The sequence below is a fragment of the Bacillus sp. 05T21 genome, from assembly GCF_056396785.1.
The window spans coordinates 57,672-173,014 of the sequence record NZ_JBFTMD010000005.1; the positions used below are offsets into that span (position 1 = coordinate 57,672).

Below are 115,343 nucleotides of genomic sequence, written 5' to 3' on the forward strand. Positions count from 1 at the left end.
AGCTAGCTGCTGAAGAATTAGCTGGACATGATGTAGACGTTTGTACTGTAATCGGTTTCCCATTAGGAGCAAGCACTACTGAAACAAAAGCATTCGAAACAAAAGATGCTATCGCAAAAGGTGCAACTGAAGTTGATATGGTAATCAACGTAGGTGCTTTAAAAGATGGCGACAATGAGTTCGTTGAAAAAGATATTTATGAAGTAGTACAAGCAGCAAAAGGAAAAGCTCTTGTAAAAGTAATCATTGAAACTTGCCTTCTAACAGATGAAGAAAAAGTTCGTGCTTGTGAATTATCAGTAAAAGCTGGCGCTGATTTCGTAAAAACTTCAACTGGATTCTCAACTGGCGGAGCAACTGCTGAAGATATCGCGTTAATGCGTAAAACAGTTGGACCAAACGTTGGCGTGAAAGCATCTGGCGGCGTTCGTACACGTGAAGATGCAGACAAAATGGTAGAGGCTGGAGCTTCTCGCGTTGGAGCAAGTGCTAGTGTTGCAATCGTATTAAATGATGCAAAAGGTGCTACAGATAACTACTAATCAATAAAGAGTGAAGAGCAATAGATACACAACGTATAGTGTATCTATTGCTCTAACAATTGAAAAAAATGTAAGCGGATACGAATGGGAGGAGACGGCTTATGAAATACTTAATCGGTGTTTTTGGCCTCGTATTGATTTTAGGTATCGCTTGGCTTGCTAGTAATGATAGAAAGAAAGTCAAATATCGCCCAATCATAACGATGGTTATATTACAATTCATTTTGGGGTTTTTATTATTAAATACAAGCGTAGGGAATATATTAATTAGCGGAATAGCAGATGGTTTTGGAGAATTATTAAAATATGCCGCTGATGGTGTGAATTTCGTATTTGGTGGATTAGTAAATCAAAAAGAGTTTTCATTCTTTTTAAGTGTATTAATGCCAATCGTATTTATATCAGCTTTAATAGGTATTTTGCAACACATTAAAGTATTACCTATTATTGTGAAATCTATCGGTCTAGTATTAAGTAAAGTAAATGGGATGGGGAAACTCGAATCATATAACGCGGTAGCTTCTGCGATTTTAGGACAATCTGAAGTGTTTATTTCAGTTAAGAAACAACTAGGATTATTGCCAGAGAAAAGAATGTATACATTATGTGCATCTGCAATGTCTACAGTATCTATGTCTATCGTTGGATCATATATGGTGTTATTAAAACCGCAATATGTTGTAACCGCTTTAGTGCTTAACTTATTCGGTGGCTTCATTATTGCTTCTATCATTAACCCGTATGAAGTTACTGAAGAAGAAGATATGTTAGAAGTACAAGAAGAAGAGAAAAAGACATTCTTTGAAGTATTAGGGGAATACATTATAGATGGATTTAAAGTTGCGATTACAGTAGCAGCTATGTTAATCGGTTTCGTTGCCCTTATCGCATTCATTAATGCAGTATTTAAAGGTGTAATCGGTATCTCATTCCAAGAAATTCTTGGTTATGTATTTGCACCATTTGCATTTATTATGGGTGTTCCATGGCATGAAGCAGTTAACGCAGGTAATATTATGGCGACAAAACTTGTATCAAATGAATTTGTAGCGATGACAGATTTAGCACAAGGAAACTTTAATTTCTCAGATAGAACGACAGCGATTATATCTGTATTCTTAGTTTCATTTGCAAACTTCTCTTCAATTGGAATTATTGCTGGGGCAGTTAAGAGCTTAAATGAAAAACAAGGGAATGTAGTCGCAAGATTTGGTTTGAAATTACTTTTCGGTGCAACGTTAGTAAGTTTCTTATCAGCAACAATCGTTGGCTTATTATTTTAACAGATTCATATAATATAAAAAGGAATGGTGATTACAATGAGAATGGTAGATATTATTGCGAAAAAACGTGATGGAAAAGAATTAACGACTGAAGAAATCAAATTCTTTATTAATGGATATACAGATGGAAGTATTCCTGATTATCAAGCGAGTGCACTTGCAATGGCAATTTTCTTTAAAGATATGACGGATCGTGAACGTGCAGATTTAACGATGGCAATGGTTGAGTCTGGAGAAACAATCGACTTATCAGCAATTGAAGGCATTAAAGTAGATAAGCATTCAACTGGCGGTGTTGGTGATACAACAACATTAGTATTAGGACCATTAGTCGCTGCTTTAGATGTACCAGTAGCAAAAATGTCTGGTCGTGGTTTAGGACATACGGGCGGGACAATTGATAAATTAGAAGCGGTAGAAGGATTCCACGTTGAAATTACGAAAGAACAGTTCATTGATATTGTAAACCGTGACAAAGTGGCTGTTATCGGACAAACAGGAAACTTAACACCTGCTGATAAAAAGATTTATGCATTACGTGATGTAACAGGAACAGTAAATTCAATTCCTCTAATTGCAAGTTCAATTATGAGTAAAAAAATTGCAGCTGGTGCTGATGCAATCGTACTTGATGTAAAAACAGGTGCTGGTGCATTTATGAAAACCGAAGAAGATGCAAAAGAATTAGCTCACGCAATGGTACGTATCGGAAATAATGTTGGACGTCAAACGATGGCAGTAATTTCAGATATGTCACAACCTCTTGGTTTTGCTATTGGTAACGCTCTAGAAGTGAAGGAAGCAATTGATACTTTAAAAGGCGAAGGTCCAGAAGATTTAACAGAATTAGTACTTGTATTAGGAAGCCAAATGGTCGTACTTGCGAAAAAAGCAAATACATTAGAAGAAGCTCGTGAAATGCTAATTGAAGTGATGAAAAATGGAAAAGCAACTGAGAAGTTTAAAGAGTTCTTAAGCAACCAAGGCGGAGACAGCTCAATTGTAGATAATCCAGAAAAAATGCCACAGGCGAAGTATGTAATTGATGTACCTGCAAAAACTTCAGGTGTGATTTCAAACATTGTTGCAGATGAAATCGGTATCGCAGCTATGTTATTAGGTGCTGGCCGTGCAACAAAAGAAGATGAAATCGATTTAGCGGTAGGATTAATGTTACGTAAAAAAGTTGGCGATGCAGTAAAAGAAGGCGAGCCGTTCGTAACGATTTATGCAAATCGCGAAAATGTAGAAGATGTAAAAGCAAAAATCTATGAGAACATTTCTATCGCTGAAACAGCAGTGGCTCCTAAATTAGTTCATACAGTTATTACTGACTAATCAATATTACATTTACTTTGAGGAGGAAATAATATGGATAAGAAAAAATATATCGAAGAAGCAAATAAGATGTTGTCAAAAGCATATATTCCGTATTCTAAATTTCCTGTTGGTGCAGCATTAGTTACGAAAGAAGGTAAAATCTATACTGGTTGTAATATAGAAAACGCTTCTTACGGTTTATGTAACTGTGCAGAAAGAACAGCAATATTTAAAGCAGTATCAGAAGGTGAGCGCGACTTTAGTTACTTAGTCATTACAGGAGAAACTGACGGACCTATTTCACCATGTGGTGCTTGTAGACAAGTTATTGCTGAATTTTGTGATCCGAAAATGCCTGTATTACTAACGAATGTAAAAGGTGATGAAAAAGAAGTGACTGTGGAACAGTTACTGCCAGGTGCTTTCTCAATTGAAGATTTAAAATAAGTTAAAAGGCCATTCCACAATGAATAGTTGCGGAATGGTCTTTTTTATTTTCAAAAAATAAAACGCAAGACTAACAATGTAATACTCTGTTCATATTCCGTTCATAAACTTTGAGTAAAATGATTGCATCGAATATGGAAAGTTTACAGCAGGAGGAATATGATGAAGAAATTATATAATGCAGCATTCATTTACTTAATTATTGGTTTATTATCAGGTGTATTTGCTAGAGAGTATACGAAAGCGCAAGGAATTAAAGGATCCACTATGTTGCAATTAGTGCATACACACGTATTAGTGCTCGGCTTCGTATTCTTTTTGATCGCTTTAGCTCTATTTAAAGTATTTAATGTCCGTGAAACAAAAAGTTTTCATGCGTGGTTTGTTGTTTATAACATAGGACTTATTTTTACAATCGCTACAATGGTATTTAGAGGTATTCTACAAGTGAATGGAACTGACTTTAATGGTTTAAGCCATATGGCTGGATTAGGTCATATCATTATAAGTGTTGGGCTCGTTTGGTTTATGATTTTGCTCAAAAAATCTTTTAAATAGATAGGAGTGGAGAGTATGAGTTTAGCACTTTTATCAAGTATAGTAGCGGTTTGTATGGCCGTTGGAGTTATGTTTCTTCGCTTTAAGTCAGCGAAAAAACCGGTAACGAAAAAGAAAATTATATTACCGCCAATTTTTATGAGCACTGGTGCAATGATGTACTTCTTACCAGAGTTTCGATTAACGTCTTTAGAAATAGTAGAGGCAATTAGCGTAGGACTTATTTTCTCTATATTTCTTATTAAAACATCTAAGTTCGAAATAAGAGGCGAAGACATATATATGAAACCATCAAAAGCGTTCATATTTATTTTAGTTGGTTTATTAGCTGTTCGGGTAGCATTGAAATCATATTTAAGTCAGTCGATTGATTTAACCCAATTAAGTGGAATGTTTTTCTTACTCGCTTTTGCGATGATTGTATCGTGGAGAATTGCGATGTATCGCTCGTTTACTAAATTAGAAAAGACAATAAAAAGAGCTGGAATTTCTATATAGGAATTTCAGCTCTTTTTATGTTTTATACGATTGTTTTTTTAGCTTTGATTTCATTTGCTTAATTTTAAACGTATTTGAGCATCTTGTAATGCAACTGGTGTAACGTTAAGACCATTTTGATCAACGATTTTTGTGTTTAATAAAATGGAATCTAAGCTCCCGCGAAATGTTTTTGTATAGTTTTGACGCAACATTTGTTGTTCTTGTTTTTCATCAACTGTTAATCCAGATGTTCTTTCTTTTTTTGATAATTCGTTAATACGGAATAAAATGTTTTTCATTTGTTTTCACCTCTAGTTAGATTTAATTACATTAGTTACTTACTAATGTATAGTTATTTTAACCTATCTTTTAATAAGTGTCAATGCCTATAAACATTCCTTGTTTTGTAAGTGTATGGGGTGATAAAGAATGAAAAAACTACAAATACTTGAAATAGAAAAGATGTTAATATACAATACCTAAGTAGGGTATATAGGGTATTGTTTTACTTTATGAGAGTAATAAGCAAAAAGGAGTATGTAATAATGAATTCAGTAATTTCAAGGAAAGAAACAATCATATCATATAGCATTGCAATTCTATTTATATTAGCGATGGTTACAGCTGGTGTACTATTAGATGATCCAGAAGTAATTTTGCCGGAAATAGCTGCGATGGCAATAGCTTTATGGGCATATCGTGAGCCGGGATGGCTAAGACAACCAGAAAAAATCTTTATTGCGCCGTCAATAACAGCTGTTATTGGTTTTGCAGTGAATCAAATGGATATTTCCTATATAGGAAAAGTTAGCTTAACACTTATATTAATGATGTTGTTTTTACGTGTTATTCAATCCAATTTAGCACCATCTATTGCGACAGGTTTATTACCATTAGTAACAAATGCGACGGAATGGTCATTTGTTATCTCAGTCTTCGTTTTGACATTTATTTTAATGATTGGTGTTCTTATTTTTAAATTGAATAACGGTATTGAGAGAAAAGTTAAAATCCAATATAAATATATGGTTGTATTTCTATTTTTAAATTTTGTATGGATCAGTTTATGTTGGATAACTGGTTATGAACAATTAGCGGTTATTCCGCCAATTCTAGTCGTTGTGTATGAATCACTTCAAAAACCGATGTACAATGAAAAAATGGCATTTAAACAAATAGTAGTATTAACTATATCGGCGACTGTTGGAACTTTATTGTATTTTGCAATCGATTCATGGATTGTAGTTACTTTATTAAATATGATATTGATGCTTATTTTGTTAAAAATAGTTGGGGTATGTATTCCAGCAGCGTATGCATTCCCATTACTTCCGCTCGTATTTCCTGATGAAATGATAAAGATGTTACCAGTAGGTTCATTTGTTGCAGGGGTATTTTTATTTGGTGCAGTACTACTGTATAAAAAATGGGAGATGAAGCAAAAGGGAATGCAAATGTAGAGAAGAAAATACAATCCCTAGTTAGCATAATAAATAGACACCCGCGGGTGTCTATTTTCATTAAATGAAATTTAGCCTAACTCATTTAAGCAATTAACAAGTTCTGTAGCTTTAGAAAAGAATGGTGAATGATCAGCTTCCAAAGTAATTATTTTCGTGCAAGGGGTCTCTGTATTCATTCGGCGTTGAAAATCAATTGGAATCGCTCTATCTAGAGTCGTTTCAATATAAATGCGATCTATAGTTCCAAAGTTCTTTTCTGATATTTTTAGTTTTTGTTGGAATGGTCCTAGTGGTTGAGGACGCATTTTTTTGAAAGAAGTTTCTTTAATCACTTCATTTTCGGTAGCATTTAAAAATGTTTGTTCAATTAGATTAGATGTAAGTTCAGCTGTCATGTCATTCTCATTTATAGAGAATTGTGGGCCAGCTTCTCCGTCTAACTTACTACCAAGACTTTCTCCATTTTGTGGCAAGAATGCACAAAGATATACTAATTTATCGATTTTATTTGGTATAAGCTCAGCGGTTTGAGTGATCACAATTCCACCCATACTATGTCCAACAAGAATAACTTTTTCATTTTGTTGATCTATAGTAGCTGTTACTGCATTAACATAGGAATCTAATGTTATATTTTGTGATGGAGTTGTATCTTTCCCACTTCCAGGTAAGTCTAGTGTAATAACTGTATGTCCGAAAGCCTCTAGTTGAGGTTTTACTAAATCCCATGCCCATTCACCTTGCCATGCTCCATGTACTAAAACGTAAGTACTCATTTAATCAACACTCCTCTAATGTTTATATGTTTATTTTTTCGTAATATTGATGATGTATAATTAGTGTATATGAAGTGGGTTGATAAATATAATGAAGCTTATTTATAGATGATATAAATAACTTTTATATAAGGAGAACAGAATGAACGTTTTTGATTTTAAAGTTTTTAAATACGTGGCTCGTTTGAACAGCATTAGTTTAGCAGCTAAGGAGTTACATATGACACAGCCGGCTATAACTCATATCGTAAACAAATTAGAGAAACGATATGCTATAACATTATTTGATCGCTCTAGACGAGGAACTGTTTTAACTGAAAATGGAAAAGAATTTTTAGTTTGTGTAGATCGACTTCTAATGGAGTATGAAAACCTTGAAGAAACAGCTTTACAATTAAAAAATAATAACTTGTATAAGATTATATTAGCTACATATCCTTCAGTTACTGTATATTGTTTGGCGGAGTGTATCCAACTAGGTAATTTTGATCAAAGTCAGTATGTGCTTGCAGTTCGAGAAGGAAGCTATCAAGAAGTGTTAGATTGGCTGTCTTCTGGAAGTGCAGATTTTTCTATTTCTATAAAAGAAAATTTAATACCAGGATTTCATTATGATGTAATTGGTGAAGATCCGTATGTTATGGTTTCTTCTAAGTCAGTTCCATCTGGTCTTACAATGAAAGAGTTGAAAAATTATCCTTTTATAATGCCGCTCTCTGGTTGTAAAGAAGTACTTGAACCATATTTGACGAAAAATGAAATAGTAGTTAATAAAGTGATGGAATCAGAGACCATTAGTTCAGCATTAGCACTTGCCTTACAGGTTAACGGTATAACAATTGTTCCAGTATCAGGACTACATAAGCAAATTATTCATGAATTCATCGTGCAACCGATAGAAATTAAAATTCCACGACAACTTATTATGCAATGGTCACCTAAAAAAGAAAATGACTCACTGTTTCTGGCGTTTGTTACGAATTTATTAGTACAATTACAAAATAAGAAAAATTGATAAAATGCTTTTAAAAAAGGTAAGTTCGATTCACTTGAACTCACCTTTTTAATTTATAACCAATATAAAGCTGTATCATAAAATCCGATTAAAATGAGTAGGACACCTGCTATACGCTGAATACTTTTGCCGATTTTTCGGCTCTTTTTGAGTAAAGTCCCATTTAATCCAAGATAGGAGAGGATGAACATTAGTACAACAGTCCCTATCGAAAAGAATGTAGGAAACAAATACCCATAATTAGATGAGAAAGATAAAGGGATTAACGTTCCGAAAAATAGAACGAACATAGTCGGACAGAAAGCTAAAGAAAAGAAGAATCCAAGTAAAAATGAGCTAACTTCGGTTTGTTTTCGTATAAATTTGATCGAGAAGAAACTTCTTCCTTTTATAATACCTGCCAACATTAGCCCCCTTAAAATTAATAAAGGTCCAATTATTTTTCGTAACCATGGGAAATACAAAGTTAATATTTGCTGAATCTCTTTTCCTAAGAACCATACTAATAGTCCAAGTGTCGTAAAAGCTATTATTTTTCCTAAAATGAATAACAATATATGTTTCCATGCATGTCCCTTTTGTAAAGATTGATTGCCATAAAGTGAAACTTTAATCAGTGGGGGTTTTGTTCATCCCCCACTGATTATTAGTTGAACCAATCGGGCATTTACGGGCAGTTGATATCCCACCTAACTTCTTTGTCCTATCCGAATTTTGAGGTGGGAGTTTTACTGCCCGTTAATGCGGGATAAAGTGTAATAGCACTAATGTTTCCTGTTAATTGGCAAGGAGAAAGGGTACCTACAATGCCTAATAAAAACGCAAATAAAAGAGGAATTGATTTCGTAGCATTCGCGATATCCATTAAAGGAGACATGAGTTGATAACTCCACTCGCTAATTGTAGAAAATACGTTATATTCACCTTTCTAATTAAATTGGAATGTTCCATTTCTAGTAAGCTGTTTCCACGTTTTACCGTCATCTGTAGAGAGGAACACATTTGCTTTCATTGTAGCAAAAACTATTTCAGCTGAATTTTGAGGATTTTGTGATATGTACATAATTGTATCTTTAGAATCTAAAGATGGAATCTGTAAGTTTGTTTCTTCATTTGTAGCAATTGATTTCTTCGTAATCAGTTGCGCAGTTTGCTTATTAATAGAGGCATAGATAATGTCTTCATTACTTAATGTAACTGCGGTCGATTCAACTGGTTTAGAAAATAGTTCAAATGTATTTCCATAATCTGTAGACAAATATACACCGTCTTTAGCACTTACCGCGACTACACTAGATTGATCTGGATGTGCTGAAAAGGAATGGATTGTACTTGAAAGACCGTTTAATTTACTATTTTTCCAATCTTGTCCGTTGTTCGTACTGAAATAAAAACCTTGTTGTAATTTAGAATTTGGACGCTCATTGTATAAAAAAATTGCTTCCGTATTATATCCGACAGCAAGGTTGTGAAAATCAGATTCTCCATAAAAGGTTAGCTTTTCAAGGGTATTTCCGCCATCAGAACTTTTCATTAATCCTAAAGGATTTTTTAAATTTGCACCTGGTTCAGGATGACCGCTGGCAAAGAATCCGTTCTTCGTTGCCTGAAATCCCATATAATCATGTAGCTCAGTCTTAGTTTCAAACCATTTTCCATTTTGATAAACTTTTATACCACTGTGAGTTGCGATAGAAACCCCGGGCATATTTCCTGCATAGCCAATTCCGTGAATGTGCTCTATTTTCCCGGAGGTAATTTCTTTATAGAAGTTTTGCGGAATTGTATTTGCTGTTTCTTTATTTTTTGGCTGAGATTGCACCGTTTCTTTTTTAGCTGGTGCTGTTTCAGCATTGCTAGAACATCCTGTAATTATTAATAAAGAAGTAATTGCTAACCCTGTTGCTACATAATGTTTCACTTTTGTAGACTCCTTTCCATATATATGAGATTTTAAGTATATGGAATAAATGTCAAGAAATTGTGGAGTGGTATGCATAATTTAGAGTGGAAGGGGCCCTAGTAATGAAGATTTTCTTTTCTCTATGAGCACTATTAATTGACGGAAAATTACAACAATAATAGAATGAATTATATTGGATAATCAGTTTCAAAATTATACATAGAACGCTAGGGGGATTATTATGAAATCAACATTTTTTGCTCAAAATAGAGAACGATTAGTAAACACATTACCGGATGAATCTATTACTATTTTATTTGCTGGGCAAGCACCTCATATGTCAGCCGATGCACATTATAAATTTGTGCCGAATCGAAATTTTTACTATTTAACGGGAATCGATGAGCCAAATGTTATTTTCATGTTGAAAAAGTTTGGAAATAGTGTGGAAGAAACTCTTTTCATTGAAAAATCAGATCCAGTAATGGAAAAATGGGACGGTAAAACAGTTTCTAAAGAAGATGCAGAACAAATTTCAGGCATAAAAAAAGTTGTATATATAGAAAGCTTTGAGAAGACAATGGCAAATACACTTTTCACAGAAAATGTGAAGCATCTGTATTTAGATTTAGAGCGTCGTGAGTGGAAGGGTACTGAGACGAAAACGTTAGCGTTTGCTAAATATGTAAGAGAACAGTATCCACACGTTTTAATTGGTAATGTATATCCGCATATTTGTGAATTACGAGTGTTTAAAACGGAAGAAGAAATTGAAATCATTAAAGAAGCGATTGCTGTAACGAAAGACGGTATTTACAACGTACTTAAGCATGCAAAAGCAGACATGATGGAGTATGAATTAGAAGCTCAGTTTGATTTTACGCTTAAATCATCTGGAATTAAACATCATGCATTCAATACAATTTTGGCAAGTGGTAAAAATGCTACAGTCCTTCATTATGAAGATAATGATGCACAAATTCAAAATGGTGATTTAGTGCTGCTCGATTTAGGTGCTCAAAAAGATTACTACAACGCTGATATTAGTTACACATTCCCAGCTAGTGGAACATTCTCTAGTCGCCAAAAACAAATATATAATATCGTGTTAAAAGCATTGAAAGAAACAACTGAGCTTATTAAGCCAGGAGTAAAGTTTGCTGCATTAAATGAGCACACAAAAAAGGTACTGGCAGAAGAGTGTAAAGCAATTGGTTTAATTCAAGAAGATGAAGAGTTATCAAAATACTATTATCATGGCGTCAGCCATTTCCTTGGTTTAGATACTCACGATGTAGGAACATACAAAGATAGAGTGTTAGAAGAAGGTATGGTTATAACAATCGAACCTGGTCTTTATATTGAAGAAGAATCAATTGGAATTCGTATTGAAGATGATATCCTTGTAACGAAAGATGGGTATGAAAACTTGTCAAAAGATATTATTAGAGAAGTTGAAGAGATTGAAGAGTTTATGAGTGAAAATAATGTGAATGTAAAAGAAGATGAAGTTGTTACGAAATAATTATTAGAAGAGGCGCTCAATTTTGGGCGTCTTTTTATTTGATCCATTGCACATCTCCATATTTTCTTGAAAATCATTTTTTATAATGATTTTGAAAAAGAAAAAGGAGGGGTTTTCTATGAAGCGATTTGTATTAACAGCAGTTACAGTCTCTGTCATATCTTTAATTGCTGCATGTTCTGCGACCACAAATACAACAAACAATCATAAAAATATGAATGATAAAAAAACACCACAGACTGAAACGGCTACAAAACCATTGAAAGTTGAAAAAGGACCAGAAGTGACTTTAATAGCGAAAGAAGAAAAGCAAAAGCTAAGTAACGGTGTTATTGTTCCAGTCTGGACATTTAATGGCTCATCTCCTGGTCCGGAAATTCGGGTGAAAAAAGGCGAAAAGGTGAAAGTGACATTAAAAAATGAACTATCTGCACCAGTATCTATTCATTGGCATGGGTATCCTGTCCCAAATAACATGGATGGAATTCCAGGTGTGACGCAAGATGCGGTTGAAGCAGGAAAAAGTTTCACCTATGAATTTGAAGCGAACGTATCAGGAACGTATTGGTATCATTCACATCAAGATTCTGTAAATCAACTAGATAGAGGCTTGTATGGTGCTCTTATTGTAGAGGATACAAATGAAAAGTATGATAAAGATTACACATTAATGTTAGATGAATGGGTAACAGATGAAGAAGAAATTAATAAGCAGTTAAAAGAAATGACAAAAGGGAAAACAGAAAAAGCAGACGGTAATAAATCTAAGGGTAATGAAAATACGAAAAAGAATGATGATATGAAAGGCATGGATCATTCCGGTATGGACATGAAGAGTGATAAAAAAGACTCTGGCAATATGGCAGGAATGGACCATGGAAATATGAAGATGGAAGGTCATGATATGAGTATGTATGATTTATTCACAATCAATGGTAAAAGCGGAGATTTAGTAGAACCATTAAAAGTGAATAAAGGAGATAAAGTTCGTCTTCGACTCGTTAATGCTGGTTATCTATCACATGATATACATGTTCACGGTCATGATATAAAAGTAATTGCGACAGATGGTCAACCAATAAACGATCCAAAAGTTATAAAGGATCAAGTAATTTCAATCGCACCGGGTGAACGTTATGATATTGAATTTACTGCTAATAATACTGGGAAATGGTATGTGGAAGACCACTCAGCAAATAAAGGTGCCAAAGGAATGAAAGCTGTTATTGAATATGATGGCAGCAAAGAGATGAAAGATAAAGCAGATGAAAAAGAAAAATTATCGAAATTAGATATGACGAAATATGGTGCTAAAAAATTAGGTAGTTTCACGTTAGATCAGCAGTATACTGCCACATATAATATGGACTTGAATACGCAAATGAATGGAAATGAAATGGTATATACAATTAATGGAAAGGTATTTCCGGATATTGACCCAATTCCAGTGAAAAAGGGTGATTTAGTAAAAGTAAAATTGGTAAATCGTTCTAAAATGGACGATCACCCGATGCATTTACACGGTCATTTCTTCCAAGTGTTAAGTAAAGATGGAAAACCGATAGAAGGTTCCCCAATTGTGAAAGATACATTGAACTTAAAACCAGGAGAAGAATATGAAGTAGCCTTTGTAGCAGACAATCCGGGTGAATGGATGTTCCACTGTCATGATTTACACCATGCTTCAGCCGGGATGGTAACAGAAGTGAAATATACAGATTACAAATCTGATTATGTTCCAAACCCTAACATTCCTAATAAGCCAGAATAATATGAAGCAGTTATCCGATGGATAGCTGCTTATTCATTTTCGTTGCAAGTGTTAATGCATATGTTGATCGTGCCCGGATGAAGATGGGGGAGTATGATCGGGGAATGTCACGAACACGGCAACGATAATTACCACACTAATTGAAAGTAATAATAAAAAACGCCGTTGGATAAAAGTAGAAAAGGTTTCTGATAAAAGTTGAATTATACATGACATAGTTATTGTTATAGTAAGTAAAAGACTAATGAACAGTATACTGTGGGCTTGTTGAGCGTTTAACATTTCTGTAATCATTGCTCCCATCATACTTGCCATTAATCCAGAGAACATTCCTTCTAAAGCAGTAAATAGGTGAAACCGTAGACCGACTAAAAAACCGATACAACTACTAATCAAAATCGCAAGCAAAGTAGAATATAGTAATTCTCCTTTAAAGAGAATACCTAAATAAAAACCTATACTTAAACCGATACTCATACTAAAAGACATAATAAATACCATATACTCCATTAGGGTACCCTTACGTTTAGAAATATATGATGTGATAATAATCGAGATACAACAAAGTGTTAAGGCAGTTAACGTATAAGCGAACATCATGATACCTCCCTGTCCTATCATTCACTTCATCATATGTTCAAATGGAGAGTACTTATGCATATTTATATCTGCAAATTATCTGCACAATTTAAAAAAGGTAAGTTCAATATAATTTTCAAATAATGATGGTTATCTTAGTGGACGATGCTTCATAAGGGATTGTTGTATTTTAAATTTTATAGAATATAGGAAAGCAAATAGTAGTGAATGGAAAGGATGCTCGATTTTTGGGCGTCTTTTTTGTCTATGAGCATGTGAAAGAAATTGTTATATAATGAGTTTCTATTGTGAAGCCATAAAGAATAAGCGTATAATATTATAGGTCTCCCATTTGTGAGACAAACCGCGAATGATAAATAAGATGGTTGTTTTATCATCGCTTCTAAACAGATAGACAATGAAAGTAACACTGGAATACAGATAGGGAGTTAGAAGATGAAATTAATTATTGCCGAGAAACCAGATCAAGGTTTGGCTCTTGTTTCACAGTTTAAATATCGCCGGAAAGATGGGTATTTAGAAGTAGAAGCAAATGAGTTATTTCCAAATGGAGCGTACTGTACATGGGCAATTGGTCATTTGACGCAGTTATGTAATCCAGAACATTATCACGCTGAGTGGAAGAAATGGTCACTTAATACATTGCCGATGATTCCAGAGCGTTTTCAATTTGAGGTAACAAAGTCAAAGTATAAGCAATTTAACGTTGTGAAACAGCTGTTACATAATCCACAGGTAACAGAAATTATTCACGCGGGCGATGCTGGGCGTGAAGGGGAACTGATTGTAAGAAATATTATTAATCTTTGCAACGTGCAAAAGCCAATGAAGCGTCTTTGGATTTCATCTTTAACGAAGCAAGCTATTTATCAAGGATTTAAAAACTTACTAGATGAAGCAGATACGATTAATACGTATTACGAAGCATATACAAGATCTTGCGCTGACTGGGTCGTTGGTATGAATGCATCGCGTGTCTTTAGTATTTTGCTAAAGAAAAAAGGAATGAATGATGTGTTTTCCGCTGGTCGTGTACAAACACCAACATTAGCACTCATTGTAAAGCGTGAAAAAGAAATAGAGAACTTTAAGTCAGAGCCGTTTTGGGAAGTGTTCGCAACCTTTAATATAGAAGGAAAGAAATATGAGGGGAAATGGGAGAAAGATAATGAGTCCCGCTTAAATGACCCTGATTTGGCAAATAAAATTGCAGCGTTTTGTCAAAACAAACCGGCTGTAGTAAAAGAAATGAAAACGGAGCGTAAAGAGTTTCAGCCGCCGTTTTTATTTAATTTATCAGCACTGCAAGCGACAGCGAATAAGGCCTTTAAATTTTCACCAAAAAAGACACTTGATATAACGCAAGCACTATATCAAAAAGGGATTGTCTCTTACCCTCGTTCGGATTCTAACTATGTTACACAAGGAGAGGCAGCGACGTTCCCTGATATTTTACAGAAGTTAAGTCAGTTTGATGAATATAAAGGTTTATTGCCAGCACCAATTGAATCGATTATGAATAATAAGCGTTATGTGAATGAAAAGAAAGTTACAGATCACTACGCAATTATACCGACAGAGCAAGTTACAAATCCAAGCAAACTATCAGGTGATGAAAAGAAAATTTACGATATGATCGTAAGAAGGCTGATTGCGGCGCATTATGAAGTAGCAATCTTTGACTACACAACGATTACAACTCTTGTAGACGAACGTGCTGCGTTCATTTCGAAAGGAAAACAGCAAATTCAAGAAGGTTGGCGTAAAGTTATTTTCCAAGATGATAAAGATGACGAAACGATTCTTCCAATTGTAGCTGAAGGTGAACAAGGAAAAGTTGTAAAGGTGAAAGTGAAAGAAGGAAAAACACAGCCACCGAAACGTTATACAGAAGGACAACTCATTACGTTAATGAAAACGGCCGGTAAGTATTTAGAGAATGAAGAGCTTGAGAAAGTATTGAAGAAAACAGAAGGTTTAGGTACTGAGGCCACTCGTGCTGGTATTATTACAATGCTGAAAGACCGTAAATATATAGATGTACAGAAAAACCAAGTGTACGCAACCGATAAAGGGAAAGTATTAATTACAGCAATCGGTGATAAAATACTGGCTTCACCAGAAATGACAGCAAAATGGGAGCAACGCCTTGCGGAAATTGGAGAAGGTACAGCTTCACCAGCGACATTTATGGAGCAAACGAAAAAGCTATCAGCTAAAATTATTGAAGACGCGGTAGAAATGTCGGAGAAATGGGATTTCACCGGATTACATGTTGAATCGATTGAGCGAAAAGGATCGAAATTTACAACAGGTAAAAAGGTCGGTAGCTGCAAAAAGTGTGATGGCGATGTGATTGATAAGTCAACGTTTTACGGTTGTTCTAACTACAATACAACACAATGTGACTTTACCATCTCGAAGAAGATTTTAAGCAAAGCTATTTCGCAAAAAAACATGACGAAACTATTAAAAGGTGAGAAGACCGATTTAATTAAAGGCTTTAAAAAAGGCGAGAAAACGTTTGATGCGAAGTTAGAGTGGAAAGATAATAAGATTAATTTTGTGTTTGAGAATTAAGTGGTTTTAACAAATGAAAAAGCTCTTTCCCGAGTAAAATGTGCTGTATTAGGTTTGAAAATATAGATAGAAAAGAAAAAGCATGACAATTTTATGTCATGCTTTTTTATTTTATAATTACAGAGTTTTGTATACTAGCACTAAAATTTATTTGAAATAATTGTTTGAAAAGATGGTATGAAATAGTGTTAAGTAGCAATAAAGTCTTTTAAAATATAAAAAAGTTGTTTAAAGATCCTTCTTTAACTAAACGGCAGGTTAGTTTTAATACAATGTTTGTTTTATCATTTAACCAAAGTGATAGAAGGTCAAAGAAAAGGCAGTAATAAAGAAGTGCCATTCCTAATGTGGACTGGCACTTGGTAAGGTGTAAAATTCATTATTTGATTTCGGCTGAGGAATTTGATTCATCTATTTTTCCTGTACTTTATTATGATTCCTTAGACAGCCTTTTCTGTTTTAAATACCCATTGTTGGAGAGGTGGTTGATAATACGGTATCATCCACCCTAAAATTTTGCCGATAAAATAGGCGGCAATTAGTGTGCCGATTCCGATTGAGCCTAATGATTGAATGAAAACTATACAGATTGCACCAGCCACACAAATGTTTATTAAATCGCTCAAAATTTTTGCTTTACCGAATTTTAAATTAAATTTTTCACTAATTGCATAAGTTAACGCATCATACGGCATTAATGGCAGTTTCGCTGTTGTATAGCCCATTAAACCGACCGCTATAACAAATAAACTAACAATCAAATATACACTTCGAGCAAGGAGAGTTTCAGGTGCAGGGAAAAGTTGTACAAGGAAGAGCGTTGCATCCATGAAAAAACCAAATAAAAACGAAATAATGAATTGACTCACAAATTCATTTAACTCCATTCGTTTACTTAATATCACTTGAATAATAATGTATAAAACATTTGCAAGCGCCATTGTCACACCAACCGATAAACCAATCGTTAGCGTACTTGCATATGCTAATGATGACACAGGCGATACACCAAATCCTGCTTGAATCGACATGCTAATGCCAATCGACATAAAAAATAACCCGAGCACGTATAAGATGATGCGCTTCAAGGTTCTGCTCCAATGATTCATAGTATCTCTCACTTTCTAGTTAATATTATCAATATAAAGACTATAGCTATAGAATTAAATATAACGCTAAATTCGACATATGAAAAAAATATATATGATAAACTAATTATATCAAAAAACATATGATGGAGAGATACAATGGATTTCAGGCAATTATATTACTTTAAAGAAATTGTGAAACAAGGAAGCATTTCTAAGGCAGCAGAAGTGCTCCATATCGCGCAGCCCCCACTTAGCCAATTATTAAAAAAGCTTGAAACTGATCTTGGCACAACTTTAATTCATCGATATCGTCAAAAATGGGAGCTTACAGCAACAGGTGAAATACTATACCAATATGCCAATCAAATGTTAATGCAAATTCAAGATGTAAAGCAGCAAATTCAAGAAATTGAACAAGGTATAGGCGGAACAGTAAGTATCGGTGTATCGTCTACATGTTCGAATATGCTCATTGACTATGTTAGTACGTTTAGAACACAATACCCTAATGTCAAAATAAAAATAGTAACTGGAAATTCAGAAGAATTATTAAAAAGACTAGAACAAAGAGAAATTGATGTTGCCTTACTTTTACGATTGGGCAATAGTGAACAATATGAGATGAAAATATTAAAAAAACAACCAACCGCTGTGATTATTCCATCAAGTTGGGCAGCATCGTTTTCATCACAGCATGTGACGATTGAACAGATTGCCCAGTTTCCATTCATTATGCTAGGAGCAATGGAAGGACTCTCCTTCAATGAAGACCTTTTCAAAGTATTTGATGAACATCAAGTCAAGCCAAATATCATTATCGAGTGTAAAGATATAAGGATGGTTGTAGCACTTGTTAGTAGAGGACTAGGATTATCCGTTATTCCAAGAATGGATTACACATCATCATTTTTAGAACATACAACGCTTTTTGAATTGAAACAATTTGATTTTCAGTTAGAGCCTGTAATAGTAAAATTAAAAGACCAAAGAATTTCCAAAGTAGCATCTCAATTTTGGGAAATGGCTGATTAGGAGATATGAACAAAGCAAAAATAGCCTCCAATCAAGTAATAAAGACATCTTACGAAAAATTGAGCCGGGATAAAAAGTTCTTTACTAATTTGAAAAACGCAGTAATTACATTACTTATTAGTAAAGAGCTTTTTATATAAGGACATAAGTGGTTTCAACAAATGAAAAAGCTCTTTCCCGAGTAAAATGTTCTGTATTAGGTTTAAAAATATAGATATAAAAGAAAAAGCATGACAATTTTATGTCATGCTTTTTTATTTTATAATTACAGAGTTTTGTATACTAGCACTAAAATTTATTTGAAATAATTGTTTGAAAAGGTGTTATTAAATTGGACGTTTATATCATTTTTTTTATATAAAGGAAAAATAAGAAATTAGAAAATAAAAACAAGCAATGAAGAGAACAGCTGAAAGTAGCTTACACCGATGTTTATAAAAAGTTATAGAGCATTTCTTTGAATGAGGAATGCTTTTTGTTTTTGCTTGGAATAAAAATATACAACAAAAATATTATATAAAATAATAAAAATTTATTGTAAAACAATAAAATATATAATAAAATCAAAATCAGAATAAATAAGTGAGGTGCTTTTTATGGAAAAGGTAACAGCGTTGTTTTTAAAATTAGAGGAGGTATAACTATGGACATTAACAATTTAATTATTGAAAATATTGATAAGCCTCATGAGCTGGAGAGAATGTATAGAAAAGACCCGAAAGCTTTTAAAAAATCATTCTCACAAGCATGGGATGAAAACCCTGATTCTCAGGTGCTAGCTACTTGGTATGAAAGATTGCATTTCAAGGAGACGGCAAATAAAGAAAAAATATCGCTGTTTCAAAAAGGTTTCTTATTCATGGGCATGTTAGCTATTCTAGCTGGGCTAAGCACTAGAATCATTTTCCACTTTGTCGAGCAGGAAGCAATTGCTCCAATTAACCTGGTTTTTGGTATAATTCCCTTTATCGCTGCCTATTTTGTTTACAATAATACTCCGGAAAAAAGTATTATTTATTTCCTTGCATCGTTATTCCTGATTTCCGGGTTGTATCTTAATATGTTGCCATTAAATTATAAAGACAGCAGTATCCTTGCTTATTTACATCTTCCTATATTGTTATGGGTCTTATTGGGACTTGCGTTTACGGGAAATGAATATTCAAAAGGCAGTACAAGATTAGCTTATATTAAATTTAATTTAGAATATTGTCTTCTCTACGCGAGCATGGCAGTGAGCGGAATGATACTAGCAGTATTCACTATGCGATTATTTAGCTTTGTTGACTTGGATATAGGAGAATTCTATTTTAGTAATGTTGTTTTATTTGGAGCTGCCGCTCTCGCTGTAGTGGCTACATACTTAGTATCATTGAATCTTAAACTTGCTAAAAATATTACACCATACATATCTAAAATTTTTAGTCCTCTCGTCCTGATCACATTGTTGATCTATCTTATAACGGTTATATGGGTCGGGAAAAATCCGTTCTTGGACCGCAATTTCCTAATGGCCTTCAACGGAATACTCCTTGGTGTACTGGCTGTTACTATATTTTCTATCGTTGAGAGTGATTCAGACGAGAGAAAGAACATTTCAGATTATATAAACTTTGCCTTAATTGTTCTTGCGCTTATTATTGACACTGTCGCATTGTCAGCCATCGTATTCAGACTTTCTTCTTACGGGATTACACCTAATAGACTTGCTGTTTTAGGAGTAAACATACTGATCTGGGCAAATCTAATTTGGATTATGTTTTCCTATATGCGTTTTCTACAAAACAAATCAGGACCGACAGCTATCCAAGATGCCGTTACGAAGTATTTGCCAATCTACGGACTTTGGGCAGCTTTCGTTATATTTACTTTTCCTATAATGTTTAATTAGAAAGGCTTTGTTAATGTAACGACAAGCTAATTTTCTATAACGTATAAAATCCTTAGAGCCGATAAGCAGCGTTAATTCTATAATTTCTCGACAAAAAAAACGTCCCAAAGTAGGACGTTTTTTTATGTGTATTGCTGCTTTTTCTTGATAAGCAATAACACTTGTGAAACACAAGTCAGAACGGGCAACTCAATTAACGGCCCAATAACGAGTGCAAGTGCAATAAGAGGCTCGTCTGGAAAAGCTGTTACAGCAATAGCGAGTGCAACAGGCGAGTTTCTCGCTAATGTTGTTAAGCTGAGGCTGGCAGTGTCTTCATAGGATAAATGCATCATACGTCCTACAAACTGTCCTAGTATAAAGTTAATTATGAAGAACAGTAATACTGGTATAAGTAATAATAAAACAACATTCATATTTTGTAATAAGTACTTACCTTGTGAGGCAAACATCGCTACTATTGCTAAACTTAAAAATACAATTTGGGAAGAGCTGAAAAATGGAATGAGTTTATTCTCAAGTGTTTCAACTTTTTTCATTTTATGCATAATGAATTTTGTAGCGTGCGCAAGTAAAAATGGTAAGACGATTACGATAACAATACTTTCTACTAAAACAGAAACCGCTACAGTTTTCATTACACCAGCAAATAAAAGCAAATAAATTGGCAGCAATAATACTTGTAAAATTAAATTTACCGGTAGAATTGATGTAGATAATGCGACGTTACCTTTTGCGATCTCTGTGAAAATTAAATACCAGTCTGTACACGGAGTAACCATTAACATAATAAAGCCAACCCAAAGTGCTGGGTGATCTGAAAGAAATAATGCGCCTAATCCCCAAGCGAGAAGAGGTGTCCATATAAAGTTAATACCTAGGCTTGTTCCAGCGAATTTTAAGTTGCGGAATCCATTTTTTATATCCTTTAATGGGATGCTAAGGAATAATCCATAAAGCATTAAAAATAAGAAGGGGACAATAAATTTTTCCGAATACATATGTACCATATTAAATTGTCCTAATATAACCCCGAATATAACAGCTGCAAGAATGATAAAGGTTTGAATCTTTTCTAAAGTACTCATTAATTAATCCTCTCTATAGATGAATTTCCCTCTCTAGTTATATTATACAAGGTATTTTACTTATGTGTTTTTGAATTAATCATTTTGACTGAGGAAATATCTTTATTAAATGTTTTTAATTCGAGATTTTTTTCTTTTTGAAAAGTTACTTGACTAAAGTAAGTAGATATATTACAATCACTTACATAAGGTAATTAAATAACAAAAAGTTTTAATTTACTTAGGTTAAGGTATCAATTGGAACTTTTTATTAGAATAAGAATTTTTATGATGATGAATAATGAATATGATAAGAAAGTTTAGGTGAAGAAAATGGGATTATTTAGCTCATTGTTTGGTAAAAAAGAAGAAAATACAAAAGTAGAGGGGAATAAAACAATGTCAAAAGTATTATTTGTAAAAGCAAACGATCGTCCAGCGGAGCAAGCAATTAGTTCAAAAATGTATGAAACATTTGTAAGTGCTTATAAGGAAGCAAATCCGAATACAGAAATTACGGAGTTAGATTTATTCGCATTAGATCTTCCGTATTACGGAAATATCGCTATTTCAGGTGGATATAAACGTAGTCAAGGAATGGAGATAACAGCTGAAGAAGAGAAGGCAGTTGCTACAGTAGATAAATATTTAAATCAATTTTTAGAGGCAGATAAAGTAGTATTTGCATTCCCATTATGGAACTTTACAGTACCAGCACCATTAATTACTTACATTTCATATCTTTCTCAAGCTGGAAAAACGTTTAAATATACAGCGAACGGTCCAGAAGGTTTAGCTGGTGATAAGAAAGTAGTTGTATTAGGTGCTCGCGGTTCAGATTACTCTTCAGAACAAATGGCTCCTATGGAAATGGCTGTTAATTATGTGACAAACGTACTTGGGTTCTGGGGCATTACAAATCCAGAGACAGTTGTAATTGAAGGGCACAATCAATATCCAGATCGCTCACAACAAATTGTTGAAGAAGGTTTAGAAAACGTTAAAAAAGTAGCTGCGAAATTTTAATTAATGATAGTAAATGGAAAAACCAACATGGATGACCGTGTTGGTTTTTTAGTCTATTTTTTTGTGAAAAAATGTATATTTATAAAATAAATGAAAAGTTTGAAAATAGTATTGCAAAATATTATATATCAAACTATAATGAGTTCAAGAATAGTTGATACTTAAATTAAATATTCAGAAAATTCAATTAGTTAAAATTGGAAATGAGACAAAGAATTTTGAATGGGGGTTATATTATGGCGAATAAAGTACCGTTTTCGTTCATAGTAGTTATCGGATTAATGTTATTTGCACTATTTTTTGGAGCAGGGAATTTAATATTCCCAGCGATGCTTGGTCAATCGGCAGGAGAGAATGTATGGATTGCTAACGCTGGATTTTTAGTAACAGGAGTAGGTTTACCATTACTAGGTGTATTAGCATTTGGGATTTCAGGTAAAGAAGATTTACAGTCATTAGCAAGCCGAGTGCATCCAGTATTCGGAATTGTATTTACGACAGTTTTATACTTAGCAATCGGTCCATTATTCGCTATTCCGAGAACAGGAAGCGTTTCTTATGAAATTGGTATTAAGCCTTTCGTGCCAGAAGGATTAAGTTCTACAGCGCTAATTCTTTTTACAATTGTATTCTTTAGCATCACTTGTTTTTTTTCGCTAAATCCTGCGAAAATTGTCGATATTGTAGGAAAAATCTTGACGCCAATTAAATTAACGTTTATTGGAATTTTGGTAGTCTTTGCTTTTATTCATCCAATGGGAGAAATGCAAGCACCTGCAGAGGCTTATACATCACATGCGTTCTTTAAAGGGTTCCAAGAAGGATACTTAACAATGGATACGTTAGCATCATTCGTATTTGGTATTATCATTATCAATGCTATTAAAGAAAAGGGCGCAAAAACAAAAAAAGAAATTATGATTGTTTGTGCAAAAGCAACATTGATCGCTGCATCTATTTTAGCAATAATTTATTCAGCACTTTCATTTATGGGGGCTTCAAGTGTTGCAAAACTTGGTCACTTAGATAACGGTGGTGCAGTATTAGCAAAAGTTTCAAGCTATTATTTTGGTTCATATGGCGGAGTTATATTAGGTATAATGGTTATAGCAGCGTGTTTAACAACTAGTGTTGGACTTGTCTCAGCGTGTTCTTCATTTTTCCATAAGCTATTCCCAAGTATTTCATATAAAACGATTGCAATTATGTTATCAGTTTTCAGTGCAGTTGTTGCAAATGTAGGTTTAACACAATTAATCTCAATTTCAGTTCCTGTATTAACAGCGATTTATCCATTAGCAATCGTATTAATTTTCCTAACGTTCCTTCACCCATTGTTCAATGGAAGAGCTGAAGTGTATCAGGGAAGTTTATTAGTAACATTTATTGTAAGTATGTTTGATGGATTAAGTGCTGCTGGTGTGAAATTAGCAGTAGTGAACGATATTCTTACTAAGTTACTTCCAATGCATGCAGTTGGATTAGGCTGGGTATTACCAGCAGTAATTGGTGGATTAATTGGATACGGCATTAGCGTTGTAAAAATGAAAAATGGAGTTCAGCCAGCAGCTGGTGCGAATAAGAAAATAAGTTAAACAAAAAAAGTTATAGAATTTGATTCTATAACTTTTTTTGTTACTATTGATAAGAATAGAAAAAATAAAGTAGTAGGGGAAATAAGATGAAAAAAACAATTGACCATATCGGGATCGCAGTTCGTGATATAGATAGTACGATACATTTTTATGAAAAGGTTTTATCAGGAAATTTAATAGATCGATACGTAAGTGAAGCACCTGGTGTTGAAAGCGAAGTAGCTATTCTTGAAGTTGATGGTGATAGAATCGAATTACTTGCGCCAACGAATAATACAACTTCTCCAATAGCACGATTTATAAAGCAAAAAGGGAAAGGTGTCCATCATGTTGCGTATCGTGTAGACGATTTAGATGTAGCTTTAGAAGAATTAAAGGAACAAGGGATTCGAACGTTAGAACATACGCTTCGCATCAATAAGCATGGTAGACGATTAATTTACCTTAACCCAGCTGATACGGAAGGGACGATTATTGAATATTGTGATTATCCGGAAGTGAAATAAAGGAAGTGTATTTTTGTGAAAGGTGTTACGTACTAATGTAACGCCTTTTTATTTGTATACTTTTCAATATTTCGACGAAAGTATTTCGGAATGTTGAATATATATTATGAGAAGCTATCCACTATCCTGTAGGAGTGGGCATGATTTTTTTTAGTATTTGCGAGCAAATGGAGCCGACTATAGGGTAAGCAATCCTCATTTTGCACAGTAATATATGAAAGAAAAAGGGTGCTTTATAACCAACTATATATTTTATGCAATACATATAATATAAATTGTGAATTTCATGTATTGGAGAGTGGTTATCTGTGGAGATTTCAAATAGTGCTGAAAATTTTAACGTATTATTTGTTACATCTAGTGTTCCTGTCTATTTTCCGGTGCTAGAGGAATCTATATATAATAGTTTGAAAAAGGCAATTCGTAATGTAACGATGGTAACATACGAAAACTTGGTGAAAACGGCTTTAAAGATAAAACCGGCACTCATTATTGTATTTCATGGTTTTGAAGAAGGGATAATTAAGGGAATTCAAGATTTAAAACAATACAACTTTAAAACTGCACTCTGGCTTACAGATGACCCTTACTTTACAGATGTGACGAAAAACTTAGTGCTTGATTATGATTATGTGTTTACGCAAGATACAGGATGTATTGATTTTTATAAAGATTTAGGTTGTGATAATGTATATTATTTGCCTTTAGCAGCAGAACCTCCTGCATATACGCCGATACTTAGGGAAGAGGAATACATATTTGATATTAGTTTCATAGGGACTGCTTTTGATAATCGGCTCGCATTTATTGATTCAATTGCAGAGTACTTAGTGACTAAAAACACTCTAATTATAGGTTGTAATTGGGATAGACTAAAAAGTTATGAGTTATTGAAGGATAAAATTTTACTTTTACCATTTTTGGTTTACGAAAACAGTATAGGAAATTACAAAAAAAGTAAAATCAACATGAATATACATCGCTCGATAGAGGATTTAACATTTAATAGAAATAGAGTAAAAGTAAATGCTTGTTCTATTAATAATCGTACATTCGAAATAGCTAGTACAGGTTCTTTTCAAATGACGGATATTCGTTCAGATTTAGAAAAGTGTTATATTCCAGGGGTACAAATTGAGACATTTACCTCAGCGGTTGATTTTATAGAGAAAGCTGAAAGATATTTATCGAACCCGGCACAAAGAAAGAAAATTGCGATGGAAGGGCTGAAGAGAACGCTAATCGAACATACATATGATAAAAGGGTACAACAGCTGTTAAAAATAATTGAAATGAACCCTAAAAAAGAAAATGAAATTTAAAAATAGGGAAAGAATGTGTTGAAACACAACATATTTAAAGAACAAGGTATTTGAATGGAAGAGCATACACCTCGAATGAATAAGCATGGTAGAAGATTAATTTATCTTAACCTAGCGGATACAGAGGGCACGATCATTAATTATTGTGATTATCCGGAAGAGAAGTAAAGGAAGTGTATTATGGAGAAAGGGTGTTGCGTAATAACGTAATACCTTTTTTATTTATCCCGCTATTTGTTGGCAATAAGATTCCCGCTTCAAAAGTCGGAGAATGCGAGGGAGTTAGGTGGGAGATCGAATGCCCGTAAAAGTCCCACTGATTAAAGTTTCACTTTATGTATTTCACATTTTCTTCACAAATGATTCACGATAACTTTTCTTCTTAGGGAACTTACATAAATATATTTTATGCTATAATGATAATCAACTTTAAAAATATTAGTAATATCTATGAAGGTAGTTACTATTATATTGGAAGTATAGAGGTGAGGAATAAATAGAGAGTGATACTAAATAAATCCTTATACTTAATCAGGTTAATATTTTATCAAGAAATAAAACTTGGGAAGTAAAAAGTAATGAAAGTGTAGTGACGAAAAAGAAAGAAGTGAAATGATTGTGAAAGTAATACGAAGGTTAGGGGCATGGCTATTAATTGCGTGCGTGTTTATTATATTCATACCAAAAAGCACATCCGCTCATGCGTACGTTGTGAAATCAAATCCTACTGAAAATGAAACGTTGAAGAAAGCACCATCTATTGTGAAAATTGAATTCGATGAGGACATACAAGTTTCAAGTTTTAATGCATTGTTCGTAAGAGATACCTCAGGTCAAAGAGTAGATTTAAAAGATGCTCATATTGATACGAAAAACAAAAAATCATTAGAAGCTGGGTTAAAAGAGAATCTTAAAAATGGTCTTTACTCTATTCAGTGGAAAGCTATTTCAGCTGATGGACATCCAATTCAAGGAGTTATTCCATTCCGTATTGGACTAGCAGAAGCGGGAACAGATGATATAAAAGTAGAAGAGATGGGCTATGTTCCCCAAATCGATATGATTATGGAACGCGGAATTTTATATACAAGTTTTTCTCTATTTATCGGTGTTCTATTATTTAACCTTATCCTTTATAAAGGAAGTGCAAGTCAAGTTCAGTCGAGGAGTAAGAAAATAATATGGATATCATTATTTGGGATATTTATTAGTTTACTATTCAATCTACCATTGCAGGCGAAAATAAATGCTGATGTTTCGTGGTTAGAAGCATTCAATCCTATATTATTAAAAGAAACATTACAACTATCTGTTTTTCGTTATGTATGGATCACTCAAATGGCTCTTATTAGTATGCTGATGATTGTTACATATTTTGCAGTGAAGCGTGAGAAGCTTTCGTCGTTTAAAGTATGGAGCATTCCAATACTATTGTTTATTGGTTTACTTGTTATGAAAGCCTTCAATAGTCATGCATATGGATTAAAGTTTAAAGAAATTGCTGTCGTTATGGACTTTCTGCATTTATTCGCAGCTTCGTTATGGATGGGGGGGCTATCATCGATTGTTCTTCTGTTACGTAAAGAGGATGACAAGTGGACTATGTATTGGGATGCGATTAAGCGTTTTTCGCCATGGGCAACAGGTGCTGTCATTGTGATTTTATTAACGGGTCTTTTTAACAGTACATTTTTTATTCCCACGATCCATTCCCTATTTGATACGAAGTATGGATTGGCCTTATTAGCAAAAATACTTTTATTCGTGTGTATGGGGATATTGGGAATTATTCATTATGTGAAAGGGAGAATGCGAGCGCAGCAAAGGTTAGGAGCTACGGTGAAAGTAGAGTTTATCATTGGAATTATCGTTTTTGTAATCGTAGCGTTTATGACAAATGTACAAACGCCGCCGATGCCTCCTACGGGACCTTTTACAGAGAGTAAACAATTAGATAATGGATATGAACTTACTTTACATGTAAGTCCTAATAAGGTAGGACAGAATACATTTCATATTACTTTGAAGGATGAGAATGGACAGCCTGTTACTGATATGGAACAAATTGTATTGACGACTCAATCTTTAGATATGAATATGGGCAAAGGTTCATTTAAAGTTTCGGCAGTGTCACCGGGAGAATATGAAGCGGAAGGTATGTATATTAACATGACAGGAAACTGGAATATACAAGTTCACGGATTAACAAAATCTCTTGATAGTTTCGATACGGATTATAAATTTATTGTAGGTGGCAGATAAAAAAGACGTTATAAATGAAAAGGAGTTTATAGAAAATGAAACGTATAAAAAAATTAGGAACAACAATGATTGCAACAATAATTGCAATGGGGATTTTTTCGTTACCTGTTAGTGCTCACGTAACTGTGAAACCAGCAACTTCTGACGTTAGCTCTTGGGAGACTTATACAATAAAGGTACCTGTTGAAAAGAATATGGCAACAACAAAAGTCACACTGAAAATACCGTCTGGAGTCGAGTTTCAACAGTACGAGCCAGTGCCAGGGTGGAAAGTGGAAGAACAAAAAGATGTAGCTGGAAAAGTTAAAACTGTAATATGGGAAGCAACAGGAGAAGGGATTTTACCTGGTCAGTTCCAACGATTTACTTTTGTTGCTAAAAATCCAGATAAAGAGCAACAAATAGCTTGGAATGCATATCAACAATATAAAGATGGAGAAATTGTTGAATGGACAGGCGATGAGAAAGCTGAAAAGCTCCATTCACTTACTACGATTGCAAAAGGTACATCATTAACAGGAGAACATGGTGAAGTATCTAGTGTGGAAAAAAATGAAGGTACAAGTAATATGCAAACAATAGCAATTGTCTTATCAGTTTTAGCGATTGTATCTTCCGTAGGTACGTGTGTTTTTGTAGTACGTCGTAAAAAGTAGGTCTCATTGAAAGTAATGAGACCTTTGTTAATAAAATTTTGAGATTAAGCAGCTTCGAGGGGATTAGAGCTATAAATACAACATGGTTTATTAAGATAAGGAACTCAATTGACTGTCATTACTTCTTCTGGTAGGTTATCATGCTTAAGCCAGTTTTCAATTAAAGTATTAAATAGTTTGGGATTTTCTAAAGGGATTCCATGACCGATTTTAGGAATGATAATACCTGTGCAAGTAGGATTGCTTTCAAGGATTGCAGTCATCGAGTCTTTCATGATTCTTTTTTCGTTTTCTCCAACAGTCACTAATATATTGCTACTAGCATTCTCGAAACCTTTTGGTATTGTAAACGACATATTTTCTTCTAATATCCTCACAAATGTATTTTTACTTATTTGACAACTTTCATGATAATAGTTATCAAATTGTGTTTCATCTATGTACATTGATTTTGCTTGTATTTTGGAAAACGTCTTACTCTTTATAAGTGGATAGGTTAAGCCAAGGGATCTTATTAATGTTTTAGCGAAAGGAATTGGTTTAACTAATGCGCTATTTATCATAGCGTATTGAATTAAGTTTGGTTTCATGCTGAGCATTGCAATTAATACTTGAGCACCTAACGAAAAACCGATTACTATAACAATTTTGCCTTGTCCTTTTTCTTCAACTAATTCAATGATTTTTTCAGCACTAAAGTGTATTGAAAAATGATCCTTACTACTATTTTCCCCTTGCTCGGGTAAATCAGGAACAAGGCAGTGAAAGTTAGTGAAATGTTTAATTTGTTTGTCCCACATCCATCCACTGACTCCGCCCCCATGAATAAAAACCATAAGTGGAGAGCTTGAATCTCCAAATTCTTTATACTGTAAAACCATATAATTCCCCCTTATGATTAGAATTGTTAGTCCATCCATATGTATTAGAGATAATATTTTCTACTTTATTACCATCATACAATAAAAAAGAAAAATTTTCCTTTTTCTAAGATGTTAAGTGACTGTACTCATAAAATGGTAAAAAAGAAAGAGCCTACAAGTGGTAGACTCTTTCTCATATCTATTTATTTCACTTCAACTTGCTGCCTTACAGCAAGTGTTTTCGGCTTTATATTTACAAAACAAATACTCACCACAATAAATAAAAGTCCGATGAATAAGCTAATTGTAATGGCCTCATGTAAGAAAATAGAGCTTACAATGATAGCGATCAGTGGGATAAGGAACGTATAAGCCCCAACTTTACTTGCCTCACCAGCTCCTACAAGTGTAAAGTAAGCGAGCCATCCCATTGCAATAACAAAGAATGAGATGAATAGTAGTACACTTACAAATGGTATACTCCAAGCGATGTTAGACCAGCTTTCAAATTCTGAACCAAATCCGATTAAGCAAAGGCCGCCAATAATAAGCTGAAGTGTTACCATCCAAATGGCATTAACGCGGTGTCCAGTTTTCTTAATAAATACTGTGCCGAGTGCCCAGCCGATGGCACAGCCTAAAGCAAGTAGAACACCGATAATAGAAATATGTCCAGTTAAACTACTAGAGCTAATAACCCCTACACCAATAAATCCAAGAATAAGTCCGAAAATTTTCAAGCCATACATTGCCTCTTCAAGCCAAATCCATGAGAAAATACCGAGTAAGACAGGTTGGAGAAATACGATTGCGGAGAATAGTCCAGCGGGCATGTATTGAAGTCCGACAGTTTGTAATCCGTAAAATAAAATAATATTGAGTAAAGATGAAATAAAGTATAAATGCCAAGTTTCCTTTAAATTTAACTGTTTGTATTTCGGTAATGCGAAAATAAGTAGGATAAATCCTCCTATTAATGTTCTAATCCCTGCAAAGAGTACGGGTGGTGTGTAATGCAGAGCGAATTTTGATAACGGCCAATTAATTCCCCACATAATAACGAGAAAGATAAGGATTATTGTCGCTTTAGTTCGAGAAAGCTGTGTCACTGTAAAACCTCCTTGGTGTTATTCATCTCACTATGATATGATATCGACTGTGATAAATAAAATGAATCTTTTTTATAAGGAGTATAAGTGATTAGTTATGACTATTACACAACTGCAAGTATTAATAAAAACTGTTGAGTTAGGTAGTTTTACGAAGGCTGCTCGGGTGTTAAATATGACGCAACCAGCTGTAAGTCATGCGATTTCAAGTATTGAGTCAGAGTTGGGAGTTACTATTCTTATACGTGATAAACGAAAAGGATTACTCGTTACGGATGTAGGAAATAGAATTCTTGTACATATTAGAGAGATTTTGAACGGTGTAGAGAAGATTGAACAAGAAGTTGCGATGGAGAAAGGGCACGAAGTTGGTACGATTCGAATTGGGAGTTTTCCGAGTGCTTCTGCGCATTTCTTACCCAAAATGATAAATCTTTTTAAGGAGAAGTATCCGAACTTAGAAGTCGTTCTTTGTGAAGGCACGATTAAAGAAGTTGAAGATTGGTTAGTATCGAGGGTTGTTGATATAGGAATTGTTATCTTGCCTAATAAAGATATGGAGATCGTGCCCTTAACGAAGGGGAAAATGGTTGTTGTCTTAAGAGAGGATCATCCTCTTTGTAAGAACGATTCTATTACAATAGGTGATTTAGAGAATGAACCGATCATATTATGTAAGGGTGGGTACGAACCACCCATTATCGATATGTTTAAACAAGCGAACGTACCACTTCGGGCTGAATATATAATTTCCACAGTTACAACAGCTTTAAATATGATTCAAGAAGGATTAGGAATCGCAATTTTGGCTGAGTTATCTTTAACGAGTTTACCAAAGAATATACAAACGAGAGAATTGGAACCACAAGTATGGAGAGAAATTGCTTTAGCTGTTCCATCATTAAAGGATTCTTCAATCGCTGTGCAGCTATTTATTGAAGAATTTCAAGCACTATTTACAGAATAAAAAGAGGTGTCTCATATATCATAATGGGACACTTTTTAATTTTCTTATAAAAAATCTATCAAAAGGATTGACTTATCTTTTCATTGTAACTATAATGATTACACCGAGGTGGTGATCACGATGAAAATTAGTAGCCGCTTTTCTATAGCTGTTCATATTTTATCTATTTTAAAAAACAATCCATCTTCACTTTGCACTTCAGACTATATGGCCGAAAGTGTAAATACAAATCCGGTAGTCATTCGTAAAATAATGTCGTACTTGAAACAAGCTGGATTTGTTTACGTAAATCGCGGACCAGGTGGCGCGGGGTTATTAAAGGATTTACATGAAATCACGTTGTTAGATGTGTATCATGCAGTAAATGTAGTGGAAGAGGATAAACTATTTCATATTCACGAACAACCAAATCCAGATTGTCCAATTGGCGCGAATATTCAAGTGGTGTTAGAAGTTATATTAATTCAAGCACAATCCGCGATGGAAGAAGTTTTGAGAAATATTACGATGGGGCAGTTGTTTGAATCTTTACAACAAAAAATGAATGCATAATATGATAATTGCAAGTCTCTAAAAGGGAATGCATATTTTTTTCTCAAAATTGTAACCATTTTGGTTACATCTAAAAATAAAAAGAAGGTAAGGTGCAAATAATATGATTGTGAAAATGAAAGTATACTCAGATTTTATATGCCCGTTTTGCTTTTTAGCAAAAGGTCCATTAGATGAAGTAGCGAAAGAGAAAGATGTAGAAATCGAATGGATGCCATTTGAATTGCGTCCAAGTCCATATTCTAAAATAGATCCTTGGAACGAGCCAGATAAGTTAGGTTCATGGGATTCTTTCATTCTTCCTACTGCAAAAAAATTAGGGGTTGAAATGCGTCTGCCACGCGTTTCTCCGCATCCATATACACATTTAGCTTTTGAAGGGTGCCAATTCGCGAAAGAGCGTGGACTTGGAAACGAGTATCATCACCGAGTATTTACTGCGTTTTTCCAAGAAGAGCAAAACATTGAAGATATTGATGTATTAACGAAATTAGCGGTAGAAGTAGGGCTTCCTGAAGCTGAATTTAAAGATGCTTTAGTAAATCGTAAATATAAAGAAAAACATCAAGAAGCGATTCAACATGCATATGATGAAGCGAATATTATGGCTGTTCCAACTGTCATGATTGGAGATGAAGTCATTCAAGGACTTGCTAGTAAAGAAACGCTAGAAAGAGTAATTGATAAAGAAATCGAAAAGGATAAAACAAATTCATTTGAAGGTATGCAATGTAAGGCGGATGGATATTGCTAATTCGTCTTGCATGAAAGACTCAAATTGATTTGTTTAAATAAAAATAATAAAACATATATTTGGAGGAATTAAAATGTCAGCAACTACAACAAACTTAAAAGAAGCAATCGTGAACCGTCGTTCAATTCGTAAAGTAACAAAAAACGCTACAATTACAAAGGAAAGAATTGAAGAAGTATTAAAAACAGCTTTACATGCACCAACTTCTTTCAATATGCAAAGTGGCCGTATGGTTGTATTAATGGATGGAGAGCATGAAAAGTTTTGGGATATCGTAAAAGAAACGCTTAGATTACGCGTACCAGCAGAAAACTTTGAAGCGACTGTAGAAAGACTAAAAGGTTTCCATGCAGGTGTAGGTACCGTTTTATTCTTTGAAGATCAAGCAACTGTAGAAAAAATGCAAGAAAATGCACCGTTATATAAAGATCAATTCCCATTCTGGTCTCATCAAGGTAATGCAATGTTACAACATACTGTATGGATGTTATTATCAGCTGAAGGAATTGGCGCATCATTACAACATTACAATCCAATCGTAGATGCTGAAGTGAAAGAAACATGGAATATTCCAGCGGAGTGGAGTTTAGTAGGACAAATGCCATTTGGTGAGCCAAATGAACAACCAGGGGAAAGAACATTCTTACCTACTGAAGATGTAGTGAAATTTTATTAAGAAATTTAATATATACAGAGTTAAATAAATGAAAGGAGAGTACATATATAGCTATATATGTACTCTCCTTTCGTATGTAATGTTTAAATGCGATTGTGGAAAAGGTTACTGCAAGAATAATTTCTTTCATATGAATCGAAGTTTTCCCTACAATTAAAAATCTATCATGTTTTTGAAATGACAGTAAACATCCCCGTCATGTTTGGTGAGTAATTTTTAAAATCAAATTTTTCATAGAACGATTCTTTACCTTGTGATGCAAATAAACCGACAAACGCCTTATCAGGGGCATTCACATTTAAGTATGCAACCAAAAGATGCATTATTTCTTTCCCAATACCATGTTTCTGATAATCCGGATGAACCACTATATCTTGAATATAGAAATAGATAGATCCATCACCAACAATTCTCCCCATGCCCACAATTTTTTCATTATCTTTGACCGTGATGCAGTGAATAGAATGCTTCAGTGAAGTATCCGCTACTTCAAAATTCATATAATTAGTCCATCCAACAGAATCACACAAATATTTGTACTCCTCCAATGTTGGAATGTTATGTTTAAACTCATATGTTTTCAAAATGCATCCTCCATGTCCTTAAATTCAATAAGTATATAAATTCGACATATTTTTATCTATTCCTCTTACGCAACAGAACTCCTTTTAGTTATTGAATACTATATCATCTGTCTCGTCTATTTAATTTAGTCCAGCTTCCCTATTCGTATTGGTGTTAATTTATGTGCATTTAGGGAAGAAATATAAGAAATAATCTGGTGAGAAAGGAAGTGGGAACATGAATGATGAGAAAAAATATACAGTTGTCGGTACTGATGTTGATGAAGTGAAACGTTTAAATAAAAATTCAGGGTTAACATATAATCAGGTGAAGGAATTGTTAGCAAAGCAAATGCAAAAAAAAAAGTAATTAGATTGAAATCTTTCATTTTTTCATTTAGCATTTTGATTGGAGAGAGTTAAGTAAAAGGTAACTCTCTTTTTTATATAAATGAGCAACTTTTAGAGTGGAGGAAGCAACATGAAAAAATGGGTAAAGATAACGTTGTCTATCGCTGGAGGTATTGTTCTATTGGTGTGTGCCGGAGGATATTACGTGTATAAAAATTATTTTCCAAAGGAACCTGAGCGTATTGTATATGATAAAGACAGAGTGTTAAAACCGATACATAATCAGCTTAAAGGGATCGACATAGATAATATAAAGATAAAAGAAAAAGAAGTTGTAAATGCGACTGTGGATGAGCTTCAAAAAATGGTTGATGATGGGAAATTATCATATGAAGAATTAACGAGTATTTATCTTTTTAGAATACAAGAACATGATCAAAATGGAATATCATTAAATGCTGTTACAGAGATTAATCCTAATGCAATGGAGGAAGCACGACAGTTAGATAAAGAGAGATTTTTAAATAAGAAATCGAACTTATACGGCATTCCTGTCATCGTAAAAGATAATGTACAAACAGCGAATGTTATGCCGACAAGTGCTGGAACTTATGTATTAAAAGATTGGATTGCAGATGAAGATGCGATGATTGTGAAGAAGTTGAAAGAAGAAGGGGCGTTTGTTTTAGGAAAAGCAAATATGTCTGAGTGGGCGAATTATTTATCTTTTACAATGCCAAGTGGATATAGTGGGAAGAAAGGACAAAATTTAAATCCATATGGCCCGATTACATTTGATACATCAGGATCGAGTTCAGGATCTGCTACAGTGGTTGCAGCTGATTTTGCACCGCTTGCAATCGGGACGGAAACGACGGGATCCATAGTAGCACCGGCAACGCAACAATCAGTAGTTGGGTTACGCCCGTCTTTAGGTATGGTTAGCAGAACAGGAATTATCCCGTTAGCTGAAACACTTGATACAGCAGGGCCAATGGCAAGAACGGTCAAAGATGCAGCAACGCTATTTAATTCAATGGTAGGTTATGATGGAAAAGATGCTATGATAGAAAAAATGAAAGATAGAGATAGAATGGATTATACGAAGGAGTTATCGATAGATGGATTAAAAGGGAAAAAGATAGGGATTCTTTTTTCTATAGAACAACAAGATGAAATTAGAAAAGCAGTAGCGAAAAAGATTAGAAAGGACCTTGAAGATGCAGGTGCAATATTGACTGATGATGTTCAGTTAAACAGCGAGGGTGTAGATAATCTGCAAACATTAGAATATGAGTTCAAGCATAATGTTAACGATTATCTTTCACGGCAAAAAAATGTGCCAGTAAAATCGTTAGAAGAGATTATAGCGTTTAATAAAAAGGATAGTAAACGACGAATAAAGTATGGACAAACATTAATTGAGGGTTCTGAGAAATCTGCTATAACGAAAGATGAGTTTGAAAAAATAGTTCAAACGAGTCAAGAAAATGCAAGAAAAGAGCTAGATAGGTATTTAGTAGAAAAAGGTTTGGATGCTCTTGTGATGATTAATAACGATGAAGTTCTTCTATCAGCTGTGGCTGGTTATCCAGAATTAGCAGTGCCGGCAGGATATGATTCTGATGGTCAGCCGGTAGGTGTAGTGTTTGTTGGGAAACAGTTTGGTGAAAAAGAACTTTTTAATATTGGATATGCGTATGAACAGCAATCTAAAAATAGACGATCTCCTAAAATATAGAGTTGATAAAGTAGTTTTTAGAAAAGTATTAGATAAAAAAATCCGACAATAAAAAAGAAAAAAAGGATTCTTTCCAATTAGTAAGAAAGATTGTCTATAGAAGTTCATAAAATGTAATATATCCAATTTCCATCCATTGAAGGGGGAGGTTAATTCTTAATGAATGAAGTGAAAAATTTCTTTCGAAGCAGAGGGTTTCAACGGTTTCTCGTTTTAATAATATTAGTGCTTGTATTGTATGGATTAAAAAGTATGATTAATTTAATATTAATTACGTTTATTCTCACGTTTTTGATGGATCGATTTCAAAAGTTTATTTCAAAAAAATTGAAAGTAAATAGGAAAGTGGTTATTGCTGGTTTATATATTGTGTTAGTGACGTTTATTGTAACTACACTATATAAATATTTGCCTGTACTAACGATACAAATTTCACAATTAATTTATCAATTTAAATTGTTTTTTCAAAACCCACCTGATAACGAGATAATTAAATATGCACTTTCGACAATTAATGGAATGGAAGTATCGAAATATATCGAACAAGGTGTAGATGTCATTTATCAATCGATAGCAAACATAGGAAAAGTCAGTTTACAAATACTACTTTCTCTTATTTTAAGCTTATTTTTCTTATTAGAAAAAGAACGCATTATAGCATTTACTTCGAAATTTAAAGATAGTAAGCTGAAAATTTTTTATGAGGAGATTGCATATTTCGGTGAAAGGTTTGCAAGATCGTTCGGAAAAGTGATTGAAGCACAGTTTTTAATTGCGGTTGTAAATTGTGTGCTCACTGTAATTGCACTTGTCATTTTAGGATTTCCACAGCTTCTTGTATTGGCTGTCATGGTCTTTCTACTCGGTTTGATTCCAGTTGCTGGTGTTATCATTTCCTTGTTTCCACTTTGTATCATTGCCTATAACGTCGGCGGGGTTGTGTATGTTGTTTACATACTAGTGTTCATTACAGTAATCCACGCTCTTGAAAGTTATTTATTAAATCCAAAATTTATGTCTGCAAAAACGAATTTACCTGTTTTTTATACATTTATGATTCTTATCTTTTCAGAGCATTTCCTCGGAATATGGGGGCTTATTATTGGGATTCCAATCTTTATCTTTTTATTAGATGTACTTGATGTAAATAATGATGAACCGATTAAAGATAATAAGTGATAGAAAATGACCGATGTTTTCTCTTGATGAAAACATCGGTCATTTATTATTTTTTCTTTGGAGGAGGTAGTTTAATGAAGGTATTTGCAATTAAAGCTATAATAACAGCAGCAAAAATAAAGACTGCAATTACACTAACTCCCATACCTGCCCATCCTCCTACAAGGAAGATACTTATCGGTATTGCTAACAAGCTTAAAATAATTAGAATCAATCCGAGATTCTTATCATATTTTTTAGTTGGAAATAACGTTCTGATGATTAAGAAGAGGAAAAGTATTAAGGATGCTACAGCTAGCAAGAGGATTGCAATCGTCAAAGAATCATTCATGAAATCACCCCTTTTTATAGATAATATTACCGTTTAAATTGAGGGGGAACTATAAAAGTATAAAAAAGCAATCCAATATAAATCGGATTGCTTTTTTGATTGGAAAATATGATTAAAGAACAGGAGCCATTGTTTCTTTCAACACTTGAACAGAGTGATCGAATTTTAATTCTTCCTCTTCACTTAGTTCAACTTCTAAAATTTCCCGAACACCGCCGCGGTTTAAAACAGCAGGTACGCCGATATAAACATCCTGTTGGCCGTATTGACCTTCAAGATATGCTGATACAGTTAATACGCTGTTTTCATTGCTTAAGATTGCTTTCGTAACACGTAAAAGTGACATGCCGATGCCGTAGTATGTAGCACCTTTTCGTTCAATAATGTGATAAGCTGCATCACGAACGTTTACGAAAATATTATCTAAATCTTTTTGGTTATATGTGTTGTCTTTTTCAAGAAGCGTTTGTAGTTTTTGAATACCAATTGATACGTGACTCCACACCGGAAGTTCTGTATCACCATGTTCTCCGATAATATAAGCGTGAATGTTATGAGGTCCAATATCGAAGTACTCACCTAACATATAGCGGAAACGAGCTGAGTCAAGAGTTGTACCAGAACCGATTACGCGTTCTTTCGGTAATCCAGATTCTTTCCAAGTTACGTAAGTTAAAATATCTACAGGGTTTGTTGCGATTAAGAAGATGCCATCAAAGCCGCTATCCATAATGCTACGAACAATTTGCTTGAAAATTTTAGCGTTTTTCTCAACTAAATCTAAACGTGTTTCACCTGGCTTTTGTGGCAATCCAGCTGTAATCACAACAAGATCTGCATCTTTACAATCTTCATAACTACCTTTCCAAACCTTTGTTGGAGCTGGTGCGAAAGGAACCGCATGGCTTAAGTCCATTGCTTCTCCTTCAGCTTTTGCTTCATTTACATCAACTAAAACAAATTCTTCAGCTACAGCTTGGTTAATCATACAGTAAGCATAACTACATCCAACTGCTCCTGTTCCTACTAATACAACACGGTTAATACCTTTTTTCATTTCAAAATTCCTCGCTATTTCATAAATTTTATTATGTAAGATAATACGTCTTACTTCTATAGTTTCATATCTATTTTATTACATTTTATAAAAGATATTCAAGTGATTGAAAATGTATCCACTCAATTGCTTGAATGAAACATAGGAATCCTGTTAAACGAATATAATTCAGTAAAATCCTTCATAAAAGGGGAATGGGCATGGGGAATCCATTATCGATGGAACAAATGCTTCAAATTATTCATGAAGGGCTTGCCAAAACGAATAACCCCAAACGGATTACAATTGCCGGTGCAGGGATGTCTGGATTAGTTGCAGCATCTTTATTAAAAGAGGCTGGGCACGAGGTAACGATTATAGAAGCAAATAACAGAATAGGTGGCAGGGTGTATACGATTCGGGAACCATTTAGTGCAGGATTATATTTTAACGCAGGTCCTATGCGTATTCCGGATACTCATGATTTAACTTTAGCCTACATTCGTAAATTTAAACTACCGTTAAACCTTTTTATTAATAAAACTTCTTCAGATATAATTTATACGAATAACAAAAGAACGAGATTGGATGTGTTTGAAAAGGACCCAAGTGTACTTGGATATCCAGTTTTAGATAAAGAAAAGGGGAAAACGGCAGAAGGATTAATGTTAGAGGTATTGGAACCGATACTTAATTATATTAAGAAAGATCCTAATAAAAACTGGATTATTGTTGAAAAAAAGTATAAAACATATTCGCTCGGTTCATTTTTAACCGAGTATTATTCAGATGGGGCAATAGATATGATCGGAGTACTTCTTGATATGGAAGCATACATGGGAATGTCATTAATTGAAGTATTACGCGAAATAATCTTTTTCACTTCAACGACGAAATATTATGAGATAACAGGCGGGATGGACGCATTACCAAATTCATTTTTACCAGAGCTAAAGGATAATATTTTTATGTCGTATAAAGTAGAAAAAATTATACAGGAAGATAATAAAGTAATGATGCAAGTAACACATGAACAAACGTTAAATTCATTTATAGTAACTGGTGACATCGCTATTGTCACAATTCCATTTTCAGCTTTGCGATTTGTAGAAGTTCAGCCATATCATTTATTCTCTTATTATAAAAGGCGGGCAATTCGTGAATTAAATTATATTGCTTCAACTAAAATTGCGATAGAGTTTAAAAGTAGATTTTGGGAAAGAGCAGGACAATATGGTGGTAAGTCAATTACAGATTTACCTATCCGCTTTACATATTATCCGAGCTACGGCATTCATACACCAGGGGCGGCTATCGTTTTAGTGAGCTATACGTGGGCAGATGAGGCGTTAACGTGGGATAGTCTCTCGAATAGAGAACGTATTCGTTATGCTTTGAAAAATTTAGCGCAAATATATGGAAATGTGCTTTATAGTGAGTATGTTGCGGGAGAATCTTTTAGCTGGAGTCAAAATCCGTATTCTTGCGGAGCATTTACAGCTTTTGAACCAGGGCAAGAGCTTGAATTGTTTCCATATATTACGCCGCCAGCGGGTAGAGTGCACTTTGCAGGAGAACATACGACATTAACACATGGATGGATGCAAGGAGCGATTGAGTCTGGAATTAGAGTTGCTCATGAAGTGAATGGAAAATGAAACGATAATCTAGCAGTTTTGTTTACAAATAGGTATTCTTTTAATAAAATGATAAATATAAATCGTAATAATTACGCTTTGAATAAATTTGAAGTAGAGAAATGGATGGTCGGTCGAATGAGTAAAGTAGAAATTCATATATTAGGTGGTTTTTTAGGTAGCGGAAAATCAACATTGCTGCAAAATTTATTATTAGCAGAAAAGAAGAAAAATCGAAAAGTTGCAGTTTTGATGAATGAAATCGGTGAATACTCGGTAGATACAGATATTATTGGAAAAGAGAATGTGTTAAGGGAACTTCTGAAAGGATGTATTTGTTGTACGTTAAAAGAAGAGCTTGAAATTCAATTACATTCTTTATATCAACAAGAAAGACCAGATGTAATTTATATAGAAACAACAGGTGTCGCACATCCAATTGAAGTGTTAGATGCATGTGTATCACCAATTTTAGCTCCTTTCCTTGAAGTGAAATCTATAGTAGTCGTATTAGATGCAGTAAGATGGTTAAACCGAAGTATATTAAGTGCAAATGTACAACAGCTATTACATGAGCAAATGAAATATGGAAGTCATATTCTTATTAATAAATCAGATTTATTAACAGATTCGGATAAGAACAAAGTACTTGAAGACGTAAAAGCAATAAATAATCATGCGAAATTGTTTGAAACAAAGTATTGTAATATATCTTTAAAAGATATAGAAGAAGCTGAATTTGTGAGAGATGGAGAACATGAGACACTACATGTTAAACAGCATTTACATATACAAACGATGACGTATCAATTTACGAAATCGATTGATCAAGACAAATTATACGAATGGCTTTCAAATTTACCAGATAGCATTTATCGTGTAAAAGGATTTGTGAAATTCCATGGAGATAAATACCCGCATCTATTCCAATATTCGTTCGGGGTACCGACTTTACTGGAACAAGACTTCGGTTTCCCGACAAACTTAGTAGTAATAGGAGAAGGGCTAGATAAGAAACAATTGGCTGAAGGGTTAGAGAAAGTAGAAAATAATTAATCGGTTTTTCTAATCATTTTTTTAGGTAAGCTGCAAATAATTGACTTAATGAATTAAGTTAATTATTTGCAGCTTTTTGCGTGATGATTACTGTAATGAAACAGTAATTTCATTTGAACAACGGAATATATATTGATTGTATGTCCGTTTCCATTTAATAGGAAGGTGATTATAGATTTGTGCCGAATGTAGAGGTTACTACAAGAGTTTTCCATTACCAATTTTAAAGTCATGATTACGGACAGGGGAATTTGGCGTGTTTGATTCTATCAGAAAGTAAAGTATGGGGAGGATCACAATGTCGATGAAAAAACGTAAATGGCTAAGAACGGTGGTTACTGGTTGTGTTTTAGGGTCATTATTAGTAACAGTAGCTTGTTCGGGAAAGAAGACAAGTACAGAAGATGAAAAAACGATTAAGGTAGGGGTTCTTGCTTCGTTAACAGGTCCATTAGAATCGTATGGAAAACAAACAGTGAACGGGTTTGAATTAGGGTTAGATTATGCAACTGGTGGAACTGGGAAAGTGGAAGGGAAGAAGATTAAGTTTGTTGTAGAAGATACGGAAACGAAAGCCGATGTAGCGGTTAAGAAAGCTACGAAATTATTAGAAGAAGAGAAAGTTGATTTTTTAGTCGGATCATCTAGTTCAAGTGATACATTAGCAGTTTTACCACTAGCTGAAGAGTATAAAAAGATTATGGTTGTAGAACCAGCAGTTGCTGATAGTATTACCGGGAAGAACTGGAATAAATATATTTTTAGAACAGGTAGAAACTCTTCGCAAGATGCGATTGCTGGGGCTGCCTCAATTGCTAAAAAAGATGTAAAGATTGCGACGTTTGCTCCAGATAATGCTTTCGGTCGTGAAGGAATTGCAGCATTTAAAGCGGGAGCAAAGAAATTAGGTGCGAATATTGTAAACGAGCAATACGCGGATACGAATTCAACTGATTTCACTGCAAATATTCAAAATATTATTAGCTCAAAACCAGATTATTTATTTATCGTTTGGGCAGGTGCGAATTCACCATGGAAACAGTTGAAAGATATGAATGTGGAAGCGCAAGGAATTAAAATTTCTACCGGTGCACCTGATATACCAGCATTAAAAACGATGGATGCGCTAATAGGGATGCAAGGGTTTTCTGTTTATTATCACTCACTTCCAAAGAATAAGGTGAACGATTGGCTAGTAGAAGAACATAAAAAACGTTTTAATGGTGCTGTTCCAGATCTGTTTACAGCAGGAGGAATGTCAGCGGCAATTTCTATTGTCGAATCTTTAAAGAAAACGAAGGGCGATACAGATGTAGATACACTTATTAAGAAAATGGAAGGGATGGAATTTGAGACACCGAAAGGAAAGATGAAATTTAGAGAGAAGGATCATCAAGCATTACAAACTCTATATTCTATAACGCTGAAAAAGCAAGATGGTGTTGATTATCCAGTACCAGTGTTAGAGAGAGAATTAACGATGAAAGAGACAGAACCATCAATTCAGAATAAATAGACTGAATTTTCTGTTGTTTTTTATAAAGAGGGAATACCCTCTTTATACTTGTTTCTTTCATAAACATGGCTTTCAGTGGGAGGGATTTTATGACACATTTGTTAGAGACGAAAAATCTTTGTGTATCTTTTGGGGATCATCATGTTATTAAGGATGTTAATTTAACGGTACAAAAAGGAAAGCTCATTTCAATAATTGGACCGAATGGTGCTGGAAAGACAACACTATTCAATTTATTAAGTGGGCAAATTTCTCCGACGAAAGGTGAAGTTTATTTTAAAGGGCAGGATATTACAAAATTATCAATTTCAGATCGAACGCGCTTGGGCATTGGTCGTTCTTTTCAGTTGACAAATATTTTTCCAGAGCTAACAGTACTTGAAAATGTGCGTCTAAGTGTTCAATCGTTTGTTCAGGATTATTACAGTTTCTTTCCGAATGCAGCCAAGTTAAAGCAGCAAACTGGAGAAGCGAGACGTCTTTTGAAGACAGTACTCCTTCACGAGAAAGGGGACGTATTTGCTAAAGACTTAGCTCACGGAGAAAAAAGAAAGCTAGAGCTTGCTATGTTATTAGCATTAAAAACGGATGTATTACTACTAGATGAGCCGACAGCAGGTATTTCTGTTGAGGAAGTTCCGGCTATATTACAAGTAATCGAAAATATTAAAAAGAATCCAGAGAGCACAATCGTACTTATCGAACACAAAATGGATATGGTGCTAGATTTATCAGATCATCTTATCGTTTTATTTCATGGGGAGTTATTGGCTGAAGGATTGCCGAAAGAAATGATGAAAGACGAGCGAGTACAAAGTGCTTATTTAGGGGGATTATATAGTGGCACTACTACAAGTGAATAATATAGAGACGTATTTAGATCAGTTTCATATTTTACAAGGGGTGTCCCTTTCGGTTGAGAAGGGAACGATTACAGTATTGTTTGGAAGAAATGGAGCTGGAAAAACAACAACATTACGCTCGGTTATGGGGTTTCACCGGATAGCAAATGGAGAAGTTTATTATGATAACACAAAAGTAAATGGGTTATCTACACATTTAATTTCAAGAAAAGGTATAGGTTATGTACCAGAAAATCAAGGTATTTTTCATGATTTAACAGTAGAAGAGACATTCGCACTTGCTAGGGGAAAAAATGGGGAAGAATCTGAAGAGAAAATAGATTGGATGCTCGAACTATTTCCAGATTTAAAGCAGTTTTGGAATAAGAAAAGTGGGCTCTTAAGTGGGGGACAAAAGCAGATGTTGGCTATTTCAAGGGCATTTATTAATAGTGATGGATTATTGCTTATTGATGAGCCGAGTAAAGGGCTGTCTCCAATTATGATAGAAAAATTAATGGTAGCAATTTTGAAAATGAAGGAAAAAACGACTGTTTTACTTGTTGAACAAAATTTTATGATGGCTAGTCAAATCGGTGATTATTTTTACATTATGGATAATGGGCGCATTGTGCATAACGGTTTCATGGAGGAACTGCGAGAGGATAAGGAAACATGTCATAAATATTTAGGTATTTCTTAACATTGATACGGGGGGATAGAACGTGGATGTGCTAATTAACTTATTTGTAAATGGCGTTTCGACAGGGATGCTTATTTTTTTATTGGCGTCTGGTCTATCACTTATTTTCGGTTTAATGAGCGTACTAAATTTTGCGCATGGCGGTTTATTTGCATGGGGAGCATTTACAGGCGTTTGGTTATTTAATATGACAGATAGTTATTTATTAGCGCTAATTGGGGCAGTCGCTATGGGTATGTTTCTCGGTTTCATTTTAGAAAGATTTCTTATTAGACCAGTGTATGGAAACCATGTGCGGCAGCTTCTCGTGACACTCGGAGGAATGCTCGTTCTTAGCGAGTGCATCAAAATATTTTGGGGTCCTAATCCAATTGCTGCAAAATTACCGTTATGGCTTCAAGGAAGTTTTACATTTGGAGGAGTTATCTTAATAAAATATCGCCTATTCGTTATTTTAGTTGGGATACTAATTTACATCGCTTTACTATTGCTGCTGAAAAAAACAAAGGTAGGACTTATGATTCGCGCTGGTGTAATGGATAAAGAGATGGTTCAAGCTCTCGGAATTAACGTAAAAGCGATATTCTCGTTTGTTTTTTTATTAGGAGCAGGGATGGCGGCGTTAGGTGGTTTTCTACTAGCACCATATTCAGGAGTTATTTTCGCTGAGATGGGCATGCAGTATGCAATTTTAGCCTTTATAGTAGTTATCATTGGCGGATTAGGTAGCGTACAAGGTTCAGCTCTAGCTTCTTTAATTGTCGGATTAGCCGGTGCTTTTACAGCGTATTATGTGCCAGATTTATCTCTTGCAATCAATATGTTAATGTTACTATTTTTCTTAATAGTGAAGCCGACGGGACTCGTTGGTGAAAAGGGGTGACATGGTGAACAGCACATCGGATCGAATTAAAGTATACTTCGGAGTTTTTATGCTCACTTGTTTAAGTGTATTTCCGTTCGTAAATGATTCACGGAGCTTGTTAATTTTGTTCACTCAAATCTTCATCTTTGCTATTTTCGCTATGAGTTTTGATGTTCTCCTTGGATATACGGGTATTGTTTCATTCGGTCATTGTATGTTCTTTGGAATAGGGGCGTATGGTGTGGCGCTCTTATTTGATCGGCAAGGGGTGTCTATAACGAACTTTTTTATAKGAATAGCAGCCGCAATTATTGTATCAGCTATCGTTAGTTATATAATTGGTATGCTTTCATTACGTTTGAAAAGTCATTTTTATGCAATGTTAACGCTCGCTATTTCCCAGCTGTTTTTTGTACTTGCTGAAAAATGGCGTTCACTGACTCATGGAGGAGATGGATTTACATTTCGTGTACCAGATATATTCCGTGATCGTTTTACATTTTATTATATAACATTTATATGTCTAATCAGTATTTTCATCTTGTTACGTCTTTTCACAAAGTCTTCAATTGGGAAAGTATTAAAGGCGATTTCACAAAATGAACAACGAGTTGAAGCACTTGGCTATAAAGTTCTTCATTATAAAATTATTGCTAGTGTTGTTGCAGGAGTAGTTGCAGCGATTAGCGGTGGTTTATTTGTCATCACATTACGCTTTGTAAATACGACGGTATTTTCAATTGAAATGACGTTAAATGCATTATTGATGACAATGATCGGGGGAGTTGGAACTTTAATCGGAGCAATCGCTGGAGCTGGGATTATTGAATCATTGAAATATTATTTATCCGAATTAGCGACGGAATATCCGATTTTTGAACGATGGACGATTATTCTTGGTTTATTATACATTATCGTGCTACTAGTTTTTCCGAAAGGGTTAGTTGGAACAGTTAAGAAGTTGAAGAATTTTAAAAGGGGTAAGAAGGAGAAGAGCACAGGGGTGGAGCAGAACGTGTGAAATAAGTCTTCAAGATGAAAAGGGATGTCCTAGTAGTTAAACATATTAACTAGGTAACATCCCTTTTTATTTTATTAAGCCGTACGATAGTATATGAAGTTATATTAGCGATTCGAAAAGGGATATCTATTTACCCGTAAAATACGACAAGTGTAGCCTCTTTATTAATTAAATAGTTCACCTGGAATCACTTTATCTAAGTCTCGAGTTGTAAAGAAGTTAATAGGTAGTTTTTCAACCGCGACATTTTCAACTGGAACTAATTTATCATTTCTAATCGGTAAAAAAGCTATCCCATTTCCCTCAACAATAAACTCTTCAATAAGCGAATAAGAATCTAACTGTTGAAGTTGATGCTGGGATAGATTGTTTTCTTTTAGAAATTGTATTGTCATATTTCTAAAAGGGCACTTTTTATCGTTACTAACAAAGAAAAGTTCTTTTGAAAAGTCAATGTTACACTGTTTTTTCGCTTTTAATAAGCCTACAGAAATTGAAGTGGTGAATACTTTTTTAAACGCTGCGTCGGGATAATCCTCATAAGTTATGACCATATCAACTTTTTGTTGCTGTAGTAGTTTTTGTAAATGGCTACTACTTTCTATATATATTTGATAATTCCTGAAATTCTCTTTAATACGCATACTTAGATAATTAGTCAAAATAGATTGTGACGTCGCTATTACATAAGAAGAAGCGCTTGTTTTAATTTCATCTTTCGCTTCTTCTAAAAGAGCTAATATTTTATTCGTGTAGTCTAATAAAATGTCACCAGAAGGTAACAGGGAGACACCTTTGTTATCTCTATGTAGTAAAGGTGTTTCTAATTCTTGTTCTAATTTTTTGATTCGCTCAGTTACATTTGGTTGTACATAGCCTAGCTCTTTAGCAGCTTTACTAATAGATCCTTCGTTAGCTACAGTTTTAAATATAATAAGATCATTTATTTCCATTCATTTCAGCCCCTTACACGGTATCATTATAAATGATATCAAACATAATTTATACCTATTTTACGTCAGCCGATCATCGGTTTATCATTATGTATATAAGATCGAAAGTGAGTGATAAACATGATTGGTATGCAATATAAGGTCATTTTACCAAAGGATTATGACATGGAGATTATTAAAAAAAGGGTAAAGGATAATGGGTTTAAAACTGATGGTTTTCAAGAACTAAATTTTAAGGCTTATTTAATTACTGAGACAGGTAAGGATGGGAATTTCTATAACTGTTATGCACCTTTATATATGTGGAATGGTCATGAAGGGATGAACAAATTTATATTCGAAGGGTATTACGATAATATTTTGCAATCGTTTGGGTGGCAACAAATAAATATAGGTGTTCCATTAGTTGTTAATTTAAGTAATGATTTTAGAAAAAGTAGATATGCTGTTGAATATGCAGGGAGTATTTCTCAAAGTAAATCGCTGATTGGGACGCAATTAAATAAAGTAAATGAAAATGTGCAAAACATAGAAAAATGTTTAGTAAATGTAATAGTTTATAATCCGGATAAGTGGGGATATAGTCAATTCAGTTTTTATAAGGAAAAGCCTGAAATAGATGTAATGGACGATGTTACTATTTATGAGATTTTACATATTTCATGAGGATATGTTGTTGAATGCTAAATTAAGAAAAAGGAATGAAAATGTATGCCTTTTGTGAACGTTTATTATCATGAAGATATAGTAAATAAAGAAGAGTTGAAAAAGATAGGTGAATGTATCCATCTTTCATTAATTGAACATTTTAACATCCCTGAAAATGATTATTTTCAAATATTTTTACCTTATCAACGAAATCAATTTTTGTATAATCCATATTATTTGTTGGAAAGAGGAGAAATGAGAACTTAGAATATGATTCATGTTTCTATTACATGTGGACCTGGAAGAACAGTACAACAGAAAAAAGGTTTGTATCAATCTATATCCTTTGAAGTTTCGGAATGTTCCAACGTAAAAGTTACTGACATTTTTATTACATTACATGAGACAGCTGCTGAAAACTGGTCATTTGGTCAAGGGATGGCACAATTGGTAAAAATGAAGGGAGCAAAATGATGAATGAACCAATTGAATTTTATATTCCAAAGAAAATGAGAGAAATAGCACTTGTATTTTCTCATTATAGTGAAGAGATATTATTTGAGGAAGTGTGGCGGGATGCCGCTTTAACATTAAGAGAAAGAAGCTTATGTACATTGTCGGCGCTAATCAGTCTTGGTAATACAGAACAATTATCATTTCATCTGAAGCTAGCTAAACAAAATGGGATAATGGAGAATGAATTAGTTGCATTAATAACACATATGGCTTTTTACGTTGGTTGGCCAAAAGCTGTGGCAGCTTTAAATATAGCAATGAATGAAATGGAAAGTTAAGAATAATGATTTTGGGAGGTATTTTTAACATATTTCTACTTGCATTACTATCACTTGAGTGGTAAAGTGATAGTAAGATCAACGCTAGGAAGTGATGAAACATGCGTGAAAATACGATAGGATCGTTAATATGGCTACGTTTAATACGATTTACGAACCAAAGTAATCAAATGTCAAATGAGTTTTTAAAACGTTTTGATTTAACAACAGCCCAATTTGATGTGCTTTTGCAAATACGGACTTATCAGCCATTAACACAAATGGAGTTAGCAGAAAAGGTTACCGTTACACAAGGCGGTATTTCTCGAATGTTAACACGTCTTGAAAAAGAAGGATATATTATACGAAAACAAGATTGGAAAACGAAAACAATTAGTCTTACAGGGCAAGGGGAAGCGGCTTTAGAAAGAGCATTGCCAGAGCAACTTGCATTTCAATCATCATTTTTTGATGATGTATTAAATGAAGAAGAGCAGAAAATACTATACGAGTTGATGTCAAAAGTTCATAAGCATAGTGAAAAAAAAGAATTACCGAATGAGTAATTTTTTTTACTTAATCAATTGACTAATCAAGTGATAAAGAGGAGGAAGTTTTATGTATACAATTCCAGGACATCACCACATTTCTATGGTGACTAAAAATTCGAAAACGAATAATAATTTTTATCGAGATGTTTTAGGATTACGCCGGGTGAAAAAGACAGTCAATCAAGATAATCCATTTATGTATCATTTGTTTTATGGTGATTTAACAGGGAGTGCCGGAACTGAATTATCATTTTTTGAAATGCCGAATGTAGGTAGAACAATCCGTGGTACAAATGCAATAACACAAATAGGCTTGCTCGTACCTTCAATAGAAAGTCTTACATTTTGGAAGAGACGTTTTGAGTCACTCCAGGTGGCGCATGGGGAAATTACAACTTACGCCGGAAGAGACGCACTGCACTTTGAAGATCCAGATGGTCTACGGTTAGTGCTGTTAAATAATAAAGATGAAGAGGTGCCTGAATATTGGACTGCATGGGATGAATCTTCTGTAGAGCAGAATCATCGTATTTTAGGCATGGGAACAGTTGAAATGACAGTGCGCAGTTTAAATAAATTATCAAAAACATTAACAGGTTTGTTTAGTTATAAAGAAGTATCTCGTTCAGACGATGAGGGGATTTATCAATCTATGGATGGTCAATCTTTTGGAGAAATTTTGGTGAAACAGCAAGATGGAGAGAGTGAAAGACCAGGAAAAGGAAGTATTCATCATTTAGCTATTCGTGTGAAAAATGATGAAGAACTGAGTTATTGGAATGAAGCGGTGAAAGATAAAGGGTTCCAATCAACAGGGATTATCGATCGCTTTTATTTTAAAAGTTTATATTTCCGTGAGTCAAATGGCATTTTATTTGAGATTGCGACGGATGGCCCAGGATTTACAGTAGATTCAACAGTTGAAGAATTAGGAAAAGAGCTGGATTTACCACCATTTTTAGAAGAGAGAAGAAAAGAGATTGAAGAGAAATTAATACCGCTTTATTAAAAGGGAGAGAGCAACTATGGAAAAATACCGTATTGATACAAGTAAGGGAATTGAATTTGGATTATATTCAATTGGAGATCATATTTTAAATCCGCATGATGGTTCGAAAATAAGTGCAGAAAAAAGAATTCATGAACTAATTGAAACAGCTAAGTTAGCAGATGAAGCTGGAATTGATGTGTTTGCTGTCGGTGAAAGTCATCAAGCGCATTTTACAACGCAAGCTCATACAGTTATTTTAGGAGCTATTGCACAAGCTACGAAAAACATTAAAATCGCGAGTTCCGCAACAGTATTAAGCACGTCAGATCCGGTTCGTGTATATGAGGATTTTGCCACAATTGATTTAATTTCTAGTGGTCGTGCTGAAATCGTTGCTGGTCGTGGATCTCGTATTGGGGGATATAGTTTACTTGGTTACGATGTAAATTATTATGAAGAACTATTTGAAGAGAAGATGGATCTTTTATTAAAAATAAATAAAGAAGAAAGTGTAACATGGAAAGGGCAGTTTAGAACGCCACTTGAACATGCGGCAATTATACCGAGAGCTAAAAATAACAATATGCCAATTTGGCGTGCTGTTGGAGGGCCACCTGCTAGTGCAATTAAGGCAGGACGCGCAGGTGTACCAATGATGCTTACGACACTTGGTGGCCCAGCTGTTAATTTTAAAGTTTCGGTTGATGCATATCGTGAAGCAGCTGAGCAAAGTGGTTTTGATCCAGCAACATTACCAATTGCGACAACAAGTTTATTTTATACAGCAGAAAATTCACAAGATGCACTTAGTGAATATTATCCTCATATTAATGCTGGTATGCTTGCGCTACGCGGTGGTGGGTATCCAAAACAACAATTTACTAACGCAGTAGATCACCGTGATGCGTTAATGATTGGTAGCCCGCAACAAATTATTGAAAAAATGCTTTATCAATATGAATTATTTGGACAGCAACGTTTTATGGCACAGATTGATTTTGGCGGTGTACCATTTGATAAGATTGAGAAAAACATTGAATTAATTGCTACTGAAATTATGCCGGCTGTTAGAAAATATACAACGAAATAATGAAAAAAGTACCGGGAGTATAATCTATTCTCGGTACTTTTTTATTTAGTCAGTTTGAAAAATGACAAAAAAACGAATTTTATGTCTAGAGAAAGGGGAGTTTTTTTCTATTTGTGAATAACAATATTGTTGATTTGAATTTTGGAAATACATTTTTCTCTTGACAAAAATCTAACGTGTTTTCAGGTTTGATTCGAGGACATTTTTCAAGAGGAAAGTCAAGCGTATGAAGAGAAAAACATAATAATAATTGATATAAGAGTGTGTTGTATGTTTGAAAAGTACGTTTTTAAAATGTGAAAAATCTAATTCAAAAAAATTACAAAAGACATATTTCAGACAAAATCCTGTCAATAATACGTCAAAAATCACCTGAATTTATTATGTAAGTATATTATACAATTCGATTAACGAATAAAACACTACTGAAATAGTGAAAAGGTAAATCGTATGAAGAAAGTTCTTTTGTAATTATCTAAAAAACTGACAATCTATATTTTCAGAAAGTACATAAACGAATTTATCTTTTTGTATTTCCAAATGATTGAATTGTTCGTTATGAAGTGAATTCATACAATTCAATCGATATTACGATATAAAAAAATATGAAGGAAGTGACTTTAGCATGGAAACGCTCGAATTGGCACGAATACAATTTGCATCAACAACGATTTTTCATTACTTTTTCGTTCCGCTGTCCATAGGTTTAGCTTTTATCATTGCGTTAATGCAAACGTTGTATGTGGTAAAGGGACAAGAAATTTATAAGAAGATGACAAAGTTTTGGACACAAATATTCCTTGTTAACTTCGCAGTAGGTGTAGTAACAGGTATTTTACAAGAATTTCAGTTTGGTATGAACTGGTCAACGTATTCACGTTTTGTTGGTGATGTTTTCGGACCATCACTTGCAATTGAAGGTTTATTAGCATTTTTCATTGAGTCTACATTCCTAGGTTTATGGGTATTCGGTGAGGATAAACTTCCGAAGCGAGTTCACCTTTTATGTATTTGGCTCCTCTCAATAGGAACAATGTTATCAGCATTTTGGATTTTAACTGCAAGTGCATTTATGCATGCCCCAGTAGGATATGAAATGGCAGCAGATGGACGTGCGCAAATGAATGATTTTTGGGCGATTATTCAAAATCCACAATTATGGGTGCAATTCCCACATACAATCACAGCGGCAATTGCAACTGGTGCATTCTTTATTGCAGGTGTAAGTGCATGGAAAATATCAAAAGGTCAAGAAACTGCGGTGTTTAAAAAATCGTTCCGAGTTTCTATCGTTGTTGGAACAATTACAACTGCATTGGTATTATTTTTCGGTCATGCACAAGCACAAAATTTAATTAAGACACATCCGATGAAAATGGCAGCAGCTGAAGCATTATGGAATACGAGTGAGGATCCAGCGCCATTTACAGTATTTGCAAAAATTGATACAGAGAAGAAAGAAAATTCGTTTGAAATTCAAATCCCTTATATGCTAAGTCTATTGTCATATGATAAATTTAGCGGTCAAGTTGAAGGGATGAATCAAATTCAAAAACAATATGAAGAAAAATATGGACCTGGAGATTATATTCCGCCAGTACATACTATGTTCTGGAGTTTTAGAGCGATGGTAATGAGTGGAACATTCATGCTTCTTTTAGGAATGTACGGCTGGTTCTTATCAAGAAAAGATCGCTTAGCTGAAAACCCTTGGTATTTAAAAATAATGGTATATGCAATTGCACTACCGTTTATCGGTAATACAGTAGGATGGATCATGACCGAAATGGGACGTCAGCCTTGGGTTGTCTTCGGTGTTATGAAAACAGAAGATGCTGTATCTCCAAACGTTTCATTTGGAGAAGTATTATTCTCTCTTGTTTCATTCACATCACTATATTTAATTGTTGGAGGAATTACTGTTTACTTATTCGTTCGTATCATTAAAGGACATGCGAATAAGAAAACGAAAAAGGATTATCAAAGCCATGATCCATTTGATAAGGAGGAAGAGTATGTTATCTCTTAATGAGTTGTGGTTTCTAATTATCTCAACCTTATTCGTTGGCTTCTTTGTACTTGAAGGTTTCGATTTTGGTGTAGGAATCGTTTCAAGGTTTTTAGGAAAAAACGATCTGGAAAAACGTATATATTTAAATACAATTGGGCCGTTTTGGCACGCAAATGAAGTATGGCTTGTTTGTGCTGGTGGCGCTATGTTTGCGGCATTCCCGCACTGGTATGCAACTTTATTTAGTGGGTTTTATATTCCATTTGTGTTTATGCTTCTTGCATTAATTATAAGAGGTGTTTCCTTTAAATTTCGTGCAAAAATAGAAAATCATAAATGGAAGAGTTTCTGGGATTGGGGCATGTTTATTGGAAGTTTGCTACCTCCCATACTTTGGGGAGTTGCAATCGCAAACTTTATGACAGGTGTACCAATTGATGGAAGTAAAAATATGGTAGGCGGATTTATGAAATTACTTCACCCATTTGCGTTACTTGGGGGAGTTATGTTTCTTCTTCTATGTATTGTTCATGGTTTGCAATTCCTTACTATACGTACAACAGGAAAATTACGAGAACGCGCACGTATTGCCGCGACAAAGATTGCACCTTTTGCATTAATAACACTTCTTGTTTTTGCAGCTGTAGGGTTATGGAAAACAGATATTTTCACCGCACATGGTTCAGAGTGGCTAATGGTTCCAATTGGAGCTTTTGTAGCGCTATTTGTTTCTACTTTATTAAATAAAAGAAGAAGAGATGGTTGGGCTTTCTTTATGACGAGTTTAACAATCATTTTGCTAAGTGCAAGTGTGTTCATCGGTATGTTCCCGCGTGTCATGATTAGCTCATTAGGAGCGGTAAATGATTTGACAATTTATAATGCAGCATCAGGACCTTATGCATTAAAACTGATGAGCTATTTTTCTCTTGCTATTTTACCGTTTGTTATCGGTAGTCAAATATGGAGTTTCTATGTATTTAGACAACCTGTTAAGTCAGACAAAGATTTGGAGTACTAATGAAAAGAAAAAGAGGACTTCCGTCGTATCCTGGTAGCCGAGTTTTATATGTAACTTTAAGTCTTATTAGCATTTTAGAGGCGTGTAGTATCATTGCGCAGACAGTGTTTTTAGCACGAGCAATCACATTTTTATTTCATGGAGAAACAGTGCAAGCTGTGCTAAATGAAACTGTTTATTTTGGAATCACGTTTGCAGCACGCCAAATGTTGGTGCGAACATCGCAAATATTGGTTGAGCGTTTCGCTGAAAAAACAGGATTTGCATTACGTAAACAGTTAATAGAAGCATATTTTACGTTAGGGCCGAGATTTGTCCAAACGAATGGGACTGGTCATCTGGTTACTTTATCGATAGAAGGTATTGAGAAATTTAAAACATATATTGAATTGACAATTCCTAAAATGATTAGAAGTAGTATCGTTCCAGGGCTAATTGTTCTATATGTTTTTACACTGGACATTGAGTCGGGAATCATTTTAGTTGTAACGATTCCAATTGTGATCATATTTATGATCCTTCTAGGATTAGCAGCGCAGAAAATGGCGGATAGCCAATATGAGACATATCGTGTACTTTCTAATCATTTTGTAGATACGTTAAAAGGATTAGAAACATTAAAGTATTTAGGGAAAAGTAAACAGCACGAAGGAAAGATTGAAAAAGTAAGTAAACGATATAGAAAAGCAACGATGCGTACTTTGCGAGTTGCTTTTCTTTCTTCTTTTGCATTAGATTTCTTTACGAGTTTATCAATTGCATTTGTAGCAGTTGGATTAGGGATACGGTTAATAGATGGGACAATTATACTGTTGCCAGCTCTTACGATTTTAATTTTAGCGCCGGAATATTTTCTGCCGATTAAGCAAGTTGGAGCGAATTATCATGCTACATTAGATGGACAACTTGCAATGGAGCAAATAGAAGAAATTTTACAGAAACAAAAAGAAATAGAAAAGAAAGATTCAAATGTAGATATAGTATGGATTTCTTCTAGTAGTTTGAAATTACAAGATGTAAAAGTAAATAATGATGAATCTGAAAAGGCTATATTAGAGGGAATTGATTTTACTTGGCAAGGTAACGGTGCTATAGGCATTATTGGTGAAAGTGGGGCAGGGAAATCAACGTTAATCGATGTGTTAGCAGGATTTCTACCTCCTTCGGGTGGGAAGATGTTAGTAAATGGTGTGGAAATTGGTGAATCTACTCGAGAAGATTGGCAAAAAAATATTGCTTATATTCCGCAGCAACCTTATATTTTTCCGCTTTCATTAAAAGATAATATTTGTTTCTATGAAACGAATACAATTGATAAAGAGGTTGAGAGAGTTATTAATGAAGTTGGTCTTCGTTCGCTCGTTGCATCATTACCACATGGGATGTACGAAAGAATTGGAGAAGGTGGACGTATGCTTAGTGGTGGACAAGAACAACGTGTCGCTATGGCACGTGCACTTTTAAGTAAAAAGCCAATCATTTTATTAGATGAACCTACAGCACATCTTGATATTGAAACTGAATTTGAAATAAAGCAATCGATGTTACGTCTGTTTGAAGGTAAGTTAGTATTTCTTGCAACGCATCGTCTACATTGGATGAAGCAAATGGATCATATTCTTATTTTTAATAAAGGGAAAGTTATAGAAAGTGGAACATATGAAGAACTTTTAACGAATGAGACATTACATTTTCATAGCGAAGAGAGGGGAGAGCGATGAGTAACTGGATTAAGCCTTATATACAGCAAAATAAAGGTAGAATGACTTTGACTATTTTCCTTGGGCTTCTTGGAGTTAGTTCGGGTGCGATGTTACTTTTCATTTCAGGTTATTTAATTTCTAAATCTGCTCTCAGACCGGAAAATGTAATGGCTGTATATGTTCCTATTGTCGCAACGCGTGCATTTAGTATAGGACAAGCGGTCTTTCATTATTTAGAGCGTTTAGTTGGGCATGATGTTGTATTACGTATATTAGAAAAAATGAGAACGAAACTATATAGAATTGTAGAACCACAGGCGTTATTTTTTCGCTCACGCTTTCAAACTGGTGATGTACTAGGTGTATTGTCTGAGGATATTGAACATTTACAGAATCTATATTTACGTACAATATTCCCTAGTATATTAGCATTAGTTGTATATAGCATTTTTGTAATTGTTATCGGTGCATTTGACTTAGTATTTGCACTTATCGCAGCTTGTATGTTAGTTGTTATTGTTTTTCTTCTTCCATTCGTATCACTAGTTTTGATGAAACGACATCATGTTGCTTTGAAGCAAGGAAGAAATCGTTTGTATCAACAATTGACAGATGCTGTATTTGGGTTATCTGATTGGCAGGCGAGTGGTAGAAAAGATGAATTTATTAATGAGTATGTAGCGCAAAATGTCCAGCTGTTAAAGACAGAAAAGAGAGTGAAACGCTGGTACCATATTCGAGACAGTCTCATTCACTTAACAGTAGGTATTGTAGTCATTTCAATGATTATATGGACTGGAAATGCAGCGACAAGTGAACAGATTGCACCTACAGTTATCGCAGCTTTCGTATTAATGACATTATCTGTGACAAATGCGCTTATCCCTATATCAGATGCTATCGATCGAATTCCATCTTATGTAGAATCTGCTCATCGGCTTAATGGCGTAGAAAGTGAGAGCGCTTTGGATGGTGGTAAGGAGTTACCTGTAAATAAAGAATACGTTGTATCAAAACATGTAGATATCGAACTGAGTAATGTGTCGTATAATTATCCGGATAGTAATGAACCTGTATTAAAAGATGTATCATTGCAAATAAAGGCAGGAAAGAAAATTGCTATTTTAGGTAGAAGTGGAACAGGGAAATCTACTTTACTAAAATTGTTAACTGGTGCACTACGTCCGGTGAATGGCCAAGTTATATTGAATGGTGAACAAGCTCGTACGGATTTTTTGTCAAAATATATTTCTGTATTAAACCAAAAACCACATTTATTCGATACGACAATTGGAAATAATGTGCGGATCGGTAAACCAGAGGCTAATGATGAAGAGATATGGAAAGCTTTAGAGAAAGCACAGCTAGCACCACACATTGCTTCTCTTCCTGATGGATTACAAACAAAAATGCATGAAATGGGAAAGAGGTTTTCTGGCGGAGAAAGGCAAAGGGTAGCATTTGCAAGAACTCTTATGCAAGAAACACCGATTATTGTACTTGATGAACCGACTATCGGTTTAGACCCTAAAACGGAATTAGCCTTAATAGAAACAATGTTTTCTGCAACAGAAGAAAAGACTGTTATTTGGATTACACATCATCTTGTAGGAATTGAACATGTAGATGAAGTTATTTTCCTTGATAGTGGCCAAATCGCTATGCAAGGTAGTCACGAACAGCTACTGAAAGAAAATGAGAAATATCGTAGGTTATATGAGCTTGATAAAGGTATATAGGAATGAAATGCAAAAAACCACAAATTCTTGGTAGTTCAAGGTTCGTGTTTTTTTGTATTTGTGGTGAAATCATATAAGCCGTATAAGCTATTTGATCATGAAATGGTTATATATTGTTAGAAAGGGTGTTTAAAATCTATCCTTTCAAGGCAATACTTGAGCCATAGTGAATGGATTGTTGGAAGGCGTGATTATATGTTTGAAGAGGATGGCATTGTTTTAATTTTGGAGCCTGCTGATGAGCGGAATCTGAGGAAATTTATTTTTACAGTACCGAAGTCAGTTTATGAAAAAAAAGAAATTTTATTACATTACGGAACACCTTTAGGCCAAGGATATACAGACATTATAGAAGATATTATTAGTGTACATATAGACATAGATATTATAACAGTAATAGGGCATGTGAGAGGATAAAGAGAAACTTTAATTAGTGAGAGTTATACGTACCTGGAAAACAGACGTACTGAAAAATAAGTATGTCTGTTTTTATATTTAAATGAAGATAGTTTCGAGGTACATGTTGAACAGGATAATAATGATTTTTCTAGAATGTATAAGAGGAAGATTAAAAAAATAAGATATGATGTGATAAAGTGTATAAGAAGAAAATAAAGTGTTTATAAATGAATAAAAGTATGGAAATTATTTAGGAGGTAAAAATGAAGTTTACAAAAACAATGTTACTTTCAATTGTAGTTTCAATTGGTTTGATGGGATGTTCGCTAGTAGAGGAAGGGAAGAACTCCATAGATTACGCTCAAAAAGCGACAGACTATGTAAATGAAATAAGTGCATTTGCAAATGAAGCGCCAGCATTAGCTGAAAAGGCTGTTAAGGATGGGGAAGCCCGGAAAGAACTAGAAACGAAACTTACTGAAATTAAACAAGATATACCAGCTTTTAATGAATTAACACCACCAGATGTAGCGAAGGATCTTCACCAGCAAATCGTCGGTTATAATGAAAAGTTAAATACATTAATTGATACATCTATGACAAAGATAGAGGAAGGAAAAATGAATGTAGAGCAGTTTAAAAACTCTGAGCTTATGCAGACGATAGAACAAGTTCGTGATTTGAAAGATAAGGTTCAAAATTTAGGGCAATAACAAAAAGATCCGTTTATCATAAACGGATCTTTTTGTTATTGAATACAATAGATGATTACACCAATGACAATAATAATGTTGCCAATGATTTTTCGTTTCGTGATTTTCTCCCCTAGGAAGTACCAACTGAAAATTAAAATGATGATATAACTTAATGATTCTAATGCAGATGCTTGCTTTAATGCCATGCCCTTTAAGGCGATCACATTTAATCCGGCATTAATTACAAATAAAAAGTAGCCGATGATAACATAAGGATTCACATATTCTTTTATTCTAGAATCGTATTGTTGTAAAGTAGCCTTTTTTAATAATATTTGTGAGTAATTGGCTAAAATTATCCCAAATATCAATAATAACATATAACTATTCATCTTTTGTCACCACCACAATTCCGACGATAATAATAGCTGCGCCAAGTATGTGATTCCACTGTATCGTATCTCCAAACAGGAATACTGACCAAAGCATTGACCATAGTATGATAATCCCACGGTGTGAATATGCTCTAGAAATTTCAAAGTTCTTAATGACTTGTTGCCATAGAATTGCATATCCGAATAAAAGTACAACAAGTCCGAAGTAAGCAATAAAAAATGAAATTGATGCAATAGGGAATTGAGATGCCCATTTCATGTAAACCATAATGATAGAATATATCAAGAAGGCCACATGTAAAAATACATAGTTTTTAATAGTTGGTTTCATATATTCACTCTCTTTTACTTTATATACACGTATGTAAACTCGATGTATATAATCAATATCTTCTTATTATATATAAAAGGCATATTGAAATGATTTTTGTTTATTTCTTCACATTCCAAAATATATAGTATCATGTCTTCTAATGTAAAACAATAGAAGGCAATGCGTAGCTTTAGAGCTGAAAATAATAGAGCTAGTAGAGTTAGATTTTCCACTGTTCTATAATTTGTATCGTTTTATTTGTTGCATCCATCTCTACTTGAATACCTATTGGCAAAGTAATCATTGGATGAGTATGACAACAGTCAAAATCGGCTAGAAAAGGAAGTTTTTGATTTTGTAATACTTCTAATAATATTTCGTAAGGTTTTCTATTTGTACCACAATCATCAAATTGCTCATGTTTTCCAAGGATGATACCTGAAACTTTATCAAAAACGCCGTTAATTTTAAGTAATGAAAAACTTCTTTCGATAGTAGCTGCATCTTTTGAGCTATCTTCAATAAAGAGAATGTCACCATCTTGAATAAGTGGCATATAGGGGCTACCCCAAATACCTTGTATAGTATTTAAATTCCCACCAATAATACGTCCAGTAGCTTTCCCACCAATTACTGAAATCCAATTGTTCGGTCGAAGATCTTTTTCTTTCGTTTTTTCTTCCCAATTAATAAATTCATCTGACCAAAATAACGGCTGGTTTATGTTGTAAGGAAGGTGTTGATCAGTTAATAAAGTATCCGCAAAATATTTGTATGTGCAATCTACGAAAGGCTCAAATTCACCAAAAGAAGGAACAAGTGCTGGACCATAAAATGTAGGAATTCCTGTTTTTGCATAAATTCCTAGTAATAATGCTGTTGTGTCTGAATAGCCAATCATTATTTTAGGATTCTTTTGAAAAGTCTCATAATCAATGTAAGGTAGTAATGAATTTGAATTCAGTCCCCCAATTGTCGACATGATACAAGAGACGTTAGGGTTTCTAATCAAGTCATTTAATTCCTCAGCACGCTCTTTAATGCTCCCGGAGCGATAATAATCATATTGACCTGTTAGTGAACCTTCTAATATATGAAAACCTTTCTGTTCTAAGTATAATTTTGCTCGCTCAAATCTCTTTGGAGAAGTATAGGTTACTGGTGAAGAGGGAGAGTAGATGCCAATTGTATCGCCATATTTTAATGCTTTTGGAAGTATCATTTGTATAAATCCTTTCTATTATATAGTGTTTTTGTGGTTCGATGTTATTGAATATTCTTATATTTTGTTGTTTTTAGTGTAACACATATGAAAAAGAGAACGAGGTTGAAATTATAATTGCTGTAGATGAATAAATATACTTTTTACCTTGACGATATAAAGTAATTGTTGTTATGGTTAAACATGAGTGTATAAAAGGTTGCTAAAGGAGTTTTAGAATGAAGCGGTTAAAATGGGGAAGATTAACAATCCTATTAGTAGTAATTCTGGGTATATGTTGGTTCTTTTTCCAGGGGGTTCAAAAGAGTGAAACAAAAGTAGATACTCAGCCTTTACAAGTGGCAGAGCTACCTAAAACAGGGCTATCTGAAAAAGTAGTTCCACCAAAATATATACCACCAGAAATTGATGCAAAAGCAGCTATTATTATCGATGCGAGTAATGGAGAAGTTATTTATCAAAATAATGAAAATGAAGCTGTTGCCCCTGCTAGTATGTCAAAAATGATGACAGCATATCTCGTTTTAGAGAGTATACATAATGGGAAAGTCCACTGGGAAGATCCAGTGGAAATAAGTGCAAAGTCGGCACAAACAGAGGGTGCAAAAATCCCGATGCAAGCAAATGATACATTAACTGTTAAGGACTTATATCATGCGTTAATGATTGAATCGGCTAATAATTCGGCTGTCGCTTTAGCGGAACATGTAGCTAAGACAGAAAAAAACTTTGTTCAACTTATGAATGAAAAAGCAAAGCAGTTAGAAATGTCAGATAAAGCTAAATTCGCGAATGCTTCCGGATTACAGGAGCCCGACGGAAGTGAAACAAAAATGACAGCAGCTGACGTATCGAAATTAGCGTATCATCTTATAAAAGATTACCCAGAGATATTAGAAGTGACTCACTTACGTCAAAGTCAGTTAGCATTTAATAATATTAATGTTACAAACACAAATGAGATGTTAAACAAAAATAATAAAGCTTTATATATAGAAGGAATAGACGGTTTAAAAACAGGGTTTACAGATAGCGCAGGGTATTGTTTTACAGGTACTGCAAAACAAGGCGATAATCGTGTTATTACAGTTGTTATGGGGACAAAAAGTAAAACAAAACGTTTTACAGAAACAAATAAATTAATGTCCTATGCATTTCAATTGCTTAATTAGGTGAAGAAAGAAGTAATTTAGATTGTTATAAAAATAAGACAGACAGTTTATTGACCCTTGATTTTGGTGACAATAAACTGTTTTTTTATTTTTTGACGTATAGGAAGTGAAAACTCAAGTGATATCATTTGAGTTTGTTTTTGTTTGTTGATATTATTAAGTTAAGAACTTATTAATAATAAGTTCGAGAGGCATTATATGCTTCGTACATATGATACTGCCTCAAATGAAAATTGGAGGGAATTGTAATGGCAAAAGATTTTTACTCAGCAATTGAAGACAGAAGATCTATTTACGCGATTAGTAAAGAGCAAGTAGTTTCTGATGAAAGAATTCAAGAAGTGATTTATCATGCTGTGAAACATACACCTTCGGCTTTTAATTCTCAAAGTGCAAGAGTTGTTGTATTACTAGGTGAACAACACGATAAATTATGGAATGTTACGAAAGAAACGTTACGAAAAATTGTGCCTGAAAATAATTTTGCACCTACTGAAGAGAAAATGAATGCATTTAAAAATGGCTATGGAACAGTTCTGTATTTCGAAGATAGTAAAGTAGTAGAAAGTTTGCAAGAGAACTTTGCACTATATAAAGATAATTTTCCTACATGGTCTCAGCAATCTTCTGGAATGTTGCAATTTGCGATTTGGACAGCATTAGAGATTGAAGGTTTTGGTGCTACATTGCAGCATTATAATCCGTTGATTGATGAAGAAGTAAGGAAAGAATGGGATGTACCTGCAAACTGGAAGTTAACTGCGCAAATGCCATTTGGTAAACCAGTAGTTTCTGCAGGAGATAAAGAATATCAGCCATTAGAAACTCGTGTGAAAATTTACAAATAAAATAAAAAATAGAAGGTGAACAGAGATATAATCTGTTCACCTTTTATAAGTAGTAAGGATTTTTTTTGTAGGAATTTTTCATCTGATTTTTTAATTTGTTTTTACGTGTTTCAATAGTTGATACTTTTTGTAATGTTATAATTGAAACGAATTGAAAAAAAGCATAGTACAGTTCTATATTTTTATTTATAGGATCATCTATTATGTTTTTCATAAATATATCTCCTTTTTTTTATCTCACTATTTGCGGGCAGTAAGGCTTCCATATCAAAATTCAATGCTACGTATAGAATACCGACCTGTAAAAGTTCGATTGGTTTCAGTGTGGGGTGAATAAAATTTGTATGGATTAAAATCCTACTTTATATATGATAATATAAATATCCTGGAAATTCCATGGATAGTGAAAAATAGATAGTGGGATGTGCATTTTCGTCAAATTAGAACAGAATTTTTGGAGTTAAATCTTACAAATCGTCAAATCTTTTAAAAACGATGGATAATATCAAAAATAGTTTTCTAAAAATATTATACTATTGATAAAAAAAGCATTTTTTGTCATGATAAGAGTATGCTTCATGGAAGGGACTTTACTAGAAAATACATTCTTTGCATTGTATTAGATTAATAGAGTTTTTTAAAGTGGATAGCAAAAGAAAAATATATATTAAGATAATGAATGGAATGTCGAATTTTCAATGAAATACATAAGAAATTTGAAAAAATCGTTGCAAAAACACACTGTTTAATGATAAAGTTCACATGAAGTTCACACTAAATTCACTTCAATCGTTTAAAATAAACGATGTGTGAAAAATAAAACTCTTGCTAAAAAATGGAACTGGATGAATATTTTACTTTGATAATATTGTAAAGTACTAAGTTTATAGTTTTCTCAAGAGGATAGTAGGGAAAGGAAGTAAAGACAACTTATGAAAAAAGTAATCGCAGGTTTAGCAGCAGCATCTGTAGTAGGTGTAGCAGTTCCAGGAATGGATTCTGCTCATGCACAAGTTTCAAATGATGCGCTAAAAGAAATTAATGGACAAACTCAAACTCAAACGACTGTAACTGAAACAAAAAAGGTAGAAACAACTTCTGAATTAAAATACACGGTAACAGCTGATGTATTAAATGTACGTTCAGGTGCTGGTACAGGACATGACGTTATTTCTAAAGTAAAAGCAGGTCAAGTACTTCAAGTAATTGGACAAGAAAACGGTTGGTTCAAAGTTAGTGTAAATGGTCAAACAGGTTATGTAAGTGGGGACTTCGTAACAACTGGTGGCAATAAAGGAACTACTGTTCAACAAGGAACAGGTACTTACACAGTAAACGTTTCTTCACTAAACGTACGTACAGGCCCAAGTGCATCTCATACTGTTTTAGGTTCTGTAAATAAAGGGAAAACAGTTCAAGTTGTAGGTGAAGTTCAAGATTGGTTTAAAATTAACTTCAATGGTGGAACTGGATACGTAAGTAAAGACTTCGTAACAAAAGGTGGTTCAGCTGTATCTAACGAAACTCAGCAACCAACTACAAACAACAACAACAATACTACTACAGTTCAAACTGGTGGATCATATGTTGTTAACACAGGTGCTTTAAAAGTACGTACAGGTCCAGCTACATATAACCCTGTAATTGGTGGGGTAACAAACGGTACAGTATTAAACGTTACTGGCGCTGAAAATGGTTGGTATAAAATTAACCATAACGGCCGTACAGGTTACGTAAGTGCAGACTTTGTGAAGTTTGTAAAAGGCGGAGTGAACAATGTAGTTACTGGTGGTAACGAAGGTACTAATCAAGTACAAAAACCAACAGCACCAACAGGTGGAGATACATCTTCAATCGCTGGATTCGCTAGATCTTTAAATGGTTCACCATACAGAACTGCTGGTACAACACCTGCTGGTTTTGACTGCAGTGGATTCATTCACTACGTATTAAATCAAACTGGTCATAAAGGCGCTCGTCAAACAGTTGCTGGATACTGGAGCTCTAAAACAAAAACTAGCAATCCACAACCAGGTGATTTAGTATACTTCCAAAATACTTATAAATCAGGTCCTTCTCACATGGGCGTTTACTTAGGTAATGGACAGTTCATCAGTGCAGAAAATGACGCAACTGGTGTACGCATTAGCTCTGTAAGCAACTCTTACTGGAGTAAGCACATTTTAGGTTACACAAAAGCATACTAAGAAAAAGTATTTTATATACTTTTCGTATAGAGAAAAGGCTTTCCAGGGAAACTTGGGAAGCCTTTTTCATAGTTGGATAAACTAACAGTATAGTAGTATTTATCCTGCTATTTGCGGGATAATAATCAGCGGGGGATGGACAAACCCCCGCTGATTAAAGTTTCACTTTATGTCAATTTCCCATGCAAAAACTTAGCATATAAATCATGAAAATAGTTTGGACGGAATAAGTTTGCTGCATGACCTGCTAATGGAATTTCTTTATATAAAACGTTCGGAAGAATGGACTTCAAATCAAAGAGACAAGATTTATAGAGATGATCATGTTCACCCATTACCCATAGTATAGGGTGGGGAAGTGCTTTTAATTTAGATTTCAAGTCGAATTCTAAGCGATGTCGTAATGACTCAGCAATAATGGACGAGTGTAATTGTAATCCGAAACGGTAATAAATATTTCGTGAAATAACAGCGAACGGATTTGCCCTTAGTATTCCACTTGGAAAAATAGTACTAGCATACTGAGAAAGCCAAGATGAATATTCATCACCGCGTTTTTCCCAAAATTTCTGAAAAACATTATATAAACGGGAAGGGTTATTATAATGTCCACCAATATGACAAATACTCAATACTTTTTCTGGATGCATTTGTGCAAATGTCGTAGAGATATAACAGCCATAGCTTAGAGCACAAATATGAGCCTTTTTAATTCCCTCTTTTTCATACAAGTTCAATAATTGATCTACGAGGCGCTGTATTGAAAAGTCGATAGCTTCTCCTTTATCGTCGCCGTGACCTAATAAATCATAAGTTATAATGTTGTAGGAGGCAGAAAATCGTTTATGCTCTTTTTTGAAGGCGCGGCGATTTCCAACTAATCCATGAATAAAAATGATTGTTTCCTTTTCGGAATGTTTATTTGTTTGCAAAAAGGATACTCCTTTCAATGCTGGAGATTTATATAGTGTTTTAAATTAGCTAATTGATAAAATTAGTTATATATTTTCTATGCGTAGTCTATAATTTACATAGAATAATAATAAGTACCAGGTAATAATATCAGATATTTATACTTGTTGTAAAGATGAGTTTATATGTATATTTTGTAAAATTAGAAAAAAGTGTGTTTACATTCAGTTTACATTTATAGCGTATTCTAGTTTTAGAAAGAATAGTTTTGTTTATAACGAGGAGATGAACGGCAATGGAAGTTAGGAATACAGAAAAGAAAAAAGGGAATTGGAGGCAGTTTTTACGTCTCATTCAAGATACAAATCCACTGAAAGGCATTCTTATTTTTGCATTAATAATGAGCTTACTTTCTACTGGAGCGAGTTTGTTTATTCCAATGCTGACAAAAGGTTTAGTTGATAATTTTTCACTTTCTTCAATTAGTACGGGACAAATTGTTGGATTAATTGCATTCTTTATTATTCAAACAATTGCTGCAGGATTGTCAATTTATTTACTGAATTATATTGGACAAAAAATTGTAGCTGGACTTAGAGAACGATTGTGGAAAAAGGTACTTATTTTACCAGTGTCTTATTATGATCAAAACAGAACGGGAGATACAATTAGTCGTATGACAAATGATACAGGTGTTGTTAAAACATTAATTTCTGAGCATTTGTCAAACTTATTAACAGGCGGTATCTCAATTATTGGGTCATTAATTGTATTATTTGTTTTAGACTGGAAAATGACAATTTTACTTTTAACGGTTATTCCATTATCGGTACTAATTTTAGTTCCACTTGGACGGAAAATGTATAAGATTTCAAAAGCACTTCAAGATGAAACGGCTTCTTTTACTAGTGTATTAACACAAGTACTATCAGAAATTCGTTTAGTAAAATCTTCAAATACGGAAAAAAAAGAATATGAAACAGGTAATACAGGTATCCAAAAATTATTGCAATTTGGTTTGAAAGAAGGAAAAGTGCAAGCATTAATTTCACCTGTTATGTCGTTTGTTTTAATGGCATTGCTTGTTATTATCGTAGGGTATGGTGGAATGCGAGTTTCTAGTGGTGCATTAACAACAGGTGAACTTGTAGCATTTATTTTGTATTTAGTTCAAATTATTATGCCGATGAGTCAGTTATCTATGTTCTTTACTCAGTTCCAAAAAGCAATTGGTGCAACCGAAAGAATTAATACGATTTTAGAATATGAAGTAGAAGATCATGAGACAGGTATGAATGTTACAAATGCGAAGCAGTCGATCGTTATTGAAAATGTACATTTTGAGTATAACGAAGAAGAGAAAGTGTTGGAAAATATCGATTTCACGATTGAATCTGGAAAAGTAACGGCGATTGTAGGACCAAGTGGTAGCGGAAAAACAACTTTATTCTCGCTGTTAGAACGTTTTTATGAGCCAACTAGTGGTTTCATAAAATTAGGGAAAGAACCAATTATAGCATATTCATTACAATCATGGCGACGTCAAATTGGTTACGTTTCACAAGATAGTCCGTTAATTGATGGAACGATTCGTGATAATATTTGTTACGGTGTTGAGGGTGAAGTGACGGATGAAGAAATTGAAAAAGTAGCAGCGATGGCGTATGTTGATGCGTTTATTCATGATTTACCAAGTGGATACGCAACAGAAGTTGGAGAGCGTGGTGTGAAGCTTTCTGGAGGGCAAAGACAACGAATTGCGATTGCTCGAGCGTTACTACGAAATCCGCAAATCCTTATGTTAGATGAAGCGACTTCAAGTCTTGATAGTAAATCGGAATCGGTTGTTCAGAAGGCGTTAAATAACTTAATGAAAGGTAGAACAACTTTAGTTATTGCGCATAGACTTTCTACTGTTGTAGATGCAGATAAAATTATCTTTATTGAAAAAGGGAATCTTACAGGAAGTGGCTCACATGATGAGTTATTACGGACACATGACATGTACCGTGAATTTGCAATGCAACAATTGAAAATTAAAGAAGGAGCATTATAGAATGAAAACAATCAGTGAAGGGGCACTTCACTGATTGTTGATTTTAGAGTGCCAAAAAGTATGTTAAGCAGAAAGGATATGATTCCTTGATACCCAAAATTTTAATTGTAGATGATGATCCGCACATTAGAGAACTTGTTTCTTTATTTTTGGAACGAGAAGGTTTTCAAACATATGAGGCCGTTGATGGATTAGATGCTCTTCGAAAAATAGAAGAAGTGAAAGTCGATATGGCGATTCTTGATATTATGATGCCAAATATGGATGGGTTTGATTTATGTTATGAATTAAGAAAATACTATGATATCCCAATTCTTATGCTGACTGCTAAAGGTGAAACATCTCAAAAAGTAAAAGGATTTCACCTCGGAACAGATGATTATCTTGTAAAACCATTTGATCCTTTAGAATTAGTTGTGAGAGTGAAGGCATTATTGAAGCGTTACCAAATTACAGTATCGCAATCTATTCAAGTTGGGAATGTACTGTTAAATCGTAAAACATTTGAAGTTAACGCCGGAGAACAAACGGTGACGCTGCCGCTAAAAGAATTTGAGTTGCTCTTTACATTAGGATCTAAAGCGGGAAGAACTTGTTCAAGAGAGCAATTAATTGAAGACGTATGGGGATATGATTTTGAAGGGAATGAACGCACGCTAGACGTTCATATTAATCGGCTGCGTGAAAAGTTTCAAGAAGAGCTATCGAAATTTAGTATAAGGACGATAAGGGGCTTAGGGTATCGCTTAGAGGTAAGTAAATGAGAAAAAGAGAAAGAATGAGTAAGTTGAAGATGCTGAAAGTAATTGGAGCGGTAATAGCACTCTTTTCTTTTCTCACTATAATCTGGTCTATCGCCTTTTTTGTATCGTCTAGTCTAATGAAAGCTTTTGAAATAAACGTATCGCCTTTTATTAGTTTTCTAATTAGTGATATGGTCGGCTTTGTTTTTATTGTTCTTATTTGGACATTAATCGGGATTTTAATGAGACCGAAGCGAGAGGCGATGATTTGGACGATCATTGAACCGATACAAAAAATTGCAAAAGGGGACTTCTCTGTAAAAATACGGAATGAAGAAAAGTATGATGGCGAAATTGGTGTGCTTGTAAAAAGTATTAACGATATGACGGATGAACTTAATGCAATGGAGAAAATGAGACAAGAATTTGTATCGAATGTTTCTCATGAAATACAGTCGCCATTAACATCTATTAAGGGATTTGCTCGAGCGCTACAAGATGATAATCTACCAGTTGAAAAAAGAAAACATTATCTTACTATTATTGAAACTGAAACAACGCGATTATCTAAATTGAGTCAAAATTTATTGAAGCTAACACTTTTAGAGTCAGAGGAGTATTCACCAGAAAGAGCCACTTATCGATTAGATCAACAGTTGAAACAAATTGTGTTAAATAGTGAGCCTCTTTGGGATGAAAAAGGACTTGAGTTAGATCTCGATATGGATAAAGTGTGTGTTACTGCAGACAAAGAAAGTATGAGCCAAGTATGGATTAATTTAATTCATAACAGTATTAAATTCACACCAAATGGTGGCACGATTACAATTCATTTAAAAGAACATAAGGAATTCTTAGAAGTAAGTATTCATGATACGGGAATTGGTATATCCGAAGAACAGAAGCAACATATTTTTGAACGTTTTTATAAAGCGGATTCTTCACGAAACCGTGCTTATGGAGGAAGTGGATTAGGTCTAGCAATTGTAAAAAAAGTACTCGACCTTCATCAAGGAAAAATAAAAGTTGAGAGTGTAGAAGGAAATGGTACAGAATTTATTGTGCGTATTCCAAATCATGAAGAAAAATAGTGTTAGAAGGAGGCCTTCTAACACTATTTTTCTTTGAAAATGCATTTACCATTACTATAGTTACCTATAAGTAACCTACGCACATAAAAGTGCATCATTGCCTTTTTACATAAACATAGATACACTTTTAATATAATAAACAACTGAGAAGATTAAGGAGTGTTACACTTGGCAGAATTATTACAAGGAAAAAATGCTTTAATTACAGGAGCAGGTAGAGGGATTGGTCGCGCTGTAGCGATCGCATTAGCGAAAGAAGGCGTAAATGTTGGTCTTTTAGCTCGTTCAGAAGAAAACTTAAAAGCAGTTGCGAAAGAAGTAGAAGCAGAAGGCGTAAAAGCTGTTATTGCGACTGCTGACGTATCTTCATATGAAGAGGTAACTACTGCAATTGAAACATTAAAAAACGGTTTAGGATCTATCGATATTTTAATTAATAACGCTGGTATTTCTAAATTCGGTAAGTTTTTAGAATTAGACGTTGCTGATTGGGAAAAAATCATTCAAGTAAACTTAATGGGTGTATACTATGCAACTCGTGCAGCTTTACCAAGTATGATTGAACAACAATCTGGTGATATTATTAATATTTCATCTACAGCAGGACAAAAAGGTGCACCTGTAACAAGTGCATATAGTGCTTCTAAATTTGGTGTTCTTGGTTTAACAGAATCGTTAGCAATGGAAGTTCGTAAACATAATATCCGTGTAACTGCTTTAACTCCAAGTACAGTAGCAACTGACATGGCTGTAGACTTAGGATTAACTGATGGAAACCCTGATAAAGTAATGCAAGCGGAAGATATTGCAGAGTTTATCGTAGCGCAGCTGAAATTAAATAAACGTACATTTATTAAATCAGCAGGACTTTGGTCTACTAATCCGTAAGGGATAAATTTATAAACAAAAGAAGGGATATCTATTCTGTAATGGAGTGGGTGTCCCTTCTTTCTTTTTGTTTATAGGACAGAATTTTTGGTATAATCAAATATAAATGGTAGAAAAGCATTGGGAAATTGAAGGAGATGGTATTTACATGAGTACAATTGAGAAATGGACGGCTGTTGATCAATATATGAGTGATGTATTAATACCAAAAGATTCTACATTAGAAGAAGTTCTTCAAGCAAATGCTTCAGCTAATTTGCCGGCACATGATGTATCGCCAACTCAAGGGAAGTTTTTACAACTATTAGTACAAATCCAAGGAGCTCGTAACATTTTAGAAATTGGCACTCTAGGCGGATATAGTACAATATGGCTTGCAAGAGCATTGCCATCTGGAGGGCGAATTGTTACATTAGAAGCAAGTGAAAAGCATGCTGAAATTGCACGGAGCAATATTGAGCGTGCCAATTTGAATGATAGAATTGAAATACGATTAGGATTAGCGTTAGATTCTTTAAAACAAATAGAAAATGAGAAGTATGAACCATTTGATTTTATTTTCATAGATGCGGATAAACAAAATAACCCTGCTTATTTTGAATGGGCACTGAAACTATCACGCCCTGGTACTGTAATTATTGGGGATAACGTAGTACGTGAAGGAGAAGTTATTGACAATACTAGCAGCGATTCTCGTGTACAAGGGATACGTCGTTTCTATGAGATAATAGCTGCTGAGCCACGTGTAAGTGCTACAGCGCTTCAAACTGTCGGAAGTAAAGGATACGATGGATTTGTAATGGCAGTCGTTAAAGAATGATGTAAGGAGATAAGTGGAATGAAAAAGATGTTTGAACAATTATAACGTGTATCGTGTACAACGCAGTTAGCTCGTGGCCCTCCGATATACATAACGCTATATGTTATATTAAAAAATTGGAGGTTGTGAGTAGATGAGAACGGAAAAAGAAATGCTAGACTTAATTATAAATACAGCAAAAGAGGATGAAAGAATTCGAGCTGTCATCATGAATGGGTCACGTGTGAATCCAAATGTGAAAAAAGATTGTTTTCAAGACTATGATATTATTTATGTTGTAAAAGATATACAATCTTTTACGTGTAATCATAGTTGGATTAATAGATTTGGAGAAATAATGATTGTGCAAATGCCGGAAGAAATGTCGTTAGTTCCAGCGGATGAAGACGGGAAATTTCCGTATTTAATGCAGTTTATGGATGGAAACCGGATTGATTTAATGCTAGTTCCAGTGGATTTAATAAATAAATTTATTGGACAGGATAGTTTAAGTAAATTGCTACTTGATAAAGATAATTGTATTGGCGAGTTTGCACCAGCAAACGATAATGATTACACGATAAAAAAGCCTACAGAAAAAGAGTTTTTGGATTGCTGTAATGAATTTTGGTGGTGCAGTACAAATGTAGGAAAAGGATTGTGGCGCGAGGAACTTTCTTATGCGAAAGGGATGCTTGAAGGCCCTGTACGGGATATGTTGGTTGTAATGCTAGAGTGGCATATCGGTATGAAAACAGAGTTTACAGTTAATGCTGGGAAGTTTGGAAAGCATTTCGAACAATATGTTGAAAAAGATGTCTGGGAGCAGTTTAAAAGGACATTTTCAAATGCAGAATATGAAAACATTTGGGATTCATTTTTCGTAATGGGTGATTTATTTAGGAAAGTTGCGAACGAAATTGCTAACACTTATGAATATCAATATTCGCAAGATGCCGATGACAAAGTGTCGAGTTATTTAAAGCATGTAAGAAAATTACCGAAAGATAGTAAAGTAATTTATTAAGTATATAAGTCAATAAGACTGTCTTAATTACGGACAGTCTTATTTTTGTTCATGAATAAGAATTTCTCTAACAAAGTGCAGCTGAATCACATATGAAATTTTAGGGAGGTTTTTATCATGTATTATTTTTATTCACCAGAAATGTTCGTTCCATTTCCTTTGGGGCTAGAACGCAATATTTCGTATGCTTATATGCCATATCATTCATTTTATTATGGAAACTATGTAAATGCGACGCCATACGCATTACATGTTCCTCAAAATTATGAAGCCGAAATGAAAGAAGAGGATCGAGGGTCATGGACACCATTTTCGTGGACCGAAAAATATGCGTATGCATTTTCAGGACCATACAATAAAGCAGAAGTGGCTCTTACATTTGATGATGGACCAGATTTAGTATTTACGCCAAAAATTTTAGATAAGTTAAAACAACATAATGTAAAAGCTACTTTTTTCCTGCTTGGTGAAAATGCAGAAAGGTATCCAAATGTAGTAAAGCGTATCGCTAATGAAGGGCATGTAATTGGTAATCATACGTATAGTCATCCGAATTTAGCGAAAGTAAATGAGGCTGAGTACCATAATCAAATTATAAAAACGGAAGAAATATTAAATCGTTTAGCTGGTTATGCACCGAAGTTTATACGTCCGCCGTACGGTGAAATACTTGAAAATCAATTGAAGTGGGCGACAGAACAAAATTTTATGATTGTACAGTGGAGTGTTGATACGGTTGATTGGAAAGGTGTAAGTGCTGATACAATTACAAATAATGTGTTAGGGAATTCATTTCCAGGTAGTGTTATACTTCAACATTCAACTCCAGGTGGACATTTACAAGGATCAGTAGAGGCGCTAGACAAAATCATTCCACAGTTAAAAACGAAAGGAGCGCGTTTTGTAACACTTCCAAGTATGTTCCAGACATCTAAAGAGAGAAAGTGAAAATGTTAATAATTGGAACATGTAAAGTTATATAGTATAATGAAAGTGTAAGTTAGGAGGTGGATATGATTGATGTATGCACTAGTAAACATAGGAATAAGCATATTGATAGGTATTATATTTATACTTGCCGCACTTATTCTTCAAAAAAATCCACCAACGGATATTAACGCAGCATACGGTTACCGTACGAAACGATCAATGAAAAATAAGGAATTATGGGATGCGGGTAACAAGTATAGTGCAGAAGTGATGAATCAAAATGGATTTATTATGATGTTAATTGGAAGTGTTATTAGTATATTGTTTAGATATCCCCATACAACAGCAGTGATTATGGCTGTCATGCTATTGTTAATTATACGTTTAATCATACGAGTAGAGAAAAGCTTAAAGAAACTTGAGAAATAATGGAAAAAACATGACTCCCGAGTATTATTAGCTGGGAGTCATGTTTTATTTACAAACTATTATTTTTTAGCAATTCTTTGCCTTGTTCTACAACAAATTCATAGTATTCAAGATCATACGGATAAATATCTTCAAATGTTATTGTTATCGGTTTACTGTTTAGAGCAGAAATAGTCGTTATAGATGAAATATCCCTTTTTAATAGTTGTAGAAAAGAAGTTGCATGTACTTTCATCACATCGTCTACTTCTTCACCTGGTGCAAATGGAAGTGGCTTTATTACATTGTGAAAATACATATGACAAAACTCACGATCAGTAAGGTTTGAAATTTCATAATCTATTTTATAGATTCCTTTGTATGTTAAATCAGCCGTTTGGAAGGAAAGACCCAATTCTTCCTCAATTTCACGTAGACCGCCAATTTGTACATCTTCATCATGCATAATATGTCCGGCGGATGTAATATCCCATATACCTGGAGCTTCTTTTTTATTTTTAGAGCGTAATTGGAAATATAAGAACATATCCTCAGCATCTTTTTCTACAAACCAGCAATGAAATGTTTCGTGCCAATCACCGTCACGATGCACGTCATCACGTAATTTCTTTCCAAGTGTATTTCTTTCAGGATCAAATATTGTTAACCACTCTGTCATTTAAATTCCCCTTTCTGCAAATTTTATTATACAATATTTGTATTGAATTTTGGGAAAATAAAGAAAAAGGAGTGATTATTAGTGAAGATAGAGAGTAAGAAAATAAAATCAATAATTTCAACTGAGGAAGAATTACGACAAATATTAGGGCAACCAAGTGAGCGAGCTTTGAAAAAAGTTATTTCATCACTAGATCACCATTGCGTAGATTTTCTGTCTAAATCTCCTTTTCTAGTATTATCTACTGCAAATAAATTAGGAGAGTGTGATGCTTCGCCGAGAGGAGACGCACCTGGATTTGTATATGTATTAAATAATAATAAAATTATCATTCCAGAAAGGCCGGGCAATCGTCGTATAGATTCAATTTTAAATATTATTTCAAATCCAAATGTAGGGTTAATCTTTTTTATTCCTGGTCTTGGGGAAACACTCCGAATAAACGGTACAGCATATATTACAAACGATGAAGAAATTTTGAAAGAAATGCAGGCGAATGGACGTAATCCGTTACTTGGAATTGTTGTTGAGATAGAGGAGTGCTATATCCATTGTGCAAAAGCTTTTATACGTTCAAAAATGTGGGATCCAGAATCGTGGTTAAATAAAAAAGAGCTACCTTCAGCAGCGAAGATGTTATTAGAGCATGCGAAAGTGAATGCTTCAGAAGAGGATGTTGCGCGTTCTTTAGAAGAAAGTTATACGAAAAGATTGTATTAAAAATTTTTTATAAATATAGTTTTAGGAAGTGGGAGGCTTCTCGTTTTAGAATGAATTATTTATATATGAACTGCTGATTTACAAGTTAGAAATTTAAAATATAGGTAATAAGAGAAGTCTTTGTAAAATGTTATTGTGAAATATAATAAAAAAGTATCTTTAAAATAGTGAGTGAAAATAGGCTTGCTTTTTAAAATTTTCATAACTATAATAAATTAACAAATAGACATGAACGAAAAAGTAACGATAAGGACATGAGATGATTTTTACGGTTTACAGAGAGGGAAGCCAAGGCTGTGAGTTTCCTAACACGAAAAATGATTTTACCACCTTTGAACTTCAATAGTGAACGAGTAATCTAGTAATTATTGACGGTATCAGCCGTTATCTGAACTTGAGCAATCTAGAAGGAAATAAGTCTAGGTTGGAACAAGGGTGGAACCACGAAAACACATTCGTCCCTTTCCTAGGGATGAGTGTGTTTTTTTATAACTTTAGAGATTGAAAATTTAAAATGATTAAAAAATATATTGATTTTGTTTTTTATGCGAGTATAATGAGTTAACAAATATATATGAACGAAAAAGTAACGATAAGGACATGAAATCATTTTTACGGTTTACAGAGAGGGAAGCCAAGGCTGTGAGCTTCCTAACACGAGAAATGATCTTACCACCTTTGAACTTCAATAGTGAACGAGTAATCTAGTAATTATTGACGGTATCAGCCGTTATCTGAACTTGAGCAATCTAGAAGAAAATAATTCCAGGTTGAAACAAGGGTGGAACCACGAAAACACATTCGTCCCTTTCCTAGGGATGAGTGTGTTTTTTTATCCCGCATTAACGGTCAGTAAGACTCCCATCTCAAAATTTGGCGGATACGAGGGAGTAAGATGGGAGATCAACTGTCCGTAAAAGCCCGATTGGTTCAACTAATAATCAGTGAGGAATGGACAAAATCCCAACTGATTAAAGTTTCACTTTATTACTTTGAAAGGAGGTGCGGTAACATGAAACGATTAGTATGTACGGAAATAACCACCACCTGCATGATTAAAAAGCAGAGTAAGGTGATTCATAGGTGTAACAATTAAACTATTTAGGAGGAGATTAGAAGATGAATAATGTTATTAATGTTGGGGTATTAGGGTTAGGTACTGTCGGAAGTGGTGTTGTCCATATTTTGAAAGAACATTATCGAAAGATCGCTCTTGATACAGGATATGAAGTAAAGGTAAAGACAGTCGTTGTACGTGATTTGGAAAAAGTACGTGATGTTTGCATTGATGGAATCGTAGTAACAAGTAATGTCGATGAAGTTCTAAATGATTCAAATATTGATATTGTAGTAGAGGTAATGGGCGGAATTGAAGAAGCGAAAGAGCATATTGTTAAGGCTTTACAAAGTAAGAAACATGTCGTAACAGCAAATAAAGATTTAATGGCCGTATACGGTGCGGAGCTTTTGCAACTGGCAAATAAAAATGAATGTGATTTGTGTTATGAAGCAAGTGTAGCGGGTGGGATTCCGATATTAAGAGGATTAACAGATGGGCTAGCGTCAGATCAAATTGAAAAAATAATGGGAATCGTAAATGGAACAACAAATTACATGTTAACAAAGATGAGTCAAAATGGATGGTCGTATGAAGAGGCTTTACAGGAGGCACAAAAATTAGGTTTCGCAGAATCCGATCCAACAGCGGATGTAGATGGGCTAGATGCTGCGAGAAAGGTAGCAATTCTTGCAAACTTAGGTTTTTCGATGAATGTTTCTTTAGATGATGTTCAAGTTAGAGGTATTCGAAAGGTTGAAAAAGAAGATTTAGAGATGGCCGAAAAATTAGGATTTACTATGAAATTAATTGGTAAAGCTGAAAAACAAGGATCATCCATTCACTTAAGTGTAGAACCGACTTTATTACCAAACCATCATCCGTTATCAAATGTTAATAATGAATTCAATGCGGTGTATGTTCACGGTCAAGCAGTAGGAGAAGTGATGTTTTACGGACCTGGAGCTGGGAAGTTACCAACTGGTTCTGCTGTAGTAAGTGACATTATTTCAATCGTTAAAAATATGAATCAAGTTCCGAAAAATAAAAGTGTATTAAAAGAACCAGAACCGTACGAATTACAAGGAGATGAAGAAGTAGTTTCGAAATATTTCTTACGTATTTCATTACGAGATGAGCCTGGGATGTTGCAAAAAATAACAGAATGTTTCGTTAGTTATTCTGTAAGTTTAAAAGAGGTTATCCAATTACCTTTGAATCGTGAACTTGCAGAAGTCGTTGTAGTGACACATCACACTTCAAAATATCAATTCGAACGAGTTTTAGGAGCGATAGAAGCTGTCGCAAGTGAAATAAACAGCTACTACATTATTGAGGAGGAAAAACAATATGTATAAAGGACTATTAAACCAGTACGCTTCTTATTTACCGGTGAATGAAAACACACCTGATGTCAGCTTAATGGAAGGAAATACACCCCTTATTCCATTATTAAATATATCAAAACAATTAGGGATTCAGTTATACGGAAAGTATGAAGGAGCGAATCCAACAGGTTCTTTTAAAGACCGTGGTATGGTAATGGCAGTTGCAAAAGCGAAAGAAGAAGGGGCAGAGGCAATCATTTGTGCATCTACAGGTAATACATCGGCATCGGCTGCAGCTTATGCGGCACGCCTCGGAATGAAATGTATTATCGTAATACCAGAAGGAAAGATTGCGCATGGGAAATTAGCACAAGCAGTTGCTTATGGAGCGGAGATTATTTCAATAGAAGGGAATTTCGATGATGCACTTAGAGCTGTAAGAAACATTGCTGCGGAAGAGCCGATTACATTAGTAAACTCAGTGAATCCTTATCGAATTGAAGGGCAAAAAACAGCAGCGTTTGAAATTTGTGACCAGTTGCAAAAAGCGCCAGATGTTCTGGCTATACCTGTTGGGAATGCTGGAAATATTACAGCATACTGGAAAGGGTTCTGTGAATATGAGAAAGAAAAAGGTTATAAGAAACCAAGAATTCATGGATTTGAAGCGGAAGGAGCAGCGGCAATTGTAAAAGGACATGTAATTGAGGCGCCTGAAACGGTTGCAACAGCGATTCGCATCGGTAATCCGGCAAGTTGGTCATATGCAGTAGAGGCTGCCGAGCAGTCTAATGGTGAAATAGATATGGTATCAGATGAAGAAATTTTAAACGCGTATAGATTGTTAGCAAAAACGGAAGGAGTTTTTGCTGAACCAGGATCAAATGCTTCATTAGCCGGCGTAATTAAACATGTTCAATCTGGAAAAATCAAAAAAGGCGAAACAGTTGTTGCGGTATTAACTGGAAATGGTTTGAAAGATCCTGATATCGCTATCTCTTCTAATAAATTAGACATTGCAAGTGTTTCAAATAATATAGAACAAATTAAAGATCATATAAAAGGGGTGATTATGTCGTGATACCAGTAAGAGTTCGTGTCCCTGCTAGTACAGCAAATGTTGGACCTGGATTTGATTCAGTAGGAATAGCATTGTCATTATATTTAGATGTGCTGGTAAAGGCGGAAGCGGATAAATGGCAAGTAATCCATTCCTTTGAAGATTCAATTCCAACAGACGATAAAAATTTAATTGTTAGCACGGCATGTAAAGTATGTCCTTCTTTATCACCCCATATAATAGAAGTTACTAGTAATATTCCGCTGACAAGAGGGCTAGGAAGTAGCGCATCAGCGATTGTAGCAGGAATAGAGCTTGCGAATCAACTTGGAAATTTACATTTAACAACTGATCAAAAGGTTCAAATTGCTACAAATTTTGAAGGGCATCCAGATAATGTTGCTGCTTCTATTTTAGGTGGAACTGTAATCGGAGCACTTGATGGAAAGAATGTTTCGGTTGTAAGAATTGAAAGTAAGGAATTAGGCGTAATTTCTCTTATTCCAAATGAAGAGCTAAATACAGATGAAAGCCGATCTGTATTACCAGAGATGTTTCCGTTTCATGAAGCAGTTAAAGCTAGTGCGATAAGCAACGTATTAGTAGCTGCGTTATGTCAAAAGAAGTGGGAAGTTGTAGGTGAAATGATGGAACGAGATCATTTCCACGAGCCATATCGTTTAGAACTTGTACCGTTATTACCATCAATTCGTAAATGTGCAAAGGAATTTGGAGCATATGGCACAGCGCTTAGTGGTGCGGGACCATCCATTTTTATTTTAACTCCGTACGAGAAGCGTAAAGAAATAGCTGACCAATTAGCGAGAGTATTTGCAGCTATGAAAGTATGTGAGCTTGAAATTGATCATAAAGGGATTACTGTAAATAAGGAAGAACATATTGGATTATAAAGAAAGCTAGCATCGCTAGCTTTCTTTACGTTATGGAGAATCTATTTTAAAGGGGATTTTTCGGAATGAACATTAATTTTAGAGGTGATTATATGAGTTCAAAAGAGTCACCAGAAGAAAAAAGAGAACGCATGAGACAAGGTGAATTGAAAAATAATCCTACCGGTTCTTTGAATGATGGACTCAACAGGGCGGAATCAGGTAGCCCCGCTGATATGACAGGTGGTATGAATTGGAAAGGTACAGGGATATTAATTTTAGTGCTAGTTTTAGGATATATTATATATAGTTACTTTTTCAGTTAAGGAAAGCTTGATGGAATTTAGATTTGCTTGATCTAATTATTAGTGAGAATAAAAAAACAAGGATTAAAGTCCCACTGTATTACATATTTTCTTTAAACAGATTATAGTTATACGTAAATTTTTTTTGCTCATAATAGAGCTAGCATAATGCTAGCTCTATTATTTTTTTGCCATATTCCTGTAACAAACCTCCTGTATATTCATTGGTGGAGGTGCAGAAGATGAAAAAAATGATAGCGATATGTCTTCTTACAACATTGTCATTTTCGACTTTAGTCGGGTGTGATGTAAAAGGTAATGATGCTTTACAAGAGTCTAAAATAAAGAAAGCGACGTATAAAGATTTTACTTACGATGTAAATCCTGAGACTTTTACGTTAACTGTAGAACATGATGGTGTAAAAGAACAGGCATCACAACCGTTACCCAAAATGAAGGTATCGAATTTGAAAAAAGACAAGGATCATACATCATGGGAATATCCGGATCAAAAAGTAAAAGTAAATTTAGAAAAGAAAAAAGACCACTTAAATATTGAAGTGGAATCGACTGGTGCAGAAAGTTTTACATGGCCAAAAGTGCAAGCTGAAAATTATACACTTCCGTTATGGGAAGGTAAGCAAATTCCGAGTAATGATGAGAATTGGAAGAAGTTTTTAAAGGATGATGCATATTCATTTGCTGAATCATTTTCTATGAAGTTTTTTGCATTAAATGGTTCTAAATATTCGATCGTATATATTGCGAACAATATGTTTAATAATGAATTGAAATTTCATTCAGATCCGAAAATAGGGTTTGATTTTACACATGAATTCCCGAGTATAAATAAAAATAAAACATATGGATTTCAATTATATGTGACAAATAATGATGCAGTAAGTATTGCTAAACTGTATAAGGATAATATTATTGAAAAAGGTGAATTTAAAACATTACAAGAAAAGGCTAGAAAAAACAAAGAAATTGAAAAACTTTACGGTGCAGCTCATTTTTATTTTTGGAATCAAAATGGTTTATCAGAAAGTAACGTAAATTGGCCAAAGCTAAGGGAGCAAATAAATAGACCGCTGTTTAGCCATATAAAAGAGCTTATTCAAAAGAATAGTTCAGAGCCTGGAGAACTGAATGTATTTGAACAAGTAAGTAAACAAGATTTCATTGATAAATATCAAAAAAATGTTATTTTGCGTTATGTAAACGAAGTATTATCAATGGAGGAATTGTATAAAGAGGATATTTTCCCGAAAGTTGATCAGGAGGCTAGTGAGTTATTAAAAAAAGGTGTAGATCACTTATCGAAGATGGAATTATATAACTTAAATAAGCATTTATTAAAGTCGATACTTGGTGATGCGGTTGAAGAAGTAAGTAAATGGGGTAACGCAGATGGAACAAATATTATAAAAGAAATGAAAGAAGCAGGAATAGACAAAGCATGGATTGGTCTCCCGAACTGGGAACAAGGATATATGCAGCCTAATTTTGTTACAGAAGCTAAGAAAACGGGATATTTAGTTGGTCCGTATGATTCTTATCATTCTATTCATGAAAAAGGTGATAAAAATTGGAACACAGCTTCCTTTAATGATCCAACGTTATATGAAGAGGGTACTGTAACGAAGAAAAATGGAGAAAAAGTACAAGGGTTTCTAGGTAGAGGCCGAAAATTAAATCCGACATTATCACTTCCTAGTGTAAAAGAGCGAATGAACGATATATTACAAAATGGCCCGAAATATAATTCATGGTTTATTGATTGTGACGCGACGGGTGAAATTTATGATGACTATTCGGCAAAACATGTAACGACACAAGAACAAGATTTAAAAGCACGATTAAAACGAATGGATTACATTGCGCAAGAAAAAGGTATGGTAGTTGGCTCTGAGGGCGGAAATGATTTTGCAAGTAGTACGATTGCATTTGCTCATGGAATTGAAACACCAGTTATTAAGTGGGACGATGAAGATATGAGAAAAAATAAAACAAGCCCGTATTATGTCGGTGGATATTGGTCACCAAATCAAAATGTTCCAGAAAAATATGCAAAACAAGTACCGTTAAAAGAAGAATATAAGCAAGTATATATAAATCCAGTATATTCGGTGCCATTATATAAACTAGTATACAATGATTCGGTTATTACAACGCACCACTGGGAATGGGGAAGTTTGAAGGTAAAGGACGAGGTTGGAAATCGTATGTTATATGAGTTATTGTATAATGTTCCTCCGTTGTACCATTTAGATGAAGTAGAGTGGAATAAGCATAAAAAAGAAATTACAGAGCATCTGAAAGCTTGGAATGATGTTCATGAAAAGGCAGTAAAAGAAGAAATGACGAACTTTGCATATTTGTCAGAAGATAAGCTAGTACAATCTACTTCATATGGAAAAGATATTAAAATCATTGTGAATTTCTCAAATAAAGATGTAGAAATAGAAAAAACGAAAATAAAAGCAAAGTCAGCTTTAATTAATAATAATGGGAAGCAAATGATATACACACCAAATGAGAAATAATAAAGTGAAACTTTAATCAGTGGGGGATTTATCCCTCACTGATTATTAGTCATCACCAATCAAGATGGTACGGCACAAACTTGATTCTTTATTCTTGCTAAATTGTGAGGTGAAAATCTTACTACCTGCAAATAACAGAATAATAAATATGTGAATTTGAATATTCCGAAGTATTGGATTTTTTAAGTTGATAAATAGTGACTTGCCAAAAATAAGCACAAGAGTATAATGTGAAATGAAATACATGTTGGATTCATGAAGTAACCTTACAAAAATGTAAGGTAATTGAAAGGAAATTCAATATGAAGATTACTAGACATACATTATACTAGGAAAAGAGAAAGAGAGGAGAATGAACATGGGCTCTGAATTAGAACAAGATACGAGAAGCAGTAAAAAACGTTCTAAAAGAAAATCAATAAAATGGTTCATTTTAATTCCATTTTTCCTACTTGTTTTTGGAGGAGTAGGATATGGATCGTTTATATATAACAAAGCAAAAGCTGTTGTAAGTGATGCATATGCAAAAATTGATAAGTCATCAAAAAGGGACAAAGAAGTGGAACCTTTAAAGGATAATATTTCGATTTTAATCATGGGTGTCGATGGAAGCGAAATGAGAAAAAGCCAATATGGTGAAGCGGTTCGAACAGATGCACTTTTATTAGCGACAATTAATAAAGATGATAAGTCAGTTAAATTAGTAAGTATTCCGCGTGATTCACGCGTTTATATTCCATCTAGAAAAAAATTAGATAAAATTACACACGCACATGTATTTGGTGGTGTTGAAAGTACACGAGATACAGTGGAAAGATTTTTAAATGTACCAGTTGATTATTATGTGAAGTTTAACTTTGAGTCATTTGTACAAATTGTAGATTCAATTGGTGGTATTGATATTGATGTACCTGTTACTTTCACTGAACAAGATAGTAAAGACCAAGCAGGTATGATTCATTTAGAAAAAGGTTACCAACATTTAAATGGTGAACAAGCACTTGCACTTGCGAGAACGCGTAAAATTGACAGTGATACAATGCGTGGTCAAAGACAACAACTTGTAATTGAAGCAATTGCGAAAAAAGCAATGTCTGTTCAATCTATTAGTAAAATGGGCTCTTTACTTGATGCAGTTGATAAAAATATGAAAACAAACTTAACGTTTGATGATATGCTTGCTATTACGAAAAATATGGCAGGCTCTGATTTGCAAATGGAAAAGATGCAAATAGAAGGAACGGATAAACGTATTGGTGGTATTTATTATTACATTCCAAATGAAAAGAATGTAAAAGATATTTCGGATAAGTTAAATGCGCATTTAGGTGTTACACCAAAACCAAATCGAAATGAATAAGTATAAAAAAAGGTTGGCCTCAGCCAATCTTTTTTTATGGAAATGGACTGCTTCATTTATTTTTAGTAGAAGGGCTACTAGTTTTTTCACGTCTACAGTTAAATCATTTTAATTTATATAAACAAAAGGTGCAATTGTACGATATACTAGAGGAAAGAATTTGGTAATTAACTCCTAAAATAGAGAAAATAAATTCATCTCATTGCAAGTTGAAAGCGAATTGAATTGATGGAAGATCAAACAGGTTAAAACAAATCTTCTTGAAAGTTGTACATAGTGCAATCAAGAATTGGTATGAAAAGAATAAAGAGCTTGTTGAGGCAGGAACAACAATTTTGATAAAACTCCCATTATAATTCATATTTTAGATTGTTTATATAGTGTAATAAAATAAATAGATGTATAATTATATTGGGTGATGTATATATAAGATTAATAGGGAGAGGAATTCGATAGAATGGAAAAGGCTTTTAAAATTAAACGAGTTGCAGTTGTTTCAGTAGCGATTGCAATAGTAGCTATTGGGTATTTCATGTTTCAATCTATTACTTCACCAGCAAAAGCTGTTGCGAAGCAAGAAAATATAGTGCAGCTTGCAAGTGAACAACAGAAAGTTGAAATGAATAAAACGGCGCCAAGTCGTTTTAACGGAATGGAAAGAAAAGTTGCTTATCTTACATTTGATGATGGGCCAGGAAAATATACGGCTGAATTATTAAATATGTTAAAACAGCATGATGCGAAGGCGACATTCTTTTTAATTGGTGCGAATGTAAAACAGTTTCCTGATTTAGTAAAACGTGAAAATGCAGAAGGACATTATGTTGGAATGCATAGTATGACACACAATTTTGCGAAGTTATATAAAAATGGCGAATATGTTAATGAAATGAAAGAAGATCAAAGCTTAATCGCAAATATTATTGGAAAATCACCTCAATTAACACGTCCACCATACGGGTCGAAGCCTGGTTTAAATGAAGACCTTCGAAACAAAGTAGTAGAGGGTGGTCTTAAAGTGTGGGACTGGACAATTGACTCTTTAGACTGGAAATACAATAAAGTACCAGTGGATGCAGCGGCAGCGCAAATCGCTCAAAATGTATTAGCTGGTGCAACAAAACCGCAAGAAGTCATTTTAATGCATGACATTCACCCGCAATCAGTTGCTGCTGTGCCAGCAATTTTAAAGGGTCTAAAAGAAAAAGGTTATGAGTTTGAAGCATATCATGAAGAGAATCACTTCCCCGTGAACCTCTGGCATGATAACCGTATGTAATGGAGGAATTGAAGTTGAAATATGGAAAAGTAGCAGTAGTTGGAGCATTATCAGTAGGATTATTATCAGGTTGTTTCGGTGAAAAGCCAGAAGAAAATTTATTTACGGCTTTTGAAGCAGCATCTACACAAGAAAAATCTTTAGCAGATGACACAAAAAAATTAGAGAAGTTAGAAAAGCAAGGACAAGAACTTTATTCTCAAATTTTACAAGAAGGTAAAGAGCATAATGAAGCAGTTTCAAAGAAAATAGAGCAAGCTACTGCAAATGTAGACGAGCGTGAAAAAGTATTGAAAAACGAGAAGGAACAGTTAGAAAAAGCGCAGAAAGAAACGACACCCGTTCAAAAAAATATTGAAAAACTCGAAGATAAGAAATTACAAAAACAAGCAAAAACAGTAGAAGAATCGTATAAAAATCGTTATGATGCCTTCCAAAAGATGAATGAGAATTACACGAAGGCGTTAGCGACTGAAAAAGAACTGTATGAAAAATTAAAAGTAAAAGAAACGAAGTTAAAAGAAATTGGTGAAAAAGTTAAAACTGTTAATGAGTTAAATGTGGAAGCACAAAAGGCGAAAGAACAATTTAATAAACATACAAAAGAGTATAATGATAATAAGTTAGCATTTTATAAAGATGCACAAATTAAAATTAAAGAACAAAAATAAAGAAAGACCTTAATTATAATAAAAAGCCGGGGAAACATTGTCAAAAATGTTTTTTCGGTTTTTTACTTTAAATGAATAGAAAAGACTGGAATTGATATCATAAAAGAGTTATAGTGGATTGTTCCAAGGGAAACATTGTAAAGTAAGGAGAATGAAATATGTCATATGAATTTTTATTCAAATTAGGTTTAGCACTCTTTTTAGGATTATTCATCGGAATAGATAGGCAGCTAAAGAATAAACCGCTTGGTGTGAAAACAAGTATGGTTATTTCCGTAGCGAGTTGTTTAATTACAATGGTTTCAATTGAATCAGTGAATGTTTATTCTGTACCGGGTCATACAAACATGGACCCAATGCGTCTCGCCGCTCAAATTGTTAGTGGGATCGGTTTTCTTGGAGCAGGGGTAATTTTACGAAGAAATAATGACGTTATTTCAGGATTAACGACGGCTTCTATGGTATGGGCCGCGTCAGCACTAGGTATTGCGATTGGTGCAGGGTTTTATATACAAGCGACGGTTGCTATGATTTTAATTATATTAGCGATTAACGTACTTCCGCAAATTGTGAAAATTGCAGGCCCTTATTCATTAAGACAAAAGGACTTATCCATAAAAATTACCGTAAACAAACATCGAGAGTTAGACGGGATCTTTAAGCAAATTAAAAATTTAAATATGCAAGTAAAACGAGTGAAAATTAAAGATATTGATAATGGGGCATCTCAGCAATTGGAAATGGTCATTTTAGCTCCAGAAGATTTATATACAACTGAATTATATAGTTCTTTAAAAGAAATCGATCATGTTGTTTCAGTAGAAGTTGAAAGTAGATAAAAAGAGTGATGTAATATCACTCTTTTTTTTATGCATACAAAACATTTTGCTATAATTATTTTCTAAGGGGGATGAGTATGGTGGAGATACATATTAGAAAGGCAATGAAAGCTGATATTTCGGCAATTGCGAAAGTGCATGTGGAAAGCTGGAAAACGACGTATACTGGGATATTCGCTAACGAAATTTTAGGAAATTTAACATTTGAACAAAGAAAAAAGCAATGGGAAAACATTTTTCAAAAAGAAGACAATCTACAATATAGATTTGTAGCAGAGACGTTAACTGGGGAAATTATCGGATTTATCGATGGGGGAGTTGAAAGAACAGGTACATATAATTGTGATGGGGAATTATATGCAATATACATTTTACAAAAATATCAAGGAATGAAGATAGGACAAAGATTATTTCAAGCATTGCTATCGGAATGTAAAAAAGATAATATGCAATCTCTGTTAGTTTGGGTTGTTGCTAATAACCCTTCTAAAAAGTTTTATGAAAAATATAATCCTGAAAAAATTGACACGAAGCTTTTAGAAAGACTAAATGTAGAAGAAATAGCATATGCTTGGCGAGATATGGATTGTTTATACAAAACACTATCAAATTAGAATACGATAATATTATTATGTAAACTTAATCTGCGAGAATGAAAAAATACATCAATTATTATATTGGTGTATTTTTTTGTTGCCGGATTAAATGTTTTGAAAAGGTGAAAAGTTTAGCTAGATAAAAAAATTCTGAAATATTTCTTGAAATGATTATCATTATCAATTAAAATCATAGTTGATAATAAAATTCAACTGTCAGAAGTTTTACAAAAAAATGATAGTGTTCGTCTAAAAGAGGAGGAGCAGTATGCAGCATGCGAAACAAATCGCGGAACATGCAACAATACAAAGCTTTTTAAATTGTTATTTAAGAGAAACAGGAAGTGGAGAATGGATTACGGAGGATAAAAGGATGGAAAATATTTTCTGTCATTCATTTCAAAGAGACGCTATCCCCACTTATTTATGCTGTCGGTTATCGGCACAAAACGTTACTTTGTATGGGGAAGTTATATATAAATCGTCAACGGACCGTCATCTATTTGGAGAACAATTTTATTACCAAATTGGCGAAAATAAAAATGTTATTAAAGCAGATTATATTACGGTTATTATGTTTTTAATAAAGGAAATGTCTATTAACTATGGAGAAGGTACGAATCCTGATGAACTTATGCTTCGAGTTATTCGCAGTTGTCAAAATATTGAGGAATTTACAAAAAAGAGAGCAGAAGATACATCTGCATTATATGGTTTCCATACAACTTTTATTGAGGCGGAGCAATCTTTATTATTTGGACATTTAACTCATCCTACACCAAAGAGTAGACAAGGTATATTGGATTGGAAAAGTTCCATGTATTCTCCTGAATTAAAAGGGGAGTGCCAACTTCACTATTTTCGGGCACATAAAAGTATAGTAAGTGAAAAGTCATTGTTACAAGATTCTACAACGGCGATGATAAAAAAGGAATTAAAGAACGATGAAAAGGTAGGTCAAGAATTTATTGAAGAGTACTGTCAAGAAGATGAATATTCATTAATTCCAATCCATCCGCTACAAGCAGAATGGCTATTACATCAACCTTATGTACAAGAGTGGATAAATCAAGGAGTACTTGAGTATATGGGTCCCGTAGGTAAGTATTATATGGCAACATCATCACTTAGGACGCTATATCATCCTCATTCGAAATATATGCTTAAGTTTTCATTTCCGGTGAAAGTAACAAATTCAATGCGCATTAATAAGTTGAAGGAACTTGAGAGTGGCCTTGAAGGGAAGGAAATGTTAAATACGTCAATTGGTGAAGTACTAGAAAAGTATCCAGGTTTTGATTTTATTTGTGATCCAGCCTTTATTACCTTAAATTATGGAGCAAAAGAGTCTGGATTTGAAGTGATTATTCGAGAGAATCCTTTTTATAGTGAACATGCAAATGACGTTACTTTAATTGCAGGACTAGTTCAAGATGCTATACCGGGAGAACGTACTCGTTTATCGAATATTATTCATCACTTAGCGGATTTAGAAGGTAGAAGCTGTGAAGAAGTAAGTTTAGAGTGGTTTAGACGATATATGAATATCTCTTTAAAGCCGATGGTATGGATGTATTTACGTTATGGCGTTGCATTAGAAGCGCATCAACAAAATAGTGTTGTTCAATTGAAAGATGGTTATCCAGTTAAGTTTTACTTCCGTGATAATCAAGGTTTTTATTTCTGCAATTCAATGAAGTCAGTGCTAGATAATGAACTAGCGGGTATTGGCGAACGTACTGGGAATTTATATGACGATTACATTGTAGATGAAAGATTTCGTTACTATTTAATTTTTAATCATATGTTTGGACTAATTAACGGTTTTGGTACAGCAGGATTAATAAAGGAGGAAATTCTTCTTTCGGAATTAAGGTCTGTACTTGAAGCGTTCCTTCCATATAACCGCGAACCTTCTACATTTTTAAGTGAATTGTTGGAAGAAAATAAATTGGCATGTAAAGCAAATTTGCTAACGAGATTTTTCGATGTTGATGAACTGACAAATCCTTTAGAGCAAGCAATTTATGTACAAGTAGATAATCCACTCGTTAGAGAAGTGGCTGTTCGTTCATAAGTAGTGCTAAAATTTCACGTAATACAAATAATGGAATTTGATATTCCGTATTATAGCGGAGGGATTTATGAAAGAAGAAGTTTATCACATAAAAATATTGAAGGCACTCCAATCAAAAGAGTACATTTCAGTAAGAAGAAGAGTATTCCGGCAATTAGTAGAATCGTTAATTTATGAAGAAATCATTCCGCCGATTCGTATACAAAAGGGAGAGCAAATACTTTTTATTATACAAGGTCTTGATGAAAAGGATCAAAATGTAATGTACCAATGCTATGGGCAAGAACGTATGACATTTGGGCGTATTTGTTTACATGACTCATTAATAATGAGAGTTCAAGATGAGGAAGAAGAAATACAATCAGTTTCACAATTTTTACAGGAGATTTTTCGGATTGTTCAAGTGGATCGAACGAAATTGGATTCTTTTATTCAAGAATTAGAACAAACAATCTTTAAAGATACGATTGCACAATATGAGAGAAGTTGTGAAGAAGACTATCTTGCGAAATCTTATGATGAGCTTGAAAGTCATTTAATAGATGGACACCCGTATCATCCTAGTTATAAAGCACGCATCGGGTTTCAATATCGTGATAATTTTCAATATGGATTTGAATTTATGCGACCAATGAAAATTATATGGATTGCAATTCATGAGAAATATACGACTGTAGGATATGAAAGTGAAGAGAGTTATAACTGTACCTTTAAAGAAGAAATTGGTGAAAAGAAAATCGAAGAGTATATGGATCGTATTCGAACAATGGACTGTGATTCGAAGAAGTACATGTTTATACCTGTTCATCCTTGGCAGTGGGAGAACTTTATTATTCCGAATTATACTGACCATATACAGGATAAATATATTATTTATTTAGGGAAATCAGAAGATGATTATTGCGCGCAGCAGTCGATGCGGACATTAAGAAATGTTACGAATCGAGAGAAACCATATGTAAAGTTATCAATGAATTTACTCAATACTTCAACTATCCGTACATTAAAACCACATTCGGTTGTGAGTGCACCTGCTATATCGAATTGGTTAAAAGATATAGTAAATCATGACCCTTATTTAAGGGATGAATCGCGTTTAATTTTGTTAAATGAATTTTCGAGTGTTACGTACGATGCGAATAAAAAAGCTACGTATGGCTCATTAGGATGTATTTGGCGCGAAAGCGTTCACAAATATTTAGATAAGAAAGAAGAGGCAATCCCATTTAACGGTTTATATGCCAAGGGAAAAAATGGGACACCAACTATTGATTTGTGGTTAAAGAGATATGGAGTAGAAAGCTGGTTACAATTGCTTATTCAAAAAGCAATTATCCCAGTTGTACACCTCGTTGTAGAGCATGGAGTCGCATTAGAATCACATGGACAAAACATGATTTTAGTTCATGAAGAGGGAATACCAGTCCGTATTGCACTAAAAGATTTTCATGAAGGACTGGAGTTTTATCGTCCATTTTTGAAAGAACTCGAAAAATGTCCTGACTTTACTAAAATGCATAAAACATATGCGAATGGTCAAATGAATGATTTCTTTGAAATGGACCGTATTGAATGTTTACAAGAAATGGTTTTAGATGCGCTTTTCCTATTCAATCTAGGTGAACTGGCTTTCGTGCTGGCAGATGAGTATCAGTTGAAAGAGGAACAATTTTGGATCATTCTTGTTGAAGAAATAGAAGATCATTTTGAAAGATTTTCGCATTTGAAAGAACGTTTTGAAGCATTACAATTATATGCACCTACATTTCATGCAGAGCAATTAACGAAGCGTCGTTTATATATGGATGTGGAATCGCTTGTTCATGAAGTTCCAAATCCATTGTATAGAGCAAAGCAACTTACAATACAAAAATCAGTTGTTACAGGGGGAAATCATGCTAATCGTTAATAAACAAGAATTTAGCAAATATGATTTTGAATTGAGATTACAAGGTTACGAGGGAGTGGAACAATTTCAAGAAGCAGAAGGAAATAGATTTGCACTTTGTCTGAAAGATCCATTCGATATTATTACGCTTGTGTTTTTCCTAAAAGAAAAAAGAGCATCTGTACTACTTATTCATGAAGATACGCCAAAGGATACAGCTATTGAAATGGCAAAGCGCGCAAAGTGTACTGCACTTTTATACGGAGAAAGTAACGACTTTACAAAATTAGAAGTTCCAAATCTATTACAAGAAGAACCGTCTTTATTGCAGTATAGTTCAGGTACAACAGGAGAGCCAAAACTGATTCGTAGAGCATGGACGGAAATTGAAACAGAAATTGCCGCTTACAATGAAGCTTTAAAATGTGAAGAAGACGAAGTGCCAATTGTAATGGCTCCAGTTTCACATTCATACGGATTAATTTGTGGCACGTTATCAGCAATTACGAGAGGTAGTAAGCCTATAATCATTACAAATAAAAACCCTAAATTCGCATTAAATATAGTTCGTAATACCGAAAAACATATCATATACGCAGTACCACTTATGTTACATATTATGGGGAGTTTTCCACAAGGGACTTTTCAGTTTCATAAAATTATGACATCAGGATCACCTTTGCCAGAAACGCTATTTTATAAGTTAAAGGGCATGACGAAATACATGATGCAGCAGTACGGCTGTTCTGAAGCTGGTTGCATTAGTATATGTCATGCTATGGAAACACATTTGGATTTAGGAAAACCACTTCCTCATGTAAGTATTAACATAGGTTCAAATGAAGATGAACCTGAAGAAATCGTAGTGAAAATTGCTGAAAAGGAGATTTATACAAAAGATTTAGGTTATAGATCTGAGCAAGGCCTTCATTTCATGGGGCGAATAGATGATGTTATTAATGTGTCCGGTCTAAAGGTATTTCCTATAGAAGTGGAAGAAACGATGCTTCGATTAGAAGGTATTCAGGAGGCAATTGTATACCGGGGCAAGCATCCTGTGATGGGAGAAATAGTAAAAGCGAAAGTAGTCTCTCGTATTGAACCAGTACAAATAAGAGAATGGTGCATACAGCATTTACCGTCTTATAAAGTGCCACATGAAATTGAAAATGTAGCAGAGATTCCGAAAAATAAAACAGGGAAAGTAAGTCGGAAGTTATTAGAGATGGGAGAGATAACAACATGAGTCGTGAAATGTTAAAAGAAGCAGTTTTAAGTATTATGAGAGAAAAAATGGAACTGAAAAATGTAACACATTTAGAAGAAACGATGCGTTTAAATCAAGATTTATATATAGATTCGGTAATGATGTTACAGCTTATTGTATACATTGAAATGGAATTAAAGTTATGTGTTCCAGAAGATGAGATAGATCCAAAGGCGTTTCTTACAGTAGGATCTTTGCTTGACTTTATGGAAGAGTTAAAGCCGTTACAAGCAGTAAATATGAATAATTAAATTTGAGAAAGTGGATGAGAGTATGACTTCAATTAAAGTTCACTGTTTAGTGAGTTGTTTTTGTGAAATTATAAAAAGGCGTAGTGATATGGATTTCCGTCCATTTTATTTCGGATTATGGGATGGAGACTTTGATATAACAGAAGGCGGGATTATTTCTTATCATTCCGAAAACATTAACCATGACAATTACTTGCTTTGGTATGAAAAATTGTATGGGATAAAAGTGAACGAATGGTACGATCATTCAAAAGATAAAAGTAGCAATGTAGAAACATTTTTAGAATTAGTAGAAAATAAGCCGGAAAATCGTTACGTAATTGTAATGGTTGATATGTCTTTATTGCCTGAGAGAGAAAATAAGTTTCATCAAAAACCGTTTCCGCATTACTTAATGATATCGAAGACAGAGAAAGAAGATGAATGGTTCATGCTTGATCCTGATTTTCGCTGGGAAGGGAATATGGAAAGAGAAAAAGTGCTCCATTCTGTTAAAGACAACCCATTTGGTGGAGGCTATTTCATTGATATAGAAGGAATTCAGAAGCCAACACAAGAGATGGTAGAAAGTTATTTCATGGAAACATTCAAAAAAGATGATAATGAACTAACAATGGAATTAAAAAAATTAATAATAAAAATGGTAAATGAAGAGGGTGGGTATTCACTTTCCGGGCTCGTAACGGCAGTAAAGCAAATACCCGTATTGGCAATACGTAAATATAGCTATGAACATGCCTTTGCATACTTCCGTGAAACTTTACAATATTCGGAGCAAGAATTTGATTATTGGTGTGATCGAGTGGAAGACATTGTACAAGGATTTACAAATGTACAGTACCGTGCTATTAAAATGGCAATGACAAATAATAAAGATATGTTATTACCAATTGTTGAAAAACTTGATGAAATGAATACAATTGAACTGCAAATCAAGGATGAACTAGAGAAACAGTTTCTGTTATGGAAAGAAATTACAACAAATCAGTCTTTCTTAACTAATACAAGTTCATTGAATTTAAGATAAGGGAGTTCAAACCAATGAAATATTCGCTATGTACAATTTCATTTCGCCATCAACTAATTTCATTTACTGATATTGTTCAATTTGCATATGAAAACGGTTTTGAAGGAATTGAGTTGTGGGGGACCCATGCACAAAATTTATATATACAAGAGCGTGAAACGACAGAACGAGAAATAGATTATTTAAAGGATAAAAATTTAGAAGTTACGATGATAAGTGATTACTTGGACATATCATTATTAGCGGATTTTCAAAAAACGATGGAAAAATGTGAACAGCTGGTAACACTAGCTAATTGGTTTAATACAAATAAAATTCGTACGTTTGCCGGGCAAAAAGGTAGTGAGGATTTCTCGGAACAAGAGAGAAAAGAGTATGTGAAGCGAATTCGCATGATTTGTGATCTATTTGCTCCGCATAATATGTATATACTATTAGAAACACATCCAAATACGTTAACGGATACTTTGCCGTCTACTTTGAAATTGTTAGAAGAAGTAAATCATCCATATTTAAAAATAAACCTTGATTTTCTTCATATATGGGAGTCTGGTGCAGACCCTGTAGATAGTTTTCATCGATTAAAGCCGTGGATACAACATTACCATTTTAAGAATATATCATCAGCGGAGTATTTACACGTGTTTGAACCAAATAATGTATATGCCGCTGCTGGAAGTCGTATAGGAATGGTTCCATTATTTGAAGGTATTGTAAACTATGATGAAATCATCCGGGAAGTGAGAGATACTGATCATTTTGCTTCGCTTGAATGGTTTGGGCATAATGCGAAAGATATATTGAAAGAAGAAATGAAAGCATTAACGAATAGAAAATTAGAAGTAGTAAGTTCATAAGGTGAAATGATGAAAGAGTCTCGTTTAGGAGACTTTTTTTTATTTTATCAATAACCAAAAATTACCATGTATTTAATTTCGGATTTGATACAGTTTAATATATATAAGGAGGTGATCGGTAATGGCTAGAAATCGTAACGCTAATCAATTAGCATCACATGGAGCACAAGCAGCTCTAGATCAAATGAAATATGAAATTGCACAAGAGTTTGGTGTACAGCTTGGAGCTGATACTTCTTCACGTGCAAACGGTTCTGTAGGCGGTGAAATTACAAAACGCCTTGTAGCGATGGCAGAACAACAGCTTGGTGGCGGATATACTCGCTAAATGTAGAAGGTTATAGGAGAAAGGAAGGATTCTTCCTTTCTTTTTTATTTTCAATTAATTGGTATGGATATATTGTGAACAGGATTCAAAGAATAGGAGTAATGCTATATTTTACCCAATTTCTTTTGTTGTAAATGGAAAGTAGTAAAGATGAAATAGCCCTGGTGGAATGTAAACATAATTTCCAGCAGGGCTATTATATGGTAAGAAATATATGATGAAAGGTTCCGAAATCAACATGTTAAAAAAAGAAAACTGTTGTTTAATTGCACTTGCATCAGTTCCACTTGTTATGACGCTAGGTAATTCAATGCTTATTCCAATCCTGCCAACCATTGAAAAGAAATTACATATTTCATCTTTCCAAGTATCCATGATAATTACAATTTATTCTATCATTGCAATTATACTTATACCGATTGCTGGTTATTTATCAGATAGATGGGGACGAAAGATGGTAATGGTTCCAAGTTTATTAATTGCAGCTATTGGAGGAGCGATAACGGGATGGGTATCATGGAAAGTTGATAACCCTTACGTTTGGATTCTTATCGGAAGAGCAATTCAAGGGATAGGTGCTGCTGGTGCTATGCCAGTTGTCATACCATGTGTCGGTGATTTATACAAAGATGAAAAACAGGTTAGTGCAGGTTTAGGAATCATTGAGACGTCAAATACATTTGGAAAAGTATTGAGTCCCATATTAGGATCAGCTCTTGCAGCTATTGTATGGTTCTTACCATTTTGGGCGATTCCAGTTTTATGTGTAATATCGATTGTTTTACTACTGGTACTAGTAAAGGCGAAGAAACAAGAAGAAGAAGTCCCACCACTTAAAGAATTTATTCAATCTATTATCTCTACGTTTCGAGAAAAGGGAAGATGGTTAATTGCCATTTTTATACTAGGTGCAATTATTATGCTTATTTTATTCGGAATACTTTTTTATCTGTCAACTATACTGGAGTCGAAGTACGATATTCATGGTATATGGAAAGGGTGTGTACTTGCTATTCCTTTACTTGTACTATCACTTAGCTCATATATGGCTGGTAAAAAAATTGGAGATAAACAAGATATTATGAAAAAGTGTATCTATATTGGATTTTTACTGGCTGCTGCCTCTGTCTTCTTACCTTTATTTCTAAAAGGAATCTATTTGCTACTTCTTTGTCTCGTTATTATGGGTGGAGGAATTGGTATGGTGTTACCATGTCTAGATGCTCTTATTACACAAGGGATTGAAAAAGAGCAGAGGGGGACAGTTACGTCATTTTATAGTTCAATGCGATTTATCGGTGTAGCAGCTGGACCACCCCTGTATTCTTTTTTTATGAAAGGGGCAGACCATGAAGTGTTTTATTTAACGAGCATCTTCGCTGCTATTGGTGCTGTCATAGCAATTATTTGGATTAAACCAGCAAAAGATAAAATGATGTTAAAACAGAAACCGGAACCAACTTCATAATGCGAAAGAGAATTGCATGCCAATTACATAACATGCAATTCTCTTTAATTAGTTAGGAAAAACAACTTGTTTTAACATATAAAGTGCGACTCCCCATATGATTAGCCCTGAAATTTTATTTAATACTATAATCGTTTTTCCTGTCGAGTCAAATCCTTTTAGAAATTTTCCAGCAAAAGCTAAACTAATAAACCAGATCCAAGAAACTATAATTGTTGCAAAAGTGAAAGCCCATTTCTCACTTCCTATGTACTGTATAGAGTTTGTTCCGATTACACCAATTGTGTCTAAAATTGCGTGTGGATTTAGTAATGAAACTGATGCGGCGAAAATAATTTGATTTTTTAAAGGCATGCTTTTTTCTTGTTTTACATCATTTGAAGGATCGCTTCTCCAAATAACCCAGCCCATATACATAAGAAAGAAAAATCCAATCATATACAAGGTGGTTGTTAACCAAGAGAAAGTTAAGAGGACAAGAGAGACACCTTGTACAGCAATTAATATTAATAATGTATCACATATAGATGCAGTCAAGACTACAGGAGCAGCTCGCCAAATATTTGGTTGACTAGCGCCTTGGTTAAAGACGAAAACATTTTGGACACCTAATGGAATGATAAGACCAAATGCAAGGATGATACCGTGAATAATTGCTTCACTCATCAGATTACCTCCTACTTAATTTGATTAATTATGATAGTCTATATTGTATAGAAGAAATGAAAATTTGTATCCATCCATATGGTTGGATAGGTTACCAACCATAAAATATGTGAGGTGAGATAATGGAAAGGCTCGTTTGGAAACCTAATATGTCTTCATCTATTCCTTTGTATAAACAAATAGAATCTTATATAAAAGAGAGAATTGTTAATGGGGAATGGACAATTGGAACTAAATTACCTTCACAAAGAGCTTTGGCGCATGCGTTTGAAGTGAACCGAAGTACAATTGTAATGGCTTTCGATGAGTTAATAGCAAAAGGGTATATTGAGGGGAATGGACGGAAGGGAACAATTGTTATAAAAAATAGTGAGAATACTTCAACATATGCCCCGCCTCCAAACTGGCAGTCTTACGTAGAAACAGGACTTCATTATCCGAATCTTCCTGCTGTACAAGAGATTAATCAAGCTGAATTTACTCCCAATGTAATTCGATTAGGAACAGGTGAACTTTCACCGAGTCTCTTGCCTGAGAAAAAGATGAAGGGTATTATTAATAAAATTTTACAATCAAATGTTCCACTTGGGTATGAGGAACCGAAAGGGAATCTCCATTTAAGAGAAAAAATTGCGGAATATTTAAAAGGGCATGGGGTATATGTATCTCCTGACTCTATTTTAATTGTTTCAGGGGCAATTCAAGCATTGCAGCTTATTTCTATGGGGCTTCTTCCGAAAGGAGCGTCAATTTTATTAGAAAAACCATCATATTTATATTCGCTTAATGTATTTCAATCAGCAGGAATGCGCTTGATTGGAATACCAATGAATGAGAATGGTATAAATACTTCATACATTACAAAATATAAGAAACAATTTAACGCATCTATTTTATATACAATCCCATCTTTTCATAATCCGACCAATTTTAGTATGAACGCTAAGAAGAGGGAAGAAGTGATGGAGATATGTAATGAAATTGGATTACCTATTATTGAGGACGCGGTATATCAAGATTTATGGTTCGATGCACCAGTTTCAAAACCTTTAAAGGCATATGATAAAAATGGGATCGTGCTACATATTGGAAGTATGTCCAAAGTCATTAGTCCTGGTTTAAGAATTGGGTGGGTTGTTGGATCAGAATCTGTTATTCAAAGATTAGCAGATATAAAAATGCAAACTGATTATGGTTCAAGTTCTATATCCCAGCAGATTGCAGCGGAGTGGTTTGAAAATGGATTGTATGATGAACATTTACAGTTTGTAAGAAGTGAATTGAAAAAACGTAGAGATTTTATGATAAGTATGTTAGAAAAGTATTGTAGTGGCATTGCAACTTGGCATGAGCCAGCAGGAAGCTTTTACATTTGGCTACATATAAATCTACCAATTTCGAATCGTAGTTTATTTGAAAAAGCTTTACAAGAAAAGGTGTTGTTAAACCCAGGCACTTTGTATGATAGAAGTGCTAACCAATTTTTACGTCTTTCTTATTCCTATGCAACTGTAGAAGAAATTGAAGTTGGAATAAAAAAGATTGCGCAATTAATTAAAGGGTAAAAGGAGAAAAACATGAAACAATATGTGATTTGCCAAATTATCGATGGGGATAAATATTTAGCTGCTTATGCGGAGACAAAACAGGATGCAGTTGAAAAAGCAGAACTGTTAGGATTAAGAACCGGAAACCGTTACATAGTAATTACCGCGGAAGAAGCTGAAGGGTTAACTTATCCTTAAGCAATGTGTGTGGTATGTAGGAGATAAATAAGCCTAGTAATATATGAAATTACTAGGCTTATTTACTATTAAAGCGTCAAGTCTTCTCGTATGAAAATAAAAGTATTATGAGTCAAGTTGACGGAAAAATCGATTTGTTTTTCGATCCTGATTTCCGTCTCTATATTCATCAACATATTGTCTGAAGTTCCAAGATTGTAAAAACTTATTTGCGGAGTTATAACCAGAATTGTACAGCCATTCTTTTTCTTCTTTCGTTAACTCAAAATTTGTACTTGTAATTGTCCCTGTAGGAATTGTAATTGTTCTTGCTTTTGATTCTTTATCTAAATGCCGTAAATCATGAGCTTGCATCATTGTTTTAAATAGTCCTTTGAACATGGAAATAGGTTCTTTATAATGGGCAGGATCAGCTTGAATTTCATCTTTTACAAAATGAAATCCAAAAGTCGGCCAGCGAGGAGAGGTAGGGGAGTCGAAAATCCAAATTGGGTAATTACTTAAAATCCCGCCATCAACCATATAACAAGGCTGCTTCCATTTTTGTGTTCTCCATTTTACTGGCTCAAAGAAGAAAGGGATTGTACTACTCATTCTTACTGCCTTAGCGATTGAGAAGCGATAATTTAAAAATCCGTAGCTTGGTAAGTCATCGGGGAAGACAACCATTTTACCGTTGCTTATATCAGAAGCTATAATTTTGAGTTTGTTTAAATCAGGTAAATCTGTAAATAAGTGAACGCCTTTTTTTCGCAGTAATTCTTCAAGCCACTCTTCTATAAATACATTGGAATAAATACCTAGAGTAGACCATGCACTTATTCCTTTACCGATAAACGGGATTCTATCAAGAAAAGTTTTCTTCATAAATTTATTATAATCAATGTCGGTTATTATTGTTTTTAATTCGGAACAAGAATATCCAGCTGCTAAAAGCGCTGCGATAATTGAACCAGCTGATGTTCCAGCTACGCGCTCCCATTCATATCCTTTTTCGGCTAACGCGCAAATTGCCCCCACATGCGCAATTCCGCGTACACCGCCTCCTTCAAAAACACCATCAATTTTCATTGAACATACTTCCTTTCTAAAAAATGAAAATGGAAAAAAAGCACGTATTGTACGTGCTTTTTTACAATAGTTTTTAAGCTTACTAGCAGCCTACAAAGCCGCCCCAACAGCTAGCCCCGATGATGATTAGAAGGATAAATAAAACGATTAATAAAGCGAAACCTCCATAACCACAACCGCCACCACAACTACCGCCGTAACCGTAACCACCGCCGTAACCGCCGCAACTATATCCGTAACCCATGTGGAATTCCTCCTTAAATTAAAAATAAAAATGAACGAGGGGAAAATGTACTGGAAGAAATAAAGAACTATCGTGTTTGTAGGAACAATGTATACTATGCTTTTTTAAACTTGTTCGCGTACGAGGGATAAGCCCGTTTTTTGGAGGGCTTGTTGAATTTACAATGAATGAAGTATAATCTTTGTGCTATGATACAAATAAGTATGTAAATGTAAGGAGAATTTATGGAACAGAAAATTGAAATATTAATTGATAAATATGAACTAACACATTTGAAACAGGAACTTATTAATACTGTATTTCCTTGTGTAAAAGCTGTGCCAAAACAACAGGAAATAATTGCGATAGGCAGTTCGAAAATGGGCGGAGTTCCTGATTTGCCAAATACATTTGAATATCCAACATACAAAGAGAATCCGTTACGTTTTATCGCACAATTTAATTTAAGTGATTTACAAAACGTTGGTATGGATCACAATCTTCCTAAGACAGGGATGCTATATTTCTTTAGTATTGAAAATTACTTTGAAGAAGATGTGGATCCAACCGAAGCTGGACGTGTAATTTATTATGATATCCCTGTAGAGCAATTACGTAGAGCAGATGAAATACAAGCGAAATATAACCAGTGTGCAATTACTTTTGAACTGACGTATAAATTACCGGAGCTTTTCATTGAAGATGAGGCGGATTCAGATCGTTTCTTGCAATTACTTGAAGAGCTAATCCCAGACAACTATGATAATCATCAAATGTTTGGAGAACCATTCTCTGTACAAGATGAGGTATTGTACGAGACTGGACAATATATGGGGATAGATCCACAGCATATGACGCTCTTATTCCAAATTGATTCAGATACTAAAAATTGTAATATGATGTGGGGAGATTTAGGGATGCTTTATTTCTGTATTGGAAATGAAGACTTGAAAAATCGCCATTTTGAAAATACATGCTGTGTGTTGCAAACTTGCTAAAAAAAGGGTTGTTCTTTTTCTAAAAGAACAACCCTTTTAAAAATGTTAAATATGCATAATCTCATATGACCTATTTTGAAAAGTATTGTATACTCTGAAACTATACGATACTTTTTTGTATAGTTATAGAATGTAAGGAGTGACAAGATGGGAAAGACAAGTAAGTATGTGACAGCTGCCGCACTTTGTTCAACTATAGTAATGGGAGGCTTACAGGCGTCAGCTGTATCTTATGCGGCTACGAATCCGACTACAGTGACAACACAATCAGATGCAAAGTTGTTAAATGATTTCAGAAAAGAATTAAAAAAACAGATTGATAATAGAGAAGAAAATATTACAATCACATATAAAACAAAAGATAGAAATGCTAGAAATATTATGGACCAATTGTATGGCGAGTTTAATAAAATTGTAGATGCTGATGAGTATGTAAAATATAATGTAGCGTCTACTAAATATTCTATAAAAGGGATGCCAGGGAATTATACATTTACATTACAAGTGAAGTATCGTGAATCAAAAGAGCAAACACAGTATGTAAAGTCTCAGGCGAAAGCAATTGTAAATTCTATCATTAAACAAGGCATGGATGAACATGAAAAAGTGAAAGCTATTCATGATTATGTTGTGAAAGAAGTATCATATGATACTTCTTATCAAGCATATACAGCGTATGAAGCGTTAGCGAATCGTTCTGCCGTTTGCCAAGGATATACATTGTTAACATATCAATTACTAAAAGAAGCAGGTATTCAAAATCATATTGTAACAGGTACAGGGAATGGACAAGCTCACGCATGGAATTTAGTGAACATTGATAACAAGTGGTACCACCTTGATACTACATTCGATGATCCAGTTCCTGATAAAGCTGGGCGCGTAACATATTCATATTTTAATATGTCTGATGAACAATTAAGCAAAGATCATGAATGGGATCGTAGTGAATATCCAGCGGCAACTACAAGCTACTTCAACGAATTAACAAGCAAAATAAAAGCCGGTAGTTCAAAAACTGCTGTATATGAACAAATGTTAAAAGAAACAAATTTAAAGTATTTATCTGCACAATACGGAGCGGAAAATTACAATGAGTTTAAGAAAAAATTACAGCAACAATTTGCTTCCAAGCCAGAAAAAGTAGAAGTACGATATAAGCAGTCAATGGATGGAACGATGCAAGATATAAAGAAAGTACTAGATGAAATAGCTTGGCCAAAAGGTGCAAAGCGTGTATCTTATCAAGTTGCGCCATATAGTGCAATGGCAGGTTATTCATTAGCGACAATTACATTTACGTATTAATGAAAAAGAGCATCTTTAAAAGGTGCTCTTTTTGTGTTTGATTTATAATATCGTTGACTATTTAGAATTGCGTGATAAAATAATTGAAAATAGAGGATGTGATAGCTGAATGAATTTGTTCGAAAATAATATATTTGCATTGATATATTTTTGTCTAGTAATCGGGCTTATCGTTTTGTTTTTTGTATCATTTACTCTGTTCATTAAAAGATTATTGCAAAAAAACACTATGAAAAAACAACATGTGATTAATATGAATCAGAAGTTAGATCGGATTATTGAATTGCTTGAAAAAGATAAAAAAGAATAATGGAAGATGGATAAAAAGGAGAAGCAGATGGCGAATTATATAAAGGAATTACGTGAAAAAATAGGGCATGATTATGTTATTTTGAATTTTGCGGGAGGTTGTGTATTTAATGAATTTGGTGAAGTGCTTCTGCAAAAAAGAGGAGACTTTAATGCTTGGGGATTTCCAGGCGGTGCAATGGAGATCGGGGAATCTGCGGCAGAAACTGCGATTCGAGAAATAAAAGAAGAAACAGGATATGATGTGGAAATTGATGAGCTCATTGGTGTGTATACGAAATATTTTCAAGCATATCCGAATGGAGATCAGGCACAGGCAATTGTAATATTCTTTAAGTTTTCAATCGTTGGAGGGAATACAAAAATAGACGGTGATGAAACGTTAGATTTGCAGTTTTTCCCTTTAGACAAAATGCCGCCATTGTTTAATAAACAACATGAAGATTGCTTGCAGGATTTATTAGAGAAAAGAGTTGGGGTATATCGTTAACGTATAAAAAAGAAGCTAAATGAGATTAGCTTCTTTTTTATGTTCTATTTCCACCAATCATCAAACATTGACGCTGGTACTTGTCTTTTATGTTCACTCACTTTGTAACGCTTCTCGATCTTTTCAGCAACGTCAGCTGGAACGGATTTACCTTCTAAATAGTCATCTAATTGATCGTAAGTAATGCCTAGCTCTGTTTCATCAGCTTGACCTGGTTTTTCATCTAATAAATCAGCTGTTGGCATTTTTAAGTAAAGTCGCTCGTCTGCACCTAATTCTTGTAATAAATCACGTCCTTGGCGTTTCGTTAATCCCGTTAATGGTAATAAATCTGCACCGCCATCTCCGAATTTTGTGAAGAAACCTGTTACAGCTTCAGCAGCATGATCAGTTCCGATAACGAGTAGCCCTTGTTGTCCGCCGATTGCGTATTGTGTAACCATACGGATACGCGCTTTAACGTTCCCTTTATTGAAATCTGTTAATGATTCGCCTAATAAGTTTTCGTATTGATTTGAGAAAGCATCAACTGTTGAAGCGATATCAAAAGCAACAGACTGATCAGCTTGAATAAATTGTAATGCTAATTGTGCATCATCTTCATCTTTTTGTACTTTGTATGGAAGACGTACGGAGATAAACGTTGCGTTACCACCTTCATTACGAACTTCTTCGACTGCAAGCTGTGCTAAACGTCCTGCCAGTGTAGAGTCTTGTCCGCCGCTAATTCCAAGTACAAATCCTTTTGCACCTGTAGTTTTTAAATAATCTTTTAAGAAATCAATTCGTTTACGAATTTCTACTTTCGGATCAATTACAGGCTGAACATGTAATGCTTTCATAATTTGTTCTTGTAATGTCATTATGTTTTCCTCCTATTCATATTAAAGCGGTAAATAAGTTTATATGTATATTGGTACATACTTCTATCCTTTATTATTTCGCAAAACTAACGAATATACAATAGGATGCGTGTATGAATGTAGTCATTATAATGAAACTGTTTTATATAAGCAATTGTTTAAAACCTTTCAATAATGTAAGGTTTTTGTCATTTGAATCGATGGAAGGTATTTCCGAACTTTACTAATATAAAAGTATAGTTAGTAGAAGGGCGGAGAAGTAGTATGAACATTAGAGAACTCGCATTTCGAAATGTAACGCGAAATAGACGAACATACTCAGCTTATTTTTTGAGTAGTGCATTTGCAATTATGGCCTTTTTTGTGTATTCATTTTTTGCGTTTCATCCGGCATTAAGTGCTGGAGAATTAGGACAGTACGTATTCGTAAGTATGTCTTTTGCGCAGTCTATTATTTACTTATTTACATTCTTCTTTATTTTATATTCAATGGGAATGTTTTTAAAAACGAGAAAGCGTGAACTAGGAATTTTAATGATGTTAGGTATGACGAAATATCAATTAAAGCGTCTTATCTTCTTTGAAAATATAATGATTGGAATAGGGGCAATAATTTTTGGGATTCTTTCAGGTATGTTGTTTTCAGGAATATTAATATTTGTAGCTCCGATGATATTAAAACTAGATATCTCTTTATCCTATTACATACCGATGAAAGCGATTGTTGTAACGAGTATTATGTTTTTCGTATTATTTATGATCATTTCATTGTTTAGTGCAGGAATGGTTCGTAAAAATAAAATTATGAAATTGTTTAGAGGATCAGCAGAGGCGAAGCCAGAACCGAAGGCATCTATAATTTCTTCTATATTAGCAGTAGTATTGCTTAGTGCTGGTTATGCAGGAGCTCTTATGTCACATGGTGCAATGGTATTTATAATGATGATTCCTGTTACAACGGTAGTCATTATTGGTACGTATTTGCTGTATAAGCAGTTGAGCGTCTTTATTATTCGATTATGTAAAAAAAGCAAACGTTTCTATTGGACACAGACAAATATTATTACTTTGTCAGATTTAGCATACCGTATGAGAGATAATGCAAGGATGTTCTTTATTGTAACAATTATTTCAACAGTAGCATTTTCAGCAATAGGTACATTAGTTGGGTTTGCTTCGATGACGAAAGAAATTATGGACAGACCAATTGCGTTTCACTATCAGTCTAAGCAAGGTAATAGCAATGAGTCACAGCATCTAAAAATCATTGACGAAGGATTAAAGAAACATAATATAGCAGCTTCAAAAATAAATATTTTATCGAAGAAAACGGAGGAGCAGTCGTTAAGAAGCGCCATTTTTATAAAAGAATCAGATTATAAAGAATATGCAAAGTTAACAGGAGAACCATTTAATACTGTATCAAATAAAGAGGCTTTATTTTTGTCAGTCGAAATACCCGGACCACCGATGAAAGAAAGAAAAGAAATTACTTTACCAAATATGAATGAACCTTTAAATGTGAAAAAAGTTAATACTTCTTCATTAAGTAAAATACTAAGAGGTAATGTGTATGTAATCTCTAAAAATCAATATGATTCATTACAAGATGGATTTAAAGAAGAAAAAGATTATATGTATAAAACACAATCCGCGAAAGATGAAATTGAGGTTGGTAAAGAGCTTACGAATCAGATTAAGCCTTATGAAGAACATTCAACGTTTAGTGCAGAAGAGTACGATCAAAATCAAAGTCTACAAATCGCAGGACCCATTTTATTTGTAGGTTTCTTTATTGGTATTGTATTTTTCGTTTGTGCAGGAAGCTTCCTTTACTTCCGTTTATTTTCAGATTTGGAGGACGATACTCGTTTATTTGAAATGATTCGAAAAGTTGGATTGACGAGAGGGGAATTATCGAAAGTAGTCACAATCCGCTTAGCGCTTTTATTCTTCGTTCCAGTTGGAGTTGCAACATTACACGGGGCAGTAGCATTAACTGCGTTAGGACAAATGTTTGAGTACTCACTGTTTAAAGAAAATACAATTGTATTAAGTATTTTCGTAGGTATTCAAGTTGTATACTTCTTAATTATACGATCGCGTTATTTAAAACAATTGAAAGAAAGATTGAATATTCGTTAAATGTGTTTTTTTAACTTTTGTACTATATTTTCTAAAAAGAGTAAGGCATTACCAAATATATAGTGATAAAATGAAAATAGCGAGGTGAAAAAAATAATAGAGAGTAAGGGGGGAGTAACATGAAAGCAACAGGAATTATTCGAAAAGTAGATGAATTGGGACGGATAGTTATTCCTAAAGAATTACGGGATGTATTAGGAATACAAATCAAATCACCACTTGAAATTTTTGTAGAAGAAGACAAAGTCATTTTACAAAAATATCAACCATACAATGCTTGTCAAATAACAGGTGATGTTTCAGATCAAAATATTTCATTAGCAAATGGAAACATTACTGTTAGTATAGAAGGCGCAAAACATGTAATAAAAGAAATTGAGCAGTTTTTGAACAAGAGTAAGATTTAGTCTTAATTTATCCCGCTATTTGTGGGCAGTAAAACTCCCACCTCAAAACTCGGCTGAAGCAAAGAAGTTAGGTGGGAGATCAACTGCCCGTAAACGCCCGATTGGTGGGGGATGAACCCCCCCCACTGATTATAGTTTCACTTTATATTATTCTTTTGAAAAACTGAAAAAGAAAAGGACCATAATGGGTCCTTTTCTTTTGTTTATTGAGAAACATTTGAGAGGAAGGGAAATGGAACGAATAAAACGAATGTTAAATCTAAACGCATTCAATAGTGGTCTGAAATGAAAATAATATATTTTCAGGAGGGATTACGATGAATAGTAGTACAGCGAATAAACAAAAAGGCATTAAATTAATTCCGTTTACTGTAAATAAAGTGGTTGAACAAGTAAATGAAATTCCACCAGGTGTACAATTGATTCATGCTCCGCAAGTATGGGAAAAGAGCGCGAAAGGAAAAGACATTGTCGTTGCTGTTTTAGATACAGGTTGTGATGTAAATCATGTAGATTTAAAAGATCGTATTATTGGTGGGAGAAATTTCACAAAAGATTATGAAGGAAATCCCAATATTTATCTTGATAATAATGGGCATGGTACTCATGTAGCGGGGACAATTGTAGCGACTGAAAATGGAGTGGGTGTACTAGGAGTCGCACCACTTTCTAAAATGTTAGTTTTAAAAGTATTAGCTGGAGATGGTTCTGGAAGTTACGAGCAAATTATTGAGGCCATTCATTATGCTGTAAATTGGAGAGGACCGAATAAAGAGAAAGTGAGAATTATTTCAATGTCACTTGGTGGTCCGCAAGATGTACCAGAGTTACATGAAGCTATTCAAAATGCGGTAAAACAAGACGTACTTGTCGTGTGCGCTGCAGGAAATGATGGAGATTGTAACGATGATACTGAAGAATTAGATTTTCCAGGTGCTTATTCTGAAGTAATTGAAGTAGGTGCTGTTAATTTAGAGCGGAAAATTTCATGCTTTAGTAATTCAAATCAAGAAATTGATTTAGTAGCGCCGGGTGATGAAATACTGTCTACGTATCCAGAGGGGAAATATGCGGTATTAAGTGGTACTTCAATGGCGACGCCACATGTCGCTGGGGCGCTAGCACTTCTCATAAAGCAGTGTGAGAGAGAGTATGGTAGAAAATTATCAGAGCCGGAAATATATGCGCAACTTATAAAAAGGACTGTACCTTTAGGGTATGAACGTACATCTGAAGGGAATGGATTAATAGATTTATTAAAAGAATAGTAATTACTAAAAAACATCTCATATTCATATGAGATGTTTTTAGTACGGTTCTGTTGCATGTATTACGACGTCTAATAAACCGGGGAATCTAGCATTTAAGTCATCTTCACGAATTGAAATGAAACGTTGCGTTCCCTCAAGTCGTGTAAACATAACACCAGATTCACGTAAAACTTTGAAATGGTGAGATAAAGTTGATTTCGCAATTGGAATGTTTAACGCACCACAAGATTGTTCATTTTTCTCTAGTAGCATAGTTACAATTTGTAAACGAATTTGATCGCTAAGTGCATATAAGACAGAAGAGAATTGAATTTCTTCTCGATTTGGATGATAGAGAGTACGCATTTTTTCACCTGCTTGTATAAGTTAATATATTTGCACTATAACATATAAAGTGGTATATTTCTATTGTTCGAATATAATCGAACAATAGAAATATAGGGGGATAAAAAATGAAGTATACAAAATTGCAAAAGGCAGGACTAAATATTTCGAAGTTGGGGTTAGGAACAAACGCTGTTGGGGGACATAATTTATATGCTGATGTGAATGAGGAAGAAGGAAAAAGATTAATAGAAGAAGCAATTCAGCAAGGGATTACATTTTTTGATACAGCAGATTCATACGGTTTCGGTAGATCAGAGGAATTGGTAGGAGAAGTATTAAAAGGAAAACGCCACGAGTTTGTACTTGCTACAAAAGGTGGAATTCAGCCGTTATTAAATGGAGAGGTTCATATTAATAATGAACGAAGCTATTTAAGAAATGCTGTGGAAAATAGCTTAAGAAGATTACAAACTGATTATATTGATTTATATTATTTACATTTTACAAATCCTGAAACAAGTTACATAGATTCAATTGGAGAGCTTACTCGCCTAAAAGAAGAAGGGAAAATTCGTTCAATTGGAATATCTAACGTAAATGTAGAGCAACTAAAAGAAGCGAATCAGCACGGACATATAGATGTTGTACAATCACCATATAATATGTTGGATCGTGCTGCTGGGGAAGAACTTTTGCCATATTGTATAGAATCAGGTATTTCATTTATTCCGTACGGGCCTCTTGCCTTTGGGATACTAGGCGGGAAATATACAGAAGATTTTAAATTAAACGAAGGCGATTGGCGTCAAAGTGTAAATCTATTTGAAGAAAATACATATAAAAATAACTTTAAAAAAGTTGACATGTTAAAAGATTTAGCTAAAGAAATGAATCTTGAAGTATCACATTTAGCTTTAGCGTGGCTATTAAATAAAAAAGGAATTGATACTGTTATTCCTGGTGGGAAACGAGCGGAGCAAATAAGAGAAAGTGTAAGAGCAGTGGATGTTTCATTGAATGAAAAAGTTATGAAAGAGATTGAATCTATTTTAGAAGATTAGTTGAAAAGAGGGATAGGGCCCTCTTTTTATATAAAAGGAGAAGGTTTAAATGAAAAGAGTGCTAGCTGTATTCTTTACGATAATGTTTATGATTGGTACAGATACTTTCTTAATTTCACCACTTTTGCCGACATTACAACAAGTGTATCATGTATCAACTGAATTATCAGGATGGATGGTGAGTTCATATGCTTTAGGATACGCTGGATTTGCGCTTATCGCTGGTCCTATATCAGATGGCTTAAACAGAAAAAAAGTGATGGTATTAGGAATGAGTTTTTTTGCATTAAGTACATTTTTGTGTGGAATGGCACCGAGTTTTTTATGGATGCTAATATTTAGATTTTTAGCAGGTGTAAGTGCAGCTTTTGTATCTCCACAAGTATGGGCATCTATTCCGCTCCTTATAGAGAAGAAGAAAATTGTAAAAGCAATTGGAATTGCAACAGCAGGGTTATCAATCTCCCAAATTTTAGGCCTGCCAATTGGAGCATATTTAGCAACGATACATTATACAACACCATTCTTCGTCATTGGTATATTATCAGCACTACTTGTCGTTCTTATTTATGTAGTATTACCAGAAATACAACCGGTTCATATAGGTGGAAGTAAAACAAACATCTTAAAGCGCTATAAACAATTACTTACAGATTCAAAGGTTTCACTTTCTTATTTTGCATATTTTGTTTTTCAAACTGGTAATTTTGCTGCATTTTCATTTTTTGGTGTATGGCTTTCCATTCAATTTGGCTTACAAGTCCATGAAATAGGAACAGCTATGCTCGTATTAGGGTTAGGAAATTTAACAGGGAATATTTTTGGCCCAAGAATCGTAAATAAAATTGGTTATAACCTTTCTTTCTATGGTGGAATTGTATTTACAGCTGTGCTATATGTATTACTTCCTCATGTAAAGAACATTATATTTGTGGAGTTATTATTCTTTGTTTTATTTTTTGTGACAGGAATTTTGTTTGTATTGATGATGGGGCGCTTACAAAATATGTCTAGTATAGCAAGAGGAACAGGAGCCGCTCTTGCTAATGCTTCTATGTATATTGGCCAAATGATTGGAGCGGCAATAGCAGGAATGTTATTTGCAGCATCTCACAATTTTATACTTGTAGGTAGTTTTACTGCGTTACTATATATAGGAGCTTTATTTTTGTTTAGAAAAAGTGAAAAGCTTAGTGAAGATAGTGAAACAGGAATTGCATCATAAAGCCTTTAAAAATAAATCGGAGAAATCCAAAAAAATAAAAAATCCCTAAAGAGATAGGGATTTATATATCGGCATATAGTTCCTTGGAAAAGGATATACTTAGTTTAACATATAGGAATACTTATATTTGTGAAATAGATGTGAAAGTAATGTGAAAAATACCGTAATAAAAAGCACTGTTTTAGCTAAAACAGTGCTTTTCTCTTTGATTGAACAGTTGCTGCATTTTCATCATGTATGCCTGCATCTTTAATAATTCGTTGTTTTGCTTTATTTAGTAGATGGTTTACTTCTTCGCCAAAATAGTTAGCTTCGCTTTTTGTGCGGGCTTCTCGTAAACATTTATAGTTTTCTAGCAGTTCCTCTTTTTCGGTGTTTGTTAAGAAATCTTCTATTTTCTTTTTTGTCATACGAAACACCCTTTCTTCTGACAAACGACGCAATAGAAAATATTTATTTTTTATTATAACAATAATTTTTAGAGAAAGTATAGACTAACGTCGTAATAGTTTGTCAATTTCTTGGATTTTCTCATCAGCTTTCCCAATTTGCGTATTTTTAGCCTGTTCACCACCAAGAGCTTGGTGAAGTAAAAACGTTTGACCGGAAATAGCGGTCACAATGGAGACTTTTATAATTTCTTTTATTAAGGTGACATCGAATAAAACGAGTCCAAGAAGTGCGGCGAGGCTACCTGTAAAAATATCAGTTAAAAATCCAAAATGAAAAAAAGTTTTTAAACGGCGTGGAAGCAATAACTTGCCTTGGTTATTGATCAGATGGGAAACGAAGCCAGTAATGCCACCAACGAGAACAGCGGTTAGCCATTGATACATTTCCATCGAATCCACTCCTTTTAGTGAATAAGATTCGATAATTTGATATTGATTCCTTTTAATATTTCATATAAGCATATTGAGAAAGTTTGTTTAGGTTTATTCCGTATTCAATTTAATTATAACAGAAAAATCTGATATATTTCAGTCTATTGTATGAAGCGGTTATTCGTTAATATGAATGTAGAAAGGGGTGCGTGATATGAATATAGATTATCGAATAAGAAGTGTAGATGGTTATACAAAAAATATAGGGGAATTAGTAAGCATGCTGGAACATACGAGGGCTGTAACATTACAGGAAATAAACGATCTATCAGTTGAGCAATTAGATTTAATTATGCCGAGTGGAGGGAATTCCATCGGAGCGTTACTAAAGCATATAGCGGCTATAGAAAAAGCCCATCAGCTTATTTCATTTCAAAATCGTGACTTTACAAAAGAAGAATTAGAAATATGGGAAGATGCACTGTATTTAGGGGAAGCAGGGAAATCTATTCGTGGCTATGACATACTGTATTATGTACAACTTTTGCAAAAATTGAGAGAAGAAACACTAAAGTGTTTGAGTGAACAGGATGACGAATGGCTAATGTCAGAAAGAAAGTGGCCTAATGGCGTAGCGTATAATCAGCGCTACCTTTGGTTTCATGTGCTAGAAGATGAAATTAGTCATCGCGGACAAATTAAAATGCTAAAAAATAAGTTATTTGAAAATTACGTTAAATAAGGTAGCTTTTTAATGGGATATTCCATATAATGAGAGTAATTAAAATTAGAACGGGGTGATGTATTATGGCGAAATTAACTTATATGAATAATAAACCAAATACAAAGGTGGACGGAAAGGGCGATACTCTATAAGTGAGCGCACAATCCTTCCACTAAGTTCAAACTAGGGAGGATATCAATTTGGATCAAAATATTTTAGAATCTTTCGGATGGGATTCTTTTTTTGAAGAACAAGCTGTAGAGAACTATGAAGTAGGGCGTATTTTACTTGAGCATAAGCATATATATCGGATTATTTGTAATGATGGTGAATATGTAGCGGAACTGTCTGGGAAGTTTCGTCATGAAGCGCTAACGAAGGGAGATTATCCGGCAGTTGGGGATTGGGTGTATATAAAGAAAATAGAAAATGAGAAAAAGGCAATTATTCACCGTATTTTTCCGAGAAGAAGTTCTTTTTCAAGACAAGAAGCTGGTAACAGAACTGAAGAACAAATTATCGCAACAAATGTAGATTATCTATTTTTAGTGAATGCACTTAACCATGATTTCAACGTAAGAAGGATGGAACGTTATTTGCTGGTGGCTTATGAGAGCGGTGCAATGCCTGTTATTGTTTTAACGAAGAGTAGTTTATGTGAAGATGTGGAACAGAAAATTGCAGAAACTGAAGCGGTAGCAATCGGTGTTCCTATATTTGTTGTTGATAGCTTAGTGTACGTCGGAATAGAATCATTGCAACAATTTGTCTCACCAGGAAAAACAGTTGCTTTAGTTGGATCTTCAGGTGCAGGAAAATCTACTTTGTTAAATGCATTAATAGGAACAGATGTAGCAAAAACCGGAGATATACGTGAAGAAGATAGTAAAGGAAGACATACGACAACTCACCGTGAATTGTTCCAATTACCGAGTGGCGGTTTAGTAATTGATACTCCTGGTATGAGGGAACTTCAGCTTTGGGAAGGAAGCGCGGCAATTCAAACTACATTTTCTGATATTGAAGATCTTGCAAATACTTGCCGCTTTCGAGATTGTAAACATGAGAATGAACCAGGATGCGCAGTGCATAAAGCAATTGATAACGGGCTAATGACGATAAATCGTTTGCAAAGCTATAAAAAGTTGCAAAGAGAATTGGCGTATTTTATGAGAAAACAAGATGCTATTCTCGCAAGAGCTGAGCGTGATAAGTGGAAGAAGATTTCTAAACAACATAAAAAAATGTAAAAAACCAAAGGACTATTCCTTTGGTTTTTTGTATTTGTAAATTTTATAATAATATTATTCATATATATAGACAAAGGGGGAATATTTGTTTAACCTTTACAAGGTGTTTATCAAAAACGAATTGTAAAAATAGAGGATAGGGAATGGGATATATTCATAATTGGTTATTTATCTTTAAAACTTAATATTTAAATGTAGGAGGTTTATAATGAGTAAACTGTTAAGGTGGTTTCGAGATATAAAAGTAGCAAAAAAGCTATTAATTTCATTTTTGATAATTTTAATTGCAGCTGTCTCTATTATTGGAGGAATGTCTTATCAAACGGCTAAAAAGAATTTTGAATCACAAATTACGAGTAGTGCTCACGATAATATAAAAATATTAGATAATTTAATCAATCAAATGATTGAGGCGAAATTTAACGAAGTAAATAACTTTGCACGAGTGATTCATAGTGATATGTATCAAGGAGATAATCAAGATGAATTAAGAAAGGTATTATCTCAATATATTAATTTGAATAAAGATATTGAACAAGTATATGTTGCCGGCAATGATAAGAAGTTTGTGCAAGAACCAAATATACAAATGGCAGCAGATTATGATCCAACAACTCGTTCTTGGTATAAAGATGCAGTGAGTAAACAAGGTGGAATCGTGGTCACTGAACCGTATAAGGCGAAAGGAAATGGACATATTGTCGTAACGATTGCGAAACAAACAGAAGATAAAAATGGTGTTGTTGCGGTAGATTTAAGTTTAGAGAATTTATTGAAAACAACAAAGTTAATCAATATTGGTAAAAAAGGATATACTTTCATTTTAGATGGAAAACAAAAAATAATTGCGCATCCTCAAGAAAAACCAGGAGATAAAGCAGCTGATTCTTGGGCAAAGAGAATTTACGAAGATAATCAAGGCACTTTTTCATACACGTATGATGGTAGTGAAAAGAAAATGGTATTTGCTACAAACTTAAAAACAGGTTGGAAAATCGGTGGAACGATGTACTCAAATGAAGTAATTGAAGCTGCTCAGCCTGTATTTTATAATATGTTAATTGTTATGCTTATTTCATTAGTTGTAGGAGGGGCACTTATTTATTTCGTAACTCTTTCTATTACAAAACCTTTAAAGAGATTAGTTGCCACTTCTAAAGAAATAAGTGAAGGAGATTTAACGCAAACAATTGAAATTAATTCAAACGATGAAATCGGTCAATTTGCAAAAGGTTTTAATGAAATGACAGATTCACTAAGAACGTTAATTGGAAGAATTAATACTTCAGCAGGGCATGTTGCAGCTGCATCTGAAGAGTTAACAGCAAGTGTGAGACAAGCGAGTGAAGCGACTGAACAAATTACATCAGCAATGGATGAAATATCAAGTGGTGCAACGACGCAAACAGCAAGCGTAGAAAATGGTGCTATGTTACTGTTTGATGTAACAGAAGGGATTCAGCATGTAGCAAATAGCTCATCATCTATTAATACTGCTTCTGCTCACACTCGCGAAAAAGCAGAAGATGGTGGAAAGCTAGTTGGAAAAACAGTAAATCAAATGCAATCTATTGCGGAATCTGTTTCACAGTCAGATGCTGTTATTCAGTTGTTGAATAACAAATCAAAGCAAATTGGTGATATTTTAGAAGTTATTCAAAATATTGCAGATCAGACAAATCTTCTAGCTTTAAATGCAGCAATTGAGGCTGCAAGAGCTGGTGAGCATGGAAGAGGCTTTGCAATTGTTGCTGATGAAGTACGAAAATTAGCAGAACAATCTAGTGTATCATCAAGTGAAATTAGTAAATTAATTTGTGAAATACAAGATGATATGAGTAAGACAGTAAAATCTATGAATAATGTAAATGAAGAAGTGCAATCT

113 protein-coding genes, 4 pseudogenes and 2 other annotated features (2 of these 119 cut by a window edge) are annotated in these 115,343 nt (G+C 34.2%); of the genes and pseudogenes, 91 read left to right on the forward strand and 26 right to left on the reverse strand.

The window, feature by feature from the left end; all coding sequences use genetic code 11:
• The 6 genes from deoC to AC1DKZ_RS12490 form a co-directional block, all read left to right on the forward strand.
• On the forward strand, positions 1–542 hold the 3' portion of the coding sequence (gene deoC, locus AC1DKZ_RS12465) for a deoxyribose-phosphate aldolase (protein WP_002012110.1). Its footprint begins 130 nt before the window's first position; only the last 542 of its 672 coding nucleotides appear in the window; the start codon falls outside the window, past its left edge; its stop codon occupies positions 540–542.
• Positions 543–643: 101 nt separating this feature from the next.
• Complete coding sequence (locus AC1DKZ_RS12470) at positions 644–1,825, forward strand: NupC/NupG family nucleoside CNT transporter (protein ID WP_002086257.1); 1,182 nt, start codon at positions 644–646, stop codon at positions 1,823–1,825.
• Between the two features lie 36 nt (positions 1,826–1,861).
• Positions 1,862–3,163, forward strand: coding sequence for a pyrimidine-nucleoside phosphorylase (locus AC1DKZ_RS12475; RefSeq protein ID WP_002086256.1), 1,302 nt, complete (start codon positions 1,862–1,864; stop codon positions 3,161–3,163).
• Positions 3,164–3,196: 33 nt separating this feature from the next.
• Positions 3,197–3,592 (forward strand): cytidine deaminase, encoded by a 396-nt coding sequence (locus AC1DKZ_RS12480; protein ID WP_000358532.1) that lies wholly within the window; start codon positions 3,197–3,199, stop codon positions 3,590–3,592.
• 162 nt (positions 3,593–3,754) lie between these two features.
• Positions 3,755–4,150, forward strand: coding sequence for a DUF2871 domain-containing protein (locus AC1DKZ_RS12485; RefSeq protein WP_476996351.1), 396 nt, complete (start codon positions 3,755–3,757; stop codon positions 4,148–4,150).
• Positions 4,151–4,165: 15 nt separating this feature from the next.
• Positions 4,166–4,648: a CcdC family protein gene (locus tag AC1DKZ_RS12490; RefSeq protein ID WP_002012104.1), complete on the forward strand. Its 483-nt coding sequence runs from the start codon at positions 4,166–4,168 to the stop codon at positions 4,646–4,648.
• Positions 4,649–4,698: 50 nt separating this feature from the next.
• Here AC1DKZ_RS12490 and AC1DKZ_RS12495 read toward each other — a convergent pair whose 3' ends face one another.
• Positions 4,699–4,929 (reverse strand): DUF896 domain-containing protein, encoded by a 231-nt coding sequence (locus AC1DKZ_RS12495; RefSeq protein ID WP_002035023.1) that lies wholly within the window; start codon positions 4,927–4,929, stop codon positions 4,699–4,701.
• Positions 4,930–5,175: 246 nt separating this feature from the next.
• Between AC1DKZ_RS12495 and AC1DKZ_RS12500 the strand changes: the two genes are divergently transcribed.
• Positions 5,176–6,090 carry a hypothetical protein gene (locus AC1DKZ_RS12500; protein WP_476996352.1) on the forward strand — a complete coding sequence of 305 codons (915 nt, stop codon included), beginning with the start codon at positions 5,176–5,178 and terminating at the stop codon, positions 6,088–6,090.
• 71 nt (positions 6,091–6,161) lie between these two features.
• Here the strand turns inward: AC1DKZ_RS12500 and AC1DKZ_RS12505 are convergent, their stop codons facing one another.
• Positions 6,162–6,869, reverse strand: coding sequence for an alpha/beta fold hydrolase (locus tag AC1DKZ_RS12505; protein ID WP_476996353.1), 708 nt, complete (start codon positions 6,867–6,869; stop codon positions 6,162–6,164).
• A gap of 142 nt (positions 6,870–7,011) precedes the next feature.
• Here AC1DKZ_RS12505 and AC1DKZ_RS12510 point away from each other — a divergent pair, with 142 nt between their 5' ends.
• Entirely contained in the window at positions 7,012–7,884 is an 873-nt protein-coding gene (locus AC1DKZ_RS12510) for a LysR family transcriptional regulator (RefSeq protein WP_002135647.1), read from the forward strand.
• 53 nt (positions 7,885–7,937) lie between these two features.
• Here the strand turns inward: AC1DKZ_RS12510 and AC1DKZ_RS12515 are convergent.
• Together AC1DKZ_RS12515 and AC1DKZ_RS12520 are read right to left on the reverse strand one after the other, a co-directional pair.
• Positions 7,938–8,761 (reverse strand): annotated as a pseudogene (locus AC1DKZ_RS12515) (urease accessory protein UreH domain-containing protein).
• A gap of 51 nt (positions 8,762–8,812) precedes the next feature.
• On the reverse strand, positions 8,813–9,805 hold the full coding sequence (locus AC1DKZ_RS12520) for a F510_1955 family glycosylhydrolase (protein ID WP_476996354.1): 993 nt from the start codon (positions 9,803–9,805) through the stop codon (positions 8,813–8,815).
• A gap of 223 nt (positions 9,806–10,028) precedes the next feature.
• Between AC1DKZ_RS12520 and AC1DKZ_RS12525 the strand changes: the two genes are divergently transcribed.
• Together AC1DKZ_RS12525 and AC1DKZ_RS12530 are read left to right on the forward strand one after the other, a co-directional pair.
• Positions 10,029–11,312, forward strand: a complete 1,284-nt coding sequence (locus tag AC1DKZ_RS12525) for an aminopeptidase P family protein (protein WP_476996355.1) — start codon at positions 10,029–10,031, stop codon at positions 11,310–11,312.
• A gap of 118 nt (positions 11,313–11,430) precedes the next feature.
• Positions 11,431–13,083, forward strand: coding sequence for a multicopper oxidase family protein (locus tag AC1DKZ_RS12530; protein WP_476996356.1), 1,653 nt, complete (start codon positions 11,431–11,433; stop codon positions 13,081–13,083).
• Positions 13,084–13,134: 51 nt separating this feature from the next.
• Here AC1DKZ_RS12530 and AC1DKZ_RS12535 read toward each other — a convergent pair whose 3' ends face one another.
• On the reverse strand, positions 13,135–13,680 hold the full coding sequence (locus AC1DKZ_RS12535; protein ID WP_219302005.1) for a hypothetical protein: 546 nt from the start codon (positions 13,678–13,680) through the stop codon (positions 13,135–13,137).
• Positions 13,681–14,118: 438 nt separating this feature from the next.
• Here AC1DKZ_RS12535 and topB point away from each other — a divergent pair, with 438 nt between their 5' ends.
• Positions 14,119–16,263, forward strand: coding sequence for a DNA topoisomerase III (gene topB / locus AC1DKZ_RS12540; RefSeq protein ID WP_113938145.1), 2,145 nt, complete (start codon positions 14,119–14,121; stop codon positions 16,261–16,263).
• Positions 16,264–16,703: 440 nt separating this feature from the next.
• Here topB and AC1DKZ_RS12545 read toward each other — a convergent pair whose 3' ends face one another.
• Complete coding sequence (locus AC1DKZ_RS12545) at positions 16,704–17,372, reverse strand: YczE/YyaS/YitT family protein (RefSeq protein ID WP_033708127.1); 669 nt, start codon at positions 17,370–17,372, stop codon at positions 16,704–16,706.
• Between the two features lie 138 nt (positions 17,373–17,510).
• Here AC1DKZ_RS12545 and AC1DKZ_RS12550 point away from each other — a divergent pair, with 138 nt between their 5' ends.
• Both AC1DKZ_RS12550 and AC1DKZ_RS12555 read left to right on the forward strand, forming a co-directional pair.
• Positions 17,511–18,386, forward strand: a complete 876-nt coding sequence (locus AC1DKZ_RS12550) for a LysR family transcriptional regulator (RefSeq protein ID WP_002086234.1) — start codon at positions 17,511–17,513, stop codon at positions 18,384–18,386.
• A 643-nt stretch (positions 18,387–19,029) separates the two neighbouring features.
• Entirely contained in the window at positions 19,030–20,277 is a 1,248-nt protein-coding gene (locus AC1DKZ_RS12555) for a DUF4153 domain-containing protein (RefSeq protein WP_476996357.1), read from the forward strand.
• A 122-nt stretch (positions 20,278–20,399) separates the two neighbouring features.
• On the opposite strand, the gene AC1DKZ_RS12560 is transcribed toward AC1DKZ_RS12555, so the two are convergent.
• The gene (locus tag AC1DKZ_RS12560; protein ID WP_002086231.1) at positions 20,400–21,365 is read right to left on the reverse strand and encodes an arsenic resistance protein; all 966 of its coding nucleotides are present in this window, start codon (positions 21,363–21,365) and stop codon (positions 20,400–20,402) included.
• A gap of 312 nt (positions 21,366–21,677) precedes the next feature.
• Here AC1DKZ_RS12560 and AC1DKZ_RS12565 point away from each other — a divergent pair, with 312 nt between their 5' ends.
• From AC1DKZ_RS12565 to AC1DKZ_RS12595, 7 genes and pseudogenes are all read left to right on the forward strand, one after another.
• Positions 21,678–22,370, forward strand: coding sequence for an FMN-dependent NADH-azoreductase (locus AC1DKZ_RS12565; protein ID WP_000522520.1), 693 nt, complete (start codon positions 21,678–21,680; stop codon positions 22,368–22,370).
• A 236-nt stretch (positions 22,371–22,606) separates the two neighbouring features.
• Positions 22,607–23,965, forward strand: coding sequence for a branched-chain amino acid transport system II carrier protein (gene brnQ / locus AC1DKZ_RS12570; protein WP_242308767.1), 1,359 nt, complete (start codon positions 22,607–22,609; stop codon positions 23,963–23,965).
• Positions 23,966–24,051: 86 nt separating this feature from the next.
• Positions 24,052–24,471, forward strand: a complete 420-nt coding sequence (locus tag AC1DKZ_RS12575; protein WP_242308765.1) for a VOC family protein — start codon at positions 24,052–24,054, stop codon at positions 24,469–24,471.
• A gap of 308 nt (positions 24,472–24,779) precedes the next feature.
• The gene (locus AC1DKZ_RS12580) at positions 24,780–25,793 is read left to right on the forward strand and encodes a CgeB family protein (RefSeq protein WP_088039213.1); all 1,014 of its coding nucleotides are present in this window, start codon (positions 24,780–24,782) and stop codon (positions 25,791–25,793) included.
• A gap of 60 nt (positions 25,794–25,853) precedes the next feature.
• A pseudogene (locus AC1DKZ_RS12585) lies at positions 25,854–25,961 on the forward strand (glyoxalase); the annotation flags it as partial.
• Between the two features lie 444 nt (positions 25,962–26,405).
• The gene (locus tag AC1DKZ_RS12590) at positions 26,406–28,055 is read left to right on the forward strand and encodes a copper resistance CopC/CopD family protein (protein WP_476996358.1); all 1,650 of its coding nucleotides are present in this window, start codon (positions 26,406–26,408) and stop codon (positions 28,053–28,055) included.
• Between the two features lie 35 nt (positions 28,056–28,090).
• Entirely contained in the window at positions 28,091–28,711 is a 621-nt protein-coding gene (locus AC1DKZ_RS12595) for a YcnI family copper-binding membrane protein (RefSeq protein ID WP_476996359.1), read from the forward strand.
• A gap of 104 nt (positions 28,712–28,815) precedes the next feature.
• Here the strand turns inward: AC1DKZ_RS12595 and AC1DKZ_RS12600 are convergent, their stop codons facing one another.
• Entirely contained in the window at positions 28,816–29,592 is a 777-nt protein-coding gene (locus AC1DKZ_RS12600; RefSeq protein WP_476996360.1) for an alpha/beta fold hydrolase, read from the reverse strand.
• A 185-nt stretch (positions 29,593–29,777) separates the two neighbouring features.
• The gene (locus AC1DKZ_RS12605) at positions 29,778–30,683 is read right to left on the reverse strand and encodes a DMT family transporter (protein ID WP_476996361.1); all 906 of its coding nucleotides are present in this window, start codon (positions 30,681–30,683) and stop codon (positions 29,778–29,780) included.
• A gap of 97 nt (positions 30,684–30,780) precedes the next feature.
• On the opposite strand from AC1DKZ_RS12605, the gene AC1DKZ_RS12610 reads away from it, so the two are divergent.
• From AC1DKZ_RS12610 to AC1DKZ_RS12625, 4 genes are all read left to right on the forward strand, one after another.
• The gene (locus AC1DKZ_RS12610; RefSeq protein ID WP_476996362.1) at positions 30,781–31,650 is read left to right on the forward strand and encodes a LysR family transcriptional regulator; all 870 of its coding nucleotides are present in this window, start codon (positions 30,781–30,783) and stop codon (positions 31,648–31,650) included.
• 120 nt (positions 31,651–31,770) lie between these two features.
• Positions 31,771–32,202, forward strand: coding sequence for an Rrf2 family transcriptional regulator (locus AC1DKZ_RS12615; protein ID WP_476996363.1), 432 nt, complete (start codon positions 31,771–31,773; stop codon positions 32,200–32,202).
• Positions 32,203–32,305: 103 nt separating this feature from the next.
• On the forward strand, positions 32,306–32,956 hold the full coding sequence (locus tag AC1DKZ_RS12620) for a DsbA family oxidoreductase (protein WP_476996364.1): 651 nt from the start codon (positions 32,306–32,308) through the stop codon (positions 32,954–32,956).
• 73 nt (positions 32,957–33,029) lie between these two features.
• Positions 33,030–33,632, forward strand: a complete 603-nt coding sequence (locus AC1DKZ_RS12625) for a nitroreductase family protein (RefSeq protein ID WP_476996365.1) — start codon at positions 33,030–33,032, stop codon at positions 33,630–33,632.
• 164 nt (positions 33,633–33,796) lie between these two features.
• Here AC1DKZ_RS12625 and AC1DKZ_RS12630 read toward each other — a convergent pair whose 3' ends face one another.
• Positions 33,797–34,216, reverse strand: coding sequence for a GNAT family N-acetyltransferase (locus tag AC1DKZ_RS12630; protein ID WP_476996366.1), 420 nt, complete (start codon positions 34,214–34,216; stop codon positions 33,797–33,799).
• A gap of 217 nt (positions 34,217–34,433) precedes the next feature.
• Between AC1DKZ_RS12630 and AC1DKZ_RS12635 the strand changes: the two genes are divergently transcribed.
• From AC1DKZ_RS12635 to AC1DKZ_RS12645, 3 genes are all read left to right on the forward strand, one after another.
• Positions 34,434–34,565 (forward strand): hypothetical protein, encoded by a 132-nt coding sequence (locus tag AC1DKZ_RS12635; protein ID WP_476996367.1) that lies wholly within the window; start codon positions 34,434–34,436, stop codon positions 34,563–34,565.
• A 111-nt stretch (positions 34,566–34,676) separates the two neighbouring features.
• The gene (locus AC1DKZ_RS12640; RefSeq protein WP_002141334.1) at positions 34,677–36,287 is read left to right on the forward strand and encodes an amidase family protein; all 1,611 of its coding nucleotides are present in this window, start codon (positions 34,677–34,679) and stop codon (positions 36,285–36,287) included.
• Positions 36,288–36,446: 159 nt separating this feature from the next.
• Entirely contained in the window at positions 36,447–37,466 is a 1,020-nt protein-coding gene (locus tag AC1DKZ_RS12645) for an AI-2E family transporter (protein ID WP_002031308.1), read from the forward strand.
• 46 nt (positions 37,467–37,512) lie between these two features.
• On the opposite strand, the gene AC1DKZ_RS12650 is transcribed toward AC1DKZ_RS12645, so the two are convergent.
• Positions 37,513–37,797 (reverse strand): YesK family protein, encoded by a 285-nt coding sequence (locus AC1DKZ_RS12650; RefSeq protein ID WP_002086206.1) that lies wholly within the window; start codon positions 37,795–37,797, stop codon positions 37,513–37,515.
• Positions 37,798–37,909: 112 nt separating this feature from the next.
• Positions 37,910–38,854: an L-lactate dehydrogenase gene (locus AC1DKZ_RS12655; RefSeq protein WP_476996368.1), complete on the reverse strand. Its 945-nt coding sequence runs from the start codon at positions 38,852–38,854 to the stop codon at positions 37,910–37,912.
• Between the two features lie 200 nt (positions 38,855–39,054).
• Between AC1DKZ_RS12655 and AC1DKZ_RS12660 the strand changes: the two genes are divergently transcribed.
• From AC1DKZ_RS12660 to AC1DKZ_RS12690, 7 genes are all read left to right on the forward strand, one after another.
• Positions 39,055–40,491, forward strand: coding sequence for a flavin monoamine oxidase family protein (locus AC1DKZ_RS12660; RefSeq protein WP_242247533.1), 1,437 nt, complete (start codon positions 39,055–39,057; stop codon positions 40,489–40,491).
• 117 nt (positions 40,492–40,608) lie between these two features.
• On the forward strand, positions 40,609–41,526 hold the full coding sequence (locus AC1DKZ_RS12665; protein WP_372475407.1) for a GTP-binding protein: 918 nt from the start codon (positions 40,609–40,611) through the stop codon (positions 41,524–41,526).
• Positions 41,527–41,824: 298 nt separating this feature from the next.
• The gene (locus tag AC1DKZ_RS12670; protein ID WP_044444543.1) at positions 41,825–43,042 is read left to right on the forward strand and encodes a substrate-binding domain-containing protein; all 1,218 of its coding nucleotides are present in this window, start codon (positions 41,825–41,827) and stop codon (positions 43,040–43,042) included.
• A gap of 89 nt (positions 43,043–43,131) precedes the next feature.
• Complete coding sequence (locus AC1DKZ_RS12675; protein WP_476996369.1) at positions 43,132–43,905, forward strand: ABC transporter ATP-binding protein; 774 nt, start codon at positions 43,132–43,134, stop codon at positions 43,903–43,905.
• Positions 43,883–44,587: a branched-chain amino acid ABC transporter ATP-binding protein gene (locus AC1DKZ_RS12680; RefSeq protein ID WP_353760902.1), complete on the forward strand. Its 705-nt coding sequence runs from the start codon at positions 43,883–43,885 to the stop codon at positions 44,585–44,587. The genes AC1DKZ_RS12675 and AC1DKZ_RS12680 overlap by 23 nt, the downstream gene beginning before the upstream one ends.
• A gap of 22 nt (positions 44,588–44,609) precedes the next feature.
• A complete protein-coding gene (locus tag AC1DKZ_RS12685; protein WP_476996370.1) occupies positions 44,610–45,470 on the forward strand; it encodes a branched-chain amino acid ABC transporter permease in 861 nt (286 codons plus the stop codon).
• 49 nt (positions 45,471–45,519) lie between these two features.
• On the forward strand, positions 45,520–46,473 hold the full coding sequence (locus AC1DKZ_RS12690) for a branched-chain amino acid ABC transporter permease (RefSeq protein ID WP_476996437.1): 954 nt from the start codon (positions 45,520–45,522) through the stop codon (positions 46,471–46,473).
• Between the two features lie 164 nt (positions 46,474–46,637).
• On the opposite strand, the gene AC1DKZ_RS12695 is transcribed toward AC1DKZ_RS12690, so the two are convergent.
• On the reverse strand, positions 46,638–47,426 hold the full coding sequence (locus AC1DKZ_RS12695; protein WP_476996371.1) for a LysR family transcriptional regulator: 789 nt from the start codon (positions 47,424–47,426) through the stop codon (positions 46,638–46,640).
• A gap of 120 nt (positions 47,427–47,546) precedes the next feature.
• Here AC1DKZ_RS12695 and AC1DKZ_RS12700 point away from each other — a divergent pair, with 120 nt between their 5' ends.
• The 12 genes and pseudogenes from AC1DKZ_RS12700 (at position 47,547) to AC1DKZ_RS12755 (ending at position 59,065) form a co-directional block, all read left to right on the forward strand.
• Entirely contained in the window at positions 47,547–48,092 is a 546-nt protein-coding gene (locus AC1DKZ_RS12700) for a DUF4865 family protein (protein ID WP_476996372.1), read from the forward strand.
• Positions 48,093–48,137: 45 nt separating this feature from the next.
• Positions 48,138–48,548 (forward strand): annotated as a pseudogene (locus AC1DKZ_RS12705) (tautomerase family protein).
• Positions 48,545–48,868, forward strand: a complete 324-nt coding sequence (locus AC1DKZ_RS12710; protein WP_476996373.1) for a carboxymuconolactone decarboxylase family protein — start codon at positions 48,545–48,547, stop codon at positions 48,866–48,868. The pseudogene AC1DKZ_RS12705 and the gene AC1DKZ_RS12710 overlap by 4 nt, the downstream one beginning before the upstream one ends.
• 101 nt (positions 48,869–48,969) lie before the next feature.
• The gene (locus AC1DKZ_RS12715; protein ID WP_113938227.1) at positions 48,970–49,413 is read left to right on the forward strand and encodes a MarR family winged helix-turn-helix transcriptional regulator; all 444 of its coding nucleotides are present in this window, start codon (positions 48,970–48,972) and stop codon (positions 49,411–49,413) included.
• Positions 49,414–49,465: 52 nt separating this feature from the next.
• Positions 49,466–50,407, forward strand: a complete 942-nt coding sequence (locus AC1DKZ_RS12720; protein ID WP_476996374.1) for a ring-cleaving dioxygenase — start codon at positions 49,466–49,468, stop codon at positions 50,405–50,407.
• Between the two features lie 16 nt (positions 50,408–50,423).
• Positions 50,424–51,479, forward strand: a complete 1,056-nt coding sequence (locus AC1DKZ_RS12725; RefSeq protein WP_098635389.1) for an LLM class flavin-dependent oxidoreductase — start codon at positions 50,424–50,426, stop codon at positions 51,477–51,479.
• Between the two features lie 625 nt (positions 51,480–52,104).
• A complete protein-coding gene (gene cydA / locus AC1DKZ_RS12730; RefSeq protein WP_476996375.1) occupies positions 52,105–53,508 on the forward strand; it encodes a cytochrome ubiquinol oxidase subunit I in 1,404 nt (467 codons plus the stop codon).
• Positions 53,495–54,511 (forward strand): cytochrome d ubiquinol oxidase subunit II, encoded by a 1,017-nt coding sequence (gene cydB / locus AC1DKZ_RS12735; protein WP_002141342.1) that lies wholly within the window; start codon positions 53,495–53,497, stop codon positions 54,509–54,511. Before cydA ends, cydB begins: the two co-directional genes overlap by 14 nt.
• A complete protein-coding gene (cydD, locus tag AC1DKZ_RS12740) occupies positions 54,511–56,232 on the forward strand; it encodes a thiol reductant ABC exporter subunit CydD (RefSeq protein ID WP_476996376.1) in 1,722 nt (573 codons plus the stop codon). The genes cydB and cydD overlap by 1 nt, the downstream gene beginning before the upstream one ends.
• Positions 56,229–57,953 (forward strand): thiol reductant ABC exporter subunit CydC, encoded by a 1,725-nt coding sequence (gene cydC / locus AC1DKZ_RS12745; protein WP_476996377.1) that lies wholly within the window; start codon positions 56,229–56,231, stop codon positions 57,951–57,953. The genes cydD and cydC overlap by 4 nt, the downstream gene beginning before the upstream one ends.
• Before the next feature lie 195 nt (positions 57,954–58,148).
• Positions 58,149–58,370, forward strand: coding sequence for a hypothetical protein (locus AC1DKZ_RS12750; protein WP_063217781.1), 222 nt, complete (start codon positions 58,149–58,151; stop codon positions 58,368–58,370).
• 245 nt (positions 58,371–58,615) lie between these two features.
• A complete protein-coding gene (locus AC1DKZ_RS12755; protein WP_002135750.1) occupies positions 58,616–59,065 on the forward strand; it encodes a DUF6376 family protein in 450 nt (149 codons plus the stop codon).
• Between the two features lie 35 nt (positions 59,066–59,100).
• Here the strand turns inward: AC1DKZ_RS12755 and AC1DKZ_RS12760 are convergent, their stop codons facing one another.
• From AC1DKZ_RS12760 to AC1DKZ_RS12770, 3 genes are all read right to left on the reverse strand, one after another.
• On the reverse strand, positions 59,101–59,439 hold the full coding sequence (locus AC1DKZ_RS12760; protein ID WP_002135751.1) for an EamA family transporter: 339 nt from the start codon (positions 59,437–59,439) through the stop codon (positions 59,101–59,103).
• Positions 59,432–59,773 carry an EamA family transporter gene (locus tag AC1DKZ_RS12765; protein WP_002086172.1) on the reverse strand — a complete coding sequence of 114 codons (342 nt, stop codon included), beginning with the start codon at positions 59,771–59,773 and terminating at the stop codon, positions 59,432–59,434. Before AC1DKZ_RS12765 ends, AC1DKZ_RS12760 begins: the two co-directional genes overlap by 8 nt.
• A gap of 202 nt (positions 59,774–59,975) precedes the next feature.
• Complete coding sequence (locus tag AC1DKZ_RS12770) at positions 59,976–60,977, reverse strand: S66 family peptidase (RefSeq protein ID WP_476996378.1); 1,002 nt, start codon at positions 60,975–60,977, stop codon at positions 59,976–59,978.
• A gap of 218 nt (positions 60,978–61,195) precedes the next feature.
• On the opposite strand from AC1DKZ_RS12770, the gene AC1DKZ_RS12775 reads away from it, so the two are divergent.
• Positions 61,196–62,149: a D-alanyl-D-alanine carboxypeptidase family protein gene (locus AC1DKZ_RS12775; RefSeq protein WP_476996379.1), complete on the forward strand. Its 954-nt coding sequence runs from the start codon at positions 61,196–61,198 to the stop codon at positions 62,147–62,149.
• Between the two features lie 248 nt (positions 62,150–62,397).
• Positions 62,398–62,997, forward strand: a complete 600-nt coding sequence (locus tag AC1DKZ_RS12780; RefSeq protein WP_016094247.1) for a nitroreductase family protein — start codon at positions 62,398–62,400, stop codon at positions 62,995–62,997.
• Positions 62,998–63,040: 43 nt separating this feature from the next.
• On the opposite strand, the gene AC1DKZ_RS12785 is transcribed toward AC1DKZ_RS12780, so the two are convergent.
• Positions 63,041–63,211: a hypothetical protein gene (locus tag AC1DKZ_RS12785; RefSeq protein WP_002086168.1), complete on the reverse strand. Its 171-nt coding sequence runs from the start codon at positions 63,209–63,211 to the stop codon at positions 63,041–63,043.
• Between the two features lie 718 nt (positions 63,212–63,929).
• Between AC1DKZ_RS12785 and entFM the strand changes: the two genes are divergently transcribed.
• A complete protein-coding gene (gene entFM / locus AC1DKZ_RS12790; protein ID WP_476996380.1) occupies positions 63,930–65,204 on the forward strand; it encodes an enterotoxin EntFM in 1,275 nt (424 codons plus the stop codon).
• A 167-nt stretch (positions 65,205–65,371) separates the two neighbouring features.
• On the opposite strand, the gene AC1DKZ_RS12795 is transcribed toward entFM, so the two are convergent.
• Complete coding sequence (locus tag AC1DKZ_RS12795; protein WP_002086164.1) at positions 65,372–66,136, reverse strand: alpha/beta fold hydrolase; 765 nt, start codon at positions 66,134–66,136, stop codon at positions 65,372–65,374.
• A gap of 275 nt (positions 66,137–66,411) precedes the next feature.
• Between AC1DKZ_RS12795 and AC1DKZ_RS12800 the strand changes: the two genes are divergently transcribed.
• The 8 genes from AC1DKZ_RS12800 to AC1DKZ_RS12835 all read left to right on the forward strand — a co-directional run bounded on the left by AC1DKZ_RS12800 (position 66,412) and on the right by AC1DKZ_RS12835 (position 74,079).
• Entirely contained in the window at positions 66,412–68,172 is a 1,761-nt protein-coding gene (locus AC1DKZ_RS12800) for an ABC transporter ATP-binding protein (protein WP_476996381.1), read from the forward strand.
• 86 nt (positions 68,173–68,258) lie between these two features.
• Entirely contained in the window at positions 68,259–68,936 is a 678-nt protein-coding gene (hitR, locus tag AC1DKZ_RS12805) for an envelope stress response regulator transcription factor HitR (protein ID WP_476996382.1), read from the forward strand.
• Entirely contained in the window at positions 68,933–70,006 is a 1,074-nt protein-coding gene (gene hitS, locus AC1DKZ_RS12810; RefSeq protein WP_404449521.1) for an envelope stress sensor histidine kinase HitS, read from the forward strand. The genes hitR and hitS overlap by 4 nt, the downstream gene beginning before the upstream one ends.
• A gap of 168 nt (positions 70,007–70,174) precedes the next feature.
• Positions 70,175–70,894, forward strand: coding sequence for a 3-ketoacyl-ACP reductase (locus AC1DKZ_RS12815; RefSeq protein ID WP_000818985.1), 720 nt, complete (start codon positions 70,175–70,177; stop codon positions 70,892–70,894).
• 148 nt (positions 70,895–71,042) lie between these two features.
• A complete protein-coding gene (locus AC1DKZ_RS12820; RefSeq protein WP_476996383.1) occupies positions 71,043–71,714 on the forward strand; it encodes an O-methyltransferase in 672 nt (223 codons plus the stop codon).
• 133 nt (positions 71,715–71,847) lie between these two features.
• Positions 71,848–72,720 carry an aminoglycoside 6-adenylyltransferase gene (locus AC1DKZ_RS12825; protein ID WP_476996384.1) on the forward strand — a complete coding sequence of 291 codons (873 nt, stop codon included), beginning with the start codon at positions 71,848–71,850 and terminating at the stop codon, positions 72,718–72,720.
• 117 nt (positions 72,721–72,837) lie between these two features.
• Positions 72,838–73,668, forward strand: coding sequence for a peptidoglycan-N-acetylglucosamine deacetylase (locus AC1DKZ_RS12830; RefSeq protein WP_476996385.1), 831 nt, complete (start codon positions 72,838–72,840; stop codon positions 73,666–73,668).
• 72 nt (positions 73,669–73,740) lie between these two features.
• The gene (locus tag AC1DKZ_RS12835) at positions 73,741–74,079 is read left to right on the forward strand and encodes an SdpI family protein (protein ID WP_242308932.1); all 339 of its coding nucleotides are present in this window, start codon (positions 73,741–73,743) and stop codon (positions 74,077–74,079) included.
• 49 nt (positions 74,080–74,128) lie between these two features.
• Here AC1DKZ_RS12835 and AC1DKZ_RS12840 read toward each other — a convergent pair whose 3' ends face one another.
• The gene (locus tag AC1DKZ_RS12840; RefSeq protein WP_016094236.1) at positions 74,129–74,737 is read right to left on the reverse strand and encodes an NUDIX hydrolase; all 609 of its coding nucleotides are present in this window, start codon (positions 74,735–74,737) and stop codon (positions 74,129–74,131) included.
• An 81-nt stretch (positions 74,738–74,818) separates the two neighbouring features.
• Between AC1DKZ_RS12840 and AC1DKZ_RS12845 the strand changes: the two genes are divergently transcribed.
• The 20 genes and pseudogenes from AC1DKZ_RS12845 (at position 74,819) to AC1DKZ_RS12940 (ending at position 96,551) form a co-directional block, all read left to right on the forward strand.
• On the forward strand, positions 74,819–75,457 hold the full coding sequence (locus tag AC1DKZ_RS12845; protein WP_219302041.1) for a pyridoxamine 5'-phosphate oxidase family protein: 639 nt from the start codon (positions 74,819–74,821) through the stop codon (positions 75,455–75,457).
• 234 nt (positions 75,458–75,691) lie between these two features.
• Positions 75,692–75,923: a binding site (T-box leader), on the forward strand.
• Between the two features lie 114 nt (positions 75,924–76,037).
• Positions 76,038–76,269 (forward strand) — a binding site (T-box leader).
• A 307-nt stretch (positions 76,270–76,576) separates the two neighbouring features.
• Positions 76,577–77,872: a homoserine dehydrogenase gene (locus AC1DKZ_RS12850; RefSeq protein WP_476996386.1), complete on the forward strand. Its 1,296-nt coding sequence runs from the start codon at positions 76,577–76,579 to the stop codon at positions 77,870–77,872.
• A complete protein-coding gene (gene thrC / locus AC1DKZ_RS12855) occupies positions 77,865–78,923 on the forward strand; it encodes a threonine synthase (RefSeq protein WP_002135768.1) in 1,059 nt (352 codons plus the stop codon). Before AC1DKZ_RS12850 ends, thrC begins: the two co-directional genes overlap by 8 nt.
• Positions 78,920–79,813: a homoserine kinase gene (thrB, locus tag AC1DKZ_RS12860; RefSeq protein WP_219302045.1), complete on the forward strand. Its 894-nt coding sequence runs from the start codon at positions 78,920–78,922 to the stop codon at positions 79,811–79,813. Before thrC ends, thrB begins: the two co-directional genes overlap by 4 nt.
• Positions 79,814–79,905: 92 nt before the next feature.
• Complete coding sequence (locus AC1DKZ_RS12865; RefSeq protein WP_404454926.1) at positions 79,906–80,118, forward strand: DUF6366 family protein; 213 nt, start codon at positions 79,906–79,908, stop codon at positions 80,116–80,118.
• 221 nt (positions 80,119–80,339) lie between these two features.
• A complete protein-coding gene (locus AC1DKZ_RS12870) occupies positions 80,340–82,643 on the forward strand; it encodes a glycoside hydrolase (protein WP_476996387.1) in 2,304 nt (767 codons plus the stop codon).
• A gap of 358 nt (positions 82,644–83,001) precedes the next feature.
• Entirely contained in the window at positions 83,002–84,003 is a 1,002-nt protein-coding gene (locus tag AC1DKZ_RS12875) for an LCP family protein (RefSeq protein WP_476996388.1), read from the forward strand.
• A 62-nt stretch (positions 84,004–84,065) separates the two neighbouring features.
• Positions 84,066–84,326: pseudogene (locus tag AC1DKZ_RS12880) on the forward strand (sensor histidine kinase); the annotation flags it as partial.
• A 134-nt stretch (positions 84,327–84,460) separates the two neighbouring features.
• Positions 84,461–85,282 (forward strand): peptidoglycan-N-acetylglucosamine deacetylase, encoded by an 822-nt coding sequence (locus AC1DKZ_RS12885; protein ID WP_088039235.1) that lies wholly within the window; start codon positions 84,461–84,463, stop codon positions 85,280–85,282.
• A 14-nt stretch (positions 85,283–85,296) separates the two neighbouring features.
• Positions 85,297–85,953: a YkyA family protein gene (locus AC1DKZ_RS12890; RefSeq protein ID WP_002135778.1), complete on the forward strand. Its 657-nt coding sequence runs from the start codon at positions 85,297–85,299 to the stop codon at positions 85,951–85,953.
• Between the two features lie 158 nt (positions 85,954–86,111).
• Complete coding sequence (locus tag AC1DKZ_RS12895; protein ID WP_002012374.1) at positions 86,112–86,792, forward strand: MgtC/SapB family protein; 681 nt, start codon at positions 86,112–86,114, stop codon at positions 86,790–86,792.
• A gap of 77 nt (positions 86,793–86,869) precedes the next feature.
• Complete coding sequence (locus AC1DKZ_RS12900; RefSeq protein WP_476996389.1) at positions 86,870–87,406, forward strand: N-acetyltransferase family protein; 537 nt, start codon at positions 86,870–86,872, stop codon at positions 87,404–87,406.
• Positions 87,407–87,656: 250 nt separating this feature from the next.
• The gene (locus AC1DKZ_RS12905; protein WP_431182064.1) at positions 87,657–89,465 is read left to right on the forward strand and encodes an IucA/IucC family protein; all 1,809 of its coding nucleotides are present in this window, start codon (positions 87,657–87,659) and stop codon (positions 89,463–89,465) included.
• Positions 89,466–89,532: 67 nt separating this feature from the next.
• Positions 89,533–91,374 carry an IucA/IucC family protein gene (locus AC1DKZ_RS12910; protein WP_476996390.1) on the forward strand — a complete coding sequence of 614 codons (1,842 nt, stop codon included), beginning with the start codon at positions 89,533–89,535 and terminating at the stop codon, positions 91,372–91,374.
• A complete protein-coding gene (locus AC1DKZ_RS12915) occupies positions 91,361–92,599 on the forward strand; it encodes an AMP-binding protein (protein ID WP_113938251.1) in 1,239 nt (412 codons plus the stop codon). The genes AC1DKZ_RS12910 and AC1DKZ_RS12915 overlap by 14 nt, the downstream gene beginning before the upstream one ends.
• Entirely contained in the window at positions 92,596–92,871 is a 276-nt protein-coding gene (gene asbD / locus AC1DKZ_RS12920) for a petrobactin biosynthesis protein AsbD (RefSeq protein ID WP_242308669.1), read from the forward strand. Before AC1DKZ_RS12915 ends, asbD begins: the two co-directional genes overlap by 4 nt.
• 22 nt (positions 92,872–92,893) lie before the next feature.
• A complete protein-coding gene (locus AC1DKZ_RS12925; protein WP_476996391.1) occupies positions 92,894–93,898 on the forward strand; it encodes a DUF6005 family protein in 1,005 nt (334 codons plus the stop codon).
• Between the two features lie 14 nt (positions 93,899–93,912).
• Positions 93,913–94,755 carry a sugar phosphate isomerase/epimerase family protein gene (locus AC1DKZ_RS12930; protein WP_113938254.1) on the forward strand — a complete coding sequence of 281 codons (843 nt, stop codon included), beginning with the start codon at positions 93,913–93,915 and terminating at the stop codon, positions 94,753–94,755.
• A 121-nt stretch (positions 94,756–94,876) separates the two neighbouring features.
• Entirely contained in the window at positions 94,877–95,083 is a 207-nt protein-coding gene (locus AC1DKZ_RS12935; RefSeq protein WP_000113539.1) for an alpha/beta-type small acid-soluble spore protein, read from the forward strand.
• 217 nt (positions 95,084–95,300) lie between these two features.
• Positions 95,301–96,551: an MFS transporter gene (locus AC1DKZ_RS12940; RefSeq protein ID WP_080220952.1), complete on the forward strand. Its 1,251-nt coding sequence runs from the start codon at positions 95,301–95,303 to the stop codon at positions 96,549–96,551.
• Between the two features lie 48 nt (positions 96,552–96,599).
• Here the strand turns inward: AC1DKZ_RS12940 and AC1DKZ_RS12945 are convergent, their stop codons facing one another.
• Positions 96,600–97,217, reverse strand: a complete 618-nt coding sequence (locus AC1DKZ_RS12945; protein ID WP_002031419.1) for a LysE/ArgO family amino acid transporter — start codon at positions 97,215–97,217, stop codon at positions 96,600–96,602.
• Positions 97,218–97,339: 122 nt separating this feature from the next.
• Here AC1DKZ_RS12945 and AC1DKZ_RS12950 point away from each other — a divergent pair, with 122 nt between their 5' ends.
• The gene (locus AC1DKZ_RS12950) at positions 97,340–98,782 is read left to right on the forward strand and encodes an aminotransferase-like domain-containing protein (protein WP_476996392.1); all 1,443 of its coding nucleotides are present in this window, start codon (positions 97,340–97,342) and stop codon (positions 98,780–98,782) included.
• A gap of 12 nt (positions 98,783–98,794) precedes the next feature.
• Positions 98,795–98,962: a DUF3933 family protein gene (locus AC1DKZ_RS12955; RefSeq protein ID WP_002012388.1), complete on the forward strand. Its 168-nt coding sequence runs from the start codon at positions 98,795–98,797 to the stop codon at positions 98,960–98,962.
• Between the two features lie 105 nt (positions 98,963–99,067).
• Here AC1DKZ_RS12955 and AC1DKZ_RS12960 read toward each other — a convergent pair whose 3' ends face one another.
• Both AC1DKZ_RS12960 and AC1DKZ_RS12965 read right to left on the reverse strand, forming a co-directional pair.
• The gene (locus AC1DKZ_RS12960; protein WP_476996393.1) at positions 99,068–100,033 is read right to left on the reverse strand and encodes a patatin-like phospholipase family protein; all 966 of its coding nucleotides are present in this window, start codon (positions 100,031–100,033) and stop codon (positions 99,068–99,070) included.
• An 82-nt stretch (positions 100,034–100,115) separates the two neighbouring features.
• Entirely contained in the window at positions 100,116–100,277 is a 162-nt protein-coding gene (locus AC1DKZ_RS12965) for a YjcZ family sporulation protein (RefSeq protein ID WP_002012392.1), read from the reverse strand.
• A 224-nt stretch (positions 100,278–100,501) separates the two neighbouring features.
• Here AC1DKZ_RS12965 and AC1DKZ_RS12970 point away from each other — a divergent pair, with 224 nt between their 5' ends.
• From AC1DKZ_RS12970 to AC1DKZ_RS12985, 4 genes are all read left to right on the forward strand, one after another.
• Positions 100,502–101,254 carry a YwqG family protein gene (locus AC1DKZ_RS12970; RefSeq protein ID WP_476996394.1) on the forward strand — a complete coding sequence of 251 codons (753 nt, stop codon included), beginning with the start codon at positions 100,502–100,504 and terminating at the stop codon, positions 101,252–101,254.
• Positions 101,255–101,401: 147 nt separating this feature from the next.
• Positions 101,402–102,562, forward strand: coding sequence for a transglutaminase domain-containing protein (locus tag AC1DKZ_RS12975; protein ID WP_002064944.1), 1,161 nt, complete (start codon positions 101,402–101,404; stop codon positions 102,560–102,562).
• A gap of 109 nt (positions 102,563–102,671) precedes the next feature.
• Complete coding sequence (locus AC1DKZ_RS12980; protein ID WP_002064945.1) at positions 102,672–102,872, forward strand: DUF4083 domain-containing protein; 201 nt, start codon at positions 102,672–102,674, stop codon at positions 102,870–102,872.
• Positions 102,873–102,899: 27 nt separating this feature from the next.
• A complete protein-coding gene (locus tag AC1DKZ_RS12985) occupies positions 102,900–103,361 on the forward strand; it encodes an NUDIX hydrolase (RefSeq protein WP_002130989.1) in 462 nt (153 codons plus the stop codon).
• 44 nt (positions 103,362–103,405) lie between these two features.
• On the opposite strand, the gene nadE is transcribed toward AC1DKZ_RS12985, so the two are convergent.
• Positions 103,406–104,224 carry an ammonia-dependent NAD(+) synthetase gene (nadE, locus tag AC1DKZ_RS12990; RefSeq protein ID WP_002064947.1) on the reverse strand — a complete coding sequence of 273 codons (819 nt, stop codon included), beginning with the start codon at positions 104,222–104,224 and terminating at the stop codon, positions 103,406–103,408.
• Positions 104,225–104,488: 264 nt separating this feature from the next.
• Between nadE and AC1DKZ_RS12995 the strand changes: the two genes are divergently transcribed.
• The 3 genes from AC1DKZ_RS12995 to AC1DKZ_RS13005 all read left to right on the forward strand — a co-directional run bounded on the left by AC1DKZ_RS12995 (position 104,489) and on the right by AC1DKZ_RS13005 (position 108,044).
• The gene (locus AC1DKZ_RS12995; RefSeq protein ID WP_476996395.1) at positions 104,489–106,369 is read left to right on the forward strand and encodes an FtsX-like permease family protein; all 1,881 of its coding nucleotides are present in this window, start codon (positions 104,489–104,491) and stop codon (positions 106,367–106,369) included.
• Between the two features lie 119 nt (positions 106,370–106,488).
• Positions 106,489–106,776: an AbrB/MazE/SpoVT family DNA-binding domain-containing protein gene (locus AC1DKZ_RS13000; protein ID WP_002012401.1), complete on the forward strand. Its 288-nt coding sequence runs from the start codon at positions 106,489–106,491 to the stop codon at positions 106,774–106,776.
• Positions 106,777–107,093: 317 nt separating this feature from the next.
• Positions 107,094–108,044, forward strand: coding sequence for a serine protease (locus AC1DKZ_RS13005; RefSeq protein WP_476996396.1), 951 nt, complete (start codon positions 107,094–107,096; stop codon positions 108,042–108,044).
• Positions 108,045–108,083: 39 nt separating this feature from the next.
• Here AC1DKZ_RS13005 and AC1DKZ_RS13010 read toward each other — a convergent pair whose 3' ends face one another.
• Positions 108,084–108,392 (reverse strand): ArsR/SmtB family transcription factor, encoded by a 309-nt coding sequence (locus AC1DKZ_RS13010; RefSeq protein ID WP_016102179.1) that lies wholly within the window; start codon positions 108,390–108,392, stop codon positions 108,084–108,086.
• Between the two features lie 107 nt (positions 108,393–108,499).
• On the opposite strand from AC1DKZ_RS13010, the gene AC1DKZ_RS13015 reads away from it, so the two are divergent.
• Positions 108,500–109,435 carry an aldo/keto reductase gene (locus AC1DKZ_RS13015; RefSeq protein ID WP_088039243.1) on the forward strand — a complete coding sequence of 312 codons (936 nt, stop codon included), beginning with the start codon at positions 108,500–108,502 and terminating at the stop codon, positions 109,433–109,435.
• A 49-nt stretch (positions 109,436–109,484) separates the two neighbouring features.
• Complete coding sequence (locus AC1DKZ_RS13020; protein WP_044444236.1) at positions 109,485–110,660, forward strand: MFS transporter; 1,176 nt, start codon at positions 109,485–109,487, stop codon at positions 110,658–110,660.
• A 185-nt stretch (positions 110,661–110,845) separates the two neighbouring features.
• On the opposite strand, the gene AC1DKZ_RS13025 is transcribed toward AC1DKZ_RS13020, so the two are convergent.
• Positions 110,846–111,070 (reverse strand): hypothetical protein, encoded by a 225-nt coding sequence (locus AC1DKZ_RS13025; RefSeq protein ID WP_000162608.1) that lies wholly within the window; start codon positions 111,068–111,070, stop codon positions 110,846–110,848.
• Between the two features lie 84 nt (positions 111,071–111,154).
• Positions 111,155–111,502 carry a DUF4257 domain-containing protein gene (locus AC1DKZ_RS13030; protein WP_000426320.1) on the reverse strand — a complete coding sequence of 116 codons (348 nt, stop codon included), beginning with the start codon at positions 111,500–111,502 and terminating at the stop codon, positions 111,155–111,157.
• A gap of 196 nt (positions 111,503–111,698) precedes the next feature.
• Here AC1DKZ_RS13030 and AC1DKZ_RS13035 point away from each other — a divergent pair, with 196 nt between their 5' ends.
• The 3 genes from AC1DKZ_RS13035 to AC1DKZ_RS13045 form a co-directional block, all read left to right on the forward strand.
• Positions 111,699–112,226 carry a DinB family protein gene (locus AC1DKZ_RS13035; protein WP_242308648.1) on the forward strand — a complete coding sequence of 176 codons (528 nt, stop codon included), beginning with the start codon at positions 111,699–111,701 and terminating at the stop codon, positions 112,224–112,226.
• A gap of 182 nt (positions 112,227–112,408) precedes the next feature.
• The gene (gene rsgA / locus AC1DKZ_RS13040) at positions 112,409–113,458 is read left to right on the forward strand and encodes a ribosome small subunit-dependent GTPase A (RefSeq protein WP_044444234.1); all 1,050 of its coding nucleotides are present in this window, start codon (positions 112,409–112,411) and stop codon (positions 113,456–113,458) included.
• A gap of 208 nt (positions 113,459–113,666) precedes the next feature.
• On the forward strand, positions 113,667–115,343 hold the 5' portion of the coding sequence (locus tag AC1DKZ_RS13045) for a methyl-accepting chemotaxis protein (protein WP_476996397.1). It continues 306 nt past the right edge of the window; 1,677 of the gene's 1,983 nt are visible here — the first part of the coding sequence; it begins with the start codon at positions 113,667–113,669; its stop codon lies off the right edge, out of view.

Coding starts and splice junctions, on each gene's coding strand:
- AC1DKZ_RS12575 (WP_242308765.1), top strand. CDS start 24,052: ATGAAAAAAACAATTGACCATATCGGGATCGCAGTTCGTGATATAGAT.
- cydB (WP_002141342.1), top strand. CDS start 53,495: ATGTTATCTCTTAATGAGTTGTGGTTTCTAATTATCTCAACCTTATTC.
- AC1DKZ_RS12950 (WP_476996392.1), top strand. CDS start 97,340: ATGGAAAGGCTCGTTTGGAAACCTAATATGTCTTCATCTATTCCTTTG.
- AC1DKZ_RS12510 (WP_002135647.1), top strand. CDS start 7,012: ATGAACGTTTTTGATTTTAAAGTTTTTAAATACGTGGCTCGTTTGAAC.
- AC1DKZ_RS12850 (WP_476996386.1), top strand. CDS start 76,577: ATGAATAATGTTATTAATGTTGGGGTATTAGGGTTAGGTACTGTCGGA.
- AC1DKZ_RS12695 (WP_476996371.1), bottom strand. CDS start 47,426: ATGGAAATAAATGATCTTATTATATTTAAAACTGTAGCTAACGAAGGA.
- AC1DKZ_RS12960 (WP_476996393.1), bottom strand. CDS start 100,033: ATGAAAATTGATGGTGTTTTTGAAGGAGGCGGTGTACGCGGAATTGCG.
- AC1DKZ_RS12565 (WP_000522520.1), top strand. CDS start 21,678: ATGGGATTATTTAGCTCATTGTTTGGTAAAAAAGAAGAAAATACAAAA.
- AC1DKZ_RS13025 (WP_000162608.1), bottom strand. CDS start 111,070: ATGACAAAAAAGAAAATAGAAGATTTCTTAACAAACACCGAAAAAGAG.
- AC1DKZ_RS12835 (WP_242308932.1), top strand. CDS start 73,741: ATGTATGCACTAGTAAACATAGGAATAAGCATATTGATAGGTATTATA.
- AC1DKZ_RS12755 (WP_002135750.1), top strand. CDS start 58,616: ATGAAGTTTACAAAAACAATGTTACTTTCAATTGTAGTTTCAATTGGT.
- AC1DKZ_RS13035 (WP_242308648.1), top strand. CDS start 111,699: ATGAATATAGATTATCGAATAAGAAGTGTAGATGGTTATACAAAAAAT.
- AC1DKZ_RS12590 (WP_476996358.1), top strand. CDS start 26,406: ATGATTGTGAAAGTAATACGAAGGTTAGGGGCATGGCTATTAATTGCG.
- AC1DKZ_RS12555 (WP_476996357.1), top strand. CDS start 19,030: ATGGACATTAACAATTTAATTATTGAAAATATTGATAAGCCTCATGAG.
- AC1DKZ_RS12765 (WP_002086172.1), bottom strand. CDS start 59,773: ATGAAACCAACTATTAAAAACTATGTATTTTTACATGTGGCCTTCTTG.
- AC1DKZ_RS12775 (WP_476996379.1), top strand. CDS start 61,196: ATGAAGCGGTTAAAATGGGGAAGATTAACAATCCTATTAGTAGTAATT.
- AC1DKZ_RS12535 (WP_219302005.1), bottom strand. CDS start 13,680: ATGTTCGCTTATACGTTAACTGCCTTAACACTTTGTTGTATCTCGATT.
- AC1DKZ_RS12710 (WP_476996373.1), top strand. CDS start 48,545: ATGATGAATGAACCAATTGAATTTTATATTCCAAAGAAAATGAGAGAA.
- AC1DKZ_RS12470 (WP_002086257.1), top strand. CDS start 644: ATGAAATACTTAATCGGTGTTTTTGGCCTCGTATTGATTTTAGGTATC.
- AC1DKZ_RS12780 (WP_016094247.1), top strand. CDS start 62,398: ATGGCAAAAGATTTTTACTCAGCAATTGAAGACAGAAGATCTATTTAC.
- AC1DKZ_RS12660 (WP_242247533.1), top strand. CDS start 39,055: ATGGGGAATCCATTATCGATGGAACAAATGCTTCAAATTATTCATGAA.
- AC1DKZ_RS13010 (WP_016102179.1), bottom strand. CDS start 108,392: ATGCGTACTCTCTATCATCCAAATCGAGAAGAAATTCAATTCTCTTCT.
- AC1DKZ_RS12490 (WP_002012104.1), top strand. CDS start 4,166: ATGAGTTTAGCACTTTTATCAAGTATAGTAGCGGTTTGTATGGCCGTT.
- AC1DKZ_RS13020 (WP_044444236.1), top strand. CDS start 109,485: ATGAAAAGAGTGCTAGCTGTATTCTTTACGATAATGTTTATGATTGGT.
- AC1DKZ_RS12670 (WP_044444543.1), top strand. CDS start 41,825: ATGTCGATGAAAAAACGTAAATGGCTAAGAACGGTGGTTACTGGTTGT.
- AC1DKZ_RS12625 (WP_476996365.1), top strand. CDS start 33,030: ATGTCAGCAACTACAACAAACTTAAAAGAAGCAATCGTGAACCGTCGT.
- AC1DKZ_RS12900 (WP_476996389.1), top strand. CDS start 86,870: ATGGTGGAGATACATATTAGAAAGGCAATGAAAGCTGATATTTCGGCA.
- brnQ (WP_242308767.1), top strand. CDS start 22,607: ATGGCGAATAAAGTACCGTTTTCGTTCATAGTAGTTATCGGATTAATG.
- AC1DKZ_RS12895 (WP_002012374.1), top strand. CDS start 86,112: ATGTCATATGAATTTTTATTCAAATTAGGTTTAGCACTCTTTTTAGGA.
- AC1DKZ_RS12715 (WP_113938227.1), top strand. CDS start 48,970: ATGCGTGAAAATACGATAGGATCGTTAATATGGCTACGTTTAATACGA.
- AC1DKZ_RS12865 (WP_404454926.1), top strand. CDS start 79,906: ATGAGTTCAAAAGAGTCACCAGAAGAAAAAAGAGAACGCATGAGACAA.
- AC1DKZ_RS12820 (WP_476996383.1), top strand. CDS start 71,043: ATGAGTACAATTGAGAAATGGACGGCTGTTGATCAATATATGAGTGAT.
- AC1DKZ_RS12665 (WP_372475407.1), top strand. CDS start 40,609: ATGAGTAAAGTAGAAATTCATATATTAGGTGGTTTTTTAGGTAGCGGA.
- AC1DKZ_RS12870 (WP_476996387.1), top strand. CDS start 80,340: ATGAAAAAAATGATAGCGATATGTCTTCTTACAACATTGTCATTTTCG.
- AC1DKZ_RS12615 (WP_476996363.1), top strand. CDS start 31,771: ATGAAAATTAGTAGCCGCTTTTCTATAGCTGTTCATATTTTATCTATT.
- AC1DKZ_RS12965 (WP_002012392.1), bottom strand. CDS start 100,277: ATGGGTTACGGATATAGTTGCGGCGGTTACGGCGGTGGTTACGGTTAC.
- AC1DKZ_RS12650 (WP_002086206.1), bottom strand. CDS start 37,797: ATGAATGATTCTTTGACGATTGCAATCCTCTTGCTAGCTGTAGCATCC.
- AC1DKZ_RS13030 (WP_000426320.1), bottom strand. CDS start 111,502: ATGGAAATGTATCAATGGCTAACCGCTGTTCTCGTTGGTGGCATTACT.
- AC1DKZ_RS13015 (WP_088039243.1), top strand. CDS start 108,500: ATGAAGTATACAAAATTGCAAAAGGCAGGACTAAATATTTCGAAGTTG.
- AC1DKZ_RS12970 (WP_476996394.1), top strand. CDS start 100,502: ATGGAACAGAAAATTGAAATATTAATTGATAAATATGAACTAACACAT.
- cydA (WP_476996375.1), top strand. CDS start 52,105: ATGGAAACGCTCGAATTGGCACGAATACAATTTGCATCAACAACGATT.
- AC1DKZ_RS12530 (WP_476996356.1), top strand. CDS start 11,431: ATGAAGCGATTTGTATTAACAGCAGTTACAGTCTCTGTCATATCTTTA.
- AC1DKZ_RS12720 (WP_476996374.1), top strand. CDS start 49,466: ATGTATACAATTCCAGGACATCACCACATTTCTATGGTGACTAAAAAT.
- asbD (WP_242308669.1), top strand. CDS start 92,596: ATGAGTCGTGAAATGTTAAAAGAAGCAGTTTTAAGTATTATGAGAGAA.
- AC1DKZ_RS12985 (WP_002130989.1), top strand. CDS start 102,900: ATGGCGAATTATATAAAGGAATTACGTGAAAAAATAGGGCATGATTAT.
- AC1DKZ_RS12545 (WP_033708127.1), bottom strand. CDS start 17,372: ATGAATCATTGGAGCAGAACCTTGAAGCGCATCATCTTATACGTGCTC.
- AC1DKZ_RS12800 (WP_476996381.1), top strand. CDS start 66,412: ATGGAAGTTAGGAATACAGAAAAGAAAAAAGGGAATTGGAGGCAGTTT.
- AC1DKZ_RS12595 (WP_476996359.1), top strand. CDS start 28,091: ATGAAACGTATAAAAAAATTAGGAACAACAATGATTGCAACAATAATT.
- AC1DKZ_RS12995 (WP_476996395.1), top strand. CDS start 104,489: ATGAACATTAGAGAACTCGCATTTCGAAATGTAACGCGAAATAGACGA.
- AC1DKZ_RS12760 (WP_002135751.1), bottom strand. CDS start 59,439: ATGAATAGTTATATGTTATTATTGATATTTGGGATAATTTTAGCCAAT.
- AC1DKZ_RS12700 (WP_476996372.1), top strand. CDS start 47,547: ATGATTGGTATGCAATATAAGGTCATTTTACCAAAGGATTATGACATG.
- AC1DKZ_RS12505 (WP_476996353.1), bottom strand. CDS start 6,869: ATGAGTACTTACGTTTTAGTACATGGAGCATGGCAAGGTGAATGGGCA.
- AC1DKZ_RS12725 (WP_098635389.1), top strand. CDS start 50,424: ATGGAAAAATACCGTATTGATACAAGTAAGGGAATTGAATTTGGATTA.
- AC1DKZ_RS12610 (WP_476996362.1), top strand. CDS start 30,781: ATGACTATTACACAACTGCAAGTATTAATAAAAACTGTTGAGTTAGGT.
- AC1DKZ_RS12635 (WP_476996367.1), top strand. CDS start 34,434: ATGAATGATGAGAAAAAATATACAGTTGTCGGTACTGATGTTGATGAA.
- nadE (WP_002064947.1), bottom strand. CDS start 104,224: ATGACATTACAAGAACAAATTATGAAAGCATTACATGTTCAGCCTGTA.
- AC1DKZ_RS12550 (WP_002086234.1), top strand. CDS start 17,511: ATGGATTTCAGGCAATTATATTACTTTAAAGAAATTGTGAAACAAGGA.
- AC1DKZ_RS12930 (WP_113938254.1), top strand. CDS start 93,913: ATGAAATATTCGCTATGTACAATTTCATTTCGCCATCAACTAATTTCA.
- AC1DKZ_RS12500 (WP_476996352.1), top strand. CDS start 5,176: ATGAATTCAGTAATTTCAAGGAAAGAAACAATCATATCATATAGCATT.
- AC1DKZ_RS12980 (WP_002064945.1), top strand. CDS start 102,672: ATGAATTTGTTCGAAAATAATATATTTGCATTGATATATTTTTGTCTA.
- AC1DKZ_RS12525 (WP_476996355.1), top strand. CDS start 10,029: ATGAAATCAACATTTTTTGCTCAAAATAGAGAACGATTAGTAAACACA.
- AC1DKZ_RS12885 (WP_088039235.1), top strand. CDS start 84,461: ATGGAAAAGGCTTTTAAAATTAAACGAGTTGCAGTTGTTTCAGTAGCG.
- AC1DKZ_RS12935 (WP_000113539.1), top strand. CDS start 94,877: ATGGCTAGAAATCGTAACGCTAATCAATTAGCATCACATGGAGCACAA.
- AC1DKZ_RS12975 (WP_002064944.1), top strand. CDS start 101,402: ATGGGAAAGACAAGTAAGTATGTGACAGCTGCCGCACTTTGTTCAACT.
- AC1DKZ_RS12480 (WP_000358532.1), top strand. CDS start 3,197: ATGGATAAGAAAAAATATATCGAAGAAGCAAATAAGATGTTGTCAAAA.
- AC1DKZ_RS12830 (WP_476996385.1), top strand. CDS start 72,838: ATGTATTATTTTTATTCACCAGAAATGTTCGTTCCATTTCCTTTGGGG.
- AC1DKZ_RS12925 (WP_476996391.1), top strand. CDS start 92,894: ATGACTTCAATTAAAGTTCACTGTTTAGTGAGTTGTTTTTGTGAAATT.
- hitS (WP_404449521.1), top strand. CDS start 68,933: ATGAGAAAAAGAGAAAGAATGAGTAAGTTGAAGATGCTGAAAGTAATT.
- AC1DKZ_RS12905 (WP_431182064.1), top strand. CDS start 87,657: ATGCAGCATGCGAAACAAATCGCGGAACATGCAACAATACAAAGCTTT.
- AC1DKZ_RS12645 (WP_002031308.1), top strand. CDS start 36,447: ATGAATGAAGTGAAAAATTTCTTTCGAAGCAGAGGGTTTCAACGGTTT.
- AC1DKZ_RS12495 (WP_002035023.1), bottom strand. CDS start 4,929: ATGAAAAACATTTTATTCCGTATTAACGAATTATCAAAAAAAGAAAGA.
- AC1DKZ_RS12750 (WP_063217781.1), top strand. CDS start 58,149: ATGTTTGAAGAGGATGGCATTGTTTTAATTTTGGAGCCTGCTGATGAG.
- AC1DKZ_RS12475 (WP_002086256.1), top strand. CDS start 1,862: ATGAGAATGGTAGATATTATTGCGAAAAAACGTGATGGAAAAGAATTA.
- AC1DKZ_RS12640 (WP_002141334.1), top strand. CDS start 34,677: ATGAAAAAATGGGTAAAGATAACGTTGTCTATCGCTGGAGGTATTGTT.
- AC1DKZ_RS12655 (WP_476996368.1), bottom strand. CDS start 38,854: ATGAAAAAAGGTATTAACCGTGTTGTATTAGTAGGAACAGGAGCAGTT.
- AC1DKZ_RS12915 (WP_113938251.1), top strand. CDS start 91,361: ATGCTAATCGTTAATAAACAAGAATTTAGCAAATATGATTTTGAATTG.
- AC1DKZ_RS12485 (WP_476996351.1), top strand. CDS start 3,755: ATGAAGAAATTATATAATGCAGCATTCATTTACTTAATTATTGGTTTA.
- AC1DKZ_RS12955 (WP_002012388.1), top strand. CDS start 98,795: ATGAAACAATATGTGATTTGCCAAATTATCGATGGGGATAAATATTTA.
- AC1DKZ_RS12945 (WP_002031419.1), bottom strand. CDS start 97,217: ATGAGTGAAGCAATTATTCACGGTATCATCCTTGCATTTGGTCTTATC.
- AC1DKZ_RS13000 (WP_002012401.1), top strand. CDS start 106,489: ATGAAAGCAACAGGAATTATTCGAAAAGTAGATGAATTGGGACGGATA.
- AC1DKZ_RS12770 (WP_476996378.1), bottom strand. CDS start 60,977: ATGATACTTCCAAAAGCATTAAAATATGGCGATACAATTGGCATCTAC.
- AC1DKZ_RS12825 (WP_476996384.1), top strand. CDS start 71,848: ATGAGAACGGAAAAAGAAATGCTAGACTTAATTATAAATACAGCAAAA.
- cydC (WP_476996377.1), top strand. CDS start 56,229: ATGAGTAACTGGATTAAGCCTTATATACAGCAAAATAAAGGTAGAATG.
- topB (WP_113938145.1), top strand. CDS start 14,119: ATGAAATTAATTATTGCCGAGAAACCAGATCAAGGTTTGGCTCTTGTT.
- AC1DKZ_RS12875 (WP_476996388.1), top strand. CDS start 83,002: ATGGGCTCTGAATTAGAACAAGATACGAGAAGCAGTAAAAAACGTTCT.
- AC1DKZ_RS12910 (WP_476996390.1), top strand. CDS start 89,533: ATGAAAGAAGAAGTTTATCACATAAAAATATTGAAGGCACTCCAATCA.
- AC1DKZ_RS12620 (WP_476996364.1), top strand. CDS start 32,306: ATGATTGTGAAAATGAAAGTATACTCAGATTTTATATGCCCGTTTTGC.
- entFM (WP_476996380.1), top strand. CDS start 63,930: ATGAAAAAAGTAATCGCAGGTTTAGCAGCAGCATCTGTAGTAGGTGTA.
- AC1DKZ_RS12675 (WP_476996369.1), top strand. CDS start 43,132: ATGACACATTTGTTAGAGACGAAAAATCTTTGTGTATCTTTTGGGGAT.
- thrC (WP_002135768.1), top strand. CDS start 77,865: ATGTATAAAGGACTATTAAACCAGTACGCTTCTTATTTACCGGTGAAT.
- AC1DKZ_RS13005 (WP_476996396.1), top strand. CDS start 107,094: ATGAATAGTAGTACAGCGAATAAACAAAAAGGCATTAAATTAATTCCG.
- cydD (WP_476996376.1), top strand. CDS start 54,511: ATGAAAAGAAAAAGAGGACTTCCGTCGTATCCTGGTAGCCGAGTTTTA.
- AC1DKZ_RS12940 (WP_080220952.1), top strand. CDS start 95,301: ATGAAAGGTTCCGAAATCAACATGTTAAAAAAAGAAAACTGTTGTTTA.
- AC1DKZ_RS12560 (WP_002086231.1), bottom strand. CDS start 21,365: ATGAGTACTTTAGAAAAGATTCAAACCTTTATCATTCTTGCAGCTGTT.
- AC1DKZ_RS12840 (WP_016094236.1), bottom strand. CDS start 74,737: ATGACAGAGTGGTTAACAATATTTGATCCTGAAAGAAATACACTTGGA.
- AC1DKZ_RS12600 (WP_476996360.1), bottom strand. CDS start 29,592: ATGGTTTTACAGTATAAAGAATTTGGAGATTCAAGCTCTCCACTTATG.
- AC1DKZ_RS12785 (WP_002086168.1), bottom strand. CDS start 63,211: ATGAAAAACATAATAGATGATCCTATAAATAAAAATATAGAACTGTAC.